The organism is Paenibacillus sp. OK003, from assembly GCF_900109515.1.
Classification (GTDB): domain Bacteria; phylum Bacillota; class Bacilli; order Paenibacillales; family Paenibacillaceae; genus Paenibacillus; species Paenibacillus marchantiae.
Genome location: NZ_FOBD01000009.1, coordinates 173,015 through 288,357, shown reverse-complemented (window position 1 = coordinate 288,357; position 115,343 = coordinate 173,015). Strand labels below are relative to the sequence as shown.

Genomic DNA, 115,343 nt, shown 5'->3' with positions numbered 1-115,343 from the left:
CTTACAGATTGCCCAGATGCGTACCGAAGCTGGTCTGATCAGTGGGGCGCACGTATATCATATGATTTTCAAAGGCAATCCGGGAACCGGAAAAACAACGGTAGCACGAATCGTTGCGAAGCTGTTTCAGAAGATGGGTGTATTGAGTAAGGGTCATTTGATTGAAGTGGAACGTGCAGACTTGGTCGGGGAATACATCGGGCATACGGCACAAAAAACGAGGGATTTGGTCAAAAAGGCATTGGGTGGAATCTTATTTATTGATGAGGCGTACAGTCTGGCTCGCGGGGGCGAGAAGGATTTTGGGAAGGAAGCGATCGACACTCTTGTGAAGTCAATGGAAGATAATAAGAATCAATTTATCCTCATTTTAGCGGGATACTCGGAAGAGATTGATTTTTTTCTGCAGACGAATCCTGGATTACCTTCCCGTTTTCCGATTCAGGTTGAATTTCCAGACTATAGCATTGATCAATTGATTCAAATCTCCGAGATTATGGCCAAGGAACGTGACTATATTCTCATGCCACAGACTATACTCAAACTAAAGCAGCATCTGCTTCAGGAAAAAAATGAATCTCTTCATGCGTTCAGCAATGCCCGATATGTCCGAAATGCCATTGAACGATCGATTCGCCATCAGGCAGTTCGACTATTGGAACAATATACCCAGGGAAATCCGGGAAAACTAGAGCTGATGACTATCCGCACAGAGGATTTGAAGTTTGAGCAAAAGTAAGCGATAATATAATTTTTAACGCAGCCGGCCGGGTTAACCGGTTCGGCTTAAAGCATGCGGAAACGTAATAGAAGGAGTGAATATACACGATGACAAATGGAACACATGATACAGATATGGTGAAGAAGGATCGCGCCGTGTTGGTAAGTCTGGTTACCGATGAGGTCAAACGTTCGGGTATTAACCCGGAGTACTCCCTTGAGGAGTTGGTAAAACTGGCCGAGACGGCAGGCGTGGAAGTGCTGAGTGTATTGTCACAGAACCTGAAAACCCGGGACACCAAATGGTTTATTGGTAAAGGGAAAGTGGAAGAACTTCGTGCAGTGGCTGAGGAAATGGGAGCAACAACAGCTATTTTTGACCAGGAGCTGTCCGGTGCTCAAGTTCGTAACCTGGAAGAAGCGTTGGATCTCAAAATTATTGACCGCACCCAGCTGATTTTGGATATCTTTGCGCAGCGCGCCAACACAAGAGAAGGTATTATCCAGGTTGAGTTGGCACAGTTGAGCTATTTATTACCACGTTTGTCGGGTCACGGGAAGAATTTGTCCAGACTTGGTGGCGGAATTGGAACGCGGGGACCAGGTGAAAGTAAACTGGAGACGGATCGTCGACATATTCGTGGCCGCATAGATGACTTGAAGCGTCATTTGGAAGAAGTGACACGTCACCGCAAGCTGCACCGGGAGCGTCGCAAAAAGACGGGGATCGTTCAGGTAGCCCTTGTAGGTTATACGAATGCGGGTAAGTCCACCTTGCTTAAACAATTAACAGCAGCAGATGTGTACATTCAAGATCAGCTGTTTGCCACACTGGATCCAACCTCGCGGACGATGGAACTGCCAAGTGGTAAAGAAATCGTACTCACAGATACGGTTGGGTTCATACAAAACCTTCCTCATGATCTGATTGCGGCTTTCCGTGCTACGCTGGAGGAAGTGAATGAAGCGGACCTTATATTACATGTGGTCGATGCATCATCTGCAATGCGTGAAGACCAGATGAGAACTGTACACACGATTTTGCAGCAACTAGGTTCAGGGGACAAGCCTCAATTGGTATTGTATAACAAAAAGGATGCTTGTACACCGGAGCAGCTTGAGATGCTTCCTTTGGATAAAGAACATATCAAAGTGAGTGCACTGGATGCAGATGACTTGCTGAAAATTCGTGAGCTTATCCAAGCTGAATTGACTGGCGCTACCAAACGGTTCCGTATTCCGGCTGAGCGTGGGGATCTTACATCTGTACTTTACAAAATAGGCGATGTGGTTGAGACCACATTTGAAGATAATGATGTGATTTATGAAGTGGAGCTGCAAAAAGGTGAGTATGAGAAATTCGGTTATTTACTTGAAGATTTCATACAACTGTAACATCGATGACATATTTGTATGATAAGTTGACACGATAATTGATATTTGACGTCAGATTCGTGCTATGAAGGGGAATGAAGCAAGATGGCAAGCTTTGATTCAGAGATTATTGAACTTCAACAACAGGTTGAACGCCAGATTGAAGGGCAATTACAACAGATAGACCGGATTACCGATCATAACCAATGGAAAGTAATCAATGCTTTTCAGCGCAGGAAAGTCAGCGATTTTCACTTTGCGGGTTCAACGGGTTACGCTTATAACGATCGCGGGCGTGAGGTGCTTGATGAAGTATATGCCGATGTGTTCGGTGCAGAGGCGGCACTGGTGCGTCCCCATTTTGCATCAGGTACACATACTATTGCTACAGCTTTGTTCGGTGTTCTCCGTCCAGGTGACGAGTTGTTGTACATTACGGGTAAGCCCTATGACACATTGCATAAGGTCATTGGCAAGCCTGGTGATGGAACAGGATCATTACGGGATTTCGGTATTGGCTATCAAGAGACGGCTCTGTTAGAAGATGGCGGAGTAGATTGGGTGGCGGTCGAGAAAAGTATCCATGCAGCGACAAAAGTCATTGGCATTCAGCGCTCCAGAGGATATGATTGGAGATCTTCCTTCTGTATTGAAGAAATCGCTGATATGGTTGCACGGGTAAAGGCGATCAAGGAAGATGTCATCGTATTTGTGGATAACTGTTATGGTGAATTCACGGAGGAACGTGAACCAACTGAAATCGGGGTAGACCTGATGGCAGGTTCACTGATTAAAAATCCCGGTGGAGGTCTGGCGGAAACCGGTGGATACATATGCGGGAAGGAAAAGTACGTCCAATTGGCAGCCTATCGTCTGACTGCTCCTGGAATTGGCGGTGAGGTTGGCGCGATGTTGGGAACAACTCGTGGCATCTACCAAGGACTTTACATGGCTCCGACAATTGTGGGACAGGCCATTAAAGGGAGCGCATTCGCTGCGGCGATGTTTGCTGCATCCGGATTTGTAACCAAACCGGCATGGAACGAGATGCGTACAGATCTGATTCAGGCTGTTCAATTCAGTTCGGCCGAGCATTTAATTGCCTTTGTTCAAGGGATACAGCGAGCTGCTGCAGTAGATAGCCATGTAGTTCCTGAACCTTGGGACATGCCGGGTTATGAGCACCCTGTCATCATGGCGGCAGGTACGTTTATACAGGGTGGGAGCCTTGAATTGTCTGCAGATGCGCCTATCCGTGAGCCTTTTATTGGCTATATGCAGGGCGGTTTAACGTACTCTCATGTTAAATATGGCGTTTTGATGGCATTACAGACCATGAAAGAACGCAAATTATTGTGAGTTTATCTAACACATCATTGACACTTAGTAATAACTAAATGTACAATAGAGTGAAGAATAGATGACTGGAAGGTTGATGAATGATGGGTGACGAAATTCGCAGAAATATGGCCTTATTCCCGATAGGTATTGTAATGAAACTAACGGATTTGTCCGCGCGTCAGATTCGTTATTATGAGCAGCACAGTTTGATTGTTCCTGCGAGAACGTCAGGTAATCAGCGTTTGTTCTCTTTCAATGACGTAGAACGATTGCTGGAAATCAAGGCTCTGATTGAAAAAGGAGTTAACATCGCGGGCATTAAGCAAGTGATGAATCCTGTATCCAAAGAGTCAGAAGAAGCGACTGTTATTACAGCCGATACGGAAGTGAAACGTAGAGAACTATCAGACTCCCAACTACACCGTCTGCTTAAACAACAACTGGTGTCAGGTAAGAGACCTGGACAAGTATCTCTCATTCAGGGAGAGCTTTCCCGTTTCTTTAATAAAAAATAAGTTCGTATAACCTCGTAAGTCAGGGGAAATCCTGCTTTTGGGTAGGAGGACTCCTTGACCCATGCAATATTCTAATGTACAAATATAACAGGCAAGCCAAATACGCAGAGAAGAAAGGGAGAGGGTATCGTGAGTTTTACTAAAGAAGACATACTACGCATCTCAAAAGAAGAAAATGTACGGTTCATTCGTTTGCAATTTACCGATTTGCTTGGAGCAATCAAAAACGTTGAGATTCCTGTGAGCCAGCTTACCAAGGCTCTGGACAATAAAATGATGTTTGATGGATCTTCCATTGAAGGTTATGTGCGTATTGAAGAGTCCGACATGTACCTCTATCCGGATCTCGATTCTTGGCTGATTTTCCCTTGGGTAGCCGAGAACCGTGTTGCTCGACTGATTTGCGACGTATATCTTCCGGATGGTAATCCGTTTCCAGGAGATCCGCGTGGCATCTTGAAACGAAACCTGAAAGAAGCCGAAGAAATGGGATTCACTTCCTTCAACGTCGGTCCTGAACCAGAGTTCTTCTTGTTCAAAACAGACGAAAAAGGAAACCCGACTAACGAACTGAATGACCAAGGTGGATATTTCGACCTAGCGCCTACGGATCTTGGTGAAAACTGTCGTCGTGACATCGTTATCACACTTGAAGAAATGGGCTTTGAGATCGAAGCTTCCCACCATGAGGTAGCTCCAGGTCAGCATGAGATCGACTTTAAATATGCTGATGCTCTAAAAGCAGCAGACCAGATCCAAACGTTCAAACTCGTTGTTAAAACGATTGCGCGTCAGCATGGTCTACATGCTACCTTTATGCCGAAACCACTGTTTGGTATGAACGGTTCCGGTATGCACTGTAACCAATCCTTGTTCCAAGGCAAAGTGAACGCATTCGTAGACGAGTCGGACGAGCTGGGTCTGAGCAAAACTGCACGTCACTTCATGGCTGGAACTTTGAAGCATGCGCGTGCGTTTGCAGCAATTACGAACCCAACTGTGAACTCTTACAAACGTCTGGTTCCTGGTTACGAAGCACCTTGTTATGTAGCTTGGTCTGCTAGTAACCGTAGTCCAATGATCCGTATTCCAGCTTCCCGTGGTCTGAGCACACGTGTTGAAGTACGTAACCCGGATCCGGCTGCGAACCCTTACCTTGCCTTGGCTGTTTTGCTGAAAGCAGGTTTGGATGGAATCAAACGTGAGCTGTCTTTGCCAGCTCCAATTGACCGTAACATCTACATCATGTCAGAAGAAGAGCGTGTGGAAGAAGGCATTCCAAGCTTGCCAGCTGACCTGAAAGAAGCATTGAACGAATTGATCCGCAGCGAAGTTATCTGTGATGCTCTCGGCGACCACGCCTTGGCTCACTTCTATGAGCTGAAAGAAATTGAGTGGGACATGTACCGTACACAAGTCCACCAATGGGAACGCGATCAATATATTACGTTGTACTAATCCCCGAATCCCTTGCGCCACATGGCGTGAGGGGTTTTTCTTTTTGTGGGCAAAACATTATGAATTCAAATAAAACGAGAGTGCCCACAAAATGCCCACAAAAATTTAATCTTGAAGAATACCTTTAGTAAATACTTCGAACTTATCCATGTTGTTTTTCTGGATTTTAGAAGAAATGTGGGCATAGACATCCGACGTAATTTGAATACTGCCATGGCCCAATTGCTCTTGTACGAATTTCATATCTGCTCCAGCTTCAAGCAATAATACGGCACAGGTATGTCGGAGTGAATGAATGGGGAGTGAGGGGAGTTCGCTTCGGTCCAGTATCCGAGAGAAAGCATTGAACAAAGATGACTTCGGCATATAGTTACCGTCTTCTCTGCATAACACTAGATCAAGGTCAAGATGATATCGTTCCCCTAAAACCCCTTTATTCTGCTTCTGCCACTCTTGGTGATACTTTAAATCATTAGCTAATGATTGGGATATTTTAATCGTTCTCTCTGATTTGATGGTCTTGGTTTCTCCGAATAATCCTTCCTTATCTTTAGCGGTAAAATCTAAAGTTTCGTCAATGGTTATAAACTGATTTTCTAGATCAATATCAGGCCATTTCAAGGCGGCAGCTTCACCTTTTCTCATCCCAGTTTCAATTAAGACTTTGAAATAGATCCAATAAATGTAGCCGTATTCGTAAGCGTTTTGTAAGAACCTTGAGATGTCTGAAGAATCAATAAAATGAACCTCTCTCTTTTTCCTTTTAATTTTTATTTCAACGCCTATACATGGATTTTTTTCAATCTTACCGATAATAACTGCTTTTTGTAACGCGTTGTGCATAGTAGCATGTATTAGCTCAACTGTTCTGCGGCTGGGACCTTTTTCTGAAATCGAATTAATGAAATTCTGATACATAATTGGTTTAACATCTCGAAGTAGTATGTTTCTGAAATAAGGCAAGATGTGATTCTTGATGTTGTTTTGATGTAGAAGTAATGTGTTTTTTCGAACACTCCCTTTTTTGTATTGATCAATCCAAAAGTTCAGATAATCTTTTAAACTCAAATCACTTTGCTCATAGCCAGCAGAGAGACTCCTTTCGAACTCTGAAGCAGCTAATTGAGCTTCCTTTTTGGTTTCGAATCCCCGCTGAGACTTTTCACGAAAAGTTTGTGTGAATGGATCTTTGTATCTTAGACGATACTCCCAGCCAGTTGCATGTTTCTTAAAGCTTGCCATAAAAAATCACCTCTATCAGAACTTATGTTCTTTTTTTGTGTATGTAAAACCGCCTTACAGCGGTGTAAGCGCAAGTTAATCAATTTTTGAGTAGAGCAGCGAGATGTTGTTGTTGAAAGATATAAAAAGGAAAATCTTTGAATAAAAAACAGAATAAATATTAAAATTGCATCAAAAAGCGAGCCTTCAGTTGCTAAGGCTCGTTTAAAATGCAGGAGTTATATTTACCTCAAAAAGTTATGTTTGGTCTAGTGAAGATGGTTTCTTACCGAAAAGGTAACTACAACAAGTCTACCCTATTTCAGGGCGTTGCCTATAACAACGTTTGAAATTTTGAATGCAATATTTACATTATACCCCAAAGTCGCGCTAATTGCTTCAACTTTACTGGTTTTTATCCAAATTCAAGGAAAACACAGATGTTATTTGCCCATTTAAGTTTATTGTCAGGATCTTTTAGTGACTATGACGTTAATGGCTTTAATTTGATCATTATTGTATAAATGTGAAACGTCTTTTTCATTTGGATTAGGCCATACATTTAACTTATGAAGAGTTGTTTTATTGCATTCAGAAGGATGGCTTTTTTATGGTGTGGAAAAGGTAAGAAGATCTTTCGATAGTTCATATTATGTAATAAATTCTTCAATAAGTAAATTTAATTTATAAAAAGAGGAATTATATAAATATTGTAGAATTGTTACTATATTACCAAAAATTCATCTTCAGAGTATCACATAAATGGTAAAATACAAATAAAAGGAAAGTGTTGTATGAGAAAATTATTTGGAATGATTGTAGCTTTATCCTTGTTTTTCACTATGAGTACCTCAGCATTTGCAACAATACCTGAAGAAATTGATTTACATGATCACTCAACTGAAATTTTCAACACCTACTCAATTGATAGTGAATCGCCTGAAGATTTACCTACTTCTTTCAGTGAAACACTCTTTTCTTCTACTATCACACCTGAATCAGCTGACTCTGAAAGTAGTCTTGCATCAAAATTTATTTTAATTACTATTAAACATGATTACACTTATGTTTCATCCAAAAAAGAACACAAGCACTCTTTTAATATTGATGCTCCAGGCACACTGATCAAACCACCGGTAGATGCAATATTTAAAATCACACGATCAGATACAGAAAATGGTATCTATACGGAAGTAGACAGACTAAAGGTAACTGATGCAAGTTATATTAAAACCTATAATATTAGTATTCCGCGTGCAACAGGACACTATAAAGTTGTTGTAGAGCTTACTGCGCGAAAAGCTAATCAGAGTGTTGGGTCGCCAGTTACTGGATCATCGCAATTGATAAACAAAACAGGTAACATATGGATTTTTGTTCATACTGATAGTACATCTGGTAAAACTCTAGCTAAGCCACCTGCAAATTATACTAAAGGTGCTTTGTATACACGTCCAAGTAATTTAAATAAGACATATGAAACATGGTATAACAAAACCTATAGCGCAAAATTAGATGTTACAGATTATGATGTCCATCATATTAAGCCACTAGAATATGGCGGAGATAACACGATGGGCAACTTGATACATTTGAATAAACTTATGCACAAAGGTGTTACAGCCTGGTTCGCGGGCTACTAATTAAACTCTATAAAAAAAATGGCGGAATAGCTAAAAAGGCTAAACCGCCATTTTTTTATATGTGTTACAATTCTATAAAAGGTTTTATATGTATTCTCTATAGAGAGGGGAAGTGGTGAATTTATGAATGAAGATGATTTATTCCAACCATTAAATATTGAATTATTGGTTGATATGGTTAAAAAAATAAGCAATAGTAAATCAGAGATTTACCATATGGGCGCCATAGTTGATTATTTTTTTAAAATGAATCCTCCTGCTCAAAGCTCCGATATAGCCTTAATTGAAAGTGAGTGTGAGTTGATTTTACCATGTGAATATAAAAGCTTCTTAACGCTAGTTAATGGGCTGCAATTTGGAAATTTGGAATGTGAAATTTGTTCTGTTGAAAGTGTAATTGATTATTATTTTGCATTTGTAGATTTCTATCCTTCTAACATGCTTGTCATCGCTACTGCTGCTGGTACTTCTATTCATATTTTGCTTCAAATTAATGACAATGGGTATAAGGTATATGCAACATCTGCTATAGGAGAGGACTACATTTGGTTGCTAAGTGATGATGACCTTTTGAGTTTTTTTGATAAGTTTATTAGTACCTATGGTTTTCCTTATTGGAAAATGTACAAAGATGAGAACACCGCGGTAAAAAAATTACATGTAGATTGAAGTAATAATGTTATTAAGTATAGAAAATCAGTACAGATATTTACCTGAAAAACAGACCTCCAGAGTCAGTCTGAGGGTCTGTTTGAACTTTTAATCGTTCTCATTTGTTTTAGTATTTTGGGGCTGCTAATCAGTAGAGATTAGAGTGATGGAGAAACATCCAGAATATCCATTTTCCTTAGTTTAATGATTTTTGTTCGTTGTCTTCTCTTTATATAACACGACGAAGAAGTGATATAATTGAATAAACGAGCCCGCATAGGATCGTTGGGTAAGAGCTGTTTTTTTCTTCGTGTTATGTATCAGGGAAGAAAAGGGGCCTCACATGTTCGAAGAATTTTTACAACACCTTAGAGATGAAGCCTTATCGCACAAAACAATAAAGACCTACGAAGTTACTGGGAAATATTTGATAATTGGCTTAAATCTACAAATCGATTGGGTGAAGAAGTGGATGCTGTTTATGCCACCCAAAAAGACAGAGCTGATTTTAAGCGGCAACTGCATAAGGCTGGAGGGAAGAAAGGTAAACCAGCAGCACCTTCAACCAAAAATTTGTGACTTTCGTTCATTTAAACAGGATTTTCAGATTTTTTGCTCAAGCAGGCTATATTCCTAACAATCCGTTTGGGCCAGTTAAAAAACCTCCGCGGGCACGTTGGCAACCGAAGTGGTTGTCCAGAAATGAACAAAATGCGTTACATAGGGAAGTTCGCTTTCGAGGAGGCATAAGAGAGTATGCCATTGTATTAACTTTGCTCCGGATGGGGCTGCGGGTGTATGAGCTATGTGATCTGAAGCTTACTGATCTGACCATGAGTGACAGCAAAGGAATAGCATATACATATATTCGAGGTAAAGATAGGGAGATACCGATAAGTGCCGAACTCCGGACCGCGCTTCAGGCGTACCTGGATACCCGGGACGATAAAAGCCCATATGTGTTTGTCTCGAGATGATCACCCAAATGTACGGAACGCGGAGTACAGCACATACTTGAGAAGTACCGCAAATTTACAGGGATTAAGCATTTGAACTGCCACAGTCTGCGGCATACCTTTGGCCACGATTTGCTCGAGGCGACAAAGGATCCGCAGAAGGTTGCTAATCTCATGGGCCATTACAAGGAAAATGGTGAACCAAATATCCAAATGACGATGATTTATACGACACCGAGCAAATAGGATTTAGAGGATGCGGTGGAGTCGATCAGTTGGACGTAAAAACCAAATTGTAGAGGAGAGAATATTTATGCTAGAAGAATTGGATTTTTACAAGAAAATTCAAGATGAAATTGAAACGTTCAAGCAGGTTACCGGAAATGATACCCTATGGTTCAGAGGAGAAAAAAAACCATATCCATCTATGAAATCCTCTTTGACTAGAGAATTAACGGAAAATCCTGATCCTATCGAAAAGTTGACAAATCGGCTATCCCATGGTCAGCATAGCAATGCGATTAATTTTGAAAACTGGGTATATCCTGAAATCTTTAAACGTACAACAATCCATTATCCAGATAACACGACTACAACCCTGTAGAGAACTGGTCAATCGAATACTACGCTCAGCATTATGGTGTTCCCACACGTTTTTTGGATTGGACAGTATCTTTAGAGACTGCACTTTACTTTGCATGCAACAATGTTGAGGAAAATAAAGATTCAGTTTTATGGTTGCTCAATCCTTGCGAGTTCAATCAGTTTACTGTAAAAGAGCATGCAGTACTTGGTACAAAAGGAGAGTATCTGGATTTTTTGAATTCTCAGGTGTTTAAAAAACATGAGCCTGTAGCAATCTACCCAGAATTCATTCATACGAATTTTAGAGCTCAAAGCCAAAGTGGATATTTTCTTTATACAGGTGATGTTTGCGATATAGTCAGCTACATGGATACCGCTCCTAATGCTAATAAAATATATAGAAGAATCGTTATCCCATATCAAGAAGCTCTGATGATTCGTCAACTAAATCCAACAAATGGTTCAGATTTATTTTTAGATGGCCTTAACTTTACTGGTCTACGTTATTATGACTATCGTTTAGCTAAAGGACTCTTAAACGATGTAGAAAGACAAAAAGAACAGCAACGTCTTATCGATGAAAGAGACGCTCGGATGGAAGGTGATATAGAAAGAAATGGTGGATAGGATTAAATTTTGATCCGCTTCAGGTACAGTTAACAAGTGGTGCCCCTTGATCAAAAGGGGCACTTCAAAGGAAATTGGTGAACCGAATAATTTGCACATCACCAGGATTTAAGGATCTTACTGCTACTGTGAAGTCGATCAGCGGGACGTAGTGAAGTAGAGAACATTGTAATAGGGAAAGCTCCGGGAGTGCTTAGATTAGTTGACTTTACGGAGAGTAAAGTTATTCTTAACGGTAAAATATATTGTCCTATCTGTGATAAACAAATTTCATGGACATAATGGATGAAAGGAATGGAACTGTTTGAATAATAAAATAAGTGAATTTTGTAAGCTCAAACTTGAAATAAGGGATTTCCTAAGTCAGACATCTAGTTACATAGAGTCTAATGAATTCGAAATAAAAGAAATGGTCAGAAAATCGCATTATACAGTGATTCATGAAGGTGAATCCTACGATTTTTATGGTTTGCAAAATGAATCTTATTGGTTCCCTATAACTTTAAGAAATTCAGTATTTGTTACACTTTATGGATTTTTAGAACATATCCTTATGAAAATGTGCAATATTTTGAAAGCAACCAGAGGGATTACTAGAAGTGTTACATCTTTTATAAACAATAAAAACAATTATGGACCTACTATTGAGAAAGCTAGTAATTATATTTTGAGTGTAGCAAATATTCATTTTCCAAATCAGTTGCCTGAATGGACACATATGAAAAATTGCGCTGCTTTGAGAAATTATATAATCCATAATTTTGCAAATGCCAATGATAAAGTAAATGCTTTACTTCCTATGAATGGAGTAACAACTGAAATTAAGGATGTTGCTAACGAAATATTTGGATATGACTATCTAGGTGAGATAGTTGGCGTATCACAATGTAACTTTGAGTCAAGCTTTTTTCTACTCTCCAGCTTTAATAAAGAGTTTCTAAGTTCATTTGCAACAGTAATGAATGAGTTTTTTATAGTTAATAGTTCGTTACTGAACGGAAAATATGATAAAAAAATCGCAAATTTTAATTTTTCAGTCTAGTTTCTAATCAGTACTAAGGAATGTATACTAATTGATTGAACGGAGCGTCCAGTTTATGAGTAAGAAAAAATTAACTAATCAAGACGGTAAGCACCAGAGTTCATTCAAACTAGCAGAACAAGCAACGCAATTAAAGGGAAAAAATCAATCAGATAACTTTTCCTCAAGTGATAAAGCAGTGACAGATATAGTGGGATTTAATGCGAATCATTCTAAGATAGCAGATCAAATGAGGATAAAATATCCATCGGAGATCTTTAACCCCATTAGTAAAGCAGTGACAGATATAGTGGGATTTAATGCGAATCATTCTAAGATAGCAGATCAAATGAGGATAAAATATCCATCGGAGATCTTTAACCCCATTAGTAAAGCAGTGACAGATATAGTGGGATTTAATGCGAATCATTCTAAGATAGCAGATCAAATGAGGATAAAATATCCATCGGAGATCTTTACCCCGATTAGTAAAGCAGTGACAGACATAGTGGGATTTAATGTAAATCATTTTAAGATAGCAGATCAAATGAGGATAAAATATCCATCGGAGATCTTTAAGCCCATTAGTAAAACATCGACAAGTATGCTAGGGATTAACCATACACAACTATCAACGGTTAAAAGAGCCATGAAAGGTATTGAAGGAATTTCGTGGGATACTCTAAATCCAGTTGAAAAGGCTATAAGAGGGGGGATTTTTGATGAACCATACAAACATTCTCCAAGGTCAACTGTCACAGAACAGCGGATCATTGAAGGTCGTTTAAATTATCAAGCGGCAAATATCAATTTTACCAATAAATTAACCGAACTCTCACAAGAGGACTATTCCTATTCTAGAATTGACAGTGAAGATGATGAATCTCAGTTACTACTGGTTTCAAAAAAGCCCAATGGTTCAATAATACCAGTGGATGAGATTAGAAACGCAATAGGAGTAATGCAACTTATTGGGGAAATTACCACGGAAGAGATGGTTGCATTTACAGGCCATCTTCAGCGATATCCCATGTTAGGTTTAGAACATAAGATTGGTAAACTCATTCGAAATTCAGTTAAGGGTCTTGCAAAAGATGTTCGATTAAGTGGAGAATTTTATCGATGTCGAACGCGTAAATCTGATGAAATAATGCCATGGACAGAAATGGAAATGTGGGAAGCTCCTTCAGGAATTAGCTCGCAGGGCCGTTTTAATATTGAAGGAAACGGTTTTTTATATTTTTCTCGAGACAAGGACATAGCTATTATGGAAATGAAGCAACCTTCTGGAACAATAATAGATATTATGAATATTAAGTGCGAACCTAGAATGGACATTAAAGTTATCGACATTACAGATTTGGAGGTGAATTTGTTTAAATTTTGTATGTTCCGGGCTGGTGACACCAAAGTGAAAAAAGAGTATCTTTTACCAAATTTCCTGAGTCAATGTTGCCAAATTGAAAACATACATGCTATCAAGTATAAAAGTGTTTTTGATCATAATACAAGTAATTATGTTTTTTTTGACTACATGAGAGAATTGTTTAAATATCAATCCACGATGTCTATAAAGACATGATTCTCAAGACTTAATACTCATATCCGAAAATCTAAATGACGATGATCTATAGGTCTCTGAACAAAGAGAATTTGGAGGTAGCGGTGGAGTTGATTAGCTCGATTTAAATAGTGAGGAGTACTGATATGTTAAGGGGATAATTACTTAAATCAGTCCTCTGTGTAGAATATATGCGCTTTCGATCAAATTATAATAGGGATAAAGGAGATTGGTTGCGCTCTTTCTTAAGATCAGGATAGAAATAGATCTGAGAGGTTATTAAGTATCTTGAAAATTGATGATGGGATTTTTGAATGTAACCAGCTGAAACTTACCTATTAAATAAAAATTAAAGAGTGAGTAAAAAAATATCCTCCAAGATTTCTTGGGGGGTTATGTTTTGTACTAAATCACATCATATGTATATAGTCAAGTTCTGATGTACTAGCATTTGCTTTTTTACTTTGCCTGAACAAAACCTAAGTAATACCAAACTAAAGGTAAGATAATTAACAAAACAACTGCAACAATCCAAGGGAAAAATGCAATTCTTTTTAGGTATTTAAGTTTAATTGCAATTGTTTTTTCTCTTTCCTCTCTCTCTGCTTTTATTTCTTGCATCTCCATTTCGAACTGTTTCTGATTTTCCTTTTGTTTCTGTTCATTTCTAATGCAAGCATCATGAAACAAGTTATCTTTCCTTAGTTCATTAAGGGGGATTTCTCTCAACACTTTCACTTCATTAGCAAAATATGAATATCCATCATCGCCTTTCCAGGGATCCGACAATATTTCTATTTCTAAATATTTCATTGCAAGAGGGTATTCGTAGTATTTAAGAGTATCTGAAGCCTGAACGCAATAGCTACATCCGTGTTCTGATTTAAATGTTTCTCCTATTTTCAATATACTTTTAGTGTTGTTCTTGAGAGAGAAGTCTTTACCAAGTTGTGCAACAGCTTTAACGCCCAAATCGCCCTTACTTATTTTTCTGTCTAAAAAATTAAAAGCAGCTATCTCTCGTTGAAGAACTACTTCTGAATGAGGCTCCCCTGAGGTATTATCTTCGTAATACTGACTGTTATTTTCATAGATAGAAAAATCCATACTAGTTCTTTTCTTAAACTGATCAATCGTAGCATCTATTGGTTCGTCGCATACTAGATTATATGTATGCGCGTATCGATATCCATTAGCTGAAAAAGTGCATTCAATAATTTTATTTTCGCTATCACTTAATCCAAATTTTATATTCATAATGTGATAAATAAGACTGGATACAGTTACACACGCTTCAAAATATATGTTTTCACGGTAGATGTTTTCTTCATAATAGATCTGATGTTCAAAATCACCTTCCTCTAGTTTCTCTTTAAATACAATTTCGAATGCCTTTCTTGCTGTATCAATAATGTACTTTTTTTGTTCTAGAGCTAACTTTCCCATGTAATATCCTCCCATGTGCTTACAAACCTCATTTTGACCACAGTTGAACTTTAGTAAAAAAATTTCTGTGAACAAACTAAAAATGTGCGCATGAACCTACACATTCGTTCGACAATGTTAATTCAGTCATTATTTTTACTTTTATCCATGATCCAGAAATAATAGTCTCCTTCTCTTTTCAGAAATCTATTTAGGGCTCGCTTTTCATTTAAAAAGCCATGAAAATAGGGCTCTTTTGCAAATTCTTTCTCGTAATTCTCAATTTGTGTAAGAAGAGCGGATAATTGATTTGAATCTAGTTTAACTACTTCTTCTTCAAGTTTCATATGCAAAGAAGTTAATTCACTGAGGAGCCTACCGCAGTTCTCGTGTATCTTAATGAACTTCTTTTTCTTTTCTGCACTATAATCCAATACTGTATTTATGATAGAGACTACAATCAACAAGAAGGATATTACTGCTTGTATAGTCAAATTAGCAGTATAGAGTGAAGTAAGTTGAAAAATTCCTACTATTATGATTACTATATTTATCCATTTGGGGCTACTTAGTAAAACACCTTGATTTCTACTTCTTTCATAGCGGATTGCTACTCTTCTTGTAAAGTGAATCAATCTGAAGATTATCTTATCATTCATGGTTCTTTTCCTCGAGGTTGTCAGTCAGTCCACGTAATCTTGATATAATTATGTTAATATCCTTATTTATTGATATTTCATCAATGCCGGTGAATTGGTTGTCAATTTCTTCCAATAGAATAATATATTCTTCACAAAATTCTAAGCTATTGATATCTCTTTTTTGAAACAAAACTGTAGCTTCGCTCCATAAATGCCCTTTATCTAATAATGGTTCGTCTACTACTTTTAAAAAAAAAGGTAAGACATCTTTGTTTATCGTAGACCAATCGACCATAAAATATTTAAGTTCCTCTTTGACACTTCTTTCGTCATTAATAAAAATTGGTTTTATTGTTAAGTCTGCCCCAATGAGTTCAAGCGTTTTATATTTACCACCAGCATATCCATCTCTGATTCTTAGAATGTTCCAACCACGATTTAAGAATGTATATAGGATCAGATTTCCACTTTTCTTTCTCTGTTCATCAAAAAGAGTTAATCCTACAGTTAACAATGGTGCTGTAACTCCCAAAAAACGTTGTACTATTACAATTATTTGAGCTAAACCTTCAAAACTAATTGAAGAAGGTAATTGAAAGAAGGTGGAGGCACTAAAAATAAATATTCTCAATAAAAATTCCGGAAAACTATCACCTTTTAATTTAAATCCTGTTACGTTTGTTAAGCTTGAGTTCTTTAATTCAAGAGCTTGAGCAACTTCAAATGTAAGGATAAAAGCATAAATAGCTGAAAACAAAAAGCATATCAATATTGATATAATAGAATAACGAATTATAATTTTTCTGAAAATGGTGTAAGAGTCTTTAAATATTGTTTTAATAACAGCATATGTAACAAATAAAAAAACAATCAAGGTTGGTACAATTGCAACTATAAAATGTTCAGCAGACATTAAATTTTTCATCCTTTTCAAAAAAAATCTAGAAGTAGAATTGCGTATGATTTAACTGGAACTTAGTAATTTTCACAAATCAGTGCTGCACCTGATACAGCAATTATTTAATACATAAGTATTAATTTGTGCAAGAAAATGCCTCCAGTCGTTTGCCTCTCAATTAATGAATGAGCCAGGAATGGTCAATGAATAGTGTGATATCTCATTAATAGGAATCCATACAGTTTCTTCTTGCTTTTGGACTTTAACATGGGTTTTATTACTTGTAAGTGAGATGTTCCCGTAGAATGTCGTTCCGTCTGTAAAAGTAAGATGAACTGGATAGGAATTCTATTCTGCTATTATAAGGTCTTTAGTCATGTTTGTTCTCCTTTATATAGCTTTGGTCACAGATAAGTATAATCCGAATTAGCTATAAAGGAAATATCTGAGATAAATTAAAATGTTTTGTTATTTTTATGTGAGTAATAAAAGTTAACCTCTAAAGTGGACGGGGGACAGAAAAAAGACGCCGAGGGTTTGATTTCGAGCGCTTGCTTTAATTACGAACAACTCGAACCGCATACAGGTTACAGGCCATCAGGTGAGCAGATTGACGGCTCTTTCTATCTCGACGTATATGCCTCCTAGAAGCCAAATGGCATGCAGACCCGTTTCCCACTTCAGTCCTCTATCAGTTCAAAGGCATGGGTAATGCAGCTTGAAATAGATCAATTGAAATTATAGTTGCTATGGGAAAGTTCATAATTCCTGGTGTGGCAAACGCTCTTTGGAACACGTTTTATGCTGAATCTAAGATACTAATAGTAACTGAGGGTGACGGAGACCCGGTAAGAACAACAGAGATGAATGGATTTCAGCGATCCCTAATCCTTCTATTGAAACTAGGCTTGATGTTGAAGTTAACCAGTTGAAATTTAATTTAAAGTATCGTATTGAGAAATCTCGTCAGACAGCGAGTAGTTTAAACATTGAGGAACTACAAAAGAGAGACGAGCATTTAGCTCGGTTCCATGATGCAATCCTTGGAAAATGAAAGATAGGATATATACTAAATATAAAAAAGTCGATAACATATTGAGTTGGATTGTCATTAATAGCATCAAGCTCTTTTCACCTGATATTATTTTGGGACAAGAATATGATCCCATTTAAATTCGCTAATCAAGTGGCTTTTTTATTTTATCTGTAAAAGTTCTTGTCCCCATCCAAGGACAGGAGTTGTACCGATTATGAGTAGACTCTTTTGAAGCTGAGCATTCATTTTCATGTAAACTTAGATTTCTATTTTGCGAAACAACTCTAAAATGGTTTTTGTTAGTTCATTTTTGTTTTGGTTGCTTCATAGTTGAACGAATTTATGGGGGCTGAGGTTTTACACTGGATGAGTATTGATCAAAGTTATACAGCGTTCAGCTGAAACTACTATCAGATAGAACGTTGGTGAGTCTTCATATCAAATTGAATGAAAAGTTACTATAGAAATTGTTAACCTTATATTTAATTCTCAGATATTGTATGATATGATAATTAGGAAAATAGTACCATTTGTAGGGTGTGGATCGTGAGAAAAAAGTTGTTGGTTAGTTCTCTAGTATCTGTTTTGCTTTTATCAAGTACATCAAGTGTGTTAGCTCATCCAGGCAGAACCGATTCAAATGGCGGTCATACTTGTTGGACCAATTGTGCCATATGGGGACTAGAGTACGGAGAATATCACTATCATAATGGAGGGAACTCATCATCTAGTTCCAGTTCTATTAAGTCTTCTAAGAGCTCTTCGTCAAAAAGCTCTAAATCATCTAAATCAAAATCTACAAAACCTAAGGAATCTAAGCCAAAGTATACGCAATCTAATCTAAAGGTTCATATCAATGAAAAAAAAGTTGATTTTACGAATAAACCTTTACAGTATGAGGGAAATAATCTAGTTCCGCTACGTGACATTACTGAAGCGTTGAAAGCGACGTTTGCTTACTATCCTGAAAGTGGGACAATTAGCATTGCAAAAGATAAACACAAAGTTACTTTGACCTTGGGAAGCAAAAAGGTATTCTATAATGGTAACAGCAGCACGCTAAGCGTAGCTCCAAAAGTCATAAATGGCATTACATACATTCCTGTACAGGCTATCAAAGGCCTAAGAGCATCTATGGAATTTTTCAAGCAATAACACACTAAACGTTACAATTTAGACTACGTCGTGGAGAGCAATTGCTCTCCATTCTCATTGAATCCGAATCGGCTCACTCAGTTGGAATTAAAATAAGGGCTTGTAGAATACAACTATCATGTTGAAGGCGTGGATCTCGACAAAGTCTAAACAACACAACCGAGCTCAAAAACAAATGGTAGAGCTCTATGAAATTGGTAAGCCGAGAACTATCATTCAGAATAACCGTAATTAATACTCTGTATCACGAGTGATCGTGAGATCATTGGTCACAGTACATTGACAATCCAATGCAATTTAATGAATAGTTTCAAAATTATTTGAAGAGCGAAGTGATGTCACAAGTCAAAATTAACTTAAGTTCAGCCGCCTGCCTTTCCTACAATTCTAAAATGATAAGTAAGAGAGGAGCATACAAATGGAAAAGCGTAACAATCATTACATACCACAGTTCTACCTAAAGGGATTTTTGGATCAGAGGGTGATTCCTCCTCGAGAAGCGAGTGTCTGGGTTTATGACAAGCATCAAGGAGTGTTAAAACAAAGAGGGATTCATAAGGTGGCCAGTTTAAAAGGGTTTTATGATCTGAAACTTGTTACGGGTGAAATAACAACTGTAATAGAGGACTATTTTTCAAAGTATATTGAAACTCCTTCATCGGTAATCTTAAAGAAAATAATTAATCAAATTCCTATAAATGATGATGAGAGGATTGAATTCTCTTACTTTATATACTTTACTCTTGCAAGAGTTCCTAATTTCCTTAATTATATGTCGTGGTTCTATAAGAATAGCGACAAACTTAATTTAAATCCTAAATCGTACAACAATACAAGAAAGTTGGTGGAGGAAAATCATCTTCCTGATGGTTTGACTACGCTTGAGACTATGATAGAAATGTCGAAAATATTTGTTCCTAAGATTTATGATATGAGCTGGCAGTTTCACATTGCCCCACAAAATAAATATTTTCTAACATCAGATAATCCAGTAATACTAAATGATCCGAATTCAAAAAAAGTCTATCCGTCTTTTAGCGGCTGGAACAATCCTAACATTCATTTGACTTTTCCGTTAGACTCTACAATGTGTTTAAGGGCAACCTGGGGAAATAAAAGAAAAACTTACGTTAAGGCAAGTCCAAGATTTATAAGAGCGATCAATTTTCGGACCTCTTTTTTCTCTACACGTTATATTTTCTCACCTAGACCAATAGAGTCCCCATCTTTAGACGGTCATTTTATATATAATAAGATCTGAGTATAGGAAAATAAGCAGAAAAGGTGAGGTTTTTTTGTACTATCGTTACTAGAAACATCTATCGAAAAATCAGGAAATCATCCAGGGATTCTTATCTTTGATGAACCTGCACAACATAGTATTGTTAGTAGCGATGTAGAGAAGTTTTTTAATGATATCATTAAGCTAAAGAATAGTCAGGTTATTATTGGAATGACAATAAGAGATAGTGATACAAGAAAGACTATCAATAAACTACCTTCAGAAAGCTTTAATTTAATTAAAGTCCCGTATAAAGCTTTTAAAAAACTCTCTACTGATAGCGAATAGAAATTATAAATGGGAGGAATCTCCCAAGTAATTTAAGAGCTATCAAAACTATAAATAACCTCAATGCGATTATTGGTTACAGCAACTACATGACACCTATTTGAAACAAAAAAGAACGGGGCATTTTTTTCTTCGTCAATTATGGCCGGCTTAACAAAAGGCATTGTTAGAATTATGGGTGTAGACATTTTTGGTGGTGCTTGTTTAAAGTTTGATTTTCAATAATTTCAACCCTATGGAGGGCTTCCAAAAGTAGCATAGTTACTTTTGACTTTTCATAGTGGCTTTTCGAAGTGGTAGGTAATGTTCTTAATTGTATTATTTATGAATAAAATCGGATCTCAGCGTATTAAGTTTTGGTTTTGAGCCGAAATTAAAACACTATTATCAAAATAACAAAAAAAGTAATTATAACTAGGTATCAATTCAAGCTTAACATTATGAAGAGTTTTGTCTCATCTAGGCAGGCTATCTATAAGTTTATGAATACTTCTAATCAAAATCTGCTTTCAATGGAGTTTTACCTTTAAATTTGAGTTTTACAGACCAAAAATTGGAGTTGAATTTAAATGTCATCGTTAAGAAAAATGCATAAATCTGAGGCATTGTCCATGGCTAACTTAGTGTATCAAGAAATGATGGGTACTGATAATTCATTTTCCCCCCAACAATGGATAGATTATCATGAAGTGGATGTTTTCCCTAAAGCTTTCAAACCACACAGATGGACCTTGTTACATGATTATATTTCAGAGCTGTACAAGTTTCAATTATATTATCCTATCGACAAACATGAGCCATATGAAGTAATTGAAAGTTTAATTGATCTCTTTAATACGTACTGTCCTGATAATCCAGAGTTTAAAAAGTATAGTTATCAGTATTCAGAGTATATTGTTGATAAAAGAAATTCAGTAGTAAAAGACAAAGAAGGAAATGGTGTAGACTACCGTATTATTGATGAATTAGGCTACAATTTTTGCTCAGCTTTCGAAAATAGTATTATCGATATTGTAGTTGATGACGTATTTACAGTATTGTTTCAAAGTAAGAATTTTCTAAGACAGTTTAACATGGCTGTCTCCGAGATAATAATTAAGACTAAGAAGGAGGATAAACCAGAAATTCTCAAATCAGATGGTGTTATTAAGCGATGTTCTACTAATCTTGCTTGGTTACGTAAAGGAGTTTTTTATCGTGATAAGGGAAGGTGTCAAGAATGCGGTAAAGACGTTACTGGCTTGCTAAATCTTGAAAATACCTTTCATATAGATCATATAGTTCCTCTTACTATGGGTGGTACAAATGACCCAACAAATTTTCAACTATTATGCGATTCATGCAACTTATCCAAAGGAGCAAAGACTAATAATACTTTTGATATTGATTCACCGTTTTGGGATCAAGATAAGAGAAAAAAATAGGATTCATGTAGTTAGTTCGTATGTGAAATAATTGAAGTGAATAGCACCCATACGTAAAAGGGGCGAGGTTTTAAATCCTTGAACCTTATATGTACTTTATCGAAGAAATCTGAATAATTAAAAATATCAAGGGACAAGAAAACATTTACCCATTAAAGCCGCTATAGTAGCGGCTTTTTTTTTTGTTTGCGCGCCTAGCCAAGCTAGGCACAACTAGCCGGTGAAAGTCCGGTCCAGGTAAGAGCCAAGTCGCCTGGTAGCTGACGGGCAACTGGTGGAGAAATCCTAAGGTTGAAGCCCCGTGACAAAGTAACTTCTACACGAAGTGCGAGCAAATCCACAGGCCGTAACATGAAGTGAATCCTGCCGCACCGTTAAAAATAGCCTTTTTTTAGGACAAGAGAGAGTCGAGCCTTGAGACAGTGGGCGAAGACCATGGAACGCGTGAAGCCCTTGGAAGTGCAGCGCGGAAGAACTCTCCGGTGTAAGGGGAACGGCATGTGGAGAAAGTTGGGTCTGGAACTAGGGAGACCCTCCCCCGCACGAAGTTTTTTTTTCGTAAGGAGCAAACCTATAAGCCCGAAAGGTGAAATGGAGAGCTGCGGGGAGGGAGTCGGAGGGGGACATAGTACCGTGGAAATGAGGACAACACAACCTCACGGAGGGAAGGCCCCCTGCTTTTGTTCACGTACCAGAGGAGGTAAGAGTCAGTGAATGCCCAAAAGGCTAACGAACACCAAAGTAAAAGCTCGACAACTTCAAAACGTACTATACCTGGCGGCCAAGGAACATCCAAGGCGCCGGTTTCATGCATTATATGACAAGGTATACCGAGAAGATGTTCTGTGGGAAGCTTGGAAACAGGTTAAGGCGAGTGGCGGCAGTGGCGGTGTCGATGGAGTGACACTGCACTACATCAGTCAGGAATACGGAGCAGAGCATTTTGTCGATGAACTAGCGAACAAGCTAAGAAGCGGAACCTATCTTCCGCAACCGGCGAGACGGAAAGAGATCCCGAAACCGGATGGAAAGACCAGACCACTGGGGATTCCTATTATCGCAGATCGAGTGGTACAAATGGCTACGAAGATCGTGATGGAACCCGTTTTCGAAGCCGATTTCAAAGACTTCTCCTACGGATTTCGTCCGAAACGAAGTGCGCATGATGCGATTCGCCATATCCGGCGAGCGGTCAAGAAAGGCGTGTACTGGGTGCTGGATATCGACATACGAGGCTACTTTGATAACATCCCTCACGACAAATTGATGCAACTGGTAGAGCAGCGCATCAGTGATCGGCGGGTGCTGAAACTGATTCGGCAATGGTTGAAAGCGGGTTTTGTGGAAGATGATCAGTTCCATAAGACGGAGATCGGATCACCGCAAGGGGGAGTGATTAGTCCTTTACTGGCGAATATCTACTTGAACTATTTGGACACAATCTGGGAAAAGAAGTTTACAGAAACAGGAACGATGGTACGTTATGCCGATGACCTGGTCATCCTGTGTAAAACCAAAGAGCAAGCCCGCAGAGCGATTGATGTCCTAAAGGCAGTACTGGGAAGACTGGAACTGGAGATCAACAAGGAAAAATCGAAAGTGATCCACCTGTGGGGAGCCGAAGAAGGTTTCGACTTCCTGGGAATGCATCATCGAAAAATCCCGAAGAAGCTGAAAGGCAGCAGAGAAGTCCATGTCCTTCGCAGTTATCCAAGCCGGAAAGCGATGAAGAGAATGAGGGCGCGTGTTAAAGAAGTCACGGAGCCGAGGAGTCGTCTGTATTGGACCATGAATCAGATGATCCAAGAACTCAACCCGAAAATACAGGGTTGGAAGAACTACTACGGGTTCGATGTCTTTGCGACCAAGTTCCTGAACAAAATCGACTGGTATATCCGAAAGCGATTGACCTTGTATTGGAATAAAAAACGAAACCGAAGTCATAAGCAGAGTCAGTCCCGACAGGCAGCAGCGATGGCTGAACGGGCAGGGCTCAAGAAACTGGCTGGATGAAAAAAAAAAAATCCGTAATGCCGCAGGAAGAAGAACATCGGAAAGCCGTATGAGGGAAAACCTCACGTACGGTTTGATGAGGAGGGGCTGGGATTACCCAGCCTCTTACTCTACTAGCGTGCCCAGATACAAGTATGATCTTGTTGGTGAAAGTCCGACCAAGGAGCTTTGGTAGCCAGGATGCTTGCATATGGCGAAGTCTGTGTGTAAGAGCACATAGACAAAAGTACCCGTCAGAGACAGTACGAGCAACAATCCAGGCCGCAACATGAAGAAATCCTGCCACGTTATCCAAAAGGCCTCGCAAGGGAGGAAAGAAGCTGACGAGTATTGTGAAACTGGACGAAGGCTAAGAAAGCTGTGCAAAACTTGGAGCAGCAGTGGATTACACTTCGGCGTAATGGGGAACAGAATGGAATGAAAAATCCTGCAGTGATCATGGCAGTGGTATTATCCCCTCCAAGTGTCACTTGAACCTTCATGATAACATGAAGGTTTTTTCAAGTGTCTACTTGACAGGGGTAAGACCACAGACCCTCCCCCCCACAGTTTTTTTAGGAATCCGTAAAGAGACAATCTATAATTCCAAAAAAGACGAAGTGAAACGTCTGAGGTAGGGAGTACGAGGTGCTCATAACAACCAAGAAAATGATTAAACAACTGCATGAAAAGTTAGTTCATGCGGCAAAGGAGAACAACAAGCGCAAATGGCATGTCATGTATGATAAATTCTTCCGTGGGGTTGTGCTGTACGAGGAGTGTAAACGAGTGAAAGCGTATAGGGAAGCAGAAGTCGTGGATACAGTGACCGCTGACAGAGATTGAGGAACAAGGAGAACTAAACTTCCTCAAGGACTGCGAGCGAGCATTTAAAGAAAGGTAACCACCATTCTCAGCCTGTACGGTGGTACTATATCCCAACCGGCGAATATGCGGGTAAGAACATTCTAGGAACATGTAGCGTGGCTCGATCCAAAGATTCAGGGATGGAGAAACTATTACTATATAAACTACAGCCAGTAGAAGTTAGCTAAACTGGACTGGTAAATTTCTACAACGATTAACCCGGTGGTATAAACAAATAGACAACCCAGAAGCTGGATGCGATCACAGGTCGAGGTGAAGGATGTTGCCAGGCATTATGGATTAAAAACATCACTGTAATCTGCATGGCCATGAATGACGAACATCGAAAAGCCGTACGAGAGTTAAAACCTCAAGTACGATTTTATGAGGGGGGGCAGATTTCTCTGGCCTTTACTCTAGGATTAATCAATACTTAAATGTTAATAGAGTCCAATTACACTACCATTTCCTTTCTTTTTAGGTCAAATGAACTGGTTTTACGAAGGTTTTTAGAGAGGGGGCGTCGAATAATAATTACTTGTAATCTTTATTTCATGAAGATTGGGTGATAAGAGATGGAAGTTGAAGTTCAAGGTGAAGTTCAAATTGAAGAGTTGGAACAAGGTTTACTAGATAAAGTGAAAAAATACCACCTTCAAAATCATGAGGAAATATTATCTGAGGAGGATATGAGACAGGTTGTTAAATGCTTACTTCAGGGAAATCCTGATGATTTGGGTGGGCTTACTGCGTTAAGAGGTTTTGTATACCAATACTATGTCGCTATACACTATATGGTAGAAATGTTGTATGAGGAAAAAACGTGGTGGACTGAGGTGATTTTTGAATATTTAGATGATGTCGCTCTGCTAGGGAATGATAAGATTCGTTTCGTTCAAGTTAAAACAGTTCGTGAGGATGGACAAGATAGACATTTAATACCTAGTAAGTTATCTAAAAGAGAAAGTGGATTAGATAGTTGGCTTGATACGCTTTTTTTGAACCTGCCTGATTTTGAAAACAGACAGAAATTCATAAGTGGGCACGAATCTAATCTCAAAGAAATTTGTGTACAGTTTGAAATCGCTACAAATGCACCATATGATAACAAAAGTTTGAAATTATATGCAGAGAATACGTCTTATCATATGTTAGAAGGCACAATACCTAAAGATGAAAGTTTAAAAAGTAACTTGCTCAAAGTATATAAGAAAACAGTTAAAGAAGAAGGTAAGACTGTTAGGCATCAAGATATTTACTTTAATCATTCAGTCAAACAAGGTGCAGAGTGGTGTTTGGAACGTTTCCACTTAAAGCATCTTGGTTTTATGGATAATCTCAAGGATAAAATAGTAGGAAGGATTTCTGATTATTGTAAAATTGATCAAACATTCCACAACGAATCTATCGAACGTAAATTAAACTCAACAAAACTCTTTTTTGGTGATGGATTGCTTTATGATTATTTAGCAAGAAAAGTATTTAACAAATTATTATTGTGTATTATTCAAAGAACCCATAGAGATGACTTACCCAATAAACATCTTCTTGTTTTCAATAAGAATGAAGTGAAGAATTGGGTTATTGACTGGAAACAGAGTGCTTTATTAGAAATTCAAAAAGATATTGAACATGCTGTGCAACGAGAACAGTTCAGTAATTGCTTCCAAGAATTAAAAGAAGAGATTACTACTTCATGGAATACGGTAATTAGGGATGATCTTATGGGGGCGTTAACTTGGATATATGATGCTTTAGAAAGAGAAGCTTCGAACGGAAACCCATATGTGTATGAGCAATTTTTAAATAGATTATTTCACTTGAACAATTCTAATCTTCCATCCAAACGATCATTAAAAGATACAAATTACTTACAAGAATCCTTGAAATACATGATGGTTTGTTTGGCTTTTTACCCAGAACGAAATTTCCTCTTTAGTAATGCTCAACTTCTTTTTAAACAGGGGAAACAAGGAGAAGAGGCCTGGAATATTTTCACTTTATATTGTGCAAGGGGAAAAGAAACTTATACTCAAGCACTTAGAAGAATCATTGATCGTTCAAAAGATTGCTTATTTACACAAAGTCTGAAACATACATACTATTGTTTCGTGACTCATGAAGAAAAAAGCACTTCAGTTAGTGAAGGGAGTAACCCTTTTGCTACATTAATACCCATCACGCATAACCATGAAGATAGTGAAATAGATATAGTAAAACAATCAGAAAATATTAAGTTCAAGAAGGCGGAGATTCTTGACGATGTTGTTAATCTGCTTAATTCCTCCACTAATAAAGGTTCTTTTAAAGATAAGAAATATAGAGAAGCTTGGCATGAATTACTTAATCAAAATAGGTAAAGGAGTTAGTCTTAATGAATCTCACTCAGATTAGGAGTAGGCTTGAATTAAATTTATTCAAGAATAAAGATTTGGAATTTCCTGTACAAAACCATGAATTACTAGATATGCATCTCGAAGCTGGATTAGAACTTTGGTTCACTAAGGATCGTATATGTGTTTTGAAAATATATACTAGTAATCATCAGTTTCTATTCAACTGGCGTGAAGATCAAGTTATTATTTCTCATTTATTAGATGAGTTACCCTTTAATTACAAGAATAATTTGTACTTTATTCTTTTTTTAGATATTGACTCTAAAATAATGTTTACTGATATTCCTTTGGAAATAAATAGAGTGGAAAAAAACTCGAAAGTTTGTCGTAAGTACGTATTGCACTGTGAGGAAGATTTGCAAAGAGTCCCTTTCCTACAACAAAAACAAATCAATTTGAAAAGAGAAAAGGACTACGAATTAAAGTTTAAAAATGAACTACTGAGCAATATTTCATTAGATCCGAAAATTCTTCGTATAGTAGAGGGATATTTCGAAATAGGAAAGTTAAAGAAAGAAAATAAAAAAGTTGATAATAAAGACTATATTCTGAAATTTTTGAAAGGTGATGCGCTAGCATGAAAATATCACGTCTTATCATCAATAATTTTAGAGTTTTTTCTGGCCGGTACTCATTTGATTTCTCAGATAAGCAGCTTATTTTAATTGGAGGACAGAATGGGCATGGCAAGAGTTCACTATTTGATGCAATACAATGGTGTCTGACTGGAGAAATTAGAAGATATCGTGGGACAAATGAATATCAGACTTTTAATTATATTATTAATGAGAATGTGCTTACTAGTGAGGAAGCTGAGGTTGAGGCCTTTGTTGAGGTGTGGCTACAAACTGATACATACGTACACAGAATAAAAAGGACTTTAAAAAAGGAGTTCAATTCTCAGACTACTGAACTCATGATAGATGGTGAGAATGATGGAGTAAGGAATGGGACAACAAAGATATGTGAGATTTTGTTCCTAGATAATGACGGTGATGAGCCGGCAAAACTAGAGCGAACTAAGAATTTGTCAAGCTACTTCTCTACTACTCAACTCCTATCACAAGACCAGTTACATGAATTTATTCTCGCCAGTAACCCAAAAAAACGTTTTAATTTGATGGAAAAGGTCTTAGGCCTTGATGAATATGGTATTGAATTCGAAAAGTATTTAAAAGAATCGATTCAAGTAGTTAAGCAGGAGAGGGAGCGTATAAGGGAACCTTTACAGAAGTTAAAGGAATCTTGGGTAGAGGCATCAACTAAACTCAAAGAGAAGGAGGCTTTGTTGAATAAATTAGGTGGACTTACAGAAGAAGATATTTTAAGCCAAATTATTAGCTTAAGATATCAGATGAATTCAGATTATATTTCTGAATCATTTAGTAATCCAATACAGATTAATGATCAATTGTTAGTTGAATATCGTGATATAAGAAAAAAAATAATCAAACGGGAGGATAAACTACAAAATATTCTAGTGATACTCCAAGAATCAAGACCATATTTTGATTTGACTGAAGAAAAGTATCTTTCTGAACAACAAAGATTAAACATTGATCTTAAATCAATACAAATTAGAAAGATTCGAAGAGAAAGCGGAATTCTCAGAATTGAGCGTAGAAAGTCTGAAATGGAGTTGCTATTAGAGAAGCGTACAGAATATATTCAAAAGCTAAGGGAAAGGAAGGAATTAAGTAACAAGATCGCTGTAGTCGAAAATCAAGTGTACGTTATATTAAATAGTGCACAGACCATTAAAGTGAAAGAACAACATGGAAGTGTAGATCATTTCTTGAAGGTATACAGCAAAACACAAAATGATTTTTCTAAAATTACTACAAAAATCGAAATTTTCAAAGCTACAAAAGATGCTCAACTCATTTCTAAACAAATGATTGAAATGTCTGAAGGTTTGCAAACTCTTGAAAACAAAAAAAAATTATTAACCTTTGATAGAGATAAAGTCATCCTTGACCTTGCTAGTGTTAACGGGCAGGTATTATCAAGTAAAGATAATACGATTAATCAAATGATTCATGATGTTCAAACGTTCTTGTTAGGTCAGCTTGAAGAGTCCTGTCCTGTATGTGGAACTGAGTTTCAGAATTCTTACATTCTTCATGAGGCGGTCCATCTAACTTTAGAAAATGCTCAGCGACATTTATCAACTTTAGAACAAGAGGGCATTAAGTTAACAGGAGTTAAGAATGCTATTGATAGGGAAATTGAGAATGTTGAAAGAGATATAGTCACATATAATACTCAACTACAAGAGATAAAGAGGGTATATGATGAAAATCAATTAAAGATAGAAAAACAAAAATTATCAATAGAATTTTGGGAATCTGATACATCGTCTGAAGAACTAAATGAAACAAAAGAAAAGATGAATCTGTTTCTTGAGGAGTATCTAATCACTTATAATTTGTTGTTGTCTCTTGACGAATTGCAAAGTGAGTTGGGTAAGTTGAGAAATGAGAGGGAAATTATTATAAATTGGATCACAGATAGCAAAAATATTAATAAAACTAGAGCAAACTATCTTCAAGGGCCTGAAGAAAAGATTATATACAAAATTAGGAAATATAATCAATACATCCTGATGGCAAATAATCAAATAGAAAAAAATATTCAAGAAATTAAAGAAATTAAAGGGTGTATAGTTACATTAAACCACAGTTGGAATGAACAAGAGGATAAAGCTAACGAGATTAAAGTTCTGATTCCTGAATTTGATAGATTGAAACCAAATTTCGACTACTGGGTTAAAACTTTTTTTGATCAAAAAATCGATTTAGCTAGAATTAATAGCGCATTTGGACAAATTCTCGAGAAGGTTGAAGCTTATTTGTCTATGGGAGAGGTTGCGAATATAAAGCTAGAGGAGCAGAGATTAAAAGGTCTTATTGAAATGACGACTAGAGAGCTGAAACACTTTGAGACACTTGAGTCGGAAATTAACTTACTAAGAGTGCAGCACGAAACAATACGCAGTGATTTAATGACAGACTACCTAGTTGAGCACAGTGAGGCAATAGATCAAATGTTTCTCCAAATAAGTCCACACGCAATTTTTAAACATGTACATTTAGTACCAAAAGAAGGGCATCTATATGTCTTGATGAGTGAGCAAAATGGAGAAGAGTTGAACTGGACTTCTTTATCTAAAGATCAGTTAGCTACTAAGTTCAATGCGAGTCTAACCTTTAGTTCTGCTCAGGCAAATGTGTTAGCAGTATGTATATTCTTATCCCTGGCTCTGTCTCAGCGATGGACTCAATTGGAGTTAATTGGTATAGATGATCCTTTTCAAAATATGGATGATATAAATGTATTTTCCTTCATTGATGTTATTAGTCAAACACTAACTCAAAAGCAAGTAATGATAAGTAGCCATAATCATGATTTAGTTAACCTTATTAAAAATAAGTCTGGATTAGAGATAGAGAAAATTGGCCTTATTCATTTTAAATCTTACAGTAAAAATAAAATTGATATTGATACTAATTGTAATGTTTTGGATGGCAGTTATACTTGATATAGCTCACATTAAGAGTGAAGGGTATAATTTGTTTGAAGTTGTTTAGGTCTGTACTCTCAAAAGTAATTTAGAGTTATTATCAAAAGAACCTTCCTGGTCTCTTTAAAATGGTGAGGACTGATGCCATAATATGAGACTAATTTAAAACACCTTCAAGAGGATGCTGCCATGTTGTAAGGTATGCAGACAACCTTGGAGGTGTTTTTACATTGGTAACAAGAGTAAGCTATCGAGCCAGAAGTAAAGACGAAAGCCATTGAAATAAGATTGCCTGGTGTTCCTGTGAAAGATTTTAAAGAGCAATTGAACAAAAGACGCAAGTGAAAAGCTAGATGAGATGGCATCATAACAGTCAACAGAACCGATTGGAGCAGCCAGTAGGTATACCATAAAGCTAGGGTAAAGCGCTTGAATATAGTTCAAAACTAGAGAAAGTGAAGGTGGAGAGCCCCCGTTTAGAACATAAAATTGACGAAGCATAAAGATTTTTATAAGTCAGTGGAAATTACAAAGGGAGACTATTTTATTGACATCGGTAGTATGGACTGCAATTGTTGTAGCATTAATTGCCTTATGTGGGACAATATACTTAGCACATCTAACAAAAAGTGTTAATAAAACGTTAAATGTCTCAGTGGAAAATGCAAAGAAGGTTGATGAGATTTCTCTCAAATTAGGTGTTATGTCTGCAGAGACCCAAGGTAAGCAAATGTTATCAGAAACAGTTAGTTTTCAAAGGGTACAATGGATAAATAATATTAGGGATTTATTCAGCCGGTTCAGTAAATTGACATTTATCATTGGTGATAAAAGAGTGCATGATATAATCAAGTCAGAAAAGATCAAATCGAAATTTCAAGTTTATCTCTACGCCACTGGGAAAAGGCTTGCGTATGAGTTTCTAAATTAATTTATGAACAGAAGCATAGACGAAGATTGTTAGAAACCTTTGGCGATGGAACTCGTGGTACTCACATTTAATTTTTTGGGCTATAACATAGCCAGCAGAGAGGCTCGTATAGTTTCTCAAAGTGATGTGAGGCAAACAAAAAAACGAGCCCTACTGAATTACTCCAAGGCTCGTCATGTTAAAAATTGTTCTCATAAAAAGGTTGTTCTTGGTAATCTTTTATAGAAATCTTAAATTATATTCTACCTCATAATCTATACATCAGTGATGCAAATGCAAATTTGCTCGCAATACTCTACTCCCTCTAATGAAGTCTATGAATAAAGGGAGTAGAGTATTGCGTTTATACCTTCGATATCGTTACTCCTTCTTCTTTTTATCTTGTTCTAACTTCTCTTCCCAAAACAAACCCGACAGTATATCTATAACACGTTGGCGTTTCTCACCCTCAATAGGAACCCCATCAAATAAAACAGGCTGCTCATCCTCAAGTATTTTTCTGAAATCAGCTATATCTTCTTTGGTTGCCCATTCAGGGAAAGATTCATTTCGCATGTTATTGTTCTTATCATCATTTTGACGACCTAACAAATAATCTACACTCACATTGAAGTAGCCAGCTAGTTTAGAAGCGACATCAGAGGTCAATGTACGTTTTCCAGTTTCAAGATTATAAAAAAATTGAGGAGAAATTCTCAAAAACTGAGCTACTTCAACTCCGCTCTTATGTTGAGACTTTCTGATCTCTCTTATCCTATTAGGATAACTCGACATAATGAATAAACGCTCCTTTAAACTAATTGATTAATTAATCATATCAACAAATAGAATAAGCATCAAACATCAAATGGATTAATTGCGAGCAAATGAGCGAAAAAAGAAGTAAATTAATTAAACTATATGGTTAATATGGTGATTTCAGCTGGATTTGAATCCATTTGATTAATTGTTGGTTTGATAAAATTAATCAAATGGATTAATATTTTATCAGAGGTGAGATTTATGAATATTTCTGAACAGATCAAACCACTTATTAATGAGAGGGGGATGAATCCATCAGAATTAGCTAATTTAGTCGGGTGTTCTCCTCAATATATGCATAATTTGCTCAAAGGAAGTCGTCGCTGGAATGAAACAACTTTATCGAAAACTTGCAGGGCATTAAACATAGAAATCAAGCTAATGCCTAAAAAAAGTGATGAGGTGGGAAATGAGTAATCTTATATCCATCAACCTTGATGAAGATGAAGTGAAAAAAATCTGCTATGAAAAAATTACTGAATTAGTAAAAGAAGTCGATAACGAATTAATATTTTGGGATTCAAAACAACTAATGCGTCGTACTTGCCTAAGTTGGAACAGCATTCAAGCGTTGTTCTTTTTTGATTCCAGGTTTCCTAAACACAAAGTAGGTGGTAAATGGTTGTTTCCAGCTAAGGAGACTCATGAATTCTTAGAACAATGGCTAAGAGAACAAAAATAAAATGATTGTCTATAAATTTTATTTGGGAGGTACTCTTATGGGAGCTGCATTTGCAATTCAAGTTATGACTGGCAAAGAAAATAATGTTAAAAAGCTGATGGAGTGGGCTTTCTCCAAGTGTGAAAATGCACAGAAATGGGTCAAAGCCATACATAATGTCACTGAGTCTACGGTTCGTGTTTTAAGTGAAGGTGGACTTGGGAAAGTCAGAGAACGTGCAATCATGCCTGGATACATCTTTTTGGAAATGAACTATGATGTGGATCAACATAACCAGTCAGCAGCTATTCCAGCAGATGTATGGCATCTCATCAAGAGTATACCCGGAGTATTAAAACAATTTACAAGTTCAGGGCAAGTTATCAGTGCCGATGAGTTTCAACAAATGCTTGGGCTGGAACCAGAAGAGCAAGTTGAAGTTATCGTTTCTACTGATGAATCATCTGTTGTAGAAACGGAAGCTACTCAGGTCAGTGAAGTAGAAGGCGTAGTGCAAAATGCGCTACATCAGGTGAATACAGCGAAGACCGTCGAAGAACGAGTAGAAGCAGAGAAAGTTCTGGAGTCAGCCGAGAAAGAGCTGGAAGGCATGATTGAAAAATCATACGAAGAGCCTGTGGGCGCAACAGCTATAGAATTGAGACAAATTCAAAAATCAGCTACTGAATCATCTGAAAAAGGAATCATTGCATCGATTAAGGTTATGATAAAAAACGGCAAAGAAAGGATGTGTTTTCCAAAAACACTATTGGAAAAAATTATATCTTGTAACATTTCCGAATGCAAATCATCTCCTAACAACGTAATTAAATTACTCATGAAATATGTACGTCAGAAGATAGGCATAAGCTAATGGAGAATCATGCTTTAGAGTCAAGTACGGGGCATATCGTGTATTATCGCTATCCTCGTGATGGAAATCTGACGGAGGAAAATGATTTTGGTATTGCTCAGTGGTTGCCAGAAGACAGTAATGAGGCTTTTACAATAAAAGGTTCACTATTTGGTATGCACAAAAATGAGCGAATCAGAGTATATGGTACGTGGGAGACACACTCCAAACATGGCAAGCAATTTTTAGTCAGCCATTGGGAACGGCCATTACCTGAAACGAAAGATCAAATTGTATCGTTTCTCAGCTCTAAATTTGTAAAAGGCTGCGGGAAGAAAAAAGCTGAGCTGATTGTACAAAAGCTTGGTGAGCAGACATTGGAACGGATTATGAATGAGGGCGTTACCTGTTTGACAGGGATCAAAGGAATAGGCCCTAAAAATGCGGTTAAGATTGCAGATAGTATTAAGGGCAATTTTGAAATTCAGCAAATAATGATGGCCCTGCTCCCCTATGGCATTTCTGCCGATACTGTCACCAAAATGTATAAACAATGGGGGGCTGAGTGTGTAGATATTGTACGTCGTAATCCGTATAAAATCACCGAGATCCGTTTGATTGGATTTCTCAAAGCAGACGAGATTGCTATGGCCATTGGCGTCAGTCCAGATTCGCCATATCGTCTGAATGCGGCGTTACAATTTGTTCTTAATGATATGTGCTACGGTGGCGGCCATTGTTTTGTACGTAAAGATGAGTTGATGAATCGTACAAGAGAACTTTTGAACGGTGTTCCAGAGCAGGATATTTTGACTGAATTTCAATTGATGTCTGCTCATGAACAGATCATTTGGGAAGAAGACAACGTGTATCCGAAGCATCTGTTTGTCTATGAAAAGAAACTTGCTTATAAGCTGGCTTGCATGGCAAACCGGGGTGGCGGAGCTATGCCTTTTTTGGATCAGATGATTCGAGAATATCAGCTTCATCAGGGAATTGTACTTGCTGAGAAACAACGTGAAGCCATCAGAGAGCTTTTTAGACAGCAACTTGTCATTGTAACGGGCAATCCAGGCACAGGGAAGACGACTGTCGTTAAGGCTATGATAGATGTCTACCGCAGGCACTATCCTGATTCGGCAATTGGGTTATGTGCGCCTACAGGACGTGCAGCTCGCAAGCTGGGGGAATTGACGGGAATGGACTCCTCAACCATTCATATGATGCTTGGATTTCGTCCTGGGGCTGAGCCTGAGTACGGTGATGAGATGCCATTGCCATTTGACTTAATATTTACGGATGAAGTGTCTATGAAGGATCTGCAGCTTGCGTATCACTTGTTTCAAGCCATCGGACCAAACACGAAAGTGGTACTCATTGGAGATAGCGATCAGCTTCCGTCTGTAGGACCCGGAAATGTACTGCATGATATGATTTCTGCTGGCATCCCGCATATTCGGCTAACAGAAATATTCCGTCAGGCGCGGGAAAGCCAAATTATCATGAATGCCCATCGAATTAATCGTGGTGATCAGATCGTTATGGATAAGAGTAAAGATGATTTCTTCTTCATTGAACAATCTGATCCGAAACGAATTGCCCATCTCGTTGTGCTCAGTGTACTTCGTTTTATGGATAAGGGGTACAAGCTGGAGGACATTCTTGTGCTGTCTCCCATGAAAAAAGGCATTATAGGAACAGAAGAGTTAAACAATGCGTTACAAGCAACCGTAAATCCTCCAGCAGAGGATAAAGCTGAATTGACAGCCGTGGGACGTGTTTATCGTCAAGGAGATAAAGTAATTCAAGTTCGAAATGATTATAAGAAGAAGGTGTTGAATGGGGATATTGGTGTTGTCGTGGGCACTGCTTTTGTGGAAGATGAAGAGGGTGAGGAGACGGATGAAATCGGACTTGCTTGCCAGTTTCAAGGCAAAACCATTGTCTATAGCCGGCACGAACTCAAGGACCTGCTTCTGGCTTATGCCATAACGATTCACAAGGCTCAAGGTGGACAAGCTCCTGTGGTCATTATGCCTGTTTCAATCAGTCATTACATGATGCTGGCTCGGAATTTAATTTATACAGGACTGACGAGAGCAGAGAGGGTCTGTGCCATGATTGGAACCCGAAAGGCACTTCATATGGCCATAAGTAATAATAAGCTAGTACAACGGAATACGGGACTAAAGGAACGAATCGAACATAATTTACGTGTCTATCAACCTGATCAAGGAGTGAAGAAACATGTTAACTTATCCTAGACCGCCGTTTCTTCCTACACAACGAACACCTATGAGACAAGAGGTGTCATTTTACGTTGTGACGCTAAAAATTCAACGGACTCAGACTGTGTATTACCTCGTTGATACGCAACTTAATATATCACGTTCCAAACTTGATGCAATGATTTTTGCTGAGTATAGCTTAGCGCATTCATTTGCTAATAAGGTTGAAGCGAGGTATAGGACCTTCTTTTACAATTCAGAAACATCTAGACATACGGAAACCGTTCATCATTTTAATATGCTTTAGGGATCAGAGCGAGGTTTAAACTATGGAGAAGGTTATGAAATTAAAGCAGACTATTCAAAAGGCCGAATTAGAAGCCAAAAGACGGTTAGAAATTGATCTGAGCGCTGTAAATATGGAAGAAGCAAAAGCCAATGATCAAGGATTCATGATTGTCCGAAAAAAACAGAAGCCTGCAAACCAGACTAGGTTTTCTCAAACCATTGATATGAACATATCGTACTTGTGTCAGGCACAGTATTTAACCAGTGCTGAGTTTAGTTTCATCTTCACACTTGCTCCTATGCTGAAGATAGGTGTAAATGCGATTGTAGACCCTCAAACTGGGCAATATTGCTCGGTATCAGAAATCGCCACATTCTTGAAACGCAGTCGGCAAAAAACAAGTGAAATGATCTCTGCATTAATTGAAAAAGGGATTATGTACGAGTTTGCGAACACGCATGAACTGAAAATCCACGGTCGCCATGTTACTCGGCGGCCGTTTTTCTTGAACCCTGAAATCCTTTGTTGTGGAGACAAAAATAAGTTAGAGAGCGGGATCACCCAGCTTATGATCCACTTCAATATTTTGGAGAGGGCCGGAATCAAGCTGCCAATCAAAGCAGTTGTTGAACCTCATAGTAAGTATGGGAAATTGGTTAGGCGAAAGACGTATTTGGAATTGCAAAAGAAGTGGAATAAAAAATAAAACGGTTGTAGAATTCCTTGGTGTCGTGTGAGCAGGGGGTGTCACCAAAAAGGGACACCTGTGTCACGAAAAGGTGACACCCAAAAACGGCTAAAAAACGTTATGGCTCAAGGATTTATGGCGTTTTTCTCGGTGGTCGTTCTTCTTAATCTATATAAATTACGAAGACGGTGATGTGCTAATCATTTGTCTGCTTCGAATACTGAGTAGAAACAGAGGGGATCAACATGGAGATGACCAAAAATGTACGCATCTATTTCAGATTTGGTGAACCCGATATGGATGAAGAGGATACGCACGAAGTTGATTTACAGATTTCTTGGAATGACTCGAAAGCGACTGGACAATCTGCATTGTCATTAGATACTGCTATACAGAACTGGGTCCAACAGAATGTGAGCTATCATTGGGAAGAGGTTCAAGAGGAAGAGTGAGTAACAGGCTTTTAGGGTGTGCGCGTGCGCAAGTTATTCTGTTAGGAAGCGCCGGAAGTGGATGTTGTTACTACTGGTGAATGGGGGCTGAAGGAATTGGGGAGAGAGGTCAGAGACTGGAGTGGAACGTAGGCCAGAGGGAACAGGTAATACATGAAGCAGTCCATCCCCAGTCCTGTCAGCCCTTTTACTCGGCGTAAGTCAGAATCTAACGTTCATTTGAATTGCCTATAGTTGTGCAAGAAAGGGTTAAGGTATTAGCGGTGCAAGAACGATAAATATTTGAATTCTGAAAGCCTCTGCCTAGATTAATCAGGTAGGGGATTTCGCTTTCTAAAGGATGAGGAAGGAAAAATGAATGAAGGGGGAGCGTTGAAATGCATTTTGTAAATACTGAGCATCAAACAAACTTTGAAAAACTTGTAGAAAAATTTAATTTGGCAAAGAGTAGTCCTGAATATCAGGCTGTGTGCTATATTGCTGCTCATCCTGAGATATTTAAGTGCTCCAAGCTGGAGTTACAGCAGGATAGTCCTTTTGATTGGTATTACGAATATCTGGACGATCCTGATACATTTCAGAAGCGCTGTGATCAAGGGAAGACCACAGGCAGTATTCATTCATTAAATGAACCTATGGTAGCGTTGATTGAACTAGCGCTAAGTCTGTGGACTGGGCGTGGGTTTGATCTTTCCCATGGCATTGATGTGTGGGATGAGGAACTATATGAAGTAGCGGTACAGGCCATTCAGTTACGACGAAAAAGTTCAAAGGTACAGTATTCGGATCAGCAAGAGCAACTGAGATTGATATGACATCAAAGAGAATACAGTCATGGCAAGACAGTAACGAAGCTTGATGAGGCGGTATCCTCATCTTCCAGCCCAATTTACGGATGATGAACTTACAATGAAGGTGTTTCGAATAATGGAAAAGGAGTGGTTTACATGAAAGAGCAGATTGAAAAGGAACTTAAAGCACTGCTTCCTCGTATTCAGCAAGTCGTAAGTATGGTTCAGGAGTCTGAGGAGAACTGGACAGCAGATTATGACCAGAACGACCCTGATGATCAGTATGTTCGTCATATGTTCTATCAGACTGCTAATTTGCAATTTGCTTGATGATGCCGGAAGGCTGCTCAAAAAAGTATTTAAAGAGCCTATAATCGTAGGGCAACTTTCAAAAGGAGAAAATGGGCGTTATTCATTAGGAGGAATTGAGTTTACGTCTGGATCAGGAATAGAATTTTTGAACGATCAGTGTGTGCTTCCTCGTTGGGTAGCCAGTCGCTTTGAACATAATGGTGATGATTATTACATTGTCAATTACCCTGAACTTACGCTAAATGGATTGCTTGTACGAGTAAAGTAGGTCAGCGAATAGTTGTTTGCGAACAGGAGGACTCAAATAGTGTAACAGAAAAATCAAATGTAAGGGAGAGTGAATGGATTGAACAAGGCATTTTTGTGGTCTGATGAATATGAGAATGTTTATGGGAGACATGATGACTTTAACAGTGAAGACGAATTTGTTATCGCTGCGATCAAAGAATACGGTGAACTCACAGATGAAAAATGTGAGTTAGCTGATGTAAAAGTGAAGACGTGTCTGCACTCCAATATCGCTATCGAAGCAGATGTGCTAATACCGACTACACTGGTGAATGTAAACACTATGAATTGGTACACAGCAAAAGTTAAAGTAATTCAGACTCCGCATACATGTGGCCAACAAACCACCTGGTTAATATTTTGAATTATGAAAAAGAACAAATGTTCTTGTCATGTATTGCTTCATGGTGTATACTAAAAACAAGTACAGACGAGCAACACTGACTCCTGAAAAGGGGTTATTTTTATTTTTTAGAGTATTCTCATACTCGTGCGTTATTAGTATTTAAAAGTCGATTTTGTGTGGACAATGAATAAAGGATTTACTCTTTTTGTTGATTTGTTTCAAATTCCATATATTTTTTCCCGAAGCCTCCGCCTAGATATCTTATTCTAGGTAGGGGCTTTTCTCTTTTAAAAAGTGAGGGCTTTAGGAGCCGCGGGGAAGATCTCGTCGTAGTCTCATAGTCCAAACTATTTGAATTGAGGAGGAACGTATATGTCGATTGTTCATGTATCCCAAGGAAAGAAAGTAGTTTCCGAGAGCAAGATTTTGAAGGTGTCTGCAAAATCAAAAGTTAGTTTTTTGGCAGGGGCCATTGCTTCCAGTGTGAATACTAAAGACCGTACGGTTGAAATGCATGTAATTGGAGCAGGAGCTGTTAATCAAGCTGTGAAAGCTATCGCTGTAGCTCGAGGTTTAGTTGCTCCAAACGGGCAGAGCTTGATTTGTGCACCAAGTTTTTTCGATATTGTGATTGATGGACAGGAACGTACTGCAATGAAGTTGATTGTCGAATCTGTCGGTTAGGGATATTTCATGTCAGAGGTGATTGAGCCGAAGATTGAAGAACTGTTGCAAGCCTATATTCAAGTGGATGAGCAAGAGCAGGAAACACGGTTCATTAAAGGTCAGCTTTTGGATGCTATGCTGACCGCAGGAGCCAAACAAAAGTTCCTATCGTCACAAATCGGTGTGAGTCCTGCTCAGATCAGGGAACTGGTTCATGTGTATCGCACGTTTCCTACGGCAACGTCACGTATTCCTTCTCTAAGCTGGTATCACCACCGTGTAGCCAGTCATTCAAGCTCACCGTCTGAGACGTTAATTAAAGCTAGTGATGAGGCCATGAGTACACGAGAACTGAGGAAGCTCATTTTGGAGCAGGAGGGAGCGAAGCAACTTGTCAAACACGAGGATCAGGAGGAACGGAAAAAGGCAGAACGGGTTTTGTCATCGGTACAAAAAGTTTTGGATTCCGGCGGTGAGACCGCCAAGTGGATTCAGGATGAATTAAAACGGATTTTGAAGGAGGTTGACATGTGATTTTGAAAAACGTGCTGGATATGTTAGACCCGGAACATGCTAAACGTGTGAGCTTGCTTTCGATGGATCTCGCACGTGCTTTGAATCTCAGTGATCAAGATGTTGCACGGATCGGTTACGGAGCAAATTATCATGATATTGGGAAGATTTCGATACCAGCATCCATTTTGGAGTCGGAAAGACAGCTCACTGAAGAGGAATTTGACATCATGAAGCGGCACGTTCAATATGGTCTATCTATTCTTTCTGTTCAAACCAGTAAAGACATGGATGCAGCGAAGGTTATTGTAGGAACTCATCATGAGCGCTGGGATGGAACTGGTTATCCGAATCGTTTGATCGGGGAGGAAATTCCGTTCTATGGCCGGATTGTGAGTATATGCGATACCTTCGATGCGCTGACTTCGGAAAGGTCATACAAGTCAGCTTGGCCTATAGGTGAGGCTTTAGCATATATTAACAACCAAAAGGGGAAGGCGTTTGATCCTTACATGACCGAAGTGTTTTTGCAAATGATGCAAGAAGGTGCTTTAGTATGAATGGCGTTTCACATCTTATAGGAGGTATGAGTGCTGCCGTTGTACTTGGTGTCCATTCTCCGACTCAGCTTGCAATGGTTGCGGTTTCTGCCTTACTGCCAGATATAGACCGCCCCAATAGTCTATTAGGAAGGTTTGTTCCTGTGCTGCCAAGTCTCTTAGAAAAGATACCTGGAAAGAGGACTGTGACTCATTCGCTTATTATGGGACTCGGATTGTGGCTGCTGCTTAAAGGAACTTTCCCCGAACTGGCGATAGCTTTTATGATCGGTTACGTTTCTCATCTAATCCTTGATTTATTTACAGGATACATCGCTTTCCTCTGGCCCATTCCATGGAAAGTAGGTGTACCCTTATTTGGTATTCCACCTGTGTTTGTTGAAACGGCTGCCGTTGCTCTCTGGGGAGTCTGGATATTGCTGGACGGTTATACGTATTTTCTAAATCTTTTTTGAATGTACATTGCCTCTGCCGGAATAGGTAGGGGCTTTTTGCATTTTTATGAGGAACAAAAGAAAGGAGGGGTGTAGGAATGTTTGCTGGACGGATAAGTGAAAAACATCGAATCGCATGGTCAGTTAGTATTTTTCGGAAAGACAAAAGAACTGGATTTCTTAAATGAGGAGGACCAACATTGCTCAAAACGAGGAAGGTTTTTGTGATGATTATGGTTTGCGTGTTGGGTTTGCTCAGTGTAACGCAGGCTGGGAGTGTTGCTCATGCTCAGACGATTAAGGAAAAGATTAAGGCAAGTCAGGGAAGTGGCGGGAGTGCTACAACTGAACTGGAAAAGAAGGTCGATGATTCAACAACAGCCGGGGTCGATATGGCTCGGCGTATTTTTGTAACGATCACAATCGTTTTTGGTTTATGGCTGGCTATTTGTTACTTGAGAGCAGGTTTTTCGCCAGAAACCTTACGGGAGACCAAGGGGAGGATTATGTTTTTCGTTCTATTTTTGATTTTGTCATTCTGGACGGAATCCATTCTCGGCATGATCTTTAAATTCCTTGGGATTGATCTCAGTAAATTGTAATGAGGTGAGGACATGTGGGGGCAATATCATCCGATACCGTACAAAAGCAGAATCAAAGAAAAGTTTATTACGCTGTTTGGCATAGGGCTAAGTTTTAGCCAAGCAGTTTGGTGGAGCGTAGGAGGGTACTTTTCGGTGCAGATGTCCAAAGTTATTCCCCGCATTGGAACCGATTGGTTGTATTCAAGGATACACTACGCTATCCCCTTCTTGATCTGCATGTACCTTTGTTATGCAAAACATACCGGGACGAATCTCCCGGTATGGAAATATTATTTTTTCACGATACGATTACATCTGCGACAAAGAACATTTTTATACAAGAAAGGTGGCTCGTAAAATGGCAGGTTTATTTGTTGTGGTGCTGGCGATAGTGGCAATCTACTGGTTCTGGATTCGAAGCAAAAAGACGGTTAATCGTTCGTTGACTGTACAAGAGATGATTGGAGCAGCATCCAACGTGGAATGGGAAGGGCTTGCCCAGAATCAAAACCAATACCGTTTAGTGGTTGAAGTGGAGCCGATTAATTTGGATCATGCATCTGTAGAGGAGAATAAAACGGTATGGATCAATTTTCTTAGCCTAATCAATACGATTTCACTGCCGTATAAATTGATTTCTCAATCTCAGCTATTTGAAATGAAAGATTACATGGATGACTATAAGCAATCTATTCAGGAACTACCTGAAGAGTATTCGTTATTAAAAAAATCGGGTGAGATGGTTAGTGAATATTTAATGGATAGTATGAATCAGCAATCCATTCGAAATCATCATGGATACATTATTCTTGAATACAATCCGATGATATCAGGTGCAAGTATTCAGGTTGGCTCAAGTAAACTAAATGGATTATTGGACAAAGCTGCGCCACGAAAAGAGCGTTTGTCAACGGAAGAACGTTCGGATTTAGCCATGCAGATGCTTGAAGAAGCGGAAGGCATGTTGTACGGATTTTGTGAGCAGGTTGGCATGAGGTATCAGCGGTTGGACAAGGCTGGTGTGTGGAATTATACCTATCAAACCTTACAACGTGAGTTGGCTCCACAAGCACGTATGATTGATGCGCTGCACATGGATAGCTTTAATCGTATGAAGCATTCGCTGACTTTGAATGAAATCCAGTCAGAGAGCAATTTAGTATAAGGTAGAAGGTGAACTTGTGAAGTTTAAAACGATATGGAAGAAAAGACACGGGAAGGGAGGAGTCAACCATGAGCAACCTCTACTTGATTCGGGGAAAGCAAGTGGGACTGACTTCGCAGCACCTTCTTTTGTACGTGAAACCGTTCCGGGGGATATCACTGCGAATCAGGTCAAGATTGACGATTACGCTGTAGAGATCGGAACAACGATTACGCCGGCAAGGTACTTCCGTAGTTTTTATGCTGAAATTTCTTCGGGAAACACTTGGTCCGGGATGTTGGATTCCTTAATCCGTGGGGATTATGGGCAAGGAGATGTAGACTTAGCCATTCACGTTCATCCGACCTCCAATGATCAAGAACTCAATGAAATCGGAAGACGGATTGCAGGGTTACTATCTGATTTGTCGGATGAAAAAGATGTCCGCAAGATTGATGCGATGCGTGATGAAATCGCGGATTTAAAAGAGCAACAGAAGCGTATACGTTTGAATGTGGAGCGCAGCTTCCGTGTATGTGTGCAAGTCACTGTAAGCGCTCCTGAATGGAAAGAGCTGATGAAACTGTGTCGTTCGCTTGTACAGCGCTTTTCAGGGAAGTCAATTTATCTCCGCGCTGCTGACGGACAACAACTTTCAGCGTTGAAGTCGCTTATACCTACAGCATCTGAAGATACGATCTCAAAAGAACACGTTCTATCTCTTGAAAGTTCAAATTTGGCCGATCTCTTCCCTTTTGGCGGTGGCAGTTTGAATCACCGATCAGGCATTATTTTGGGTAAGAGCAGAAGAGGCCGCCCTCTTTGGTTAGACAACTGGCATCCCGAACTCGCAAACTATAACATGTGCGTTATTGGTCGTTCAGGTGCAGGTAAGACGTTTGTCACTATGTTAATTATTCATCGTTCTGCCCATATTGGCAGACAAATTGGCATTATTGATTGGAAGGGTGAACATGGAGACTTCCTTCGCGCAATGGGATGTCCCTATATTGAATTTCATGAACACTCCAAACATCGGATCAATCCTTATGATGTGGATATCACCGAGCTGGCAGACGGAACACGGTACGTGGATATCGAAGAAGCGGCAAATGCGGTACAGGCATTAGCATTTAAAATGATTTCTGTTTATGATCGTGCTGCGCTTACTGGAGAGGTAAAAGTCTATATTGGACGTGCAATTCGGCAGCAGTACTCAGAATGTGGGATTACGACCGCACCGGAAAGTCTATATACCAATCCCATGCCTCAAGAAGGTGTGTTTAAAACAGGTAAAGTCAAAAAGGTGATGCCTGTGTTGGTTGGACTATATCAGAAAATGAGTACACATAAAAGCGAAGCTATTCGTAAAGCAAGTGAATTGCTACAGCCTTTTACCCGTGAAGGTGAAATGAGTTCATATGCAATTTATGATGGACAATCCACAATTGAACTGAAGAATGCACCCATCTTTGGTTTTGGGATTAATCGACTTGATCCTGAGATCATGCGTCCCATTGGCCTATTTGTGACAGAACGCTGGATGATGGAATGTTGGGCCAAAAAGCTTCCAGACATTCAGAAGTTGTTGGTCATCGAAGAATGCCAGAACATTTTTCTGGATGAGGACTTTGGTGCGGTTTGGGCAGAAAGTGTCTTTCGTGAGGGGCGTGCCACCAATACGGGAATTGTACCTGTCACACAAGGACTGGAAGTGTTTACGCGTTCTCAGGCAGGCATGGCAGCGATTAAGAATAGCCCTATCAAAATTATCGGCATCCAGGAGGCACTCGATATTGAGGCAGTACGGGATAAGTTGGCTTTAACCGAAGGGGAAGCTGATTTTTTGGTTTATCAAGCCCGTAAAGGAGATATGTTGGTTAAAGTGGATAATCAGTCAGCGATTGTGCATGTTGACGCTTCTCCGTTTGAAGAAATGTTATTTACCACTGATCCGAATGACCCACTGTACGCTGAGCGGAAACAATATATTAAAGAGCTGGCTAGGAATGAGGTGGGCTAACTTGCGTCGATATGCTGTATTTACCTTACTCTTTCTTTTATTAGTACAAGCTTTTGCTATGCCAGTGTATGCCGAAAAAGCCACGCCGGATGAGAAGCCAGCAGACACAGGCATCATTGGTAAACAAGTTAATGCTTACTATGAAGATGAGGATAATAAACCGGGGTTGCTCGAAAGAACGATTTCAGATGGTGTCATCAGCTTTGCCAATTTTTTAATTAAATCCTTCGATATGCAAGACGTAACGTTACTTGTGTTCGGAAAAAATCCTGCCCCGACTGACGATGGATTTCTGCAAGGAGGAAACACAAACACGGATACGCGGTCAGGATTATACTTGGGTGTATTTACAGAAGGCATGATGAATGCCATTAATGCGCTGTATACTACTTTCGAGCATTTTATGCCTTACCCTGTCATGTTGGCTCTCATACTTATCGCGTTTTTGTTGCTATGGCATGGAGCCTTTAGTAGTGAGGGAAGATCCAAAGGAAAAGATTATGCCACAGCATTTGTAGTTGGGTTATTATCCTTCCGATTTGGTTTTTATATTTGGAAATTCATTGCGGATATTGTGCAATTCGTTACGGATTTGATATGGGCTACTATGGTGGATGCAGGATTGAATCCAGGGTTGTTTTTGAATACGGTGTGGGGCACAGGCTCAGCAGGATATGAAAATATGGTCAGTTACCGTGGATTTGTAGTTGCCATACTCGTATTGCTGGCAGCGCTCATGACTGCAAAATTAAACTATGACTACACCATGCGATTGATTAATTTAATGGTGTTGATATCGACCTTTGTGATTTGCTGTGTATTAACCATATTCCCGAAATACCGTAACGCCTTACAAACGTGGTGGGATCAATTTGTCAATAATATGATTCTACCTTGTGCCCACGCTCTTGCGTTAGGGCTATTTTTTTTGTTGCTCTACTTTAGTAATGATGGTGTTTCGAATTGGGTCATTGTCGCCTATTTATTTGGCTTTTCTTCCATCCAGACTTTAGTCCAGCGTGTAATTGGCGTGGAACAGCCAGATTCCAGAATGGGGAGGGCGCTTGGTCTAGGTACGATATTTGCGATGAGTAGGATGCTCTCTGGCAAAGGTACTGGCTACGGGAAAGGAAGCAAAATGAAAGATCATCAGAAGGGAGGGACAGGAAACGGAGCTGGATCAACGGATATGGTAGGAGAGGACACGACCTCCCCTGGATCGGTAGATTCGGCAACGAGTGCGTCTTCTTCTAAGGCCAGTGCTCCCGTCCCGAACTGGAAAAATAAAGCGTCTAAAGCTGGGAAACGTGTAGCTGGCTTTGCATTGAATCAAGGCACAAAGGGAGTTGGAATGGTTCTAGGAACATCTGTAGGGTTGATGGCGGGCAGACCCGTTGAAGGTGCACTCGCAGGTGGCTTTATGGGTGGGTTAGCTGGTAAAGGGATGGCTAATGCAGGAGTTGGAGCCAAGCGAGTAGGCAGGGGGGCAATTCATCTCGGAAGAGAAGCCTATGCTGGCATACAAGAGCGCTTATACCCTGAACGAACAGGAGATCAGGAGGGACTGGAAGAAACAAATTGGATGTCGCCTTCCTCCGGGAAAGGGGGTTCAAATTCTAGAGCAGGCGTAGGAATTTATCAAGAACAACCCACGATGAAAAGAACCATTCCAAAACAGACGGAGCAACCTTTTAAATCTACATTCTCAGGAGACAGCCAGACAGCTTCAGCTGGAAAATCGCCTGTTACTGCAAGCAATGTGATGTACACCAGACCTTCTATGGAAAAATCACAAGATTCTCGCACGGAAGAAAGTATGCAGGCTAGATCCAACAGAAATTCGATGAATACAGGTGTTGTTAATCGCAGGATTCAAATTAACGGAGGTAGTATTCAAGGGGATGTCGCTTCAATAAATAATGAACCCCAGAGCAAATCCTCTTCTACCAAAAGTTCTGCTAGTCATGTGAATCATGGGATCAAGATCGGCGGAGGGACTATTAAAGGAGATATTATATCTTCAGATGGTAAAGTTAGGATTACAGGAGGATCAGCGAATGGTCATAGAGTTGATCCAAGGGGAGAACAATCTTCAGCCAGTAACAGCTCAGTTCCTTCATCTGCATCAAACCCGAAACAGCAGCCTCGCTCTCCAAAACCGGGTGGAAGGCATTACAACTATCATGTGTGATACGAGAGGAGAAGCACATGGATCAATGGATGAAACAGGCGCTTAAACAAGCAGGAAGAAAAGCAGGCCTTGCATTGTTAAAGGTACTTGCGCCATATGTTCTGCCAATAGTTGGTTTTTTTCTGATCCTGATGTTAGGATATTTCATTATTTTTGAAATGCCGAAACAAGCTATTATGGAGAAATATGAACATGCCAAAGATCAGGTGGCTGGATTCTTTTATGGAACGAAGGAAGAAGAGGATCAACAGATTTTTGAAACGTATCAGCGTCTCGCTGAACGTTGGCGTGAGGGTCTAACCGCCGAAGAAGAATTTCAAGTTGAACCATATACCTTCAATTGGGAGTGGCTGGCGCAAGTGGATCGTTCGTTGAACGATCCTTCTTTTTTGAACACGATTATGGACGAATATGCGAAAGAAGTCGTACTGAAACCGGAGGAAACCTTTGAAGAAGTGCGCCCAAGGTTTAAATGGAATGACGCTGAAATCGTGACTGTTAAAGAAGTCTGCGTGCAGGAAGAAGGGAAGGAGGGGGAGGTTGAATATGCGAAGTCAACAGTGACGGAGCGGCAGCCTGTACGCTTGTTACAGCAGGCGAGAACGATTCAGAATGTGTACAACTACACTTACACTTCTGAGACATTGACTGAAACGGTATCCTCCCCCTGCGGCACACTGACAACGAAGGTGACGCAGGACAAGTTGCAGCAGATCAAACCGATACACAATGAAGATTGGGAACCTTTACGAGAGATTTTAATCTCGCATGGTGCTAAACGGTTGGAAGATCAGGATTTCCTTTTAGAATATTGGCTATCCTATCTCTCGGATTATGATGGTGAGGGCGGCGGTTTGAATGAAGGGTGGACACCCATTTCAGGAGATTTAATTTGGCCCACTAAGGGTGATCGTATCACATCGTCATTTGGTTATCGGATACACCCGATTACGGGGAAAAAGACACTCCATGCGGGTGTAGATGTGGGTGTGCCTATCGGCACGCCTGTTTATGCTGCAAAAGCAGGTAAAGTAATTTTTGCGGATTATATGGGTAAAGCAGGGAATGCCATTATGATTCAGCATGAGGATATGGAAACGAGATACTACCATTTGAATAAAATTAAGGTCGAAGCTGGACAAGAGGTGCAAGCTGGTGAAGAAATTGCGGAGTCGGGGAATACGGGTGGCTCAACAGGACCTCATCTTCATTTCGAAGTACGTGTTAATGGGAACCCAGTGAATCCGCTTCTTTATTTTGGTTACACAGTAACAGCAGATATTTTAACCTATCGTCCGCTTAATATCTCTGTCATGATGGAATGGTTAAACAAACGAAATTCAATGCTGGCAACAAAAGAGATTTTAACCATGATTGATGATGCTGCTAAAGCACAAGGAGTTGATCCATATCTGCTTATTGCTATTACAGGCGCGGAGCAGGGATTTGTACCGAAAACGAACAAATATGCCAATCAAATTGTTAAAAATCCATGGAATGTGTTCGGTAGTTGGAAAGTGGGGAAAGGGTCTACACTTACAACGAAAGAATCCGCTAAAATTGCAGCCAAAACGATTGTGAAATTATCTAAAGGCAGACCGGCTACAGTGAATTCAATTGCATGGTTAAGTGACCCAATGAATCCAAGTGGTGTATATGCTGAAGGTGGCGATTGGGTGGGAAATGTATCTAATTTTTATCAGATATTATCGGAATTAAGAGATTGACAAATGAGGATAATCCCGGTAATATGATTTTCATATAAGTAGAACAGATGGCGAAGCCTTATGATAAAATATGTAAATAAATTCCAACAAAAACAACTCTCTATTTGGGGGTTGTTTTTGTTTTGCCTAAAAGCAGAGGAGGTCAGCAATGAATTCAAAAATACAGATTGTATTATTCATTCTTATGTTAGGTTTGGTGCTGATTCCACAACCTTTGGTTTATGCTGGATCAAGTGGGACATCCTCGGTGACACAAGAAATAAAGAAGGGTTCACAAACATTTAGCCCTGAAGAAATAGGTAGCCGTATGGAGGAAAAAGGGACCGAGCTATTCGGAATGGTACGTTCGGGTAGCAAGTTATACATTGCGGTAGCACTGATCGTGTTTTTCCTTCTATTATTCGGAGGCATGATTTTTAAAAAGTTGTTAACCTGGGCCTTTATTTTTCTTTTTGTTGCTATCCTAGGTTTCCTCGTTTTAAATTATTGGCCTCAGATCATAGACGTTGTTATAGCGATCATTTCATGGTTTTTTGAAGGGGGAGCGAAGGGTGAAGTTACATCTGGTGTTTGAGCCTTCCATCTTAACGCCTCTTGTGCAGGCTCTGCATTCCCAAGGTTACTCGGTTTCAGGGACTGATGTGACACTGGAGCAGTTTGCTGTTGCGGCAACTGCAAAACAGATTAATGCAGATGTGGCTATTGTGGATGGAAGTCTTGGTGTACTACGCAAGCAAGAAAGTGTCGTTTGGCTCAAAGAAGTGCGTATGCGCATACCCGACATGCGAATCATTGTTGTTTTACCGGAAACGGATCTCGATTGGCAGCGAAGTTTGGGGATGTATGGGATATATGATGTATACCTAGCTGAACAATTTCGTTTGGAAGACGTGCAGTATTGGATACAGACGAAGAAAACATTAGCAGATGTCCCGCAGTTTCACGCGACCGTTGCTGGACAAAAGGCCGAACATAAGGTAGGTTTCTCGCTAGAAAAAAATAAAGGCAAGATACAGATCATTTTGGCAGATTGGACGAAAGGGTTTAAACGTACTGATCGGAGGTCTGGGCCCACGGTTGAAACGACTGCAACATCAGAGGAAGAACGACTAGCTGAAGCTCAGGGAAAAGAGGAGTTGGAAGCACCGTCTGGAACGTTAGAGGTTCGGGAAGCAATTGTTGAACGAACTGAGCATCAACCCGAACAAACCCCTGCGCTACATATCGCTCAGCCCTATATCGTCGCTGTAGGTGGTTTGGCAAGTCGGAGTGGCAACACACATACAGCAATTCAGATTGCTTACGAAATCGCCAGTCAAGGGATCAAAACGGCGTTTATTGAATATCGTAGTAAACCGAAACCCTCGGATATCGTGAGTTTTGCAACCGACTTTGATGGCTTGCAATTTCATCATCAGGGTATCGACTTTTTTCCGAATCGAAGCCCAATTGATGTAGCCGAAATCTATTCGCTAGAGTACGAAGCCATTGTACTTGATTTAGGGGTTATGGTCGATGAATTGGAAAACCGACTTGAGCTAAATTCGGCAGCGCAAGAGTTTCTGCGTGCTCCCTTTCAGTACATGACCGTTTCGGCAGCACCTTGGGATTTGCATTTTATTGTCCGAAACTCAAGTCAACTTGCTATGCTCATGAGGAAAGCATCTTTGGTAATTAACTTCGCGGATGAGAACATGATTAAGGAGTTTAGAGAAATGTTCCCAGCAGTGACTTCCATCTTAAATCCGTTACAAGCCAATCCTTTTACCTCTGCGGGTGGACTGGCCTACTGGTTGGAACGTCCGAAGGAAAAAAGAAAACGTTGGTTTGTTCATTAACCGAAGCCTCTGCTCTTTCCTGAGCAGGGGCTTTTTTTGTCTAAAGAGTGAGGGGGAACATGTATGCCTCTTTGATTATTATGCAGAAAGGAGAAATATATCGGTGTTATTTGGAAAGAAGAAAGAGAAAGGAATGGCGAGCCCGGCTAAAGGCGTAATGGTTGCTCTGTGGAATCCGGCAGGAAGTGATCCGACCTTGTTGCTCCAGCGTCTTTTGAATCTGGTGAAAAAACAGGAAGAGACTGCCGTTGTCGTGGAACTTCCATGTCTTGGTTTACCACGAGTGGCGTATCGCTTGGGCATTTCGGAGTTGAAACACGGACAGACAGTGGATCAGCTCTTAATGGACTATGATCGGGGGATGTTAGCAGGTGTTCATGATTACCTGCAACATTTTGAGGGGTTTGACGGATTACTGATCCAGCCGAAAAGCAAAGTGGATAGTCCTACCTTGATTAAACTCCAGCAGGACAAGACGTTGAGCGAATTGCCAACATATTTGAAAGTCCATTTGTCAGGGTATCACTATATCTTCGTTGTGTTGCAAGGACAGCTAATCCATCCCATGAGTTTCTTTGCATTGCGAGAAGCGAATCATGTGGTGTTGAACATGAATGAGCCTGTTGAATTGATTCGGACATATGCTGCTTTCAAAGCATTACGGCAAGATTATGCGGTGCAGAGCATTCAATTGTTTAGTGAGTCGAAGAACAGTGACTTTAACGAGGAAACGATTCTTCATCGACCTGAACAATTGTTTTTAGCATGGAGGGAGGCAGATCATGGCAATCGGAGTAATCAATCCGGCAGAGTACGTGCAGTACCGACGACCTGAAATCAAAGCATCAAGCGCTCGTAGTAAAAGTGATGATGAAAGCTTAAAAACGTTGTTGGAACGAACTCAACAATACCTTATCACCAATTACAACGATGAATTTGTTCGAGCTATTATTGATGAACAGGCGAGAAATCGGGTTAGATATCACATTTCAGACTACATTCGGGATCAACGAGATTTGAAGTTTACTATGGACATTGGGGAGGTTATTGACTACATCCGTACAGAAATCACGGAGATGGGTGTGCTGCAACCCGCGCTGGATGATCCAGCCATTAGTAGTATTGAGATTAACGGTCCCGCGGAGGTCATTGTTGAACAAAACGGTTTTCCCGTTCATATAACAGAAATCCGGTTCCGGGATAATGACCATATTTATCAGACTATTGATAAAATGCTCATGCCGATTGGCAAAACACTCACTGCTAATGAGCCAGTCATTGATGCAAATTATCGTGGCTTTCGGATCAATGTCATCATGGATGTTACCAAGGGTGGTGTCAGTACCCATAGCCCAATCATCTCCATTCGTAAATTTCCTCCAGACGTATTTTCGGATGCGGATTGCATTGCTTATGGAAACATGTCTGATATCATGTCACAATTCCTTGAAGATATTTTGCCGTTTGGAGCTAAGGTTATTATTGCAGGGGGAACCAATAGCGGGAAAACAACCCAGCTTATCCGACTACCGCAATATTATGATCGACTGACCCGATTTTTTTGTATTGAAGATTCGGAAGAAATGTTGCTTAAATCGAAAACGTCCTATCAGGACTATCCCAACATTGCGAGTGTCATTGTTAAAGAGCATGAGGATGAACGGAAGGCTTATCTGATCCCAAAACTGGTGAAGACTAGCTTGCGCCAAAATCCAGATGTCATTTTGATCGGGGAAGTACGCGATGAACATGCAGCCAGCCAAGCACTGGTAGCAGCCAATACGGGGCATATTGTGCATCTCACCATTCACGCGAATGGAACAGAAGAAGCAGCTGTACGTTTTTTACAACTTTCTGGTAACAATCCGATGACTGCATCTCAGATCGTGATGTCGTTTGATTTGATTATTTATCAGAAGTACGAAGCAGAGACAGGTAAACGAGTTGTATTCGAAATTGGTGAATTAATCCGCTTTGAAGGTGAGAAGCCTGTGATTCAACCGATATTTCAATATGATCCTGTTCATCGTCGTTTCATTCAAACAGGGAAGCTTACGAAGCTCAGACGAAAACTCATTGCCGAAGGTGCTCCTATGGATATCATATCTCATTGGTGCGGGGAGGAGTGAGAGAATGCCAGTATGGATGAGCTATAGTTACTTTTTTATCCTTGCTTTGATCACCTTGTCCCTGGTTATTCCCAAAACAAATCAAAGTAAAAGTTTTTCGCTATCAAAGTTACTTGGTTACGAACGCATACGTAAAGAGGCTGAAACCGTAGGATGGTCGCTCACATTTCGAGAGTTCAGCATATTGATCCTATTTTCGATTGTATTAATTGGCGTAATTGCTTTATTTACAGGTAATTACTTCTTCATCGCTTTAGGCACTGTTTTATGTTTCACAGTTCCAAGAACCATTGTACTCAAGGTGAAACGGAGGATCAGACAAAACGTTTTATTTGATCTGCCTTCTAATTTGCGTCTTTTTATCAGCAAACTCACCGACTTCCCAAATGTGCAGAAAGCGTTGGAGAATGCAGTGCTGGAAATGGATGGGGTGACCAAGCCGGTTTTTGAAAAAGCATCCAATCAACTCCGTGTGGGGCTACCTGTTGATCGTGTTTTTGATGAAATGGTTGGTGAGTTCCGAATCCGAAAAATGGAGGGCTTTTTGGATAAGTTGAGATTGGCCCAAATGGAAGGTTTTCATGCTCAGTCGCTTGATAGCCTCAAAGAAACGGTCGAAGAGATCGGGGAAGATATCACACAGATTCAAGAGCTGGAACTTGAAGCGAAAAGCAAACGGAGACAACTCTTTACGGTAGTAGGTATGTCGTGGATGATGCCAGTCATGATGAGTATGATGAACAACGGGAACGCCAATGTATTTCTAAATACTTTGCATGGTCAAATCTACATCGTTTCTTTCGCGGCAGCTACGCTGTATGCGATAGGGAAGGGTGACGATTATCTGTCACTCAATCTTGACAAAATTTAAAGGAGGGATGCTCCTTGATTGTATCTAGTGTGCTGTTATTTGTAGCTGTTTTGCTTTTGACTGGGCTTATGATGAAGAACTGGTTGCCTGGCTTTGATCTGGAGAAGCGTTATGCAAACCAGGCCGCAGTGCTACTGAAGAACAATAAAGAATTGCGTCAATTGAAGATGGACCCGGTGACTCAGTTTTTTGCAAACCGATTGATGCCCAGGCTTATGAATGTACGACTTCCAGTGTTTAACGGAAAACTTCGACGTATGTACTATTTACTAGGAAAAGAAAACACCTTCGAGGAAGAACTTGCTGACAAAGTGATGAAATCACTTGCCGGAAGTCTTCCTTTTTTAGTGCTTCCTTTTTTGCTTCAAACGCCTGCATTATTTTTAGCGATCCCGTTAGCAACGCTCGTTTTTTTCGTGGCTCAACTTGGTGAAATTACTAAAACTTACAAGCGAAGACAAGATGAGATCACAAGGGATTTACCACAGCTTATAAGCAAAATGATGATCGCTCTTGAAACAGGGAAATCTTTTATGACGACAATTCACCGTTTAGAAGATACGAGCGGCCCTCGTATGAAGAAGATGCTCTCTCGTTTGAATGCAAACATTCGAATAATGAAACTTACAGATGCCATCGACTTATTTGCGGCCGAAACGGATGTACCCGTGATGAGAGACTTCGCAGCAGCCGTTAAGATCGGCGTAAACAATGGATACGGTGATGCAAAGAAATATTTCGACAGTATTAAAGGTGATCTTCGTAAGTTACGGCTGGCAGCACTGAAGGAAGTTACTCGTAGTCAGCCCCAGAAGATTAAGTTGTTATATGTTCTCGTAGCAGTTCATGCATTTGCCGCAGTTATCATTGCATTTATTGATATCTTTTCAGAAATCCAAAATTTATAACTATTCGGAGGTCAAGACAATGAAAAAGTCCATGAAAAATATCGTGAAAAAGATAGCGGGTTGGAGACAAGGTGTGGAAGCAAAGGTAGCTTATCGGATGGAAGTTTTTGTTCTTCGTTTAATGCGTCCTTTACAAAATCAGCAAGGCGCTTCTATTGTTGAAATTTTAGGCTATGCGTTACTGTGTGTGCTTGCCATTGTAGTTGTGTGGGGTCTTATCAAAGGCTGGTTACCATCATTTTGGCAATCCATTACAGGTAGACTGGATAACCTTTCTTGATATTTATCCGTGTAGGTGGAAGGAGGGGAGAATTTTGAAATTAAAGACATGCTTAGTACCACTGCGGAATAACATTGGAGCTGTCAGCTCTATTCCACTCATGTTTTTCGTGATGATAGCATCTGTCTTTCTCTATCTTGGTATTGATGCATATGGTTATATCTCACAGCAACAAAAACTGACCATTGCAAGCAATGAATTACTTGAAGTAATCAAAGCTGAAAATGGATTTGATCCTGTGAACCGTGAACAATTTGATCGTTTGCTCCAGAAGACCGGAATTGATCCGGCAAAAGTAACCTTAACAGCTACACCTAAACTGGTTGCTAGAGGGGACACGGTTGTTGTGGAATCTAGTATGGTGTATGAATGTATCGGGTTGAAGCCATTAGGGAAGACGGTAAAGCTCCCTATACGTGTGCAAGCGAATGGCTTGGCCCATACATTCTTCCGATGAAGGAAGGGATGGCCTATGTTCCGCAATCTGGCGCTGATTTTATTCGGCGCCTTTGCTTTATTTTTTCTGACTGATTTTCTTGTGGTATACAACGCACATTTAAAGATTGAAAAGGCAGTGGAACAAGCACTGGACGGAGCAATAATAGCCAGCACACAGGAAATCGAGAATCAGCGTGGACGTTTGGAACTGAACGAAAATGTAGCAGTCGGAACGGTACGCAATATTCTCAAAGACAATTTGAAGCTGAATGCAGATCTGACGAATAAGCATTTTTCGGATAGTGTGTTGAAGGCCACGGTGGCATATTTAGGTTTAATCCCAAGAATCGAAGCTCAATTTGATACAAAGGTACAACTGATTGCAGGGAAGATTTTTGGACTAAACTCGTTTCCATTGACGATTATACGTCATACGCCATATTTAGGCGATTTTAAATAGGAGAGTGGGAATCATTGAAAAAACTGTGGAATAAGGCAACACGCCGAATTTTTATAGTGGCCGTTGCTTTGATATTGGCCGGAACAGCCGTAGTTATTCAAAGCAATATTGTTAAACGTCAAACAACAACTGAGCTTATTTATGTGGCAAAAGAGAATTTGCTTCCTTACAGCTTGGTTGAAGGTATGTTTGTTCAGCGTAAGGTAGTGCAAAGCGAAATTCCAGATGATGCGATTCGAGATTTGAAAGAATTGAAAGGGGGGGCATGGGTAACGTCAGATGTTGGAATTCCTGCTGGAGTACCGGTATCGAAATCACTTCTTGTCCCAGCCAAAGATAGCAAATATGGTGAAAGCCTGGAATTGAAGGATGGAGCTATGTTTGTGGGGGTGCAGACCGACCAAGTGAAGAGTGCGGGTGACATGATCAAGCCAGGAACGGTAGCGGATGCTTATGTCTACATCCAAGGGGCAGATCGTGAACCTGCACGTCTTATTACTCCAGCAGATGATCCTCTTCTGAAGGGGCTTCTCATTAAAGAACGGCAAAATCAAAATGGTTACGAGCCTCAAAGAGAAGGAACAGGAAATCAAAATCCTATCCCATCCATTGCTGTAGTAGAAACTACTGACTCCAAAGTCGCAGCAGCACTTATTCGTTATCAGGAGGAAGGCAAAGTATATTTTACGCCGACTGGAGTAGCGTTGGATAGCAACACAATAGATAAAACTGCTGATAAAGGTTCTGTCGAATGACAGAGCTTTTTTCATGACATTTTTGTTAGGAGGAAAGGGAATGTTCAGGAAAACGATTAGCTTATTTCTGTCATTTATCTTGATAGTGTCTTTGTTAATAGGGACTACCACTCAAGTCTTAGCGGATGATAATGTGCAGATCAGCATCAAAGCTGATCCAAAGATTGATGTTGCTCTTGCCGTTGGTAATAGCTCATGGAATCTTCAAAATTTTACGAATGATTTAAAGAATCAATTAACCTTAAAAGGTATTTCATCGTCTAGTGTTAATGTACAATCCGTTGAAACTAAATCAGTTATCGCGGATGCATCCAATGCAAGTCTGATATTTCAATCATGGAAGAACTTCTCCATTCTTAGTGGAGGGTATAATGCTCCAGCGTGGACAACAAGCGATTATTTTATTTCAGGGGATAGACTAATTCGTAGTAATTCGGGGGCAACTCGCCCAGCATCTGGATATTATGATCCAAAGTCTTTCGAAACTACCAACGCTACCTATTCATTTACATGGGGGATTGACGCGACTAGTCATGGAGCTTTTGACCATGGCGAGGCAGGTTTTTTGTTCCGAATGCAGGATGAAAATAATTATTACGCTTACTTGGTTGATAACCATTCAGCTTGTGGAAATATATATCTGGATGGTGGAGAAGCCATTGTTAGAGTTAAAAATGGCACATTTGAAGTGCTGGCTTCCACAGGTTTTCCTCAGTATTACGCTGGGCAAAAAGAAGATATCAAAATTGTTACTGAGGGTAGTTCAATAAAAGTGTACCGAAATGGATCTCTTAGACTATCGGTAAATGACGGCACGTATACCAAAGGTGGTCACGGATTCTATGTTTGGGATCAATATGGAGCATATTTTTCAAATATATCCGTGGAATCAGAATCCACCAAAAAATTCTCTGAGGTCATTCGTCAACCTATCTGGAGAGAAGGCTCTAATCGTTTTCTCGTGAATTTAGAAAACAATGTGCTTTCAGACTTGGATGACGCTCAAGCTTCAGCAGAAATACTGACGCGCATGATCAGCAATGAGGTTAGTTATATTGGATTGGGGTCAACAACAAACCAAACACAAGTGGAACGCTTGGTTACACGTAACAATAACAATGGGACATTCATCAACAACAGCGTATATAGCTCGGCAATGGATCAACTGGCAGACTACATTGCTTCAAAGATTAGAAAAGTTGGAAACGAACATTACATGATTTTGGATGAAGAAAATCGTCTTGAAGTCAATCCCTCCTCCTTACAAAAGAACACTCAAACTGCGGATCACCCTGAAGGGCGCTGGAAAATAGAACATGATAGTACGTATTATGAGAACGGTTCAGGTCAAGTTCAATGGAGCGGAAAGTGGCAGAAGGATTTACCTTTAACATTTGATAAGCCTGGCCGATATGAATTGTGGTTTGGTACTGATCATCCTAATCCACAGTTTCTATACGTTCACCGTAGGCCAGTAGCAGATTTTGCTTTGAAGGTCACCAAAGGCTCTGCTAATTACTCCATTGATGTTAAGGACCGATCCTACGATCCAGATAATGAATCTTCATCAAACAGAGGTATTACACAAATGGAATGGAAGTGGAGGGAAACAACAGCGACTACATGGAATGACGGATTAATTCCTTCCAGTCTCCCCGTAGGGAAGGATTACTTGTTGCAGCTTCGAGTTTTAGATGAACAAGGAGCTTGGAGTCAGCCTGTAGCACGTTATGTTTCTACAGGTTCTACTGCACTGAAGCCTATTGCAGACTTCAAATTACCTACTCAGGTAACAAAGTTAAAACCTTTAAATGCCGAAGAGCAGTCCTATGATCCAGGTGGTAGAGTAATTACTCAGAAAATCTGGAACATAACGAAAGATGGCAAAGAAATGTATACAGGTTCCACTATGATCAAAGATTTTCGGAATTACGAATCAGGGAACTATACAGTATCTCTTAAATTGTTAAATGATAGCAATCTGTGGTCAGACACGTTCCAAAGGAATGTTACAGTAACGGAGGATTTATCAGCACCGACGATTTCATTCAGCCCTTCTAGGTTGAACTGGACAAGTGAGCCAATGGATATAACCCTTACCTATTATGACGATAGTGGCTTAGCTAGTACATGGCATAAAGTTACTTCATCCGAAGAGTCTCCTTCTTCATGGGATAGCGTAGGTTCCGACATTCAACATGTTACTTTAAATCTTGAAGGGCAATGGTATATCCATGCTAAAGCACAAGATTTGGCTGGTAAAGTGACTACAGTCTTAGCTGGACCTTATCAAATTCAATATAAACTTGAAAAACCAAAGCTAAAGGTAAATCAAGTAACTACCAATTCTGTTGATCTTGGATGGACATTGCCTTCTACAACTACTACAGAGGGTATCCAATATGAAATCATCAATCAAACAACTAAAGAAGCTTGGACAGTGGATTATCCAACAGATCATATAACAGATAAGAAATTAGAAGCGGGCACGGATTATAGCTACGTGATCAAAGTAAAAAATCATGTTGGCGAAACTGTGGGAGACCCCTTTAAGGTAGTAACTCTTCCTAATAAGGTAGATGGGATAAAGATTGGATTTAAAGATCGTGAGAGTGGTAAAGCAACGATTTCATTTGATCCTGTACCTTCAGCTGCGGAGTATATTTTTGTCTTGTATGAGTCTTCAAAAACTGGACCAGAAAAAGTATTAGAGCAGAGTTGGGAGGATGCTGGGACACATGTTATCGGTAATTTGAAAGCAGGGACCCAATACTTCGCTTCATTGGTGGCTAAAAATGTATCTGGGTATAGTGAAGTGGTTAGCACTGGGTTCATCTCTTTGCCTTCTGCGCCGGGAGAGTTCAAGATTGCTCAAGTCTCAGATACCAAGGTTGATTTGGGCTGGCTTCCTTCTGAGACGGCAACGCGCTATCAATTACTGCGTTCGCAAGAAGAAGTATATGAAGGAACAGAGTTGAGCTACACAGATGAGGATTTGAATCCAGCTACAGTATATAACTATCAATTGGCAGCTAAAAATGATAGTGGTTTTGGAGACATTGCAGATTTGGATGTGCTCACATTGCCGAGCAAGGTAACTGCCACTGTAGAAAAAGTAACTGCTACATCCGTTGAGCTTGGTTGGAAAGCTGTTCATGGGGCTGATAAGTACGTAGTTATGTTAAAAGGAGATCCCATACTTGAGATTTCATCAGATCAAAATCATGCTACGGTTCAGGATTTAGAAGCAGGCACTAACTATGAATTATCTGTAGCAGCGCAAAATGAGAGCGGACAAAGTACACCAGACATCATGCATGTCAAAACCTTACCTGCTTCCCCTACTCATATTGCAGTTAAAGAAATACAGGAAACATCTGCTGTACTGAATTGGGATAACATCATTGGAGCAGATAAGTATAAGTTAAAGCTTGATGATCATGTGTACGAAATTTCGAAACCCGAACTTGAGCTAGAAGGGCTGGTTGGAGATCAGGAATATACAGCAACGATTCAGGCTGGGAATGAGTCAGGCTATGGGGAGGCAACCGAATTTAAGTTTGTCACCCTACCGTCAGCACCAGAACTGAAGGTTGATAAAGTAACATCTAATACGATGACCGTAAAGTGGAGCAAGAAGCCCAATGCTACGAAGTATAAGATTTATGATGAAAATGAGAAGAGCATAGCTGAAACAGAGAAATTGAGTTACACATGGGCTAAGCTTGAAGCGGGTAAAACGTATACTTTTTATGTTTCAGTTGTCAATGAGAGTGGAGAAGGGGCCAAGACTAAGGTAACGCAACAAATGTTACCTGGTGGATGGGGAAGCACCGACAGTGAACTTAATCAAGTGGTGCACGTATCGGGAGTAACTTTGGACTCTGCTCTAGTGAGTTGGAAAGCAGCCTTGGGTGCTGAACAGTATAAAATTGTAGATCCCAAAGGTAATTCATTGGGGCGTGTTGCAACTCCTGCAACATCCTATACGGTGTCAGGATTAAATAATAGTACAGATTATTCAGGTTGGGTATTAATCCCACTTAACGATGCCGGTGAGGGCATTCATGCGCCTATTCCTTCGTTTAGAACCTTAACTCCTTATTATGGTGGAAATGAGACTGAACCAGTTAAGAAAGAGGAACCACTAAAGCCAAAGCAAGAACCTTCTAACGAGACTCAGCTCCCAGTAAAGGATACACCTAAATTCGAGGATATTGATAGGTCCTTTGCAAAAGAGGCAATTCTTGCGCTTTTTGATAAAGGTATCGTGAAAGGCGTGTCAGATAAGAGGTTTGAACCAGAAAGACAAGTCACTCGTGTTGAATTTGCATCAATGCTAGTGCGGGCATTGGAACTTCAAGAGTCATCTGATGCTAAACTTACCTTTGAGGATGTGCAACGAGCAGCTTGGTATGCTCCTGAGCTGATAGCAGCGGTAACGAATGGTGTTGTTCATGGTTTCAGTGATAAGGAGTTCAGACCGTTTGACATGGTTACCCGCGAGCAAGCAGCTAAAATGATTTCTAATGCAGCATACGACCATGTGCCTACTGCCGAAGTGAACTTCAAAGACAGAAATTTAATCGCAGTTTGGGCTAAACCAGAGGTAGCGGCACTCACTGTAGAGAAGATCATTACTGGCTATCCTGATGAGACATTTAAACCTAAACGTAATCTGACTCGTGCAGAGTGTTCTGTATTGATTTACCGAGCACTCGGCATATTCTCTAAATAGTCATTTCTTTTGAGGAACCGGAGCCGTCCTGTTGAGGGACGGCTTTCCATATTGAAGAAAAAATGTTGGGAGGAAAAAGGTATGTCAGATGTTACGGTTAGGCACTGGAGACGGGTCAATTACTTTGTAATGTGCTTACTTTTGTCTATAGGGATTGGATTGGCAATTCCTTTTTTCAAAGAATTCTATATTGAAGCACCAAACGAATTTTGGAGTCGTGTCACAGTATTATATTCCTCTATCGCATGTATTGCTTTTGGTACCTATGCAATTCTCTTATTTGCGCTTCAAATAGAACCGATACCGCTAATAAGAAAAATATTCCTAACTTTGAGATTTACTTTTCTGGCTCCATTTGTGCTGATATCAATTCTTTGTCTTTATGAGTTTTTGTGGCTAACAGTAATTCTGTTGTTTGTACTAATCAGCATGTTGGCACAAATTTATGAATCACGGCATCACGGGATCTGGAAAGACCTCTTTCTTAGTATAAAATATGGAGTGAAGGTAGCCAGTTTTTCATTTTCACGTTTACGTTCATTCAGAAGTATCGAAAAGATTGAAGATGAGGAATAAATATTGTAAAAAAACGAACAAAAGTTCTTGAATCTTCTTGATTTTGGAAGTATAATGGAGTTAGCCAAAAAAATGAATTCAACCAATCTCATATACTATAGTTAAATAACCCCTTAACAGGGGCTATTTTTAGTTTATAGGGATATTTTTAATTTGCTTTATTTGTTCTGGATACAAAGAGTAGTTGTAAAAAAAAAAATTTTAGTCGAAAGAAGAATTGAGTATGAATATATCGAAACGTAAATCTAAAATAGAACAACTTGAAACACTTAATATTAGTGAACGTGACAGATTGAAAGTTCAATACGAACTTTACAAAATGGATAACCAACCTGACTGGATGATGAGGATATTCTTCGGTATGTGTTTGGTTTCTCTTTTAATAGTTACAATTCTATTTGTGTAATGTATTGAACAGTGCCAAGAATTCCTTTAACACAAAATACATTGATGAGGTGAAGAACATGTGGAAAAAGAAAGTGTCTATTGCGGTTTTGTCAGTAATGATGTTATTTGGAACTGCTGTCTCTGCATCGGCAGCTCAACAAAATGTGAGCGTAAAGGTCGATAGTAAACGGGTTAATTTCCCTGATGCTCAACCTTATTTTGAGAGCAGCAGAGTCATGATTCCAGTACGATTTGTGAGTGAGTCTCTTGGTGCGAATGTATCTTATGGCAAAGAATCTTCAGGTAACAAGGTTAATCGGGTTGTGACGATTAAGCTGAGTGACAAGGTGATCTATATGACAGTAAACAGCGCGAAGGTGCTGGTTGGTGAACAAATCATTACGTTGGATGTACCAGCTCGCTTACAGGAAGAACGTGTATACGTTCCATTGCGGTTTGTATCCGAGGCGTTAGGAGCACAGGTAAAATGGAATCAGGCTCAGAAGCTGGTGAGTATTAGCACGGGATCTGGAGTTACAGAGCCAGAGAAAAAGCCAGAGACTCCAAGCACGGGGATGTACAAGGAAGGATTCGAGTGGCCACGAGAGCAAGAATTGGGCAAAACGCTTTTTGTAAACAATATGCAAGTGAAGAACGGCAAGTTGACGTTTACTTTGCCTAAAAATGCAGAAGGTGCTAGTAAGTATTCTGCTGATGGATCTTCGGTGAAGCTTACTCCTGGAAAAAAATACACTTTTGATATCGGAAAAGGAGCTGGCTTCTTATCCATTTCAAAGCCTGAAACAAAAGGTGATCAATGGGAAGGATATCATATTTTTCTGGATGCGAACTATGTTGATGATATAACAAATCTTTTCGGTACTGTAGAAGACGGTGTTGTTGTTATTTACAACTCAAAAGCTTCTCCGCTATCTGAAGTCATTCAACAAGCAAAGAAATTAAAATAATCAGATTAGTTTGAACCTGTCCTTTTTTAAGGACAGGTTTTTTTGTCTTAAAGAGTAGGAATACAACATAAAAGAGAGGAGATTAGATTTGTGAGGAAAAGGGTCATTCGGAAAGGGTTATTAATGTTCGCTGCTAGCTTTACGCTGATGTTGTCGGCTTTATCGGTTTCAGCGGCGGCTATTCCAATGCTGCATGAGCATGTGAAATGGGATTACGGGAAGGAGGAAATAAACGGTTTTTCAGGCCATATTCCTGCTCTGGACAAACGAGTGATTAATAACCCATGGCAATTATATCAATGGACAGGGATGTTTAATTTCTCGGATGGAAAGACGAGGATCGTTTCGAACTATGACGTGTTTAACGTGAAAAGAACTCCTGAAGATAAAAATTTTTCAAAGGAAAATGGCTTTGGCTTGATCTACAAAAGTGAGTCAGCACTTGAGGGATTTTTTGATGCTGTTTGGTCTGGTCAACCAATCTCGTCCAAGCAGCGCGAATACTTTAAATCCAAATTTGCTACTAATGCAAATGATTCTATATTTGTTGAGGGACATGATTATTATTATAAAATCCAAGAAAGATATCAATTCCTCCGTACTGCCGGAATCGTGCAACGTATGGGGATCAAATTCGACAAAACCGAGAAGGTCAATGATAATACTTACCGTGCATATTTCGATGTTTCCGCATGGCCGGAACTTACAGTAACACAAGGGAAACAACTCGTCATGAATCTGTCAGCCTATGGATACACGGAGCGTAATGTCCGGCTGGTCGCTGTGAAAAAAGGTGACTTTCCCGAAATGAGTAAAGTGGTAAGTCTCACGGATGGGAAACTACTTCGGGCCAGTGATCCAAGCTATACTGATACGATTAAAGCCAACGCAAAGGACATTGTTAAAGTGCTGGGTACAGAAGTCGATATCATTCTGGAAGACGGGTATGGACGAACAGCAATCAAGTCGGTGAGCTTACCGAAAGAAGATCAGAACATGGACTACGTGCCTACCAAATTGACACTCACCGATGGAGGTCAGCTTTGGGTCAAGTATCGGTATGATGGGGAGGAGATTATTCCTTCGGATTATACCAGTGAGCGCGGAATGCCTATGACAGCCAAGGTGAAGATAGGAGGAGCTGCAACTGCTGAATTTTCGTTGCCATCCATGAACCAAAGCATACCGAAAAGCCTTAAAGATGGACAAGAACTGAGCTATTTGCTTGGTAAAATAGAAATCAGTGACGCACCGGGCAAGTATTATATTAAAGTGGATGCAACGATTAACAATCCCAATCATCAGGATCGCGCTTTAGAAGCGCCTTCCAAAGCGTATGATAACAACGGTATTCATGGAGAATGGCTCATCGAGCGAAAGGGAGCAGAAAATGACCTCATTGCCCAATCTATTACCGCCAGCCCATCAGCACTAACGTTGGGACAATCTTCCATCGTAACGGCTAAGGTGAAAAATGTCGGAGGTACGGACGTTTCCAATGTGCTGATTCGTTTCATTGAAGATGGCCATAAGACGATCTATGAGACACGCAAGACCATGCCAGCCAATACACCGATTACTGTAGGTGGTTTTAAATGGACAGGAGATGTTGGAATACACAGTTTGACTGTGGTGGTTGATCCCGATAAGGAGAAGCCTGATAAAGACCGTACAAACAATGTTGCAATGACAGGCTGTTCAGTGAGTAAGAATGGTGGCGATGCCTATTGTGATACAACCAAACCTACAGCAAGCTGGGACGTAACGTATCCGCTTATTACGGGATATCCAACCAAGACACGAACAGTGAGCTGGACGGACTCAAAGGGAAATACAAGAACAAGTAGCGAAAGTTATGTCGATTACAGCGATCCAATTTGGGAAAATCGGAAGGTAACGTATAACGAGAAGTTGACTGTTAAGGCAGAATTGGATACGAAGCAAGGAATTGCTACAGACCCTAAAAATCCGAAGGATGAAGATCGGGAGAGTCGTGGAAGCTGGGAGATCATCCCTTGGGCAAAGGAGAAGAAGCTGAATCCTAATGAGGTTACTCGTGCCGGCTATGGTGTTGAAATCAAAGTTCAGACAACTTATACCACAGACTGGGAAACGAAAGTGCCTAAAGGTTTGGAAGGAACCGCAAAGCCGATTGGTGGAGAACTCAAGGGCCCAACAGAAGTGAGAGCATATATTTGGGATAGCCGAGGGAAGTATGTGACCAGCATCGGTCTGGTGAAAACCAGTGGAAATGATAAGACAGCAACGTGGGAACTGCCGAGGGAGCGTTTTAAATCGAAGTTCCTTGATATCTATGAGCGTAAATTCTATACAGATGTGAAAGCTCCTGATGGAGAATACACATTTAAAATCGTTGCAATGCATGCGGGGCAGCATGATCTTTCATCGTGTTTTACGAAGAAGTTCACCATATACGGTAGTATGTACAATGATTGGCAAACAAAAAGGGATACATCAGAATGGTATTAATGCCTGGCTTTTATAGGTTTAAACATTGCATGTATGAATTTTCGTTTGTATAATAAGAATAAGTATATGTATAGGGACGGTTGCACCCGTCCCTTGCAACAGCCGCTTCTAAGGGCGGTGGCTGTAATTAGGTAATTGAAATAGACTTACCTTACCAGGGGCGGTCTATTTCTTTTTGTTTTGATTATTCAATGCAATGACGATGGTTACGATCAGTCCAATCAGGGTTACTGTAAACCCCGCAAAACTAATCATCAACGTCAAAACATCTTTCATCTCCACAGGCATCACCTCCCTTCAGGGAGACTAGCCGACCGCCCTTATGCCATTCTGTTGCATTTCCAATTATATCATAATCATTTATGAGCAGTCTCTTAGGAGGCTGCTTTTTTTATAGATAAAGTAGAAACACATTTTAAAAGAAGAGGAAGGAGAGAACCAGTGGAACTGTTGTGGATTGATTTACCGTTATTCGTGATTTTGATATGGGCGACGTATACTGATTTAAAAAGCCGGGTTATTCCTGATAAATTGGTTTTTATCGGATTGTGCTATTTCCTTGTGTTGCGGATAGGGTATGCTACTCAACCGTATTATAACTACTTGCTGGGTATGATTGCAGGAGCCGGCATATTGTATGTTTGTGCATTAATTCGACCTGGTTCCTTTGGTGGTGGGGATATCAAGTTGTTGGCTGTTATCGGGGCAGCTTTGGGTTGGAGAGAGTCCTTATTGTTCCTTTGTTTATTGTTAGGATTAGCAGGTCTATACGCTGTTACTGTATTGCTGATATGGAAAGATCGAAAGAGATTAATGCCGTTGTCGCCCTTTTTTCTAGCCATTTTTATAATGTTTTTTACTCAATTTCTTGGTGCGAACCTGAAGCTCACATAAAAACCCTAGGAGATTCGCACCTCGAAAATTGTCGAAATACTCGTTATTGTGACCTTTTGGCAATGAGTTTACATGATATTCTAGTAAAGGTATAATAGTAGAAACGAATTTGCGTAAGTGATTTTCCGTTTTTTATGTTTATTACGTCATTTTTTACTGTCGCATCCCGTAAGGAGTGCGTGGATTGAAATAGTACAGGAATGTTGTACCAAATCACCATAATGGCAAGTCGCACTCTGTATGGAGTGCGTGGATTGAAATGACTGATATACTACGATTCGGAAGCAAAAAAGGGATTTTTATATGAACAAATAGCTTGAATGATAAGGCTCTCGTCAAATGGCGGGAGCCTTTTTCTTTTTACATAAAGTGAGGGGAGGGAAGATTAATGGCCTTAATGACGAGAGAAGCTATTTTAGAAGAATTATTAAAAGCAACCATTGCCAATGAAAATATGATGTGGATGCTTGCGGCTCTAAAAATGGCAGATCGCCCCGTCCAGAAAGAGCAATTGCGTGACGTCACCAATGAGCTGTACAAAAAGGTTCATCCCGAAGAGGAGGAACTACCTATCCGATCACGGCATTTGCTGGATGAAGCTGCCGCTATGTTGGAAGGGGCAGCACTCGTTCATGTCGCAGAAGTAGCGAAATCTAAGCGATATACTTTGTCGCTTCTGGGACAAGAAGTGCTGAACTACAGGCATGAACGAAATTTAAAGGGGAAGGAAGTTAAACAATGAACATTAGTTTGAAGTATGGATTCTGGGGATTGGGAATGGGAGGGACATCCATTGCACATTCTTGTGCTGGTATTAAACTTTCTGCTAAAAATGCACAACGTCCATACACGGCTTTACTCGTTAACAGTAATGAGATGGATCTCCTGAAGCTACCAGATTATCCGAACACTAAGAAGATGATTTTGTTGGGATATGAGCGGGGTGTAGGTCGAGATATTCAGCTCGGACAAGAGGCTTTTAATACTCACAAAGTCAACATTGCGGAGACGGTGCAGAGCTACTTTAGTGATCGTGACTATATTTTTATCTCTTGTGGCCTCGGCGGTGGAACTGGAACAGGAGCAATTATTGAAGCGATTCGGTTGTTGCATACAACAGGTTTTGCTGGACGATTTGGTTTGCTGCTTACCTTGCCACGTCGAAATGAAGGTCGGAAGGTATTAGACAATGCGTTGCAACGTCTGCAAGTCATTAAACGAGCAATGCAGGGACTTGGAGCTATTGTCGTGGTGGATAATGAAAAGCTATTTCAAACTGGTTTGAATCAGAATCAAAGTGTGGAGGATTTCATGAGGTCCAGCAACCGTCATGTGGCTAGGCTTCTCCATGATCTGAATACGGTGACCGCCAGTTACAAGCCATACGGTAGTTACCACTTCGATGCCTCAGAGTGGTTGAATATGCTCAAGACAGGAGGTTGTTTGCATATCGGGAGATGCACACTATCTGCCCAATCAGTTGATTTAGCATCTCCTGTGACCTATATAGATGTGTTGAAGCAGAGTGTGCTTCATGGAGAACTCTCGACCGGGTACGATCTGCAAGGGGCCACCAGCAGCGCAGTGAGTATAGTAGCTGATAGTTCAGCAGCAAAGCGACTGTTTACGCACTCTTTTGTAGAACAGATTCAATCCTTCCTTCATGAATGTACACCGATTCTGGACGAGAACCCTGTAGCAACCTATGTTGGGGATAAGCCAGGTCAGGTGACGATCTATACCGTATTTGCTGGACTTAATTTCCCGAACAGCGTAACCGAGCTGACAGAGGAACTGGCAGAGCTGGAACGAAAGGCACAAGAACGTAGCCAGCAGACAGATAAGATTGCGGTAGCTTTGGCTGGATTTAAGTCACAAGGGAAGAAAGAACAAGTTGACTTGGAAGCATTGCTGTCGGATGAAGCACCTTCCTCAGCCTCCGAAACAGATACTCCAAAAGACCCGTTCAGTTTTTTAGACAATTTTAAGTGATACGCTTCAACAAAAGGCATGTGCGGCGGATACAGGGGGCTTACAAATGAATATTTTTAAATGTCCATAAACAAGTGATGCATATAAAAATCATCAAGAGAATGGGAGTGATTCAGATGAACCATACGCCAGAAGAGATTGTCAGATTATCAGTGAATGAAATGTATAAACATTACCTGAACATTGAAACCATAGAAGAATTGTACCGCCAAGCGGTGATGATGTCTCATGCATTGGGATGGGAACTATCGCAACGTCGTCATTTATTGCCTGATCGGGAAGGGAACAATGTCGATCCAGTGATATATCCTCCATGTCATTTTCAGGAGTTGAGTATCGAAGGGAATCTAGTCTATCAATTTGACTATGAGGGAACACTGCCACTCTACATGAAAAACAAGCCGTATGAAGATAAAATCAGGTCTTACTATCAAGGTGCAATGATAGAAGCTCTTGAGGGCCGAAGTTTATTGAAGTTTGACCAGGCATTTATTTATGTATGTCATTTCTTTAGTAATTTACAAATCAGAGACTTGGATAATCGCAATCGGAGACATCTGATTAATGCAATACGGTCAGCACAAATTATTGAAGATGATAGATGGGAATTCATAGAAATAATGGATTCGGGTTATCTCGATCCTCAGAAACGGAATCATATTGAACTGTTCATAACAAGCCGCGAGAACGCAATGAATTTGGTTGAATATGTGAGGGATAAGATGAGAAATAACCCTAAAAATTAGGTGGTATACAACCCGATAGACGAGGTGGAGTAAAATCACCCGATAAAGAAGTTGTTTAACAAGGGAGAAAACCTTGCTGTTATTGAGTTTTTCTTGATTTAAAGACGGGCCAAAATGGGAAAAGTCATGGAGAGGCTACCGCACAACGCAGTTGAAAGGTAGACTCGGAATGACCGTCCCCAGCACGTAGTCTGAATCCAAGCCAAGCCCTGCTAAACAGAGCCAATACCCCAAAAGTAATTTCCAGCAGAAAGGAGGTTATCACATGCCAAGGCAACGTGAGTGGACAAAGCGGGATGTAGATTTATTGTACGAATTGTACAAAGTGAGAGAGATGACAAAACAGCAGATTTTGCAGTCGTACTTTGATGGAAACGAACGCTATGGGAGTAAGAGGTTGTATGTGCTACGAGGGGAAGGACTGGTTACATCCGAAATTCATGGAGGAAATGGACAAGGGGGAAAGCGAGTTCGAACCGCGTACTATCGTTTGACAGCACGCGGATTGGAATTGCTGCGGAAGAAGGGAGTCGTAGAAGAGAGTAAGTACCGTGCGCGGGATTTGGAACTTACGGTTCAGCAGCGGCAGTACATCATTGATGCGAATGAACTTCATATACGCCTGCCGGAAGTGGTTTATATGGACTCGCGTGTGATCAAACGAAAATATAAATTGAACCGAGGTAATTTAACAGTCGGTGGTTTCAGTAATGAGCATGGGGATTATATGATTTTCATCCTGAACGCAGATGCGAAGGAAACGACATTGCGAAAAATTCTGATGGAAATCAAGGCAAAGAAGTATGTTAGCGGGTATCTCGTTTATTACAAAAGTTCGTCCGTTAAACGAGCTTTTGAAACACTTTGTCATGAGCAGGCATTAGTTACTGGAGGAGTGCCGTTGTATATGCTTCCGTTTGATACGTGGGGTATTGAGATAACACGATGGTATATTTTATCAACAAACGCATTTTTAAACCTGCAAGAGTTGTTGTCTTCTTACGGTACGCTTACCAGAGTCAAAGAGGGAAGTAATAAGCACGGATTCCTTTATGGAATGAGAAGAGAAGATGGACTGCTAACACCATATGTCATTGAGGTCATCACAGGGGATGTATTGATTTTGAAACGCTGTTTAAGGAATTACAACGTAGAAGCTTATCAGAGGGAGGGGCGCAGAGTCCTTCTTTTTTGTTATGAAGACGAGGTACAGCGGTATAGAGACGAACTATTGAGTGTGACTTATGTGGATGTTATAGGTGTTCCGAAGCTGGTCATGGAAAGCTCTTTAGAAGGGCGTGATGCTATAACTTAATGATGAGTTTTAAAGATTAGAAGCTTTTAAAAGGAGTTTTAAACTATGATTCGCTTCATATGGTTTTTGCTTACCCTCACTGGGTGGGCTTATTTGTATTGGCGCACGCCGGAATGGTCATCATTTTGGATGTGTGTTCCGGCTGGTATCAGCTTTGTTGTGTACATCTATGGCTGGATGTTAGAACGTAATAACAAGCTCATGTATTTCTTTGGAGGATTATTGTGGACGGGAAATGGTTTAACCCTGCAGCTTGGAAAGTATGTTATCGCTTCAAAGGATTTTCCATTCTCAATGAGCGGGATGGTTCATACCTCTTTGATCATAACGATGTTGTTCGCATCTTTCCTCACATTCAGCAATTATAGACTCGCACAGAGTTTGTTAAACCGAAGGGGGAACGTCAGTAAACAGCAACTCGTTCATGTCCGTCCGACAGCCAAAGATTACTATCTCAAGTTTAAACGCCTGTTTGTTCACAACGAGGAGATTGTATTAAATCTGGGCGAAGAAATTCCAATGAAGGATTGAGGTGATTGAATGATCAAATGGGGTGGGAGTGATATGTTCACCCATATGCTGGCTGTAGGTCCGACTCGCTGCGGGAAAACGGCGACTCTTCTCAAGCCGATAATCTATCAGCTCCTCCTGATGAAAAAAAAGGGTATTCCCTTGGGACTATCCGTTGTTGAGCCGAAAGGTGACGTCGCAGACATGGTCAATGAGATGTGCGGTGAAATGGACATGTCTTGCGTACACGTTGATCCTACATCTGATCACAGCGCTCGTTTCCCGGTCATGAAGGGGGATGAAGATGATGTGGCTGAAGCGACGGTAACAGTGTTGAAATCCATGTTTGGCAAGCAAGAAGCCTTTTTTGCCACAGTCCAAGAACTGGCTGGTCGAAATATCACGAAATTGTTGAAACGCTTGTACCTAGATGATGTAAACCTGGGGGATGTTCTTCGAACGATGCGAGATCAACGTATTCTTGAGGACAAGGTGCAGGAGTTGCGCTTCAAAGAAGGTGAATCCGATCTGGTCCAATTTTTTCAATCGGAGCTACTTGGAGCCCAGAAGGAAAAGTATCAGCAGTTTGTCATTGGTCTTCGTGCACAATTGGAGAACCTGACATCTAATCGTCATTTGGAGCCGATCCTCATGGGACAATCTGATTTTGATATGGACAGACATTTTGAAACGGGTGGTGTGATGGCTGTAAATACAGCGATGGGGAAGTTACGTAAAGCGGGTGATGCCTTTGGACAGTTTGTTGTCATGCATTTACAGAGCGGAACGTTTCGCAGACCGGGAACCGAGCGCACGCGCGTTCCCCATGTGATGATTGTGGATGAATACTCCAGGTACATTAATCCAGATGTGGAGTTATTCTTATCCATTGCAGCTGAATATCGGACAGCCGGAATATTTGCTACGCAATCCCTAGGCCAACTGGAGGTTGAAGCGGGTAAAATCAATGCTAAAGCCATGAAGCAATCCATCTTAACAAGTTGTCGAAACAAAATTGCTTTTGGTGGCCTTGCTTATCAGGATGCGCTCGAATTTAGCCGGGAGTTTGGTAAAAAGCAGATTATTAGCAGACAAAGCACGTTTAAGCAGCAGATATTACTACCGAATTTGCTACCTGAGAATTATAGAGATACGGAAAAAGAAGAAGATCGGATTTTTTACACACAGATGATGGATGGCTTACCCAAATTTCATTACGTAGCAAAGCTATTGGATGATGGAACTCCGTTGCCGCCGAAAATTGGAAAAGGGTCATTTGTTCCCCGTGATTGGAAGGAACGCCGAGAATGGGAGGTACGAAAGAAGTACTGGGCGTTTATATTTGATTTTAAACGCAAGCCTAAAGTTTCACATAAGCCAATGTCACATCCAGAACAGTCCGGGTTTGAGGAAAACATTTCTTCGAAACTGAAGTTCGTTCCTACGGACTTGGATGACGAAACGATCCCGGTCCCTCCTAATCCACATGTGGGAGAAACCAAGCCAGAAGACAGTCCCGATCAGGGTGAATCAACGCATGAACATGGAGATGATCTTGATCCGTTTGAGTAGCACCCTCACTGAATGTCAGTGAGGTTATTTATATTGCCAAAATTAATTTATTGGAGGTTTTACACATGCGTGAAGAGTTGAAAAGAGTATTGATTGAAGGCTATAACGAAGACAAACTGGAGCGAAACAGTTACGACGAAGGCTGGGCACAGATTTATAGCGCCAAACAAAACGATTTGATTTTGCAGGCTGACATGGTTGGTGTGGAAGTGAAATTGAACAAGCTATGCGGAGTAGTTCAAGTCGGTGATGTACGAGGATATATCCCGCAAGAATTTTCGGGTACAACGGATGCCCATGCCTTTCGTCGTTTGCTTGGGGAGCCGGTCGCTTTCAAAATCGTAACGTATGATCGTGATGGAGATACGTTCATTGCTTCCCGTCAATTAGCGATAGAGCAAATGGAAGGGATGACGTGGAAATGGCTTGAACTAGGCGCGGCAATAACCGCAGTGGTACGTACCGTTCATACGAAAGCAATGACAGTAGATATTGGGGGTATTGAAGTCGAAATGCCGGTTCAAGAGTTTGCTTATGGCTGGACAGATGATTTGCGAGATGTGGTTCGAATTGGTGATCATTTTAAGGTCAAGGTAGTCGAGTTGGACAAAGAACAGAAGAAAGTTGTAATCAGTAAAAAGGCACTGGATAAGAGTCCGTGGCCGGATTGCAGCAAGCGGTACAATACTCGTGGAGAGTACATTGGAACTGTCTCTGGGGTTGCGGAATATGGAGTTTTTGTTAATTTGGAACGGGGTGTAGACGCATTAGTACGTCACATGCCTTTTGATAAGGTTAAACGTGGAGATAAAGTGTTTATTAAAGTCATCAATGTAGATCTGAAAAAACAACAGATCATGGCTCGGATTACACGGAAGCGGTAAGAGGAGGAAACTACATGGATAACATGGCCGGGGATCGGGCTTTGGCTCGTTCTCCTTTTTCTCTGTCTTTTGATTGGACATTTGTACCCACTGTTCTGGAGGATCCCATAGTTGCAGGTTATGCCCCAGTACGCTTGCCAACAGAGGGATTGGGGTTGCAAGCCATCGGACATATTGGCTGTATTGGTAGCGTGCAAATAGCACGTCTGTTTCACTGGAAACGACATCAAATCCGGCGAATGCTTGCCGAACAAAAGCTCGTTCAACACGAGTTGAAAAAGAATAAGAATACCATTCCTATTTTTACACTTGGCCCACGTAGCATTGATCTTTTTAAAATGGATCAGCCCGTTAATAGTTGGCGGCACTGGAGCATTGAATCGGTATTGTCTAAACTGGTATTTTTTCAATTTTGTTGTGCATTGCAAGAAAAACAAAAGGGTTTTCAAATACTTCCGGCAGCTTGGCCTTTTACTGGAAAGGTGCAAATGGGAGAGCATATACGATACGTACTTGTGCTGCGAGGCAAAGAGGATGCTGCTTCGCTAGAAAGAGAGTTACGATATTGCTCTCAACCTATCATTGTCCTTTCGGAAAACCTGGAGAATGTGATCCCATACAATGATGTACTGACAGCGGCACATTTGTTGCTGGATCAGGATTTAAGAGAGGATTATAAATTCTTGCGTCATCGAGCAGGGAAATGGCAGTGATCTTAAAATACATGGCTGCTTGTACTACTCATAAACATGTGCTAGAATGAAATTGTTAATTTTTCCAACTCTAAACTCCCATTCGCTGGAGAAGAGGGTCATACCCTACGCTTTGGACTATGCACTTCACAGAGTTATAAAGTAGGGTAACTTGTTTCGAAAGAACAAGTCTAGTGTATTACCTCAACCTACACCTTCGTTCTGATGAAGACAGAAATGAAGAGAGGATAAATGTAGGACAAAAGGCAAAGCCAATGAAGTTCCGCAACTCCCGTTTGCTGGAGATAAGGAATGAAGAGTACCGAAAGGCTCTTGGAAAAGCAATGTTATTGAGTTTTAAAGCCGATTTTTGCATGGATTCTTCCGTGCGGAGATCGGCTTTTTTGCGTTTTAATTAAAATTGAGAGGATGGTATAATGGAGACAGTCATTTGGTTTTTGAAGGATGAAGAAGGGAAGGCTCAGGTTAAGCTTTGCTTGCAGGAATTGATTCAAAGAGCAAAAGCTGATCCACTTTTCACTCAACTTGCTGAGCTTATTTTTCAAGCCCTTGAGTTTGTGGAAAAAAGGGGAATGATTCGTTCCATGACTGAATTTTTTACGACTTCCCTGGAAGGCAACTCGTTATATACTATCCGAGTCATCAAAGAGCTTAGAGATCATCCACCACTTCTTGAATTCCGTGTGAACTGGAGAGGTGCTGGAGCGTTTAGAGCGATATGTTTTGAATATTCGTTAGAAGATGTTCAAATGCTGGTGTTTACTCAGGCTACAGTAAAAGCCAGGACCTACTCTGAAGAATTTGAACAATTAATAAAAAAGTCAGAAGAACAGTATATTGCGTTTATAAAATCTCCAGAGAAACACATTTTTTCACAAGGGGATGAAATGGATGAATAAATACAGTCATTTAAAAAGGGATTTTGAACAGCTAAAAGCTGAGGTTAGAGAAATTCCGGGAGCTACAGAGTATCTGGATGGTCCTGAAGTTGCTGTCGGACAGATGATTCTAGCAAGACAACTGGAATTGGGTTACACGCAGCAACAACTTGCTGATCTTGCGGGAGTTCCGCTAGAAGACATTAAAGTGATTCAAGCTGGACTTGTGCATTCGAATTTCGGATGTGACATACAGCCTGATTCATTGTCTAAAGTATTTAAAGCCTTAAAGATTATTGGAGTGCAGCCGATTATTGATGAGCAAGCTGCAACCTCAATGCTGGGTTAGTTCAAAATAGAATAATGTTGATTTAAAAACCGATTTTTGCATGAGTCATTTCATGTGAAGCTCGGTTTTTTGCATTTTATAAAACCTTTGAAAGGACGATGAATCTTATGTTGAAACCTGATACTAATGTTGTTTTAAATGTTCAAGCCACTTTGGAGGAAGCACTTTCGCTCTTGGATGATTTAATCGCGGAAGCACCTGAATCGTTAAAACGTGAGGTGACAACGATCTGGAGTAATTTGGATAAGCTCGTTCAACAGACGTTTGTAGATCCCAAATTAAAATAAGGAGCTGAGCAACGATGGCTGAAGTTATGGATTTGTCGATTATGGAAAAGGTCGTTATTCAAGGAGATTTATCATCACTCAAACCAGAGGAAAGGTTTGTGTACTATACCAAGGTTTGTGAGAGTGTAGGACTGAATCCCCTGACAAAACCATTCGATTATTTGAAACTGGACGGGAAGCTTGTACTGTATGCCAAGCGTGACGCTACAGACCAGCTTCGTAAAATACAAAATATCAGTATTACGATCACAAGCCGTGAAAAGGTGGGTGACGTTTACTGTGTGACCGCTCGCGGAACAACTCAAGATGGCCGGACCGATGAATCCATTGGTGCTGTCTCGCTGACCAAAGAAGAGAAGTTATGGGACGAGATGAGGAATCGAAAAGTACCTACAGGCCGAATTCTCCCATTAACTGCAGATGAACTTGCCAACGCCATCATGAAGGCCGAAACGAAGGCAAAACGAAGAGTAACGTTATCTCTATCGGGGCTTGGCATGATGGATGAAAGCGAGATTGAAACCGTTGAAGATGCGGAGCGAATCGAAGTAGGGGAACCTGTTCAATCCACTCAACAAAATAAAAAGAAACCTTCTTCTGGTAGCACTTCGAGTACCCAATCAGGTTCTTCAGAGAAAAAAGGACAGAAGGATGCGACTTCGACTAAGCCTGCTACTTCAAGTTCAGGAGAATTGTATAGAATGCTGGATATGGCAACAGGAGTTTCTCCAGGAGGCGTTACCTTCGCTAAATTACGAGTGGTTAATATTGCAACGGGTGAAGAGTCTGTGGTACTTGCCAATACGCCAGTGACGATTGAACAAATTAATGCACTATCAAATAACTCACAATTCAAAATTGAATTTGAAATGAACAATGGATTCAAGATGGTGAAATCAATTGCGATTGTAGGTGAAGCGGCATGACGAAAGTGAACGCTACGTTTACAGACGGGAACACACTAATCTGTGTATTCCCTTCTAGTCGGAACAATGGTGTTTATTTGGTCAAAGCTGAACCTCATTTCAATGACCTTATCATCACTCACGATTGCCCAGCTTGTCACTATGGACAAAAGGAATGTAAACATGTTCAGGTGGCAGCCGAGCTATATCGCCGTTGGCAATGGTGGGAACCAGAAAAAACGATTCATACGGTTACACGCAAAATTGTTCTTTCCCCGGATTGGGAACAGATTCAGCTTCCGCCCAGCCAGGAGGAAATGATACGAGCTGTGATTGATCATGCTTCCTGATATTGTGGCCATTGCTGAACAACATGGTCTGCAGATCAATCCACACTCCAGATCAAGGGAAGAAGTGGCGTGTAAGTGTCCTTTCTGTCATGAGGATTCAAAGCCAAGTAAAAAGCGAAGATACTACCTTTCTCTCAATAGCAAAGACCAAGTGTTCAAATGCTGGTTTTGTAATGAGAGTGGTGGTGTTTTTCGCTTTATTTCTCTGTTGGAAAATATCCCGGAGGAGAACGTAAAACAACGATTCCGAAAACGGAGAATTATTCATCCTGCCGAGCGTCTCAGCCAAAATCAGCGAAGGTTGCTGAGAGAACATACTGGCGTGAGAGAACCAAACTGGAAGCAGATGAGGGAACGGGATTTCTCGTATTATATGCGTTCCCTTGATCTGTTTTGGGACTCATGGAAAGAGTTTCTGATGAAGGAGCAGCGAGATGCCTATTTTCAATTAATTGTGGGGATCAAAACCTGTACGTATCAGAACTACATTGAAAAAATCAGACAACGAGAGCGAGAGATTGAATCGCCTCTCCTTGAAAGTGTACTACAAATCTACTCTTGTGCCTCCCGTCCAAAGTGGACAGAGGATGTCGAGCGATTTGTGGACCAGTTTAAAACGAAACCTGTAAGTCCTGAACCTACAAAGGCAGGCATGGACGGAGGAGAAAAATGTTGAATCGTGTAATTTTGATTGGTCGTCTGACTCGTGATCCTGAGCTGCGATATACTCCCGCTGGAGTGGCCGTTACGCAATTTACTTTGGCAGTGGATAGACCTTTTACTAGTCAAGGTGGAGAACGAGAAGCGGATTTCATTCCTGTTGTTACTTGGAGACAACTTGCTGAGGCTTGTGCAAACCATTTGAAAAAAGGGCATATGGCTGCAGTCGAAGGGCGTATTCAAGTACGAAACTATGAAAATAACGAGGGTAGACGTGTTTATGTAACTGAAATCATTGCCGACAACGTTAGATTCCTCACTCCTCAGTCTGGTGGTACTACTTCTTCAAACGATTCAAGACCGGGGACAGGAAATCAACAGAACGGAAACAGTGGAAACGGTCGTGGAACGAACACGGCAAGCGATGACTGGGGAATTCCAGATGATGACTTACCATTCTAAAAACCGACAAACTCTCATTTAAATAGGAGTGAATGAATATGGGATATACCCATTTCTGGTATCGAGTAAGGGAGATCGAACTCGATGTGTATCTTAAAATTCTGACTGACTTTAAACGTTTGTTACCTGTATTCGCAGGGGTAGGAGTGTTACTTGCTGGTCCAGGAGGAACAGGAGATCCCGTTATTAATGAAGACAATCTGCTATTTAATGGTGTGGGTGCAGATAGGTATGAAGACTTTGTTTTTCCACGGGTGTTGTATCTATGGAATGAGCCCGATGAAAATGATCAATATTTTCAGTTCTGTAAAACAAGCGCATATCCTTATGATCAGGCCGTCATAGCTTTCTTACTCATTGCCAAGCATCATTTACAGCAGGATATCACTGTTCAAAGTGATGTTGTAGCTAAAAAGGTGGATGCTGCTAAGAACCTATGCCAAACATACTTGGGAATCACATGATCTTCTCATACTCACGACTTTCCCTGTATGAAACTTGCCCATTTCGCTTCTATATGAAGTATATTTTGGGTAGACCAGAGCCGGTTACAAAACCACTCGCTCTCGGTAAAGCAGTGCATAAGGCGATTGAGCTAAAAATCAATGGTATGTCTGAACATGAAGCGATCTTGGCAGCTATAATCGAAGCCGATTTTCATCCCGAAGTGACTTATGAAGAAGTTTTGAAGTTGCTTCAGCAGGCTCCTGATGTAAAGGGTCAAACGGAGATTCATTTTAATCTTCCGTTGGACTCTTCGTCCGGAATCCAGCTTCAGGGGTACATTGATTTGCTTCAGGAAGTACATTTCTGGGATTGGAAGTCGAATTGGAAACTTTACGGGGTCCATGATACAAGGCAGCTTGCTTTGTACGCATGGGCCACTATGAAAATGAGAGGTCTTCGTCAAGTCAAAGGCACATTGTTTTTTCTACGGTTTCGGAAAGCAGAATCGTTTATTTACAACGAATCTGATGGAAACCAGGCTAGAGAATGGGCCATTCAGCTTGCGGAGCAGATTGAAATGAAGAAGTCATGTCTGGAATCATTCCCGGATATGGCTTCTTCGCTTTTTCGACCTACACCGGGTAGTCCCTGCAAACATTGCCCGTTTGTAATGGAATGTATAAAGCTTTGAGAAAATGTATTTTGGAGGGATAAAAATATGACGAAAGACGAAATCATTAATGCTGCTGAGTCAGGAGAATTCATTGTAGATCATAACTATCAATGTTTTGCTGATCTCGACGGGACAGAAGCCAGGCGATATTTGGAAAGTAAGGGGTTTGAAGTTGTTCAGAACTTCGACACGGGTCTTAATGGGATTGCAATAACAACCTGTGGCCTTCACCTTTCCACCAATGGCTACATCTATAAAAAGTTATAGGTGCGTATAAAATGACGAATTATTCCCTTGGAAAATATTTGTCTTCTGCATTACAAAAAAACAAAAACTTGAGGAGTGTTATATATGACAAATACAAATACATGAAAAATTAACAATAGAGAAGGCAATCCAGATCGCGTTAGAAATCGAAAGAACCGAGGCTGCATTGAAACAGATGAAAGAATGTTTGAAGACTTATGTTGATGAAAATGGAGCACTTCAAGCTGCGGATAAAGTTTGGGAGTACAGCAATACCAGAAGCTGGTCTTTTAAACCTGATGGATTGCGTGAACTTGCGGTGGCGATCACAGCGGAAGGGAAAAATGCTTGGGATTACCTGAGTCTTTCTTCAACTGCGCTGAAAAAACTTGGTTGGGAGGACGTTTCCTTGTCCGGGTATGGTACGTTGAAAGAGACTAAACGTTTTGCTTCTCGCAAAGTGTAGTTCGACACGACAAACTAATTCAAAATAGCCTTTCGCCTGGCAATAAATGGCGGTGTTTAATTCCGACACCGCCATTGCGGGGTCGGGATAAACAGAAAGGGGAATATATGAAAAACTTCTCGGTAAATGAAACTCAATTGGCTTCTTTGCCTCGACGAAGACGTGAACACGCTGAAAAGTTATTACAACTGGTGGAGCGAGTAATGCAAGAAGATGTTCCTAGTGAGATTAGAAAGCCTGAAGATGTGTATCAGCTCGTAGCTGCTGAGATGTCATCCCTTCCTAATGAGCATTTTGTTGCAATCATGCTGAATGTTAAGAATCGTGTTATTTCTAAGGAAACGATAGGGATTGGGACATTAAATGCTGCTATAGTGCACCCTAGAGAATTATTTAGAAAAGCAATTTTAAAGAATGCAGCTTCTATTATCTGTGTGCATAATCATCCTTCAGGTGATCCAACTCCGAGCCAGGAAGATATCAAGGTCACTAAACGGTTATATGATGCCGGTGCAATTGTTGATATTAACGTACTGGACCATATTATCGTTGGTGTTGAGGGATTTGTATCCCTGAAGCAATTGGGGATGATGTGATGTCAGCAAAGGAGCGGTATTTGAAACAGCTTTTGAGTAAGACAACGAAGGAACGTTGGATTGCTGGTTTGATGCTTAGTGCTTCTTCTGAAGTCTTAAAGAGTATTACATTGCGTCAGTTAAAACAGGTGAAGTGAAGATGAAATATTGTATAAATCCCCAGTTGCTTAGACTGGGGATTTATTTAGTTTAAAAGGAGGACGAGACGTTGAGTCATTGGTTTTACATCACGCCTGAAGAATATGTTGAGGCTGAGAAAATAGGAATAAAGCCTGCCATGCTGGATCGTCGAATTCGTGCACAAGGCTGGACGAAAGAACGTGCGATGACAACACCACTGCGAGGATTCACGAATCGTCGGAAGTGGCTACAGATTGCATTAGAAAACGGAATAAACAAGAACACGTTCTACAATCGGATCAGATTAGGGTGGAAGATGGAGCAGGCAGCAATGAAGCTGCTACAAACTTCAGAAGAAATACGAGAACAAGCTCTTAAGCATCAGAATGTGTACGTGTGCTTCCCAAAGAATACGTCCAGCTTGCTGAGTAGAATGGGATTCCTTATGCCACTTTCCATAACCGTGTTACAAACTGCGGTTGGAATTGGAACGGGCTGCTACAGAACCGTTGTGGAGTGTACAGCAATCAGGGAGACTTGGGTCACAACGTTTACGTGAGCGTGAGGGCGATTGGTCGGCTATATTGTCGGCAAACCAGAGTGGCGTGCAGCTAGGCGGTCTTAAAGAGAGGTGGTAAGTCTGATGAAGACATTGCATGGTCGGAAGATACATGGATACACAGCAATTGGCTATGAGGTAATCGCAGATGATGGTCAAAACGCTACTTTCGCCTAAGTGCCTTGCAGTCAGAAGTTTGTGAAGCTGCCCGAGATTGAAGATAGGAAAGTGACGAGTAGTATTGCTTTAAGTATGAAAGAACTCCAAAGCATAAATAAGCGTGCTGGAATACAAACGCAGTCTAAAAGTAAGAAAAATATATAGCATCAAAATCAGGGAGGGTGATTGAATATTGAAAATGAAATGAAAGTTATCCTAAATGCTGATGAGAAGTCAGTTGCAATTAAAACGCTGAAGTATAAGTTTTTTGCTGTCAAACAACTTCATGATTGGATCAGCAAGGACAATTTGACTCAGGAGATGGCCGGGATACTGTCCGGTTTAATTGAAGGTCATATCAGCGATGTATCCAAGCAATTGAACTATGAGAGTGTCTTACTAAGGAGAAGGAAGAGCGACATCTGCGGATTAGAGAGGCAAGTGCCCGTATTCGTGAGCTTGAAAGACAATTGGGTGAGAACAAACCTATCGACAGTTTGAAGGAACAACTTCAGTTTCTTGCATCTACAGTCTCTAACTGGTGGAACCAATACTGATTCCCTCATGTGTCTGACGAGGTATTTACAGAATACGGCCACTATAAAGCTCGATTTTGCTTTATGTTGGATCACCTGTACACGTTCAGCAAGACACCTGAGACAGACAAAAAGAATCGCAAGTAACGTATACAGGAACTGATCGAGGAGGACTGGGACATTGTTTATAAAGAAGGTGGACGTAGCCCGGAGTTGGTAGACAACGATAATAATCGTTCCAAGCTGGTCAAACTGATCACATCCCGTTTACCCTCAGCCAAAATTTTTAAAACAAAGGATTGTTGTACGGACGATGAAAGCGTGGTTGTATACCGTGATATTGAAATATATATTTACGATGTGCTTGATATTCCGTTGCTGTCAGTAGAAAGAACGGAGGCTGGCCATGAGTAAACTACAAGGTATGAGTAATAAACTTAATATATATGGAAGTGCTTCAGGGTGCAAAAGAAGATCGTCATCATAAGGGAAATATCCTTAAAGGAACATATTCCGTTTCAGCAAGAGATTTTGCAACGAATCCTAGCCATGCATTAGCTATACCAGAGGTTGCGATAAATAAAAACAGTCATCACTATTTGGAGTGTCTAAGTGTGACATCATAGAGCATGATCCTATCGGGTGTGTGACGGTGAACTGGTTTCTTATACACAAGACCATAGAGTAAGTATGTTCATAGCTACGCCTCGTCAGCGTGCCGAAGCAGCATACTTGGTTACCGTGGGCATGGGTATTTGAAAATTTAATAATTTACCCGGAGCTGATTCCTTATACACATCCTCGAGGAGCAATCATTTGGGAGAAGTTGCCGAAAAATATGGAGAGACAGAGTATGAAATTAGAACTGATACCGTATAAACTTAGAAGAGATTAAGAAATGCATTTTTAAGCGCACCGTGGAACGCAATGGTCGGAGAACTGCTAGATGAAAGAGAATGTCTGCTAGATGTTATAAATGAAACATTGCACACATTGCACAGTTGAATGAGACATTGGAGTTTTATGAAGAACCCGGTAATCACCTGGATCATATCATTGGTTGGTGGCCGGAAACTCCTGTGATTCAGGATGGTGGGCATCGAACGCGAATGGTATTGCAAGCGTATAACAAAGGAAAAGAAATATGAGGAAAACTATGAAACGACACGAATTGCTCAAGAGGCTGGAAAATATCGCTGACATGTCAGATGAGGAGATTGCGATGAATGCGGATTGGATACGTGATGTTGCTCAATAATCCTACAGCCATATCAAGCAAAAGGAGTCCATAAAAATAACGATTAGACTTTAAACTGAAGAAGAAAGTTCTTATGTTAAAAGCGAGAGTAACGCATGCGGCTACAAATAACAACAGGTCGTATCGTCATTACTTTCGCTTTTTCTATATCATTCAGTAATAACTTACCATTATAAGCGAAGATTCATAAGTTATGGAATATGGAAAAAAACAAATAGTAAGGTGAGGGTCGACGATGGATATGGAGTACAAAGCTTTCAAATCTCATTTGAAAATGATGGCAGATCGTGGGTTTTCCATTCAGGAGAGCGTTGCATTCCGTGCCCCGTTCATGTCTTTGGATTTATATGGATGTAGTGAACAGCTTCTTACACCATTAACGAAGTCAATTATGGTGTGCTTACAACGTTCCTTTGGAGTAAATATCTTATTAAGCGATCTAACAAAATATAATTGGACCGACCTAGTGAGGAACTGCAAATTAGGACATACAGCATGTGAACACTTGTTTATGTTCTTTTATGAGATGAGTGTAGGAATTACGCTGGAGTTTAAAGTGGATGATTACTACACATCCAGAGATTTGTCACGAATCATGCATATGCCCAAAGATGAGACTATTCGCCAGCTTCAGTTAGGTAGATTTAAAGGAGCATTTATTGATTTGACTGGTCAATGGAGAAAGGAGAAGCTATATTTCTGAAGTTACCATTGAATACTTATAAACAATTATTTTATGGTCAAGGTTTATTGCCAGAAGTTTGTGAAAATAACAATGGAACTGGTGTTTGCTCAAATCATTTGCAAGTCATGATAAAAAAGAATTAAATATAAATAACGTTCCAATAAACGAGTTTAAAAATGAAATTTATGAGTTAAACATACAAAATTCCCCTTACTTCGACAAATGAGTTGGTTTATAATACACATGAAGTAATTAATTAATAAGGAGGAATTTTGTAATGCAAAAGAAAATTACCAGTTTAATTATTGGAACAGTCGCAGCATCAATTCTACTCACGCCTTATTCTGTGTCAGCTTCTCAAAACTTACAATCGAAAGAACAAAATATCACAGTTTCTGAACGTTTTACAGATAAATTGTTAAAAGATGTTCAACGTAAACATAATCAAGTAGAACAAGCATTAATTAATGGTAATGTTGAAGGCCTTGATATAAATAAAATTTTAGATGAAGCAACAGCTACTTTGAATTATATACAAATGTATGAAAGTAGTGGTGTAATAACTCCTCAAGCAGATCCTGATGAGGGAAGTATTCAAGAAATTACGAATATTTTTAAGGAGCAAATGAGAGGTAATGGCTTACGAATGTTGTATATGTATCCAAATGATTTGGCTGGAGCTGGCCTTTACTTTGCTTCTCAGGTAAAGAGTGGCGGCCCATGGGATTACAAACTTAAATATGGAGTAAGTAAACGTTATAAGTTTAATGGTAGGATTATCACCGGTGAGGATATTGGGAATATTCACTACGGCTATGTAGGTAGATACCTTTTCCCAGCGAGCATTTTAAAGTCCGTAGCAGGTGCTTATCAGATATATTCAGGAACAGCACACCCTTCTTGGTGGAAAACATATTTTGACGACCCCCAAGATCAAGCTATGATTGAATGGGGAATTAGTATGTTTAATACGGATAATAAATGATATAATGGGAATATACCTCATTTTTTGAGGTATATTTTATTTTAGTAGAGATTGGAGGAAGAACGATTCAGTGAAAAGTAAAAAGATAAAAGTTTTTTTGATAAGTAGTTTTTTGGTGTTAGCAGTAGCTATTGCTTTTGTATCCTTGTGGAATTGGTACTATGACTTAGAACGACTTCCAAAAGGGGAAGTTATATCAGAATCAGTTTCACCCGATGGTAAATTTACAATTAAGGCGATGAATTCTGATGCAGGAGCAACAACTTCGTTAGCCATATTATGTGAACTTCAGTACAATGATGGCTCAAAACCAAATAAAATTATATATTTCCAAAATAAAGTTGAAAAAGCGACTATCATCTGGGAAAGTAACGATATTGTATCCATTAATGGTGTAAAACTAAATGTTCCTGACGATGTCTATGATTACAGAAAGAAAGAGTAAAATGTAAAAAAAAGTTCATTCTTCTCAGAATGGGCTTTTTTTTACATTTTTAATCACATATAGATAAGTATTTTAAAAAAATAATTTCGAGAATTAATTAGTCAGCAAAATCGACATAGGTAGCTATTAGCATTGGACCAAATTCAAAATAACATTATAAAAGCCCGTTTTAAGAAGCTTTCTTACAAAAAAATAAAGAAGTTCTCAATCAATTGTATAAATACTCCAATCTCTCTTATTAATCTGCCGAATCACGTACATCACTTTTACATTTTCATTCTTATTAGTTGTTGTATCGAGACATTCTCCCAGAACATTAGGAGCATAGAAAAAGGCGTGAATGAAACGGCAAGCTTCACTTGTCGTTGAATTTCTTGGAGTTGTTGGAATTATTGTTTTAACGGTTATCATTCAACAAAAGCATGCTGAACGACTGAAGAGATCAGGTATTGCAGAGATCGACAAAATGGATGGAGTGCAGTTTGAGCACTATCTTGGGCACCTATTCCGTTCACAAGGGTTTAAGGCGGAAGTGACAAAAGCTGCAGGTGATTATCGCGCCGATCTGGTTATATCCAAAGATGGAAAAAGAATCGTTGTTCAAGCTAAACGTTATAAAAAAAATGTTGGCTTAAAAGCTGTTCAAGAGGTTCAAGGAGCTAAGGCACATTATAGAGCAAATGGAGCATGGGTTGTCACGAATAGCAATTATACTGAGCAGGCATATCAGCTTGCTAAATCAAATGGGGTAAGGCTGATTGCTCGGGATGAACTGGTGGAGATGTTGCTTACAATGAAAGAAAAGTTGTCCGCTTCAAAGAAACCGAGAGATGTAAAGACGAGTGCATAATTGATTTAGAAAGGCATGAGAGAATTAGATGAATTGATAAGTTGACTTTGTTTTTCTAGTTAATGCTCTTGTGCTTCCTCTATAGTTAAAAGTATGTTTGCTTTTAAGGAAAAGAACGTTGCGCATTTGCTACGACCTTTTCGGACGCATGCTTATAGAGCGTAACACCAACATCATACATATCAGTTCCTTCGATGGATCGACTTTTTTAGTCGAGGAATTGAAGTATCAGCATAGGGCGTAAGAATATCGCATTTGTCCAAACAAGCAGCCAGAGAAATGCAAAGGATGTGTTTAATGTAGATGGGACGGCGTTAAGCAGTTCTGTAGTAAACCAGGTTTGTTTCCAAGGATATAAAATAAAGAAAAGGGAGATGGAGATGGATAACGTAACGTCACTAACTAAATTTCTTGGTATCGACCCAGACTCGGCTCTTGGTGTATCAATAGAGGGGACTATGGATCATATACCTTTAGTGGGAAAGATATTGAGTTCTTTGAAAATGAGAGAACTTCAAAAAAAAATAAAATATCTAGAACTAAGAATTCAACGCTTATCAGATAGCATGATGGAAAGACCAGATGATTTTGTCAGTCAATTTTTTAAGGAGAGAGCATTTCCATTCATGTTAGATCAATTATTAGAAGAACAACAAGAAGAAAAAACTGATTTGATTATGAATGGTATTGAATATATTTATGATCAGAAAATAACTGAAGAAAATAAAGTGTTGATTCATTTTGATATCTTGAAGCAATTGAGAGTTACTGAAATTAAACATCTAATGACATATTCATCAGAGGGGAAACAAGCAGCAAGAAGAGCAAGTGAGTATGAAGAAGTACCAGGGAGTGATGTGAAATACTATGAATACATAGAGAATCATCTCGAAAAATTAGGACTTATTGATAAAGGAGTTAGATCAACTAGTGAGGTGCAACAGAGTATTGTTTCTGCTTTCTCTAATGTTGTTTCAACTAAAGGTGGGATGAAAGGTAGAGGACTAACCCTTACTAATACACAAATAGTCTTAACGCCATTTGGAAGAGAGTTTATTAAATTTTTTGATTTGAAATCTTTGATCCAATTGCCTGCTAAGTAGAGCACCCATCGTGGTGCTTATTTTGCTCTCATATGATGGATTATCAGCCGTTTTAAGCTTCTTGTCATGGAGAACGTCCGGATTCAGGGATCAGTCATTTGGAGAGCGTAGAACAGGCACTGATTGAGCGTACACGCGAATACAGTGGTCATCCAAACACTGAAACTAACTCAAAGAAGGATAATAAAAATTTTAAGTCGAATTAGAAGGGGGAGGGATATTTTTTGGACATAACGTTATTAGGGGCATTGGTCTCAGGAGTAGTAGGGGTGGTAGGTGTATTAATTGGTGGTATCTTGACCTATAAACTGAGTCATCGATCAGAGATGATCTTAATAAAGAAGAAGATCATAATTGATAAGATTCAGGAAACACAACGCGGTCTTTATGTTATAGCTAGACAATTAGAGCAACTAAGCTTAGCTTTAAAAGAGTTTCAGAATAAAAAAATCAGTCATGAAGAGTTCCAAAAGATATCTGATCAAGTCCAAGATGAGTGTGGTTCAGTAATTCGAAATATTAGGGTGAACGAGTTTTTTATTAAACCTTCAATGAATTTGATTGAGGAACTCCTAAACCAAACTCATCACTTTCATGACTTAATATATGATGCGTATATTTATCCCGATAGCCCTAGCTCAAGAAATTATCACCCAGATCTATTAGAATATAAGCATATAGAAAGTTTGATAATGAAAGCGACTTTATTTGCTCTCGAAGTTAAGGAAAGTTTGGATAAGCAAATAGAAATTGAATTAATTGTGATAGAGACGACCTTTAGTGGTCGTTTTTTTTGTACCTATAAACTAATTGAGGTGATCGAAATGAAATCAGAGTCGTGTCAATCGGTCAGATTAACTATAGTAGCATATGACTACTAATTGACTTTCAGTCTAGCGATCCAGAATATGTGAAACTCGGACGTAACATTTGAGTTCAGGTAAAAAAATCCTGAATGTGCATGATTTCGATTTACTATTGAACTAACATGTGTTCCAATGGTATAGTAAAATTGTAATTATTCTTCAATCCTAAACTCCCATTCGCTGGAGACAAGGGGAATACCCTACGCTTTGACTTTGCGCTTCACAGGGTTTATAACAGCAGGGTAACTTGTATCGAAAGAACAAGTTTAGTACTACCTCAACCTACAGCTTCGTTCTGATGAAGAGAGGAAAAATGTAGGACAAAAGGCAAAGGCCAATGAAGTTCCGCAACTCCCGTTTGCTGGAGACAAGGAATGAAGAGTACCGAAAGGCTCTTGGAAAAGCAATGTTACTTGAGTTCTAAAAGCCGATTTTTGCATGGATTCGTCCGTGCGGAGATCGGCTTTTTTGCGTTTCATTAAAAATGGAGAGGATGGTTAAAATGTTTAATCTGTTCAGAGGTAAAAATGCGAAAAGTGCGATTCATACAGCAGTAGGTGGGTTCCTTCATGAAGAGAAAAAACGCCATAAAAATGCTGTGGACTTTCTTCAGATGATGGCCGCAGTAACCGTTTATGTCGCTGGAGAAGTATGGGGAACCGTTGAACTAGAAGTGAAAATCAGTGATACCGTCCGTTTCGATATGGCAACTCAAAGTTTCTTCTACAAAACGGACGGAAATGAAATGAATGTGCAGGCCCTTAAAGGACAACCTTTTTGGCAAAGCGTGCAGCAAGTAATGGTCTTTGGACAAGACTTGCTGGATGACATTAAAGAACGAGAAGAAGGTCGAAAGCAGTTGGTATCCAATATTGCTGACCTGACACAACAAATGAATGAGAGTTCAATCGTTATACCGAGAGTGAAAATGTTTCGTGTATAGCTTGAACAATACAGAAAGCCGATTTCATGCATGTACACTCATGCGAAGAAATCGGCTTTTCAATTTAATAAGGAGAGTGATATGAAGTGAGAAATAATTGGAGAGTTTGTCCAGAGCCGGTATCTCATTCAATTGAACGTGTTTTTCATAACTACATGTTAGGCAGGATGAGTCGTTTGGAATACTGCCAGCGTGTAGGATATCTTTTGCAGATAAAGGAGGTAAGGTAGGATGAAAACAGTGAAATTTACATATGATCCGCTGGCGCATGTACGTATTGTCCTCCAGCGGCATGTTGAAGAGAATATTCAAGGAAAGTTTTATAAAGCAAAGCAATTTGCTTGTTATGAATACTTGTCTAAACTGTCGGATGAATCTTTGGAAAACTTGCTCAGGGAGTACACGAAACGACTCAATCTTGAGTGCATTACATTGGCAAATTGGAAGCAAGATGGTGAACTCATCTTCGAAATTATTTTTGAACAAGAGGTTTATAGGCAGTTGGAAATTGACTTCAAGAAAAGAGGATTTGGGGCTACCGGTCTTGGTGTACTCGATGTCGGGAATAACGTTTTCTACGATTGTGAGTTTGTTCAGCACTGGAGTACGATTCAACATATCGTGGAAAAGTCTTACCCACGATACGTAAAGGCATTGGAGAAAATGTACATTTATGAAAGACTTGAAGAGTTTGATGGGGTCACCCGTGAGGAGTTGGAGCACTTTATCACAAGCAACTTTGAACTTTATGGTGGCAGTAAGCCAGCCAAAGACTATCTCTAAGCAAGTATAAAATCTGATCTGAACACTTGAGCAACTTTCAAGTGTTTTTCTTTATTCCAAAAACGAGGAGGCCTTTACTATGAACTCAATCTTAAAAGATGCTGTTGTGGTTCCGGCTGGTCAAGGAGATGCAATTGGATTCTTAACCTGGAACTCGTTATCTAATATGCTAATCACGCCTGACGACTTGAAACAGAAACTCATTGATTCAGGGCTGGGAGAAGGGTGGATGCCGAATGCAATCCGTCTACCAGATGCTTTTAGAAGAGCGACCAGTGAAAAGTTTAAACGGGAGATGTCGCCAGGTGTATATGAGAACTACATGTTTAGAGAGGTGGCATCGACAAGTTCTTTCGTGCAACGTAATTTGGTTTGCGAAACGGTGGATACCAAAGGGAGAAGATTAAACTACATCCCGGATGTAGGATCGCTAGTATTGGATCGGAAAACGGAGAAGGTAGATGCCAGTTACGTCTCTTCCATGGCGCAACAACTCGTTAGTAATGCTGCCCTGCAATTTGATATCTTCCGAAACAACTATGGTTCTACGACATTGCGAACCGTGATTACGAATGCTTTAAAGAGTATGTCACCAACCCCAGTAAGGCCAACTGGAGGTGTCTACTTTGTTCCGGCACAATTTGATGGGAACTTGGATGCACTGATCCGATTTATTGTTTCTCTTGAAAAAGGGGAAGCAGAGAAGGTTCCTGTCATGAACACGTTGGATATGAAAAACATGGTGACTCGGAAATTGATGGATCATCTGCGTTCAACGCTGGCTGCTTGTGAGAACGGGGTTGAGAATCAGCTCAAGAAGAATGATCTAAAAGCTATTCTTGAAGATGCGAAAAATGTGGTGAGCAACTTTAAAGACTACGAAAGTATTGTTACAGGAAATTTGCAAGAAATGGAGGCTTATGTTTCGCTCATTCGTAAGAGAGTCGCGGATGCTTTGGCAAATATGGCCGATTGATTTTCACATATTCTTGTTGAAACGGAGCTGACCCTATTTCTCTTTAGGTTCAGCTCTTTTTGATTTCTAAAACTAAGATATGGAGGAATTAAATATGAAAATTAAAAACATTCAACATGCGTTGTCACAACAATATGCAGAACGTGAAGAAGTCATTGAGGGGCTAATGGTAGCCATGATTGCTCGTCAACATGCGTTGCTGATCGGACCGCCCGGAACGGGAAAGAGCGCATTGGTGAGTGATCTGACCAAACGGATTACAGGAGCGAATTATTTTCAGTGGCTGCTGACACGCTTCAGTACACCAGAGGAGCTATTTGGTCCTGTATCCTTAAAGGAACTGGAACATGGTGTGTACAAGCGGAATACGGCTGGCAAATTACCAACGGCACATACATCCTTTCTAGATGAGATTTTTAAGGCGAATAGTGCCATTCTGAATGCGCTTTTGACACTCATTAATGAACGGATATTTTACAATGATGGTGCGCCAGCACAAGTTCCGCTCATGTCACTCATAGGCAGCTCGAATGAGTATCCTGAGGAGGGGGAAGGATTGGAGGCATTGTTTGACCGATTTCTACTGAGATTTGAGGTTAACTATATCGGAGAGGATCAGTCTTTTGTATCCATGTTGAAAGGATCTTCACCAGCTCCTGCAGATATGAATATTGAAGAACTGTTTCAACTTCAATTTTTTAGTGACACCGTAGTGATTCCTGATGAGGTTTTTGATGCCTTGAGCAAAATTAGGAGAGAACTGATGGATGAAGGGATTCATCCTTCAGATCGACGTTTTAAGCAGACTCTCTCTGTAATCCGTGCGAAGGCCGTACTTGGTGGCAGAGATAAGGCGAACTTGGAAGACCTCATGATTCTCAAAAATAGTTTGTGGGAAAAACCGGAACAACGCGAAAAGGTCATGAAAATCGTACGGAATTATGCTCAGGATGCGGTGAAGACACGTATTCAAGAAATTGAAGCTGAAACAGCAGATATTATGAAAAATTTGAATCAGTCCAGTAATTCTACAGACGTTGCTGTTGAAAGTACGAAGAAACTGAAATCGTTGGTCAATGAGATGAAAAAACTTCAAAAAGACAATCCAAACAGACTTGAAATTGAGAGTACCATTGCAACTGTTCAAAGTACTCTGAGTGGTATTGCGTCACAAGTGTTAGGAGTGTAGCAGATGAAGGAACCTATGAAATCTGTTTTAAACACAGATGCATATGATCGAAGACGATTTGGACAGTTAATGGAAATGTCAGGCAAGCTGAAGAAGATTGGAAAAGAGGGGAAGAACATTTTTCCTTTGATCCAGCCTTTGATGAGTGATCTATGGGCCGGATTGTTCAAAATGAAGCCAGAGCTGCTTGATGAGGTTCCTGAAGAACTTGGAATGAACCGTCAGCTCATGGAAAGAATCATGACTGATCAAGGATATCTGGATTTTCGTGAATTTACTCGCCTGGATGATCTGGCGGCAGCCATTGGAACAACGAAATACAGTGAGACGGTTCTTAGATGGTTGAAAGAACAAGCCAAGCAAGATCAAGACTTAGCAGAAGCTTTGCAGCACCTCATTCAAGGGGATCAGGAAGCTTCCCAGCAAGCTACAGATGCTTTGTCTGCAGCGCTTAATCAGAACGGTTCTCAATTATCTCAATTGCTCGCTGAGGCTGCGGATGAAGCGATAGAGACTAAAGAAAATGTGAAATCCATTTTAGGTGGAATACAGGCCGGAAGTGGTGATAGTGAGCTGAAGAAGGTTCCATTAAAAGAGCAATTATTTCTAGCTGAAAAGTTGAGTCATAATAAGAAGTTGAAAGAAATTGCAAAATGGGCAGGGAGAATGAAGGTCATTGCCAATCGCAAACAGCGTTCTAAACACAAGGATGCGATTGATCGGAATGGAATTCGGCAAGGCTGTGACATTGAGCAACTGCTGCCGATGGAGCTAGGCAGTTACGCCAGCCCTATTAGCAAATTGGATTTCTTACGCCGATATGCGGAAGGCCAAACTCTTCAGTATGATACCAAGGGAAAAGAACATCTCGGCAAAGGGCCCATTATCCTGTGTCTCGATCAATCCGGGAGTATGAAGGGTCAGGATACGATTTCTAAGGGATTTGCTTTAGCTCTCATGAGTATCGCCCGGAAACAGAGAAGGGATTTTGCGTGGATTCCGTTTTCCTCACATGCTTCTGATGCGATCATCTATGAGCAAGGAAAAATTGAAGTACAAGATATGATCCAGCTTGTTACCGTTTTTCTTGACGGAGGTACGAATTTTGTACAGCCCTTAAACAAAGCAAGCGAAATCATTAAACAAAGTCGATTTAATCAAGCGGATATTATTTTTGTTACTGATGGGGAAGCACATGTAAATCATGATTTTTTAAAAGCGTGGACTAGCTTGAAAGAACAAAAAGGATTTTCTGTCTTGTCCTTGTTATTAGGGAAAGAATCCATTCGTGGAGTAGATGGATTTTCTGATCGAATTGTTCGAGCTTCGTCATTTGAGGATCAAGCTATACAGCAGGCTTTTGATATATGACCAAAGAACAGGACGTGCACAGTGCGTCCTGTTTTCTTAATTCAAGGAGGATACAAGTATGAAAAGAGCAAGCATTCAGCGTACTACAAAAAGCCTTTTAAATATGCGTGACCGTATTCGATTCGATCTGCCATTCCAACGCAACAGCGTGTGGAAGAATGATCGACGTTCGTACCTGGTAGATTCTGTCATTAGAGATCACTACATTCCTAATATTCTCGTTTGGAATAACGGAGACGGGTATATTTGGGTTATTGATGGCAGACAACGTTGGGAGTCTGTTTTCTTCTTTGCGGATGGTGAGTATAAGTTGAGTAATGGAACAGCGGATTTTAATGGTGAGTCGATTGCTGGTAAGCGATACAATGAATTATCTTCTGATGCACAATTCGAATTCCTTACGTACAACTTCACGGTGACTGAGTTTAGTGAATGCACTTTCGAAGAAGTGGAGGAGATGTTCTATCGTGTGAATCAGTCTGTGCCTTTAACATCTACAGAGAAAACAAGGGTCAAGGTAAGTCCTGCTGTTAAAGAAACGGTACAGGAGCTTGCGCAGCACATGTTCTTCGAGAAGATCGCTTTTACCAAAGCAGATCGAAATCGGTATGTAGATGAGCAACTGATCTGGAAGTTCATTGCTTGGGCCTCTAACCAGGACATAGATTTTAGTGGGTCAAGTTTAAACAAGTTCATTTCAAACTTGGAAGAGGTTCCAGCCCCAGTGACGGAGTTGATCGGATGCTGCTTTTCGTAATTGGGATCAAGCCAAACGCAAGGTTTTGAAAAAGGTTCACGTAGGAAGTCTATTTCAAGTAGCCGACTATGCAATTCAGCATGACTGGTCTGAGGATCATTTTGGAGCATGGACAGAATCGTTTTTGATTGATCGATATTCTGTGGATACAGCGTATGGACAGCTTTGCCAGAAAGGTGCGACTAGTAGGGCGTTTATCGAAAAAAGACTTGGTTTAATGAGGGAGGTATGAAGCAGTTTCCATTGCAGATTGAATTGTCTGAAACATAATTTGAATACTGTGTATTCGTGTATATATATGTTGCTACTTTTAGCAAGTATTTCAGTGGTTTTAAGATGGATAGAGGTGACCCCACTGGCTTAAGCTAGCGAGGTTTATTGTGCATTAAACAAGGGGATTTATATTTTTTTCAAATAACCGAAAATGCATATGAAGATAGGAGGGGCTTGTCTGCGGTACCCAATGATTATTTATGAGAACAAACTGAAAATCACCAGTTCTCATAAAAAAATAGTATAGATTCATTTAATATGTGTATTTACATTAAATGATTTACATATTACAAATAAAAGTATAACTCATAATATTTCTATTTTTATATAAGTGAACTGGAAATTATTCGACATAAAAAGACAAGATGAAACAAAAAAAGCCTATTTCTAATTTGTATAGAATCGCTGATAATGAGATAGCTATTTATATTAATCAATAAAAAAACAGAAAGGAGTTGGAAAAATTCTTGGTATCAGATGAAATTGGCTTGTGATTTGAATTTATTTAATTGGAAAGAGAAAGCTAAGATTCAATTCATTTGTCAGAATTAGTTTTATATTAATTTATCATTACAGAGGAGAACAACTTGATATGTGTGGGGAAAAACAATGTTCATTAAAAATTAGCAGTAGGCTTTTCTTAATATGGATTTTATTATTTTCTTTTTCTTTTACTTTGCTCTCATATGAAGTTCATGCAGCAGAGTTAACTGTTCTTAAAGGTGATGTCAATGGTGATGGTGTGATTACTCCCGGGGATGCCGTAGTAGTTAATAAATATATAAAAGGAAAAATAGCTCTTACACCTGAGCAAATCAATATTGCTGACATGAACAACGATGGAGTCATTGATGAAGAGGATGTTTCTAGTATTATGGGGATTTTTTTGGGGGTTACACCTGTAAGTAAACCTCTGGAAGTCCCAAAAGGTTTAAAAGTCAAAGTAGACAATCTTTTTTTTATTGAATTATCCTGGGACGCTCTACAAGAATCAAAAGAATATGAAACGATGTTTAACATATATCAAGACGACGTTTTAATTGGATCGACGAGTACAACCAGCCTTGTCTTACCGAATGATCCCAAAAAGGAATATACGTTTACAATACGTTCAATGGATAGGGCTGGAAATGAGTCTTTGCCAAGCAACTCTGTAAAGAAAACAGCGATTAAGAACTATAAAAGTTATATCTATAATTCTGCTGGTCGGCTGATGAAAATTGTATTTATCTCCGGCAAGAAGATTGAATACACGTATGATGCCAACGGGAATTTGATAAGAACTACAATTATAACTCCTTAAAAGCACCTATCGCAAATATATAAAATTGCAGGTTAAACACACACTATCTGAACGGGGAGAACAATTTGAAGCAATCTATTACAAAAAAATATATATCCATCCTGCTCATCGTGTCCGTATTTTCAGGACTTTTCGGAAACTGGATACCGGCGATTACATATGCAGAAGAGCAAAACGAATCAGATGTTTCTAGTGGCCAAAATCCTTCTCCATTGGAGTCTCTTTCTCTGATTGCAGAGCAGTTTGACAGGACAGAAGGTTTTATCCATGGTTACCTGGATCAGGGCTATACCTTGAATGAAGTCATTAGTTCTTTATATAAAGCCAGAGACGAACAGATTGGATTCGACGAAGCCTTGCAGTCAGTACGCCCACAGGAAGTTAATGAATCCGCTACGGTCACAAGTGATGTTTATACGGATTCAGCTGTAGCTGAAGAAACACCAATCACGGGTGTGGAAGCCGACCAATCCAGCATTATGCAGCAGTATGAAACGTTCGCGGTGGAAGAGGAACTGAAAGCCCCGCCAAGTACAGACCTTGAGAAAGAGAACGAATCGAAAGAAGAGGAAGACAAAGAAGTTGAGGGTGAAGAAAAAGAACAGATCGATGCAGAAGAGCAATTGGAAGGTGAAACAGAGTCTGAAGGAAAAGCACCACCGACAGAAACTACAACTGATGATGAAAACGCACCTCAAACAAATCAGGATGTAGGTCAAGGACCGACAGCACCTTCAAGCGACAACAATTCTAATCTCGAAGGAAAGCCGGCTGCTGAGTCCAAGGAAACACCATCATCACAAGGAAGTGCAGAAAGTATATCTCCTACGTCGATGGAATCGAAATCAGAACCGAAGAACATCTCGGAAAAGTTATCCAAACCTGTGCCTGAAAAGGGACAGGTTAAGGAGAACAATGATGCTTCAATTACGAATAAAAAGCAATCCGAGTCATCATCAACATTAAAGCAAAAATCAAAATCAGAAGTAAAACCACTTGCAGGACAAACGAGTATCCCAGATCCAGGGAAACATATCGCTGAAAAAGCACCAGTCTATAGTAAAAAGTCGTTTAACGAGGCTCCTTATACCGTGGGTGAAAACGGAGAAACCATTTCGACTATGAGTGGTGGTCTTATGTTGGAGCATGTCGATGCGTCTTTGCCTGGACGTGCGGGAATGTCCTTTTCGTTGGAAAGGCAATATAACTCGAATTCAGCCCAGTTTTATGATCCGGCCGTGGGAACGAATACATATGAGTATCCGGTCTACAATTATTTTCTCACCTATCAGGCAGTGAAGAAAAAAATTATTACTAAATATCATGTCAAATACAAACTCAATAAGTGGGTCCAAGAAGACTACAATGGCGACGGTATAAAAGATAATGACACGATCGTGGTGGAAACACCAACTGTACTGCAAGGTACGTATGCAACTGAAGCTGAGGCTCGGAAAGCAGCAAGTACACAAATCGCATTTTGGAATCCATCGGAAAGCCGTACAGAGCAACAAACCCGTAGCGGAAGCCTGAGTAGTCTACCTTCGAGTATAAGTTATAATCAGGGTGGATTTAGCGGTACTCTAAACAAATCAGGCAGTGCTCAGGTCATTTCTGGCCAATATCAACCTGCACGTACAATTACTGCTCCAACGCAGACGTGCACGAACTCTATTCCAGGAAAATATGACTCCAAAGGTGTCTGGACTCAGACAGGGTCAGGAAGCCCATGTCCGGATACGAAAACAGCGACCGTTGAGGGCAAAACGATTACGCTAACCCGTTCCTCGGTGACGGCTACGAAAGCTTGTCCATCACCAGATAAATCGGTAGCGAACTATGTGTGTACTAAATCATGGGAAGCACGTTATAACGGGTCCGTATCCATTCCAGAATCAGACACCCGAATATACTCTCAATCTTATGTAGGAAGTGTCGTTAAGCCTGGGCAGTATTCTCAACAGCGTTATGATTCTTGGATTGCAGGTAAAGCTCCATACCAGTATCGTTATGCTTATGCCGTGAGAGAGCAACCTTGGGTAGAGCAGGAAGTAACAGAAGGTCCTGCTGAGACTATCACTTTATATACGGATGGTACACCCGATTGGTCAGCAGTTAACGATTTGAAAAATATCGTAAATAGTAATGCTGGAAAAGGGATCTCTACTTCAATGGATAGTAGCTACAACTATTATCTGGCTTCTAGTCCATCTGCTGAGATACGTGCTTATCAAGTAGGTAGTAACTTTGATGTCACTTACTACAACAAAACGGTTCCTGCTGCTTCAGACAAACGAGCACCACTTGGTAAGGGATGGTCCTGGAAACTGCCTTACATTGAAACGGAGAATGGCAAGTCGTATATGGTCATGGCAGATGGGGGCCGCTATGAAATTGCAAGTAACACGCTTAAAGGCTATGACTGGGAAGGGATTACAGTAAATCCAAATACCTCGGTAACGGTAAATGGTGAAACCTCATCTCTCGTCATGACTTCTTCAGATGGATTAACCAAGCAATATTTTTCTGTGGATGGACATCTACTCCAGATTTCCGATGGGCAGAAAAATGATGTTCAATTTTTCTATGAAAATAATTCGGTGTATAACAGCAAATTGTTAACCCAAGTGAAGGATGCTATTGGTAATACCATTCGTATCAGCTATAGTTCTTCAACTGTAACGATCGTGCAAGGAAACCGTACAGTCACGTATAACAAACAAACGAAAAATGGCATCGAACTACTCGATTCGGTCATCGATCCGCTGGGACGAAAAACAACCTATTCTTACAAATTGGCTGATGCCAAGTTTAACCTACCTGGATTCAGCCCGGAACGTGCGGCGCTTAATCCGTATGCTTTGCTAACATCTGTACAACATAACACGGGGGCCAAAACGTTCTATGAATATGAGAATGGAACAGTTAAGCGTTACATTGGTGAAGATTCGTTCAATGATGCCTATCGTGTGCTTTCTCGTAAAGATCAGATTACGTATGAAAATGGAACAACAGAGGATTTCAACCGTCAAACGTATAGCTACACCTCAGATCTAGGAGCAACATTTTCACAGGACACAACTTTTGCTGTCTCGGTGAGTAATGGATTAACCAACACACAATATAACTACCGTAAAGATTTTATTAACAATGATACACCAGCCCAGTTCTATCTGGACGGAACCATTGTTAATGCAGAGGGTAAGACCCAAACAACAACGAATACCTATGGTAAAACCGTCAAAGGACGTGGTTATGCTGCACCAACACCAACGGTCACTACTGTAACGGATAACCAGGCTAAGGACGTATTAACGACCACCGTACAGTTGGATGACTACGGCAATATCACCTCGGTAACGGATGCAACGGGACGCACCACCACTAGTACGTATGATGATACCAGACACTGGTTAATGAGTGTCACCGACATGGTGGATGCAACCAACAAGAAATATACGGCTCTTACACGGGATAACCTGGGTAAAATTAAGCAAATTGTGAACCGTAAAGACAGTACCAGTGGTGAACTGTTGACACAGGCAGATTACACCTATGATGCCTATGGCAACTTATTAACTCAACGGATATCGGATGGCAAACAGGAACGAAATGCGACACTCGAATATGATGGTCGTTATCAAAACGCATTTCCAACTCGTCTAAGCACGATGGTAACCGATGTGGATGGTCAAACAACACAGATAAACTCATTATCGGAATATGACTTGTCTACGGGTGCATTAATTGCATCTACGGATGCAGAGCAACGTACAACAAAATATCGCTTGGATGCCGTTGGTCGAACCACTGAAGTGACACAACCAGACGGAACCATGCTCCGCGCGGATTATGATGATATCAACAATACGATCAAAGTGACGGATGAGCTCGGACAACAACGTTTGATCAAATGGAATTCACTAGGTCAAGCGATCGAAAACGGTTATTTCTCAGGGAACAGTTACGTGGTATCTCAGCGTACCGGGTATGATCCGTATGGCCGAGCTACCTGGACAGACGATGCACTGGGTAATCGCATACGTAATACGTACGATAACTGGAGCCGTGTGGTAATGACCACTGGAGCCGATGGTACGTCCATATCCATGAAATATGATGATGTAGCTCGCACAGCGACAAGTACCGATGCCGAAGGTTACATCCAGATTTCCACCTACGACAAGTGGGGCAAAGATATCAAAACAGAAGAGAAAACACAGATTGATCAAGTTTCCCGAATACTGGAGCAAAATAAATACGATAACATTAGCGGTCAAACGCTGGAGCAAACGGATGGCAACGGTAACATCACCGCGTTCAGTTATGATGTCATGGGGCAGCTTCGCCAAGTGACCAGCGCTAATGGGGAACAGACACAATACAGCTACGATCTTGCAGGCAATCTACTCAAGACGATTGATCCAGCGGGTAACATCAAAGAGAATAGGTATGATCAGCTTAATCGCCGTATTCAGACGAAGGACAAGTCAGGCAACGCTACGAAAAGTTACTATACACCTGGCGGTAACCTGACGAAATATGTGGATCGCAATGGAAATACATTCACATATGAGTATGATTTGCGCGGTAACTTGCTCCGTAAAGTGAGCTCAGACGAAACGATCAGTTATGCTGTAGATGCTGTAGGTAAACGTACAAGTATGACAGACCGCACGGGTACAACAGGATATCAATATGATTCAGCGACGGAACAATTGACACGACTCTCCTATCCGGATGGGCTTACAATCGAGTTCATCTATGATCTGAGTGGCAATCGAACCGAGATGAAGGGGCCGTTTGGCAACACCGTCTATTACACGTATGACACAATGAACCGAATGACTTCGGTGGGAACAGAGAAGGATGCACCAGATGCGCAGTATTCGTATTACCTGAATGGATTGTTTAAGTCATCACAGTTTCAAAATGGTGTGAAAGATCGCAAAACGTATAACGGTCTGGATCTTGTCGGTCTGGAGCAAGTGCGTGATGAAGCTATTTTAGGTGTATACAGCTACAGTTATGATAACAACAAAAATATAACGAAGCGTGTACAGCAGGGCGTTCAAGATGACTTTACGTATGACCAGCTCGATCGCATTGTTACGGCAAGTGGTAATAACGAGCAGTACACATATGACAAACAAGGCAACCGCCTGACGATGCAGTCGGACAAGGAAGTTAACACGGTGAAGACCGAGTATCAGTATGATACCCGAGATCGTTTGACTCAAGTCACCACAGATACAGCAAAAGTGGGATATCAGTACAATGGTGACAATCTGCTGGTTGAACGTGCTGAAAATGGTGTGACCACTCGTTATTACTATGATGATGTTGCTCAGATCATTGCTGAAGCTGAGGTGCGCAATGGCACGCCGGAACTAAAGGCCAACTATATTCGTGGTGCTAAGCTGGAAGCTATTGTCTATGCGACTGGTAGCAAGGCGTATGTGCAAACGAACGGACACGGAGATGTTACCGAGCTGCGGGATGCCAACGGTGCGTTGCTGAACAAGTATGAGTTTGACGCCTGGGGGAACGTCGAGTCGAAAGAGGAGAAAGTTCATAATCCTTTCTTGTACTCTGGCGAGCTATGGGATGATACGGCTCAGTTGCAGTATTTGCGTGCGCGATGGTATGATCCGAATACGGGTAGGTTTATTAATGAGGACACTTTTGAGGGTGAGCTAAACGATCCGCTGAGTTTGAATTTGTATGCGTATGTTAAGAACAATCCACTGATTTATGTTGATCCTAGTGGTCATAGAGAAGAAATGAGTCCAGGTGGCGGTGGAGGAGGGATTTCTCCAGTAAGCCGAATAACTTTTAGAACACCGAATAGCTCAAGATCATCCAGTAGTTTAAAATTTGTAAAGCCCCCATCTGTTGATTCGCTGAAGTCTGAAGTTAGATCAATTCAGGCGTCGAGAGTAAGTCAAACCGTAAAATCTACTACAACTAATTCTAAGATTGTATATCCAAGCAAGCCGCATACTAACAAAACACCTGGTCACTGGGAGGCAATGACCGAAAAAGCTACAAAATTAGCTCAAAGTAAGGATATTGTTAAGGTATATCTTAATAAAGGAATGGGGAATGAGATAAAGGGCATCAGCCCTAATAGAAGACCTGATATAATGTCAGTTAGAAGAGACGGTAAAATAGATCAATATGAGGTTCCGAGTAAAACTGATAGAGTTTCTGATTTAATAAAACGGATGCAGGACAATCAAAGACTTATGGGGAATAGAGCAGGCGACATCTATATTTTGCCACCAAAAAAATAACGGAGGTAGTACATGGAGGAAAGATTAACAACATCGATAGTATTATATGGGCAAATCGAACCAAATAATATCAATCAGTGGAATGATTTTTATCATATTTCAAAAGAGATTATTACCAGTTTAAATTTTAAGCCTAATTATATCGGAATTTCAGGTGATTCATTCCAAGGTGGAAAGCTCAGGACGTTGGTTCGTACTGAAAAAAAACTATTAAAATCTTTCGAAAAAGCGGAATATTTAGAATCACTTGAAATATACGCATTACCGGAAAATTTTACGATTGCGGCTTTTGATTATAATGCCTATATAGCGAGGAGTAAACAAGTCGATTTTGATCATATTTTGGCAACATTTACATCAGAGGCTTATAAAGATCTAGATCAAGAGAGATTAGTTGATTTACTCAGAAGATTTATCGTTTTTGAATCAGGAGAGATTTTTCAGTTAAGCAATTTGGAGAGCCCACAGATATATGCTTCAAAAGCTAATGCTCTAACAGCTTTTAAAACCCTTAATATATTGAATGAAATAACCTAATAACTCCTGAATCTATAATAAGTGGTGTTTGTGAAAATAATTTTAGCCTTAGAGTTTAAGAACTCTAAGGCTTTTTTCATGAAAGAATCTTAATTGCAAAATACTGATCTAACGCCATTGTAATAGATTTTATTTGTCTTTACATTAAAAAATAATAATAGTTACAATACAAGGAAATTTTGAGGCTAGGTTGGGTTGAGAATCAAGAAGAGGAACTTATGCATTTCCAAAAATGGACAGTCTCCTGAGGAGAAAGAGTTATGCCCATCAGAATGAAATGACGTAATTAAAAGACAAGCATGTTTGGAAGCTTTAGAGAAGTTTGCCAACCAGAGTAATGTGAAGGGAGAGGGAATTTTACCAGTAAAGTTGCACAAGTTTGAGAATGACTCGTGATTCATCCTAGTAGGAACTATAATTACAAACTCATAAAGTGATTAGAATATTATTTTTACACAAACCCCAATCATTATATTTTGATCGGGGTTCTTGTCTTTAAAAATACAAGCGCAAGGAAGCTAATCATAGACTGTATATGTGTTGGTTGTAAGTAGTCTTCTAGAAAGATTAGATAAGTCGATTGTTTAAACAATTTCCAATATACTAGTGATTACTGGTTCAACATCAAATCTAATTTTAGATGAAGTTCCTAAATGGGCTGGGTTCTTTGGTACCTTTTTTTGTTCGTATGAAAAGTTAACTAATAATTCTGCGAAATTCAATTGTTCAAGTATTATTGCAGAAAAACCATTGACCGATGGTAGAATAATCCATATGATACCTATATAGATAATAAAGACATAAAAAATGGATTATCAGTGGAGGTGAAATCATCCTTGGAAGTGATAACTCAACAATCAATTCGGGCAGAGTTGTTAAATTACATAGAAGAAAACCAAATGCTTGTTTATCATTTTGCTGAAATATCGGGTATTAATTCTGGAACTCTGAGTCGTTTCATAAATGGTTCTCAACTCATTCCGATCAAAGCTCTTGATAGAATGACATACACAATGGGACTTGAAGAGGGCACTTTTTATGATTTATATGTAGATGAGCTGCTAATTGATCCATCAACAGATTGGAGAAGGTTACGGCCGTTTCTAATTAGATGCTCACAGTTAAATAAGCTAACCTGTATTGAAAAAATTGTTGATCTTATGTTGGAGAAATCTTACTATATTTCTTCTTTATTTAATTTTGCTGAGTCTCTGTTTGAAGGAGGCAACACCACGGCATCACTTCTTATCTATAAAAAAGTCTCAGAAGGAGAACGTTATCAGCACGCCGAAAGGTTGGCGATATGCCAATATAGAATCTTTAAATTATCACTAGGGGATGACCAGCAAATTAATTATGAGCTTGCTCTAGTATTCGAGCCGTTTGTCAAAAGGCTAAGTGAATCAGAACAGTTAGATGCGTTGAAAGATCTAGCTAACGTATACGTTTCTTTGCAGAAGTGGGAGAAGGCAAAACAATTAAGCACTGAAATGGGTCGAATAGCTAGAATACAATATGATCTAAAACATAAAAGAACAGGCAATAAGGTAGAATCAACTGCTCCCAAAAAAATGTTGTTTGGATATATATTGTATTCACATTTGCTATTAGGGACAGTCGCTGAAGAGGCTCAGGATTTCAATGAAGCTTTTTACCATTTAGAAAAATATGAGGATCACAGTTGGATCGTTGAAACTGACGCTGCTGCTGAACATACTAAGAAACAATTTTTAGTCTGGTCCGCCGCTAATAGAATGCTTTATAGAATAATGACAGGGGATATCGATCTTATTGATAAGTATGTAGATTCCCTGGCTAACAATGATAACGAAATACTTCTAGGTCTATTCAAAGTTGTCAGAGCAGCGCTGAAATACTCCTTCAACATCGACCACATTTTAGAGCGTTACCATGATATGATTCATAATCAGGTAATCTCCCAAAAAAGGGTGGGAACGTACACTTCGCAAGTAATTAACGACAGATTTGTGATTTTCTTAGCTGATTTAGCTGAATATTATATTAGATCTCTGCGTCCTAGTATTGGTATAATCTTTGTGTTAGATAGTTTGGCAATATCTGCTAAACTAAATAATGATACTTATCTGGTCAGATGCTTCTGTTTATTTGAGAAATTGAGGCATTTAGCGACAGAGGATCAACTAGATAAGTATAAAGCAATTTTAAAGGAGGTAGAATTAGTTATATGAAGAAGATGATGATCGCATCTTTGGCCGTGACTTTAGCAATTTTGGTAATTGCTCCACTTAATCAGGTATCAGCTGGTAACAACGAAGTTATTCCAAAAAAAGATATTTCCATAATAAAAACGAGCTCACACGGTGCTGGCGGTTGGTAAAACAGAATAATAATGTCCAAAACCTCCTGGAATGGAGGTTTTTTTAATTGTCTTTTTTGTATAAATTCACCAGTCTTGAATTTGAATAGAAAGAGATAGGATTAGTTATAGAGGTGATTGGCGATGTCAACTAATCCTACAATTAAAGAAAAAATAGAACAAGAGAGGTATGTCTTAAACAAGTTAGTTAGCATCCACGGTATTGAACATTCTCTGGTTATCAGTCAATCCGAACTATTAGATGAATTAATAAATCAACACAACAATGATACAAAAACATCATCCAGTTAGATCCGTCTGGTTAGTGAATTATGATATTAGGTAATGGAGCCGTGAGAATCGCGGAACATAAATCTAACTGCGGCTCAGTTTAAAGGATTAAAGCCATAAATAAATTTAAGTGTATTTGTATGAAAGAAAACTATGATCCTAAAATGGATAATTACTATTCATGACTTATAAAGGATGGTGAGAAATGATTGATAGTAGTATGGTTAAAAACTCACTACTCATGAATCGTGCAGTTTATCGTTTGAATATAAGTTCTAATACGGGTCTGATTACATAATTTTAATTGATTCAACGTTTATTGATCCACAAAACTTTCATTCATTTGAAGTATTTAAGGGTAGGCAAGTTTTTTCATTCATAGCAAAAGTAATGCTCTCATGACTAAATACTAAGCCTGGCAACATGGAGGACAGTAAATGAACAATCACACAATTTATTTCCCATGGGATATACAGAAGCGAAGTGCAGAGTGCTATGTCAGAGCAATAATAAAAGAGTTTGAATTACCTTTGCCTGTAAAGATTAATTTAGTCTTACCATCAAATGAGTACATTTTAAAGATTGAGCTTTGAGTTTATAAGCGAAATAACGTTATATATCTAACATGATTCCATATGGAAATTTCAAGGGTTACTCAAAACATAATATCTCGTACAAGCTTTCGGAGATCGAAGAACTTGTTGCGTTGAGCAAAGCATAATACAGTATAAGATTTCAAAAACCAGATCAAAGACAGTCAAGAGATTGTGGTCTTGACGTACAACATTCAGATTATAAGTTTTTGATCACATGGCTCCCCGTTAGGAGGTTCCATTGCTAGAAATTCTATGAATTAGATTAACAAGTATTATTTTTACTTATAAAACCCTAGGACGAGGCTTTTCAGCCGCTGAACCTAGGGTCAGAGATTTCGTTTACGCATTCCAATAGGAGTGCGACCCATTGATCGGTTCACGCACTTTTACATGCGACCTTTTCTAGGGCATTTATTTTATTTCAGGTCCGGATGCCGTATCGCAATTAACGTCTAAAAATAACGATACGGACTGTGAATGTTTTGAACAAAAGTTCAATCTTCAATCTCAGTCGATTCACCCGGTTTCACTTCTTTCTTGGAGTAAAGTCTATTGTATACCGAAAATAACCATATGTCACAAGGACTAAACCGGAAGGCGTTCTTCAATTGCCCCATAGACGATGTTAAAAGAGGGATATTATTCCTTCCTGTCGAACTATCGTATCAAGAGGGAGTTGAGTGAAAATGAACAGTTATCATGATTTCAAAAGAGAAATGGGTAGTATCTCGTATGGTGGATATACGAAGATTTTATCAAATATTCAAAAATACGTTACCGATGATGAAGTAAGAGCCTTCTATCCCAAAAATTTTTTTACAGATAGTGCAGAAGTTGAGTTTTTTATATTCACAGAAAAAAGTATTATTCGTTTCAGGCAAAACGCAAGAGCATCTGATGTCATGTATTATAAAAATTTTCAAGTCGAGACGTTAAGGATTATTAAGTCAAATTCGCGCCAAGAAGAGAGGCAACTTGAAATAAAACTCAGATCAGGAGAGAGTTTTTTCTTTGATTCTAAAGCTGATTCAAATCATCATTGGGAAGATACATACGGGAAGTACATTGAAAATATCTTTATCGTATTGAAATAAGCTTCGTTTGGGGTTCCTTTTACTATGAGTAAAAAAAAAGTGCATCACAGCTTACGAAATAATAGGTACTGTCGTCACTAGGAAGAAGAGTACAGTAACGACTACGATGGGCGTGGCTGGCGCAAATAAACTTTCTATCGTAACAGGAGAGACAAACTTACCTGCACTGGGTAACGACAGGATCAATTATGTGACGGCTTATGCCCTAGGTCGGCAAAGCAAGAGGAGTTGATACTTAGTTTAAGCTTTGCATAATTGAACAAAAATAAGACTCTCACGAAACTAAGTCGAAAGAGTCTTATTTGTCTTATCGTGGTAATTCACCTGAACCTACATATTTATCTTTCTTACTATTCCACTTATAGTTTGCAACTGCGATCTTCCAACCACCTTCTGGATAGTAATTCTTCCACATTTGAATTATTTCCCCGGTTTTCGAAATCTCTATTCCAACATCACCCATAACAGATAACTTCTTTTTAAGAGTACCATTCTGATATTTATAAACGAGCAGTTCTGTATTTGATGGTAAATAGTCAAGAGTAACAGCTACTTGCTTTTCTTTAGCCGAAACATTGAGGATATGGATTGTTGGTTCTTCATCGCTATAGTAATTTGTATCTATAAGTACTATGACACCTTTGGAATTAATAAGATAAAAGTTGCCTGATTCAGTGATCAACAAGTGTTCTTTCTTATTGTCTCCGTTTAGGTCTACTGACTTACTGACTGTTACACGCTCTCTAGGGAATTTCTTTTCTAACAAAGTCTTTGGATTTACAGTAGCAGCTTCAACGTAAGATGGGCTTAATACGAACCCAAACATCGCCATGGCACAGAATAGAGCTAGTATTCTTTTCATGATGCTTCTCCTTCGTATTTATTTATCATTTGCGTCGCTAGCACTGAACATTATTCCAATAGCATCAGATCCAGTTATGCTATAACGAATTCCGTTTAGTTCTGTTGATTCGTTTACAGTTGTCCAATCCACGCCTTCATTAAGGATACCCAGATCATCAAGAACACTACCAACAGCTTTCGATGGTAAGTCTGGATTGGTTGCGAGTATAACTAAACCAATAGTTAAAACAAGATCTGTTCCAGATGAAAGAGTACCATTACCTTGGCCTATCATCATTACATCACGTAATGATCCGTCTGCTTTGTTTACTGATCCGGCTATGCCTTTGTAATCTGTGGTCATATACTGGAATACATCTTGAGCTGGTCCAGTTTCAATGTTTAATTTCTTGCCAATTTTCAGTTTGGAGTTATTAAGCACATCTGCGCGTTTATTGAACGATTTACGAAATTCTTCCGGAGTCATTCCCAGAGTTCCTGGTATTTCTGCTATCTTTTCCTTTTGTTTCTGAACGTCCTCTTTGGCTACCTTAACATCCTGGGTCTTACTAGCAGATTTTTCAGCAACAACAGTTCCCGGCTTGGTTTCAGCAGGAGTGGATACTTCGGTTTTCGCAACTTCTTCTTTCTCAGTTTTCTCCTCATCTTTGTTTCCAAAGATACCTCCCACTATAATCACAACTATAAGCCAAAACCACCATTTTTTCTGAATAGGCTTTTTCAATCTTCATCCTCCTGATATAGTAATAATTAACAACATGAATAGTCTATCAGACCTAGGTATTTTTATCTAGGGAGATAGGTAGGTTTATGGGGAACTTACGAGGAGAGATTGTTAAATGCCGAAATTTTTAGTTTGGATTTTAGTATGTATTGTAGGATCGATATTATTACAAATAATAAGTGTGGGGTTATTAGAAAGTAGTATTTTAGGCAACTTACCGATACTGGGGAAATTGTTGATGTTTTTTGATATTGGTTTTTTAATTTATTATATGAATGATGGGGTGACTGTAAACAATTTGGTAGTATTTACTGCACGAGCAGTTAGTTTGTATGCAACGATATATACAATTATATTCATGAGTAAAATAGAGTATTTTCAACTGAAGTTAGATTTTGGAAACTCTATTGAAGTTAAGGTAACAATAACCGTAATAGCTATAATAGTAAACTTCGCAATTTTGTTTGTTGCCAGTTCGATTGCAATACCAATCGCAGAGCTTTATGAGAAAGCGATTATTAGACTTTATCAAGTAATTGATGAAATGAAATCTCTAACAAATGGATTTGAATAATCGTGTGAATATAATCAAAATACATCCGATCATTAAATCGTCACTTTACTCGGATGTATTTTGAAATGGAATAGATACTGAACAGCTGACTATATCTGTAACTGGAATCCATTCAACTCCATGTTGATGTTTAATCTTAACCCTCTTTTTGTCAGTTGACATCATAATGATTCCTATGTAATTCGAATTATCTTCAAAAACCAAGCAAACTGAGTATCCCTTATTTTCTGCCAAAAGAAGATCTTTAATCATTATAACCTCCGAATATGGGTCAATTTATCTATATCATTATAATACTTATTTACTATATAGGAAAGTTTTGAGATAATATTGTAGTACAAAACCAAGATAGTACTGAGGAGGAAGAAAATGAGATTTAAGAAAACAGGATTACTGTTATTGGCATTTCTAGTGGTCGGAGGAACGGGAGCATTTGCTGCATCAAAAAGTAAAACAGTTCAGGCAACGGTTAGTAATTTCAAGTATGCTCTAAATGGTAGCAACTGGACCCCGCAGTCAAAAACACAACCAGTAGTAATCAATGGACAAACGTACATACCAGTTAGTCTAGCAAAAGAAGCAACGAAGACGAACATAACTGTCGACGCCAAATCAGGCAAAATGAGTTTCGGTGAAAAACTTGCTAAAACTCCTTTTGATAAAGAAAGAATTTACTATTTTTCAACATATGCTGGCCTTTCAAGAGATTCGAAATATACGGAGAATAAATACAAAGAAGTCGTTACAATTAAAAATTTAGGTTATATCGTGCTCTATCCTAATAATAAATATCAGACCTTGGTTCTTGATCTAAAACTAGTAGATGGATCTGGACAAATATTATTGAAAGATGAAGATACAGGTGAGCATATCAAATCGTTATTTTTAGAAGAGGGTAAGCAAGAAAATGTAGAAATTAATGTAACTGGTATTAGTAATAAGGGAGTTAAACTTTACATGGAGGCAGACGACTTTAAAAAAGAGACAGTACTAGTGGTACAGCCAACTTCGCATTATAAGTAACTTACTAAAGAATCCTGGACATATTGTCAGGGTTCTTCTTTTTTTTGATGAAGGTATCGCCACTTGATAGTTGAATTATCAATTAGGGTGATTTGATGAATCATACATACAGAGTATTATCTACAGATATGGATTTCCTCACAGCAGCCTTAACTGAGGTACGCGTATCCGTCTGGCATGTTCTGGATGATCACGAGCACATCATTGACTATGGCGGTCCGGTGGTGGAGTACAGCCCAGTATCCATTAAGATCATGGGGAAGAGATACTTTCGTGAGACATTTGAATTTAGGGTACAAAAATAGGAGCCTTGGTTAATGGCTCCTTTGTAGCTGAAAGCTAGATTACTGATCCTTTAATAAGTCTAACAAATAAAATAAAAGTCCTATTCCTCCAGCAAGAGCTACAACTCCAGCAAAAAAGTTGGCGAATATAGAGGTAGAGAATGAATTGATTTTTCCGAAAGTTTGACCACAATAAGGACAAAAAACAGCTTATATTTCCGAACATTCTACCAAAGAAACGAGTAGCCAAATAGAACATTGTTAGAATGAAAACTGACTGTAATTATAATACCTATTTTCTCTTCCATGTATTCCCTCCAACTATGTAATTTACCCCAGAATAGTCTATCAGACCTATGTATAATTTTCTAAAATTAGAAAGGCATCAATTAAGATCATGGGCAGTAAATAATTCTTTAACGTGTTTGAATCTAAGGTACCAAAAAGGAGGCTTTTATGGCTCCTTCTCACCTAATTATTTATCATCTTCATAAGTTCAGCTAATGCTATGAATCCACCGCCAATGCAAATTACGAAACCAACGAATGACCCGAAAATTGAATTGAAAACTCCATTAGATCTACCATAGTGGTGGCCGCAATTAGGGCAAATGATAGCTGATATTGAGATAGTATTACCACACGATTGGCATTGTTCTAACTTTCGGTTAAATCGACCTTTGATCAATCTAAAGATATTGATAAAAAATGCTATTAAACAGGCTATACCAAATATAAACAAACAAGTAGTGATGAGACCGGCAATACCCAGAAGTGAGTAAGATGCCATATTATCAAACATTTTGTTCCTCCATCTATGTAATCAATCCACTTATGTTATCAAAGTTATTCGTCTATTTCCATATATTTCTGTATTATGAACAGTAAAAAAAGAGTGACTACCACTAAGGTATCACTCTAGTCGAATCTCTAATTAACTTTTTTCAATAGTTCCACACTGTTATTCCTCACATTACCGACTTCCTTCGGCACCTCGTAAGCTCTCATCTCTGACGCTTGATATGGCTTGAGCAATCCAAGCAGCGACTGCAAATCTTCATTATCTCTTCCAAGCCATTCTTCCTCATCCTCAGGGCGCAAGATGACCGGCATACGATTATGGATGTCTTCCATCAGACTGTTTGGTTCAGTAGTAATGATGGTGCAAGTACTGAGCTTATTCCCGTCTGGGTCTGTCCAGGTGTCATATAGGCCAGCTAGAGAAAAGATGCTATCATCCTTCATGAGTATTCGCATCGGCTGCTTGTTGGATCCTTCCTTTTTCCACTCATAAAAACCACTACACGGGATAATACAGCGCTTGGAACTGATCAGACGTTTAAAAGCTGGCTTTTCCGCGATCGTTTCTGCCCGAGCATTAATCATCTTATTACCAATCTTGTCATCCTTGGCCCATACGGGTACCAAACCCCATCGGAGTGAGCCCAGTCCATTGCCGTTTTTGCTCCCGATAATCGACGGAATGTATTGCATGGGTGCAGCGTTGTAATTAGGTTTGTATTCGAATCCATCAGCTATAGAAGCATAGTATCTCTCCATAATTTCTTCAATTGGATCTGTAATCGTGAATCTTCCGCACATATCGAAGCCTCCTTAAAGACGCTATTATATGTAATTTAACTCAAATCTTTAAAGATAGAAACGGGTAATATGTGGGGGTGCATATCCAAATAAAAATAAATATGCAATAAATTAGATGATATTTATAGATCAGCAAGTTTATGTTTAGACGTTTGGATAAACTTCATTCTACAATAGAAGTAGGGAATGTACATAATAATCTTAGGGGGATTCATGTGAAAACAACGTTTTTTAAGAAAATCGTTTTAATGATTGGGGCATTTATTTTAGCTTTAAGTGTAGTTCCAAATGCAAGCGTGAAAGCTGCTGTGGATTACAGTGGTGGGTTGCTTGATGGCAAGCAACTTTATAATAGCGGTGGATTCACTGGAGGAAGTTTAATAGGTACGGAAGCAACTGATAATAATGAGAATACGTCTTTTCTTGTTGATAAAAGTACTCCGGGTCCCACAGGAACCTTGGATCATATTTATTATGATTTTGATTCTCCTCAGACCGTTGTATCTTACCGTTTGAAGGCAGATAAAAGTACTAATATTGTAATCGAGCTCTTAGATAGTCAAGGAAATTACGTTACATATTTTCAAGTAAGTACTACCGATGGCTCTTTAGTGACATTACCAGTGCCTGCAGATGGTGTAAGTAAAATCAGCCTAGTTAACACAAACGCCAATTCAACATTGAAGGTTTTTGAATTTAACGCATATACACCTGAACCACAACCAGAGCAACCATCTGGCAACAGAGCCATCATGGTAGTCACAATGACCACAGGTCTTGAAAAAGAATTCGACCTAAGTATGCAAGAAGTTAACAGCTTTATTGACTGGTATGAAACAAAACAAGCTGGAAGCGGAAAGGCATCTTACGCTATTGACAAACATGACAACAACAAAGGCCCGTTCAAAAGTCGCAAGGACTATATCCTGTTTGATCGAGTTCTTACATTTGAAGTGAGCGAATACTAAACAGTCAATACAAAAGGCTCCGCATTGAATTGCGAAGCTTTTTTTTGCATTAGCTCACACAATAAATTGATCAAACACGGGTATACGCAACAAGCCTGATTTGGTCCAGTTACGCATCTTGACGCGAGCTTGTATCTTTGGTTCCAGGTACACATAATCCTTGTCCTGGCCCGTTACGAGCTGCTTGCATACACCACGAAATGCCTGCTTATGTTTTGGGCTCGGGCCATGTTCTATTATCCCTGCTGGTCGGAGCTTTCCAGACGGATCGCGAACAGCCACAAGCCATCCAAATTCAGCCTTGCGATACCCGGTAATGAATACATTCGCGTAAGACCAGTTAATGATCTTCATCCAGTTCTTGGACCGTCTGCTGACGTACTGGCTGTCCTTGCGCTTCCCAACTACACCTTCCATGCCCATAGACTCTATTTGGGCGTACAAGTCCTCTCCAGCGCCTTCTATATGTGGAACAATTCCAAAGTTAGAGGAAGGAAGAGATAGACTGTGTAGGATCATCTTGCGTTCCATAAGAGGTAGCTTACGTAGATCCCGTCCTTGGTAGAAAAGAATATCAAATATGGTGAACGTGGCAGGCAGTGTTTTGATAAGCTGCTGTACCTTGGAGTGCTGACGTGTGCTAAATCGGCTCATCACAGCCTCGAAGTCATTTAGTCCGGTTTCGGGATCAGTGCAAGCTACCTCGCCGTCTAGGATAATATCAGAGTCAAACGGCAGAAGCAATTCCGGGTACTGACGAGTACATTCATTATTGTGACGTGTGTATAACCGGACATTGCCGGACTCTTGCGAATATATCAACCGGTGCCCATCTACTTTAGGTTCAAAAATGAATGCTGAATGTGAGAAGGGACCTGGTGCTGTTTCAAGTAACATAGGACTAATGAACATAAAAACACCTCAATCCAATTATAGCGTTTTGCCATAAGGATTGAGGCGGTAAGTTATGGAGATCACTTCATATAAGTTTGTTCAAACCATTCAACAGACTTTGTTAGACTTACAATTCCTATCACGAAAAGACCTATGGCAAAAAGAAAACAGATAAATATTGAATCGCCTAATCCATTCATTTTACCATAATGTTCACCACAGTATGGGCAAATAATGGCAGTGTTTGAAATCGAACGTCTACATGATGTGCAAGGGACCATTTTATTTACTCTTACACCTTTCAATCTTTTATAAATATTGATGAACGCCTTGATAATAAATATGATTGATAATACAAAAAATGATAAAGTTAATGTACCCAAACAAAACACGCCAATGTAGTCACTAATTTCGTTAAGCTTCTTACTCATAAACATTTATCTCCTCACTCAAATATAAACTCCACTAATGTACCATCCGGATATTCCTCCAACTGATTTCCTTCCCAACTGCCAGCGCCTCGGTTATCCGATGGACTTATGTATTCAATATCGGCTCCTTCTCCACCCTCTGCACACATTGCCATAGGCCATTCATCACGATCGTATCCTTTTTTTGTTTCTACACCTCTCAGGGACAATTTGCGGTTTTCATCAGCGCCACTTCTATCAATGGTGCATGTTGCTGCATGACCGCTGTCTATGGCGTCCTGAATGTGCTTGGCTGTTTCTGGATAACGATCAGCGGGGAAGAGCAGTTCTACAACTTGCCCAGTTGCTGCTGGGGTGCTTTCTTTGACAGGCTTCTTCTGATAATCATTTAGGCTCTTGGTTGAAATAAACTACAGCAAACATAATCCCAAATACGATAATAGCTAAAAATAACTTTTTCATTATTTAATTACCTCCGTTTTGTTTACTTCGGCAACTCCTTAAAATACTCCTTCACCTGATGCTCTAAAAGCGTGTAGTGACGCCAGGTGAACTTATTGTTTATGTAGAAGAAGAAACTTGTCCTTATTGGGAATGATGATATAACTCTCTCTCCATGAGATTCCTTATAAATGTACCTAGTCTGTGCGACTGGGTATTTTTGTTGTCGATAAAAGAACTTACGTTCCCGTATAATATTGACGAGGTGATTAACTTGCTAACGGATTTCCAAAGAAAGGTCTTACGGATCTTGTACAACTACAAAGGTGGGCGGCGCAGGTTTCCCACAATTCACGAGCTA

The 115,343-nt window shown here is 39.8% G+C and carries 113 protein-coding genes and 4 pseudogenes (2 of these 117 running past the window's edge); 105 read left to right on the top strand and 12 right to left on the bottom strand.

All coding sequences use genetic code 11. From position 1 onward, the window contains the following. The 5 genes from BMW94_RS16595 to glnA all read left to right on the top strand — a co-directional run. A protein-coding gene (locus tag BMW94_RS16595) for an AAA family ATPase (protein ID WP_024630469.1) crosses the window boundary here: on the top strand, positions 1 to 739 show its 3' portion. 233 nt of this gene lie to the left of the window's left edge; 739 of the gene's 972 nt are visible here — the last part of the coding sequence; the start codon falls outside the window, past its left edge; its stop codon occupies positions 737 to 739. Between the two features lie 89 nt (positions 740 to 828). Beyond that, positions 829 to 2,115, top strand: a complete 1,287-nt coding sequence (gene hflX, locus BMW94_RS16590; RefSeq protein WP_024630468.1) for a GTPase HflX — start codon at positions 829 to 831, stop codon at positions 2,113 to 2,115. Positions 2,116 to 2,199: 84 nt separating this feature from the next. Beyond that, positions 2,200 to 3,453 carry a methionine gamma-lyase family protein gene (locus BMW94_RS16585; protein ID WP_091000108.1) on the top strand — a complete coding sequence of 418 codons (1,254 nt, stop codon included), beginning with the start codon at positions 2,200 to 2,202 and terminating at the stop codon, positions 3,451 to 3,453. Between the two features lie 83 nt (positions 3,454 to 3,536). Next, positions 3,537 to 3,950 (top strand): MerR family transcriptional regulator, encoded by a 414-nt coding sequence (locus BMW94_RS16580; RefSeq protein ID WP_063563200.1) that lies wholly within the window; start codon positions 3,537 to 3,539, stop codon positions 3,948 to 3,950. 129 nt (positions 3,951 to 4,079) lie between these two features. Beyond that, positions 4,080 to 5,408, top strand: a complete 1,329-nt coding sequence (glnA, locus tag BMW94_RS16575; protein WP_063562869.1) for a type I glutamate--ammonia ligase — start codon at positions 4,080 to 4,082, stop codon at positions 5,406 to 5,408. 105 nt (positions 5,409 to 5,513) lie between these two features. Here the strand turns inward: glnA and BMW94_RS16570 are convergent, their stop codons facing one another. After that, complete coding sequence (locus BMW94_RS16570; protein ID WP_091000106.1) at positions 5,514 to 6,650, bottom strand: tyrosine-type recombinase/integrase; 1,137 nt, start codon at positions 6,648 to 6,650, stop codon at positions 5,514 to 5,516. A 773-nt stretch (positions 6,651 to 7,423) separates the two neighbouring features. On the opposite strand from BMW94_RS16570, the gene BMW94_RS16565 reads away from it, so the two are divergent. The 8 genes and pseudogenes from BMW94_RS16565 to BMW94_RS16530 all read left to right on the top strand — a co-directional run bounded on the left by BMW94_RS16565 (position 7,424) and on the right by BMW94_RS16530 (position 13,694). Next, positions 7,424 to 8,272, top strand: a complete 849-nt coding sequence (locus BMW94_RS16565; protein WP_091000104.1) for an HNH endonuclease signature motif containing protein — start codon at positions 7,424 to 7,426, stop codon at positions 8,270 to 8,272. 123 nt (positions 8,273 to 8,395) lie between these two features. Then, positions 8,396 to 8,941, top strand: a complete 546-nt coding sequence (locus BMW94_RS16560; RefSeq protein ID WP_091000102.1) for an SMI1/KNR4 family protein — start codon at positions 8,396 to 8,398, stop codon at positions 8,939 to 8,941. 325 nt (positions 8,942 to 9,266) lie between these two features. Further along, on the top strand, positions 9,267 to 9,560 hold the full coding sequence (locus BMW94_RS30560) for a hypothetical protein (RefSeq protein WP_175480735.1): 294 nt from the start codon (positions 9,267 to 9,269) through the stop codon (positions 9,558 to 9,560). Next, positions 9,499 to 10,125: pseudogene (locus BMW94_RS31320) on the top strand (tyrosine-type recombinase/integrase). The gene BMW94_RS30560 and the pseudogene BMW94_RS31320 overlap by 62 nt, the downstream one beginning before the upstream one ends. Positions 10,126 to 10,192: 67 nt before the next feature. Further along, positions 10,193 to 10,483, top strand: coding sequence for a hypothetical protein (locus BMW94_RS16545; protein ID WP_091000097.1), 291 nt, complete (start codon positions 10,193 to 10,195; stop codon positions 10,481 to 10,483). An 11-nt stretch (positions 10,484 to 10,494) separates the two neighbouring features. Continuing rightward, positions 10,495 to 11,091: an FRG domain-containing protein gene (locus tag BMW94_RS16540; RefSeq protein WP_091000095.1), complete on the top strand. Its 597-nt coding sequence runs from the start codon at positions 10,495 to 10,497 to the stop codon at positions 11,089 to 11,091. Positions 11,092 to 11,395: 304 nt separating this feature from the next. Then, a complete protein-coding gene (locus BMW94_RS16535; RefSeq protein WP_091000093.1) occupies positions 11,396 to 12,133 on the top strand; it encodes a hypothetical protein in 738 nt (245 codons plus the stop codon). Between the two features lie 55 nt (positions 12,134 to 12,188). Beyond that, entirely contained in the window at positions 12,189 to 13,694 is a 1,506-nt protein-coding gene (locus BMW94_RS16530) for an RES domain-containing protein (RefSeq protein WP_091000091.1), read from the top strand. Positions 13,695 to 14,132: 438 nt separating this feature from the next. Here the strand turns inward: BMW94_RS16530 and BMW94_RS16525 are convergent, their stop codons facing one another. From BMW94_RS16525 to BMW94_RS16515, 3 genes are all read right to left on the bottom strand, one after another. Continuing rightward, positions 14,133 to 15,119, bottom strand: a complete 987-nt coding sequence (locus tag BMW94_RS16525) for a hypothetical protein (RefSeq protein WP_091000089.1) — start codon at positions 15,117 to 15,119, stop codon at positions 14,133 to 14,135. Between the two features lie 122 nt (positions 15,120 to 15,241). Then, positions 15,242 to 15,757 (bottom strand): hypothetical protein, encoded by a 516-nt coding sequence (locus BMW94_RS16520; RefSeq protein ID WP_091000086.1) that lies wholly within the window; start codon positions 15,755 to 15,757, stop codon positions 15,242 to 15,244. Beyond that, positions 15,750 to 16,652 (bottom strand): hypothetical protein, encoded by a 903-nt coding sequence (locus BMW94_RS16515; protein ID WP_091000084.1) that lies wholly within the window; start codon positions 16,650 to 16,652, stop codon positions 15,750 to 15,752. Before BMW94_RS16515 ends, BMW94_RS16520 begins: the two co-directional genes overlap by 8 nt. A 1,567-nt stretch (positions 16,653 to 18,219) precedes the next feature. On the opposite strand from BMW94_RS16515, the gene BMW94_RS16510 reads away from it, so the two are divergent. From BMW94_RS16510 to BMW94_RS16465, 9 genes are all read left to right on the top strand, one after another. Then, on the top strand, positions 18,220 to 18,828 hold the full coding sequence (locus tag BMW94_RS16510; protein ID WP_091000081.1) for a copper amine oxidase N-terminal domain-containing protein: 609 nt from the start codon (positions 18,220 to 18,222) through the stop codon (positions 18,826 to 18,828). Between the two features lie 418 nt (positions 18,829 to 19,246). Next, complete coding sequence (locus tag BMW94_RS16505; RefSeq protein WP_091000077.1) at positions 19,247 to 20,089, top strand: DUF4238 domain-containing protein; 843 nt, start codon at positions 19,247 to 19,249, stop codon at positions 20,087 to 20,089. Between the two features lie 920 nt (positions 20,090 to 21,009). Then, positions 21,010 to 21,822, top strand: coding sequence for an HNH endonuclease (locus BMW94_RS16500; protein ID WP_175480733.1), 813 nt, complete (start codon positions 21,010 to 21,012; stop codon positions 21,820 to 21,822). Between the two features lie 714 nt (positions 21,823 to 22,536). Beyond that, the gene (gene ltrA, locus BMW94_RS16490) at positions 22,537 to 23,835 is read left to right on the top strand and encodes a group II intron reverse transcriptase/maturase (protein ID WP_091000070.1); all 1,299 of its coding nucleotides are present in this window, start codon (positions 22,537 to 22,539) and stop codon (positions 23,833 to 23,835) included. Positions 23,836 to 24,462: 627 nt separating this feature from the next. Next, positions 24,463 to 24,660 (top strand): hypothetical protein, encoded by a 198-nt coding sequence (locus tag BMW94_RS30555; protein ID WP_091000068.1) that lies wholly within the window; start codon positions 24,463 to 24,465, stop codon positions 24,658 to 24,660. 596 nt (positions 24,661 to 25,256) lie between these two features. Continuing rightward, positions 25,257 to 27,041, top strand: a complete 1,785-nt coding sequence (locus BMW94_RS16480; protein ID WP_091000066.1) for a dsDNA nuclease domain-containing protein — start codon at positions 25,257 to 25,259, stop codon at positions 27,039 to 27,041. Positions 27,042 to 27,055: 14 nt separating this feature from the next. After that, complete coding sequence (locus BMW94_RS16475) at positions 27,056 to 27,658, top strand: ABC-three component system middle component 1 (protein ID WP_091000064.1); 603 nt, start codon at positions 27,056 to 27,058, stop codon at positions 27,656 to 27,658. Next, complete coding sequence (locus BMW94_RS16470) at positions 27,655 to 30,618, top strand: AAA family ATPase (RefSeq protein ID WP_091000062.1); 2,964 nt, start codon at positions 27,655 to 27,657, stop codon at positions 30,616 to 30,618. The genes BMW94_RS16475 and BMW94_RS16470 overlap by 4 nt, the downstream gene beginning before the upstream one ends. Positions 30,619 to 31,147: 529 nt before the next feature. Next, positions 31,148 to 31,531: a hypothetical protein gene (locus tag BMW94_RS16465; RefSeq protein WP_091000056.1), complete on the top strand. Its 384-nt coding sequence runs from the start codon at positions 31,148 to 31,150 to the stop codon at positions 31,529 to 31,531. A 360-nt stretch (positions 31,532 to 31,891) separates the two neighbouring features. Here the strand turns inward: BMW94_RS16465 and BMW94_RS16460 are convergent, their stop codons facing one another. Next, a complete protein-coding gene (locus BMW94_RS16460) occupies positions 31,892 to 32,305 on the bottom strand; it encodes a helix-turn-helix domain-containing protein (protein ID WP_091000053.1) in 414 nt (137 codons plus the stop codon). 228 nt (positions 32,306 to 32,533) lie between these two features. Between BMW94_RS16460 and BMW94_RS16455 the strand changes: the two genes are divergently transcribed. The 33 genes from BMW94_RS16455 to BMW94_RS16285 all read left to right on the top strand — a co-directional run bounded on the left by BMW94_RS16455 (position 32,534) and on the right by BMW94_RS16285 (position 65,920). Continuing rightward, positions 32,534 to 32,749, top strand: coding sequence for a helix-turn-helix domain-containing protein (locus BMW94_RS16455; RefSeq protein ID WP_091000051.1), 216 nt, complete (start codon positions 32,534 to 32,536; stop codon positions 32,747 to 32,749). Continuing rightward, positions 32,742 to 33,014, top strand: a complete 273-nt coding sequence (locus BMW94_RS16450) for a group-specific protein (RefSeq protein ID WP_091000049.1) — start codon at positions 32,742 to 32,744, stop codon at positions 33,012 to 33,014. The genes BMW94_RS16455 and BMW94_RS16450 overlap by 8 nt, the downstream gene beginning before the upstream one ends. 37 nt (positions 33,015 to 33,051) lie before the next feature. Further along, positions 33,052 to 33,867, top strand: a complete 816-nt coding sequence (locus BMW94_RS16445) for a transcription termination/antitermination NusG family protein (RefSeq protein ID WP_175480732.1) — start codon at positions 33,052 to 33,054, stop codon at positions 33,865 to 33,867. Between the two features lie 38 nt (positions 33,868 to 33,905). Continuing rightward, positions 33,906 to 36,110: an SF1B family DNA helicase RecD2 gene (locus tag BMW94_RS16440; RefSeq protein ID WP_175480731.1), complete on the top strand. Its 2,205-nt coding sequence runs from the start codon at positions 33,906 to 33,908 to the stop codon at positions 36,108 to 36,110. A gap of 305 nt (positions 36,111 to 36,415) precedes the next feature. Then, complete coding sequence (locus BMW94_RS16430; RefSeq protein ID WP_139209358.1) at positions 36,416 to 37,069, top strand: hypothetical protein; 654 nt, start codon at positions 36,416 to 36,418, stop codon at positions 37,067 to 37,069. Positions 37,070 to 37,296: 227 nt separating this feature from the next. Beyond that, a complete protein-coding gene (locus tag BMW94_RS16425; protein ID WP_091000039.1) occupies positions 37,297 to 37,503 on the top strand; it encodes a hypothetical protein in 207 nt (68 codons plus the stop codon). Between the two features lie 377 nt (positions 37,504 to 37,880). Beyond that, positions 37,881 to 38,318, top strand: a complete 438-nt coding sequence (locus BMW94_RS16420) for a DUF2538 family protein (RefSeq protein ID WP_091000037.1) — start codon at positions 37,881 to 37,883, stop codon at positions 38,316 to 38,318. 132 nt (positions 38,319 to 38,450) lie between these two features. Then, positions 38,451 to 38,624 (top strand): hypothetical protein, encoded by a 174-nt coding sequence (locus BMW94_RS30955; RefSeq protein ID WP_254790259.1) that lies wholly within the window; start codon positions 38,451 to 38,453, stop codon positions 38,622 to 38,624. Further along, complete coding sequence (locus BMW94_RS16415; RefSeq protein WP_368086915.1) at positions 38,551 to 38,874, top strand: DUF5348 domain-containing protein; 324 nt, start codon at positions 38,551 to 38,553, stop codon at positions 38,872 to 38,874. Before BMW94_RS30955 ends, BMW94_RS16415 begins: the two co-directional genes overlap by 74 nt. Positions 38,875 to 38,952: 78 nt before the next feature. Continuing rightward, a complete protein-coding gene (locus BMW94_RS16410) occupies positions 38,953 to 39,258 on the top strand; it encodes a hypothetical protein (protein ID WP_091000035.1) in 306 nt (101 codons plus the stop codon). Positions 39,259 to 39,612: 354 nt separating this feature from the next. Then, positions 39,613 to 39,924 (top strand): stage V sporulation protein S, encoded by a 312-nt coding sequence (locus BMW94_RS16405; protein WP_091000033.1) that lies wholly within the window; start codon positions 39,613 to 39,615, stop codon positions 39,922 to 39,924. 9 nt (positions 39,925 to 39,933) lie between these two features. Then, positions 39,934 to 40,440 (top strand): hypothetical protein, encoded by a 507-nt coding sequence (locus BMW94_RS16400; RefSeq protein WP_091000031.1) that lies wholly within the window; start codon positions 39,934 to 39,936, stop codon positions 40,438 to 40,440. An 11-nt stretch (positions 40,441 to 40,451) separates the two neighbouring features. Beyond that, on the top strand, positions 40,452 to 40,979 hold the full coding sequence (locus BMW94_RS16395) for an HD-GYP domain-containing protein (protein ID WP_254790266.1): 528 nt from the start codon (positions 40,452 to 40,454) through the stop codon (positions 40,977 to 40,979). 26 nt (positions 40,980 to 41,005) lie between these two features. Then, the gene (locus BMW94_RS16390) at positions 41,006 to 41,434 is read left to right on the top strand and encodes a metal-dependent hydrolase (protein WP_175480730.1); all 429 of its coding nucleotides are present in this window, start codon (positions 41,006 to 41,008) and stop codon (positions 41,432 to 41,434) included. 203 nt (positions 41,435 to 41,637) lie between these two features. Then, complete coding sequence (locus BMW94_RS16385; RefSeq protein ID WP_139209356.1) at positions 41,638 to 42,015, top strand: hypothetical protein; 378 nt, start codon at positions 41,638 to 41,640, stop codon at positions 42,013 to 42,015. Positions 42,016 to 42,355: 340 nt separating this feature from the next. Then, complete coding sequence (locus BMW94_RS16375; protein WP_091000022.1) at positions 42,356 to 43,162, top strand: hypothetical protein; 807 nt, start codon at positions 42,356 to 42,358, stop codon at positions 43,160 to 43,162. Positions 43,163 to 43,178: 16 nt separating this feature from the next. Beyond that, positions 43,179 to 45,164, top strand: a complete 1,986-nt coding sequence (locus BMW94_RS16370) for a VirB4 family type IV secretion system protein (protein ID WP_254790258.1) — start codon at positions 43,179 to 43,181, stop codon at positions 45,162 to 45,164. A gap of 1 nt (position 45,165) precedes the next feature. Continuing rightward, complete coding sequence (locus tag BMW94_RS16365; RefSeq protein ID WP_091000020.1) at positions 45,166 to 47,355, top strand: hypothetical protein; 2,190 nt, start codon at positions 45,166 to 45,168, stop codon at positions 47,353 to 47,355. Between the two features lie 17 nt (positions 47,356 to 47,372). Beyond that, positions 47,373 to 49,082 (top strand): M23 family metallopeptidase, encoded by a 1,710-nt coding sequence (locus BMW94_RS16360; protein ID WP_091000018.1) that lies wholly within the window; start codon positions 47,373 to 47,375, stop codon positions 49,080 to 49,082. A 148-nt stretch (positions 49,083 to 49,230) separates the two neighbouring features. Next, a complete protein-coding gene (locus tag BMW94_RS16355; RefSeq protein ID WP_091000016.1) occupies positions 49,231 to 49,656 on the top strand; it encodes a hypothetical protein in 426 nt (141 codons plus the stop codon). Then, positions 49,634 to 50,920 (top strand): hypothetical protein, encoded by a 1,287-nt coding sequence (locus BMW94_RS16350; RefSeq protein ID WP_091000014.1) that lies wholly within the window; start codon positions 49,634 to 49,636, stop codon positions 50,918 to 50,920. The genes BMW94_RS16355 and BMW94_RS16350 overlap by 23 nt, the downstream gene beginning before the upstream one ends. A 103-nt stretch (positions 50,921 to 51,023) precedes the next feature. Then, positions 51,024 to 51,755 carry a hypothetical protein gene (locus BMW94_RS16345; protein WP_091000013.1) on the top strand — a complete coding sequence of 244 codons (732 nt, stop codon included), beginning with the start codon at positions 51,024 to 51,026 and terminating at the stop codon, positions 51,753 to 51,755. Next, entirely contained in the window at positions 51,703 to 53,049 is a 1,347-nt protein-coding gene (locus BMW94_RS16340) for an ATPase, T2SS/T4P/T4SS family (RefSeq protein WP_091000011.1), read from the top strand. The genes BMW94_RS16345 and BMW94_RS16340 overlap by 53 nt, the downstream gene beginning before the upstream one ends. A 4-nt stretch (positions 53,050 to 53,053) precedes the next feature. Further along, a complete protein-coding gene (locus BMW94_RS16335) occupies positions 53,054 to 53,920 on the top strand; it encodes a type II secretion system F family protein (protein WP_091000009.1) in 867 nt (288 codons plus the stop codon). Positions 53,921 to 53,934: 14 nt separating this feature from the next. Continuing rightward, positions 53,935 to 54,828, top strand: a complete 894-nt coding sequence (locus BMW94_RS16330; protein WP_091000007.1) for a hypothetical protein — start codon at positions 53,935 to 53,937, stop codon at positions 54,826 to 54,828. 19 nt (positions 54,829 to 54,847) lie between these two features. Next, positions 54,848 to 55,108, top strand: a complete 261-nt coding sequence (locus BMW94_RS16325; protein WP_091000005.1) for a hypothetical protein — start codon at positions 54,848 to 54,850, stop codon at positions 55,106 to 55,108. 34 nt (positions 55,109 to 55,142) lie between these two features. Beyond that, entirely contained in the window at positions 55,143 to 55,565 is a 423-nt protein-coding gene (locus tag BMW94_RS16320) for a DUF4320 family protein (RefSeq protein WP_091000002.1), read from the top strand. Positions 55,566 to 55,580: 15 nt separating this feature from the next. Continuing rightward, the gene (locus tag BMW94_RS16315) at positions 55,581 to 56,006 is read left to right on the top strand and encodes a hypothetical protein (protein ID WP_091000000.1); all 426 of its coding nucleotides are present in this window, start codon (positions 55,581 to 55,583) and stop codon (positions 56,004 to 56,006) included. Between the two features lie 14 nt (positions 56,007 to 56,020). Beyond that, positions 56,021 to 56,761, top strand: a complete 741-nt coding sequence (locus BMW94_RS16310) for a CpaB family protein (RefSeq protein ID WP_090999998.1) — start codon at positions 56,021 to 56,023, stop codon at positions 56,759 to 56,761. A gap of 40 nt (positions 56,762 to 56,801) precedes the next feature. Next, the gene (locus BMW94_RS16305; protein WP_175480729.1) at positions 56,802 to 61,499 is read left to right on the top strand and encodes a fibronectin type III domain-containing protein; all 4,698 of its coding nucleotides are present in this window, start codon (positions 56,802 to 56,804) and stop codon (positions 61,497 to 61,499) included. 81 nt (positions 61,500 to 61,580) lie between these two features. Beyond that, positions 61,581 to 62,075 (top strand): hypothetical protein, encoded by a 495-nt coding sequence (locus BMW94_RS16300; protein ID WP_090999993.1) that lies wholly within the window; start codon positions 61,581 to 61,583, stop codon positions 62,073 to 62,075. Between the two features lie 464 nt (positions 62,076 to 62,539). Beyond that, positions 62,540 to 63,430 (top strand): copper amine oxidase N-terminal domain-containing protein, encoded by an 891-nt coding sequence (locus tag BMW94_RS16290; RefSeq protein ID WP_090999989.1) that lies wholly within the window; start codon positions 62,540 to 62,542, stop codon positions 63,428 to 63,430. A gap of 90 nt (positions 63,431 to 63,520) precedes the next feature. Then, complete coding sequence (locus BMW94_RS16285) at positions 63,521 to 65,920, top strand: CARDB domain-containing protein (RefSeq protein WP_254790257.1); 2,400 nt, start codon at positions 63,521 to 63,523, stop codon at positions 65,918 to 65,920. 165 nt (positions 65,921 to 66,085) lie between these two features. On the opposite strand, the gene BMW94_RS30950 is transcribed toward BMW94_RS16285, so the two are convergent. Continuing rightward, on the bottom strand, positions 66,086 to 66,202 hold the full coding sequence (locus BMW94_RS30950) for a putative holin-like toxin (RefSeq protein ID WP_229729588.1): 117 nt from the start codon (positions 66,200 to 66,202) through the stop codon (positions 66,086 to 66,088). A gap of 159 nt (positions 66,203 to 66,361) precedes the next feature. On the opposite strand from BMW94_RS30950, the gene BMW94_RS16280 reads away from it, so the two are divergent. From BMW94_RS16280 to BMW94_RS16070, 45 genes and pseudogenes are all read left to right on the top strand, one after another. After that, positions 66,362 to 66,814 (top strand): prepilin peptidase, encoded by a 453-nt coding sequence (locus tag BMW94_RS16280; protein ID WP_175480728.1) that lies wholly within the window; start codon positions 66,362 to 66,364, stop codon positions 66,812 to 66,814. 388 nt (positions 66,815 to 67,202) lie between these two features. Further along, positions 67,203 to 67,556, top strand: coding sequence for a hypothetical protein (locus tag BMW94_RS16275; RefSeq protein WP_090999985.1), 354 nt, complete (start codon positions 67,203 to 67,205; stop codon positions 67,554 to 67,556). After that, positions 67,553 to 68,806 (top strand): FtsZ/tubulin family protein, encoded by a 1,254-nt coding sequence (locus tag BMW94_RS16270; protein ID WP_090999983.1) that lies wholly within the window; start codon positions 67,553 to 67,555, stop codon positions 68,804 to 68,806. Before BMW94_RS16275 ends, BMW94_RS16270 begins: the two co-directional genes overlap by 4 nt. A gap of 116 nt (positions 68,807 to 68,922) precedes the next feature. Next, positions 68,923 to 69,552, top strand: a complete 630-nt coding sequence (locus BMW94_RS16265; RefSeq protein WP_090999980.1) for a hypothetical protein — start codon at positions 68,923 to 68,925, stop codon at positions 69,550 to 69,552. Between the two features lie 265 nt (positions 69,553 to 69,817). After that, positions 69,818 to 70,867 carry a replication-relaxation family protein gene (locus BMW94_RS16260; RefSeq protein ID WP_090999978.1) on the top strand — a complete coding sequence of 350 codons (1,050 nt, stop codon included), beginning with the start codon at positions 69,818 to 69,820 and terminating at the stop codon, positions 70,865 to 70,867. A 45-nt stretch (positions 70,868 to 70,912) separates the two neighbouring features. Continuing rightward, complete coding sequence (locus BMW94_RS16255; protein ID WP_090999976.1) at positions 70,913 to 71,398, top strand: hypothetical protein; 486 nt, start codon at positions 70,913 to 70,915, stop codon at positions 71,396 to 71,398. Between the two features lie 9 nt (positions 71,399 to 71,407). Further along, on the top strand, positions 71,408 to 72,949 hold the full coding sequence (locus tag BMW94_RS16250) for a type IV secretory system conjugative DNA transfer family protein (RefSeq protein WP_090999974.1): 1,542 nt from the start codon (positions 71,408 to 71,410) through the stop codon (positions 72,947 to 72,949). A 65-nt stretch (positions 72,950 to 73,014) separates the two neighbouring features. Further along, entirely contained in the window at positions 73,015 to 73,833 is an 819-nt protein-coding gene (locus tag BMW94_RS16245) for a S1 RNA-binding domain-containing protein (RefSeq protein WP_090999972.1), read from the top strand. A 14-nt stretch (positions 73,834 to 73,847) separates the two neighbouring features. Continuing rightward, a complete protein-coding gene (locus BMW94_RS16240) occupies positions 73,848 to 74,546 on the top strand; it encodes a hypothetical protein (RefSeq protein WP_090999970.1) in 699 nt (232 codons plus the stop codon). 416 nt (positions 74,547 to 74,962) lie between these two features. Continuing rightward, the gene (locus BMW94_RS16235) at positions 74,963 to 75,445 is read left to right on the top strand and encodes a hypothetical protein (RefSeq protein ID WP_090999968.1); all 483 of its coding nucleotides are present in this window, start codon (positions 74,963 to 74,965) and stop codon (positions 75,443 to 75,445) included. Further along, the gene (locus tag BMW94_RS16230) at positions 75,438 to 75,773 is read left to right on the top strand and encodes a helix-turn-helix domain-containing protein (RefSeq protein ID WP_090999966.1); all 336 of its coding nucleotides are present in this window, start codon (positions 75,438 to 75,440) and stop codon (positions 75,771 to 75,773) included. The genes BMW94_RS16235 and BMW94_RS16230 overlap by 8 nt, the downstream gene beginning before the upstream one ends. Before the next feature lie 107 nt (positions 75,774 to 75,880). Next, the gene (locus BMW94_RS16225) at positions 75,881 to 76,060 is read left to right on the top strand and encodes a hypothetical protein (RefSeq protein ID WP_090999964.1); all 180 of its coding nucleotides are present in this window, start codon (positions 75,881 to 75,883) and stop codon (positions 76,058 to 76,060) included. Between the two features lie 14 nt (positions 76,061 to 76,074). Continuing rightward, positions 76,075 to 76,986, top strand: coding sequence for a hypothetical protein (locus BMW94_RS16220; protein ID WP_090999963.1), 912 nt, complete (start codon positions 76,075 to 76,077; stop codon positions 76,984 to 76,986). Then, entirely contained in the window at positions 76,983 to 77,315 is a 333-nt protein-coding gene (locus BMW94_RS16215) for a hypothetical protein (protein WP_254790256.1), read from the top strand. The genes BMW94_RS16220 and BMW94_RS16215 overlap by 4 nt, the downstream gene beginning before the upstream one ends. Next, positions 77,305 to 77,523, top strand: a pseudogene (locus BMW94_RS31315) (CHC2 zinc finger domain-containing protein); the annotation flags it as partial. The gene BMW94_RS16215 and the pseudogene BMW94_RS31315, both read left to right, overlap by 11 nt. Before the next feature lie 114 nt (positions 77,524 to 77,637). Continuing rightward, the gene (locus BMW94_RS30945) at positions 77,638 to 77,991 is read left to right on the top strand and encodes a hypothetical protein (RefSeq protein ID WP_254790255.1); all 354 of its coding nucleotides are present in this window, start codon (positions 77,638 to 77,640) and stop codon (positions 77,989 to 77,991) included. Further along, on the top strand, positions 77,985 to 78,437 hold the full coding sequence (ssb, locus tag BMW94_RS16205) for a single-stranded DNA-binding protein (protein ID WP_090999959.1): 453 nt from the start codon (positions 77,985 to 77,987) through the stop codon (positions 78,435 to 78,437). Before BMW94_RS30945 ends, ssb begins: the two co-directional genes overlap by 7 nt. Before the next feature lie 38 nt (positions 78,438 to 78,475). Beyond that, positions 78,476 to 78,901, top strand: coding sequence for a hypothetical protein (locus tag BMW94_RS16200; protein WP_090999957.1), 426 nt, complete (start codon positions 78,476 to 78,478; stop codon positions 78,899 to 78,901). Continuing rightward, on the top strand, positions 78,874 to 79,575 hold the full coding sequence (locus BMW94_RS16195) for a PD-(D/E)XK nuclease family protein (RefSeq protein ID WP_368086914.1): 702 nt from the start codon (positions 78,874 to 78,876) through the stop codon (positions 79,573 to 79,575). Before BMW94_RS16200 ends, BMW94_RS16195 begins: the two co-directional genes overlap by 28 nt. Before the next feature lie 27 nt (positions 79,576 to 79,602). Continuing rightward, complete coding sequence (locus BMW94_RS16190) at positions 79,603 to 79,824, top strand: hypothetical protein (RefSeq protein WP_090999955.1); 222 nt, start codon at positions 79,603 to 79,605, stop codon at positions 79,822 to 79,824. Between the two features lie 187 nt (positions 79,825 to 80,011). After that, positions 80,012 to 80,269: a hypothetical protein gene (locus tag BMW94_RS16185; protein WP_254790254.1), complete on the top strand. Its 258-nt coding sequence runs from the start codon at positions 80,012 to 80,014 to the stop codon at positions 80,267 to 80,269. Positions 80,270 to 80,376: 107 nt separating this feature from the next. Beyond that, positions 80,377 to 80,865 carry a JAB domain-containing protein gene (locus BMW94_RS16180; protein WP_090999950.1) on the top strand — a complete coding sequence of 163 codons (489 nt, stop codon included), beginning with the start codon at positions 80,377 to 80,379 and terminating at the stop codon, positions 80,863 to 80,865. Continuing rightward, positions 80,865 to 81,002, top strand: a complete 138-nt coding sequence (locus BMW94_RS30550; protein ID WP_175480727.1) for a hypothetical protein — start codon at positions 80,865 to 80,867, stop codon at positions 81,000 to 81,002. The genes BMW94_RS16180 and BMW94_RS30550 overlap by 1 nt, the downstream gene beginning before the upstream one ends. Before the next feature lie 71 nt (positions 81,003 to 81,073). After that, the gene (locus BMW94_RS16175; RefSeq protein WP_090999947.1) at positions 81,074 to 81,544 is read left to right on the top strand and encodes a hypothetical protein; all 471 of its coding nucleotides are present in this window, start codon (positions 81,074 to 81,076) and stop codon (positions 81,542 to 81,544) included. Positions 81,545 to 81,889: 345 nt separating this feature from the next. Beyond that, the gene (locus tag BMW94_RS16170) at positions 81,890 to 82,204 is read left to right on the top strand and encodes a hypothetical protein (RefSeq protein WP_090999945.1); all 315 of its coding nucleotides are present in this window, start codon (positions 81,890 to 81,892) and stop codon (positions 82,202 to 82,204) included. A 248-nt stretch (positions 82,205 to 82,452) separates the two neighbouring features. After that, entirely contained in the window at positions 82,453 to 82,653 is a 201-nt protein-coding gene (locus tag BMW94_RS16165; RefSeq protein ID WP_090999942.1) for a hypothetical protein, read from the top strand. A gap of 1,079 nt (positions 82,654 to 83,732) precedes the next feature. Further along, complete coding sequence (locus tag BMW94_RS16155) at positions 83,733 to 84,200, top strand: hypothetical protein (RefSeq protein ID WP_090999938.1); 468 nt, start codon at positions 83,733 to 83,735, stop codon at positions 84,198 to 84,200. Between the two features lie 259 nt (positions 84,201 to 84,459). Then, a complete protein-coding gene (locus BMW94_RS30755) occupies positions 84,460 to 85,167 on the top strand; it encodes a polymorphic toxin type 44 domain-containing protein (protein ID WP_217648188.1) in 708 nt (235 codons plus the stop codon). 70 nt (positions 85,168 to 85,237) lie between these two features. Next, positions 85,238 to 85,612 (top strand): DUF5412 family protein, encoded by a 375-nt coding sequence (locus tag BMW94_RS16145; protein WP_090999936.1) that lies wholly within the window; start codon positions 85,238 to 85,240, stop codon positions 85,610 to 85,612. 340 nt (positions 85,613 to 85,952) lie between these two features. Then, on the top strand, positions 85,953 to 86,462 hold the full coding sequence (locus BMW94_RS16140) for a restriction endonuclease (RefSeq protein ID WP_090999934.1): 510 nt from the start codon (positions 85,953 to 85,955) through the stop codon (positions 86,460 to 86,462). 380 nt (positions 86,463 to 86,842) lie between these two features. Beyond that, complete coding sequence (locus BMW94_RS16135; protein ID WP_090999932.1) at positions 86,843 to 87,565, top strand: hypothetical protein; 723 nt, start codon at positions 86,843 to 86,845, stop codon at positions 87,563 to 87,565. Positions 87,566 to 87,789: 224 nt separating this feature from the next. Next, positions 87,790 to 88,446 carry a hypothetical protein gene (locus tag BMW94_RS16130; protein WP_090999930.1) on the top strand — a complete coding sequence of 219 codons (657 nt, stop codon included), beginning with the start codon at positions 87,790 to 87,792 and terminating at the stop codon, positions 88,444 to 88,446. Between the two features lie 487 nt (positions 88,447 to 88,933). Then, positions 88,934 to 89,374: a hypothetical protein gene (locus BMW94_RS16125; RefSeq protein WP_090999928.1), complete on the top strand. Its 441-nt coding sequence runs from the start codon at positions 88,934 to 88,936 to the stop codon at positions 89,372 to 89,374. A 231-nt stretch (positions 89,375 to 89,605) separates the two neighbouring features. Continuing rightward, positions 89,606 to 90,157: a hypothetical protein gene (locus BMW94_RS16120; protein ID WP_090999926.1), complete on the top strand. Its 552-nt coding sequence runs from the start codon at positions 89,606 to 89,608 to the stop codon at positions 90,155 to 90,157. Between the two features lie 79 nt (positions 90,158 to 90,236). Continuing rightward, positions 90,237 to 91,133: a DUF6744 family protein gene (locus tag BMW94_RS16115; RefSeq protein WP_090999924.1), complete on the top strand. Its 897-nt coding sequence runs from the start codon at positions 90,237 to 90,239 to the stop codon at positions 91,131 to 91,133. A gap of 94 nt (positions 91,134 to 91,227) precedes the next feature. Beyond that, on the top strand, positions 91,228 to 92,322 hold the full coding sequence (locus BMW94_RS16110; RefSeq protein WP_090999922.1) for an AAA family ATPase: 1,095 nt from the start codon (positions 91,228 to 91,230) through the stop codon (positions 92,320 to 92,322). 3 nt (positions 92,323 to 92,325) lie between these two features. Further along, positions 92,326 to 93,693 (top strand): VWA domain-containing protein, encoded by a 1,368-nt coding sequence (locus BMW94_RS16105; RefSeq protein ID WP_090999920.1) that lies wholly within the window; start codon positions 92,326 to 92,328, stop codon positions 93,691 to 93,693. A gap of 58 nt (positions 93,694 to 93,751) precedes the next feature. Then, entirely contained in the window at positions 93,752 to 94,450 is a 699-nt protein-coding gene (locus tag BMW94_RS16100) for a DUF262 domain-containing protein (protein ID WP_090999918.1), read from the top strand. 865 nt (positions 94,451 to 95,315) lie between these two features. Next, complete coding sequence (locus tag BMW94_RS16095; RefSeq protein ID WP_090999916.1) at positions 95,316 to 96,026, top strand: dockerin type I domain-containing protein; 711 nt, start codon at positions 95,316 to 95,318, stop codon at positions 96,024 to 96,026. A gap of 65 nt (positions 96,027 to 96,091) precedes the next feature. Beyond that, positions 96,092 to 102,322 carry an RHS repeat-associated core domain-containing protein gene (locus BMW94_RS16090; RefSeq protein ID WP_090999914.1) on the top strand — a complete coding sequence of 2,077 codons (6,231 nt, stop codon included), beginning with the start codon at positions 96,092 to 96,094 and terminating at the stop codon, positions 102,320 to 102,322. Positions 102,323 to 102,334: 12 nt separating this feature from the next. Continuing rightward, positions 102,335 to 102,859 (top strand): hypothetical protein, encoded by a 525-nt coding sequence (locus BMW94_RS16085; RefSeq protein ID WP_090999912.1) that lies wholly within the window; start codon positions 102,335 to 102,337, stop codon positions 102,857 to 102,859. 836 nt (positions 102,860 to 103,695) lie between these two features. Next, the gene (locus BMW94_RS16080) at positions 103,696 to 105,069 is read left to right on the top strand and encodes a hypothetical protein (RefSeq protein ID WP_090999911.1); all 1,374 of its coding nucleotides are present in this window, start codon (positions 103,696 to 103,698) and stop codon (positions 105,067 to 105,069) included. After that, positions 105,066 to 105,218: a hypothetical protein gene (locus tag BMW94_RS30545; RefSeq protein ID WP_175480726.1), complete on the top strand. Its 153-nt coding sequence runs from the start codon at positions 105,066 to 105,068 to the stop codon at positions 105,216 to 105,218. Before BMW94_RS16080 ends, BMW94_RS30545 begins: the two co-directional genes overlap by 4 nt. A gap of 123 nt (positions 105,219 to 105,341) precedes the next feature. Continuing rightward, positions 105,342 to 105,509: an aspartyl-phosphate phosphatase Spo0E family protein gene (locus BMW94_RS31310; protein ID WP_090999909.1), complete on the top strand. Its 168-nt coding sequence runs from the start codon at positions 105,342 to 105,344 to the stop codon at positions 105,507 to 105,509. 1,261 nt (positions 105,510 to 106,770) lie between these two features. Beyond that, a complete protein-coding gene (locus BMW94_RS16070) occupies positions 106,771 to 107,178 on the top strand; it encodes a DUF3908 family protein (RefSeq protein ID WP_090999907.1) in 408 nt (135 codons plus the stop codon). Positions 107,179 to 107,485: 307 nt separating this feature from the next. On the opposite strand, the gene BMW94_RS16065 is transcribed toward BMW94_RS16070, so the two are convergent. Further along, positions 107,486 to 108,040 (bottom strand): hypothetical protein, encoded by a 555-nt coding sequence (locus tag BMW94_RS16065; RefSeq protein ID WP_090999905.1) that lies wholly within the window; start codon positions 108,038 to 108,040, stop codon positions 107,486 to 107,488. Between the two features lie 18 nt (positions 108,041 to 108,058). Continuing rightward, the gene (locus BMW94_RS16060) at positions 108,059 to 108,766 is read right to left on the bottom strand and encodes a hypothetical protein (RefSeq protein ID WP_090999903.1); all 708 of its coding nucleotides are present in this window, start codon (positions 108,764 to 108,766) and stop codon (positions 108,059 to 108,061) included. Between the two features lie 115 nt (positions 108,767 to 108,881). Here BMW94_RS16060 and BMW94_RS16055 point away from each other — a divergent pair, with 115 nt between their 5' ends. The 3 genes from BMW94_RS16055 (at position 108,882) to BMW94_RS16040 (ending at position 110,668) form a co-directional block, all read left to right on the top strand. Next, on the top strand, positions 108,882 to 109,340 hold the full coding sequence (locus tag BMW94_RS16055) for a hypothetical protein (RefSeq protein ID WP_090999901.1): 459 nt from the start codon (positions 108,882 to 108,884) through the stop codon (positions 109,338 to 109,340). Positions 109,341 to 109,709: 369 nt separating this feature from the next. Continuing rightward, positions 109,710 to 110,363: a stalk domain-containing protein gene (locus BMW94_RS16045; protein ID WP_090999897.1), complete on the top strand. Its 654-nt coding sequence runs from the start codon at positions 109,710 to 109,712 to the stop codon at positions 110,361 to 110,363. Between the two features lie 95 nt (positions 110,364 to 110,458). Next, positions 110,459 to 110,668 carry a hypothetical protein gene (locus BMW94_RS16040; protein ID WP_090999895.1) on the top strand — a complete coding sequence of 70 codons (210 nt, stop codon included), beginning with the start codon at positions 110,459 to 110,461 and terminating at the stop codon, positions 110,666 to 110,668. Positions 110,669 to 111,576: 908 nt separating this feature from the next. On the opposite strand, the gene BMW94_RS16030 is transcribed toward BMW94_RS16040, so the two are convergent. Further along, positions 111,577 to 112,248 carry an SOS response-associated peptidase gene (locus BMW94_RS16030; protein WP_090999891.1) on the bottom strand — a complete coding sequence of 224 codons (672 nt, stop codon included), beginning with the start codon at positions 112,246 to 112,248 and terminating at the stop codon, positions 111,577 to 111,579. 716 nt (positions 112,249 to 112,964) lie between these two features. Between BMW94_RS16030 and BMW94_RS16025 the strand changes: the two are divergent. After that, positions 112,965 to 113,216, top strand: a pseudogene (locus BMW94_RS16025) (fibronectin type III domain-containing protein); the annotation flags it as partial. 54 nt (positions 113,217 to 113,270) lie between these two features. Here the strand turns inward: BMW94_RS16025 and BMW94_RS16020 are convergent. The 3 genes and pseudogenes from BMW94_RS16020 to BMW94_RS16010 all read right to left on the bottom strand — a co-directional run. Further along, entirely contained in the window at positions 113,271 to 114,128 is an 858-nt protein-coding gene (locus BMW94_RS16020; protein ID WP_090999889.1) for an ATP-dependent DNA ligase, read from the bottom strand. 62 nt (positions 114,129 to 114,190) lie between these two features. Continuing rightward, positions 114,191 to 114,541 carry a hypothetical protein gene (locus BMW94_RS16015; protein WP_090999885.1) on the bottom strand — a complete coding sequence of 117 codons (351 nt, stop codon included), beginning with the start codon at positions 114,539 to 114,541 and terminating at the stop codon, positions 114,191 to 114,193. A gap of 14 nt (positions 114,542 to 114,555) precedes the next feature. Then, positions 114,556 to 114,867, bottom strand: a pseudogene (locus BMW94_RS16010) (NucA/NucB deoxyribonuclease domain-containing protein); the annotation flags it as partial. Between the two features lie 389 nt (positions 114,868 to 115,256). Here BMW94_RS16010 and BMW94_RS30540 point away from each other — a divergent pair. Then, positions 115,257 to 115,343: the 5' portion of a hypothetical protein gene (locus BMW94_RS30540; protein ID WP_090999881.1), read on the top strand. 207 nt of this gene lie beyond the right edge of the window; only the first 87 of its 294 coding nucleotides appear in the window; its start codon is at positions 115,257 to 115,259; the stop codon falls past the right edge of the window.

Excerpts from the sequence above, each read along its gene's own strand:
- BMW94_RS30755 (WP_217648188.1), top strand. The coding sequence starts at position 84,460 with ATGCAAAAGAAAATTACCAGTTTAATTATTGGAACAGTCGCAGCATCA.
- BMW94_RS16480 (WP_091000066.1), top strand. The coding sequence starts at position 25,257 with ATGGAAGTTGAAGTTCAAGGTGAAGTTCAAATTGAAGAGTTGGAACAA.
- ltrA (WP_091000070.1), top strand. The coding sequence starts at position 22,537 with ATGCCCAAAAGGCTAACGAACACCAAAGTAAAAGCTCGACAACTTCAA.
- BMW94_RS16270 (WP_090999983.1), top strand. The coding sequence starts at position 67,553 with ATGAACATTAGTTTGAAGTATGGATTCTGGGGATTGGGAATGGGAGGG.
- BMW94_RS16445 (WP_175480732.1), top strand. The coding sequence starts at position 33,052 with ATGGGAGCTGCATTTGCAATTCAAGTTATGACTGGCAAAGAAAATAAT.
- BMW94_RS16095 (WP_090999916.1), top strand. The coding sequence starts at position 95,316 with ATGTGTGGGGAAAAACAATGTTCATTAAAAATTAGCAGTAGGCTTTTC.
- BMW94_RS16240 (WP_090999970.1), top strand. The coding sequence starts at position 73,848 with ATGGATAACATGGCCGGGGATCGGGCTTTGGCTCGTTCTCCTTTTTCT.
- BMW94_RS30955 (WP_254790259.1), top strand. The coding sequence starts at position 38,451 with ATGAAAGAGCAGATTGAAAAGGAACTTAAAGCACTGCTTCCTCGTATT.
- BMW94_RS16135 (WP_090999932.1), top strand. The coding sequence starts at position 86,843 with ATGGATAACGTAACGTCACTAACTAAATTTCTTGGTATCGACCCAGAC.
- BMW94_RS16315 (WP_091000000.1), top strand. The coding sequence starts at position 55,581 with ATGTTCCGCAATCTGGCGCTGATTTTATTCGGCGCCTTTGCTTTATTT.
- BMW94_RS16460 (WP_091000053.1), bottom strand. The coding sequence starts at position 32,305 with ATGTCGAGTTATCCTAATAGGATAAGAGAGATCAGAAAGTCTCAACAT.
- BMW94_RS16450 (WP_091000049.1), top strand. The coding sequence starts at position 32,742 with ATGAGTAATCTTATATCCATCAACCTTGATGAAGATGAAGTGAAAAAA.
- BMW94_RS16220 (WP_090999963.1), top strand. The coding sequence starts at position 76,075 with ATGGCTGAAGTTATGGATTTGTCGATTATGGAAAAGGTCGTTATTCAA.
- BMW94_RS16260 (WP_090999978.1), top strand. The coding sequence starts at position 69,818 with ATGCCAAGGCAACGTGAGTGGACAAAGCGGGATGTAGATTTATTGTAC.
- BMW94_RS16275 (WP_090999985.1), top strand. The coding sequence starts at position 67,203 with ATGGCCTTAATGACGAGAGAAGCTATTTTAGAAGAATTATTAAAAGCA.
- BMW94_RS16525 (WP_091000089.1), bottom strand. The coding sequence starts at position 15,119 with ATGGGAAAGTTAGCTCTAGAACAAAAAAAGTACATTATTGATACAGCA.
- BMW94_RS31310 (WP_090999909.1), top strand. The coding sequence starts at position 105,342 with ATGTCAACTAATCCTACAATTAAAGAAAAAATAGAACAAGAGAGGTAT.
- BMW94_RS16305 (WP_175480729.1), top strand. The coding sequence starts at position 56,802 with ATGTTCAGGAAAACGATTAGCTTATTTCTGTCATTTATCTTGATAGTG.
- BMW94_RS16515 (WP_091000084.1), bottom strand. The coding sequence starts at position 16,652 with ATGTCTGCTGAACATTTTATAGTTGCAATTGTACCAACCTTGATTGTT.
- BMW94_RS16120 (WP_090999926.1), top strand. The coding sequence starts at position 89,606 with ATGAAAACAGTGAAATTTACATATGATCCGCTGGCGCATGTACGTATT.
- BMW94_RS16030 (WP_090999891.1), bottom strand. The coding sequence starts at position 112,248 with ATGTGCGGAAGATTCACGATTACAGATCCAATTGAAGAAATTATGGAG.
- BMW94_RS16070 (WP_090999907.1), top strand. The coding sequence starts at position 106,771 with ATGAACAGTTATCATGATTTCAAAAGAGAAATGGGTAGTATCTCGTAT.
- BMW94_RS16245 (WP_090999972.1), top strand. The coding sequence starts at position 73,015 with ATGCGTGAAGAGTTGAAAAGAGTATTGATTGAAGGCTATAACGAAGAC.
- BMW94_RS16565 (WP_091000104.1), top strand. The coding sequence starts at position 7,424 with ATGAGAAAATTATTTGGAATGATTGTAGCTTTATCCTTGTTTTTCACT.
- BMW94_RS16415 (WP_368086915.1), top strand. The coding sequence starts at position 38,551 with ATGACCAGAACGACCCTGATGATCAGTATGTTCGTCATATGTTCTATC.
- BMW94_RS16400 (WP_091000031.1), top strand. The coding sequence starts at position 39,934 with ATGTCAGAGGTGATTGAGCCGAAGATTGAAGAACTGTTGCAAGCCTAT.
- BMW94_RS16360 (WP_091000018.1), top strand. The coding sequence starts at position 47,373 with ATGGATCAATGGATGAAACAGGCGCTTAAACAAGCAGGAAGAAAAGCA.
- BMW94_RS16235 (WP_090999968.1), top strand. The coding sequence starts at position 74,963 with ATGGAGACAGTCATTTGGTTTTTGAAGGATGAAGAAGGGAAGGCTCAG.
- BMW94_RS16125 (WP_090999928.1), top strand. The coding sequence starts at position 88,934 with ATGTTTAATCTGTTCAGAGGTAAAAATGCGAAAAGTGCGATTCATACA.
- BMW94_RS16265 (WP_090999980.1), top strand. The coding sequence starts at position 68,923 with ATGAACCATACGCCAGAAGAGATTGTCAGATTATCAGTGAATGAAATG.
- BMW94_RS16580 (WP_063563200.1), top strand. The coding sequence starts at position 3,537 with ATGGGTGACGAAATTCGCAGAAATATGGCCTTATTCCCGATAGGTATT.
- BMW94_RS16190 (WP_090999955.1), top strand. The coding sequence starts at position 79,603 with ATGACGAAAGACGAAATCATTAATGCTGCTGAGTCAGGAGAATTCATT.
- BMW94_RS16045 (WP_090999897.1), top strand. The coding sequence starts at position 109,710 with ATGAGATTTAAGAAAACAGGATTACTGTTATTGGCATTTCTAGTGGTC.
- BMW94_RS16425 (WP_091000039.1), top strand. The coding sequence starts at position 37,297 with ATGGAGATGACCAAAAATGTACGCATCTATTTCAGATTTGGTGAACCC.
- BMW94_RS16250 (WP_090999974.1), top strand. The coding sequence starts at position 71,408 with ATGATCAAATGGGGTGGGAGTGATATGTTCACCCATATGCTGGCTGTA.
- BMW94_RS16230 (WP_090999966.1), top strand. The coding sequence starts at position 75,438 with ATGAATAAATACAGTCATTTAAAAAGGGATTTTGAACAGCTAAAAGCT.
- BMW94_RS16560 (WP_091000102.1), top strand. The coding sequence starts at position 8,396 with ATGAATGAAGATGATTTATTCCAACCATTAAATATTGAATTATTGGTT.
- BMW94_RS16355 (WP_091000016.1), top strand. The coding sequence starts at position 49,231 with ATGAATTCAAAAATACAGATTGTATTATTCATTCTTATGTTAGGTTTG.
- BMW94_RS16040 (WP_090999895.1), top strand. The coding sequence starts at position 110,459 with ATGAATCATACATACAGAGTATTATCTACAGATATGGATTTCCTCACA.
- BMW94_RS16500 (WP_175480733.1), top strand. The coding sequence starts at position 21,010 with ATGGCTAACTTAGTGTATCAAGAAATGATGGGTACTGATAATTCATTT.
- BMW94_RS16375 (WP_091000022.1), top strand. The coding sequence starts at position 42,356 with ATGGCAGGTTTATTTGTTGTGGTGCTGGCGATAGTGGCAATCTACTGG.
- BMW94_RS16455 (WP_091000051.1), top strand. The coding sequence starts at position 32,534 with ATGAATATTTCTGAACAGATCAAACCACTTATTAATGAGAGGGGGATG.
- BMW94_RS16085 (WP_090999912.1), top strand. The coding sequence starts at position 102,335 with ATGGAGGAAAGATTAACAACATCGATAGTATTATATGGGCAAATCGAA.
- BMW94_RS16430 (WP_139209358.1), top strand. The coding sequence starts at position 36,416 with ATGAAATTAAAGCAGACTATTCAAAAGGCCGAATTAGAAGCCAAAAGA.
- BMW94_RS16065 (WP_090999905.1), bottom strand. The coding sequence starts at position 108,040 with ATGAAAAGAATACTAGCTCTATTCTGTGCCATGGCGATGTTTGGGTTC.
- BMW94_RS30550 (WP_175480727.1), top strand. The coding sequence starts at position 80,865 with ATGTCAGCAAAGGAGCGGTATTTGAAACAGCTTTTGAGTAAGACAACG.
- BMW94_RS30545 (WP_175480726.1), top strand. The coding sequence starts at position 105,066 with ATGAAGAAGATGATGATCGCATCTTTGGCCGTGACTTTAGCAATTTTG.
- BMW94_RS16290 (WP_090999989.1), top strand. The coding sequence starts at position 62,540 with ATGTGGAAAAAGAAAGTGTCTATTGCGGTTTTGTCAGTAATGATGTTA.
- BMW94_RS16475 (WP_091000064.1), top strand. The coding sequence starts at position 27,056 with ATGAATCTCACTCAGATTAGGAGTAGGCTTGAATTAAATTTATTCAAG.
- BMW94_RS16300 (WP_090999993.1), top strand. The coding sequence starts at position 61,581 with ATGTCAGATGTTACGGTTAGGCACTGGAGACGGGTCAATTACTTTGTA.
- BMW94_RS16505 (WP_091000077.1), top strand. The coding sequence starts at position 19,247 with ATGGAAAAGCGTAACAATCATTACATACCACAGTTCTACCTAAAGGGA.
- BMW94_RS16340 (WP_091000011.1), top strand. The coding sequence starts at position 51,703 with ATGGCAATCGGAGTAATCAATCCGGCAGAGTACGTGCAGTACCGACGA.
- BMW94_RS16545 (WP_091000097.1), top strand. The coding sequence starts at position 10,193 with ATGCTAGAAGAATTGGATTTTTACAAGAAAATTCAAGATGAAATTGAA.
- BMW94_RS16020 (WP_090999889.1), bottom strand. The coding sequence starts at position 114,128 with ATGTTCATTAGTCCTATGTTACTTGAAACAGCACCAGGTCCCTTCTCA.
- BMW94_RS16105 (WP_090999920.1), top strand. The coding sequence starts at position 92,326 with ATGAAGGAACCTATGAAATCTGTTTTAAACACAGATGCATATGATCGA.
- BMW94_RS16200 (WP_090999957.1), top strand. The coding sequence starts at position 78,476 with ATGGGATATACCCATTTCTGGTATCGAGTAAGGGAGATCGAACTCGAT.
- BMW94_RS16100 (WP_090999918.1), top strand. The coding sequence starts at position 93,752 with ATGAAAAGAGCAAGCATTCAGCGTACTACAAAAAGCCTTTTAAATATG.
- BMW94_RS16420 (WP_091000037.1), top strand. The coding sequence starts at position 37,881 with ATGCATTTTGTAAATACTGAGCATCAAACAAACTTTGAAAAACTTGTA.
- hflX (WP_024630468.1), top strand. The coding sequence starts at position 829 with ATGACAAATGGAACACATGATACAGATATGGTGAAGAAGGATCGCGCC.
- BMW94_RS30560 (WP_175480735.1), top strand. The coding sequence starts at position 9,267 with ATGTTCGAAGAATTTTTACAACACCTTAGAGATGAAGCCTTATCGCAC.
- BMW94_RS16530 (WP_091000091.1), top strand. The coding sequence starts at position 12,189 with ATGAGTAAGAAAAAATTAACTAATCAAGACGGTAAGCACCAGAGTTCA.
- BMW94_RS16115 (WP_090999924.1), top strand. The coding sequence starts at position 90,237 with ATGAACTCAATCTTAAAAGATGCTGTTGTGGTTCCGGCTGGTCAAGGA.
- BMW94_RS16520 (WP_091000086.1), bottom strand. The coding sequence starts at position 15,757 with ATGAATGATAAGATAATCTTCAGATTGATTCACTTTACAAGAAGAGTA.
- BMW94_RS16470 (WP_091000062.1), top strand. The coding sequence starts at position 27,655 with ATGAAAATATCACGTCTTATCATCAATAATTTTAGAGTTTTTTCTGGC.
- BMW94_RS16110 (WP_090999922.1), top strand. The coding sequence starts at position 91,228 with ATGAAAATTAAAAACATTCAACATGCGTTGTCACAACAATATGCAGAA.
- BMW94_RS16215 (WP_254790256.1), top strand. The coding sequence starts at position 76,983 with ATGACGAAAGTGAACGCTACGTTTACAGACGGGAACACACTAATCTGT.
- BMW94_RS16155 (WP_090999938.1), top strand. The coding sequence starts at position 83,733 with ATGGATATGGAGTACAAAGCTTTCAAATCTCATTTGAAAATGATGGCA.
- BMW94_RS16585 (WP_091000108.1), top strand. The coding sequence starts at position 2,200 with ATGGCAAGCTTTGATTCAGAGATTATTGAACTTCAACAACAGGTTGAA.
- BMW94_RS16055 (WP_090999901.1), top strand. The coding sequence starts at position 108,882 with ATGCCGAAATTTTTAGTTTGGATTTTAGTATGTATTGTAGGATCGATA.
- ssb (WP_090999959.1), top strand. The coding sequence starts at position 77,985 with ATGTTGAATCGTGTAATTTTGATTGGTCGTCTGACTCGTGATCCTGAG.
- BMW94_RS16335 (WP_091000009.1), top strand. The coding sequence starts at position 53,054 with ATGCCAGTATGGATGAGCTATAGTTACTTTTTTATCCTTGCTTTGATC.
- BMW94_RS16570 (WP_091000106.1), bottom strand. The coding sequence starts at position 6,650 with ATGGCAAGCTTTAAGAAACATGCAACTGGCTGGGAGTATCGTCTAAGA.
- BMW94_RS16195 (WP_368086914.1), top strand. The coding sequence starts at position 78,874 with ATGCCAAACATACTTGGGAATCACATGATCTTCTCATACTCACGACTT.
- BMW94_RS16405 (WP_091000033.1), top strand. The coding sequence starts at position 39,613 with ATGTCGATTGTTCATGTATCCCAAGGAAAGAAAGTAGTTTCCGAGAGC.
- BMW94_RS16015 (WP_090999885.1), bottom strand. The coding sequence starts at position 114,541 with ATGAGTAAGAAGCTTAACGAAATTAGTGACTACATTGGCGTGTTTTGT.
- BMW94_RS16225 (WP_090999964.1), top strand. The coding sequence starts at position 75,881 with ATGTTGAAACCTGATACTAATGTTGTTTTAAATGTTCAAGCCACTTTG.
- BMW94_RS16325 (WP_091000005.1), top strand. The coding sequence starts at position 54,848 with ATGAAAAAGTCCATGAAAAATATCGTGAAAAAGATAGCGGGTTGGAGA.
- BMW94_RS16140 (WP_090999934.1), top strand. The coding sequence starts at position 85,953 with ATGAAACGGCAAGCTTCACTTGTCGTTGAATTTCTTGGAGTTGTTGGA.
- BMW94_RS16180 (WP_090999950.1), top strand. The coding sequence starts at position 80,377 with ATGAAAAACTTCTCGGTAAATGAAACTCAATTGGCTTCTTTGCCTCGA.
- BMW94_RS16255 (WP_090999976.1), top strand. The coding sequence starts at position 70,913 with ATGATTCGCTTCATATGGTTTTTGCTTACCCTCACTGGGTGGGCTTAT.
- BMW94_RS16390 (WP_175480730.1), top strand. The coding sequence starts at position 41,006 with ATGAGTGCTGCCGTTGTACTTGGTGTCCATTCTCCGACTCAGCTTGCA.